Source organism: Collinsella sp. AF28-5AC, from assembly GCF_003457875.1.
Taxonomy (GTDB): Bacteria; Actinomycetota; Coriobacteriia; order Coriobacteriales; family Coriobacteriaceae; genus Collinsella.
Genome location: NZ_QRTA01000002.1, coordinates 111,207 through 226,549, shown reverse-complemented (window position 1 = coordinate 226,549; position 115,343 = coordinate 111,207). Strand labels below are relative to the sequence as shown.

Sequence of the window (115,343 nt, the reverse complement as noted above, 5' to 3'; positions counted from 1 at the left end):
TCGGGCTTCGCCATGATCTCGGCACTGCGCGCCGTGCTGTAGACCCACGCATCGCGGGCACTCGGATAAAAGTAGCCGTAGTAGTTATTGATGAGCGCCGAGATATAGCACTCGGGATCCTTTTTGAACATCTGGGCCCACACCTCAAAATAGGCCTTGATGTCCTCCTGCGAGGCGTACTCGTTAAAGCAATTTTTGACGGCGTCCGACTTATCCGGGTTGTAACGGCGGCCCAGATTCTCGTACTTGAGCACACGGTCGATCACGGCACGCTCTTCGTCGGTCACCAAGCCGTCGCAAGGAGCCTCCACGATGGTGCCGTCCTCCTTAACCGTGGGGTTGACGCCCGAGTTGAGGCCGTCGTGCTTTTGGACAAAACGAGCCGTCTGCTGGAACGGAATCGAGAGGATTTCGCGCTTGGAACCAGGCGTGATGTCATGTGCCGGCATAAAGACCTTGGTGAAGTACATATTAGAGGCAAGGCAGAGTGCAAGCACCGCAAGAACTCCCACCCAGCGGAAACGCGGGGTGGTGCCCGAAGGCGCAGCACCAGCCTGCTTGGCTGCACGACGAGCCACGTGCGCGTCCCATGCGCAAAACGCCGCCGCGATTACGCATGCCGCCAGGGGAAACACCAGGCCGCCGTTGCGCAGAAACGTGGAACCCATGGCGCCCATAGCGAGCAGCAGCCAGTCATGGCGCACAAAGAGCACGGGCCTCTGTTCGCCCGCACGCTCGGCATTGGCATCGCGACGGGGCAGGCCGCATGCCACAAGCTTCACGGTCTGCACCAACAGCACCAAAAACGCGTCGGCAAACAGCACATCTTTGGTAAGCAGGGCCGCGTAGTTGGAGAACATGGGCATAAACACAAAGAACAGCAAGATCACGCCGCGGACCGGCAGGCTCACGCCTAGCTTGCGCAGCGACGAGATGGAATAGGCCATACAGGCGGCCGTAATGACGAACTGAGCGCAGGTGTAGATGGCAAGACCTGCGTTGGCGCTGTTGAACAGTGAAAGCCCCAGCTGGACGCACGAACCGATGATAGCCGTGTGCACCACGGGGTGATGTCCGTTGAGCAACACATTGGGATTGAGCAGACGCAGGTAGTCGCTCGTGCCGTTGGGATAGTTGAACCATTGGCGGATCTGCGCGCCCGTATCTCCCATAAAGAGGCCGGGCAGCGAGGCGATAAGCGTGGGCGCCCAGGCAATCATGAGCACAAGAAACGGCCCGACAAAGGGATGGACCGAGAGCACGGCGTGGGCAACACGCCACACGCGGCCAAAGTGGGTCTCCGAAAACGGAATGCGGCGGGAGCTCAACCAATCCAAAAACTCAAAAGCCAGATAGAAGGCCACAATCGCCAGAAGCATCCAGCCCGCGCCGCCAATCCAGGCGCAGATAACGCGTGCCTTGTCGCCCAGCACAATCTCTGCCGAATCGGCAAGGTCGTAGCTACGGCCGAACACCATGCAAACGGCAAAGAACAGCGATGGCAGCACGACCGACGGGCGCCAAGCGTCACCGCGGCCAAAGAACACATAGCGAAACGGCAGCGTGAGCAAGCAGGCAAGCGCGAGCAGCATCACTGCGTCGGTATGGCCGGCAAACGAGAGAAGTACCTCGTAGCACACGTAGAGCGTGCCCGTCGCCTTGGGGTCGATCGCCAGGACCGCGTTGCTCGACACCGGGGCGGGATCGATGGAAAACGCCGTGGTCGCCAGCAGGGCGAGCAAAAATGCGATGAGCGTCTGTTTGGCGGGATAGCGCTTAAACCAAACGATGCGGGCGGCGTCGCGCGCAGCCGTTGCGGAGAGGTCGGAATCCTTCACAGTCCGAATAGCCTTTCTAGAAACCTGCCAAAAAGGGACAGGTTTATTTTGGCAGGTTTTATCTGGGGAAACGTTACGGTTCTGTCATCGTTGCCCGGCAAAACCACCACAAAGGTGCCTGTCCCCCTTGTGGTGACATGTGGTGGCTAGGCGTCGAGGTAGATGCGCTGGGGGCGATTGCGGTGTCGGGCGAAGATGATGAGCGCCAGTCCTGCGATTACGAGCGGCAGGCTCAGCAGCTGACCCATGGTGATGACGCCGCCCAGCAGATAGCCCAGCTGGGCATCGGGCACGCGCACAAACTCAATGAGGAAGCGGACGATGCCGTAACCCATCACAAACACGCCCATAAACGTGCCCTGGGGCAGCAGCGGTTTTTTGCGGCTGAGCACCTGCAAGATGCAAAAGAGCACAATGCCCTCTAGGAATGCCTCGTAGAGCTGGGAGGGATGGCGCGGCATATCGCCCGCGGCGCCGCCGAAGATCACGCCCCAGGGCAAATCGGTCGGCTTGCCCCACAGCTCGCCGTTGACAAAGTTGGCGCAGCGCCCCAGGCACAGGGCCAGCGGAGCACCGATAACGGCAAGGTCGGCGATAGTCCAGGCATCGAGCTTGTACATACGGCACACGAGCACGCCACCGATGATGCCGCCCACCAGGCCGCCGTGGAAACTCATGCCGCCTTCGTTGGTGGCGAAGATCTCGAGCGGATGCGCCCAGTAGTAGCCATCACCGTAAAAGATGACGTAGAACAGGCGGGCGCCAATGATAAGGCCAAAGACCACACCGACCACGACGCTCGTCAGGTCGTCGACCGTAATGTCGAAACCCCAGCGACGCTGCGTGCGATACATGACGACCGCCGTGAGCAGAGCGCCGACCACGTAGGCCAAGCCGTACCAGTAGATGGTGATGGGCCCCGCCGAAATCGCGACGGGATCAAGCATATGGTAGAGGTCGTTGAGCATATCGGTCCCCTTGCTCCCTACATACAAATGCGGCCGCGGGCCTTGCGCTCGCAGCCGCATATTTGGGCGTGACGTCTATGCGGAGCACATCGCCCGCAGCTTTCGCATCTTAGAACGGCGCATACTCGTCGTACAGGTCCTCGGTCTCGCCGGAGGCATTGACCTGCTCGACACGGGTAACGCCGGGTACGTGCTCCTTGAGGATACGCTCGATACCCATGGACAGGGTCAGTGCGCTCATAGGGCAGCCGGCGCAGGCACCCTGAAGCTCAAGCTGGACGACGCCCTCGTCGTCGACGCCCACATACTCCATATCGCCGCCGTCAGCCTGCAGGTTGGGGCGGATCTCCTCAAGAACCTTCTTAAGCAGCTCTTCGTTAACAGCCACAGGGGCTCCTTTCTCACAATAACGCGGGCGCGCCCGCGGACAGAGCTATGTTACTACAGCCATGTACCCGCTCACGAGCCGTCCATGCGCGCGGACACGACTTTCACGAGCAGTCAATTTGGGACGGGGCTTTTTTAGCTGCTTTTGCCGACGCCCGGCGCTAGCACACGCTGCCGCTACTGCTGAGTTTGTTCCCCGGTGCCGATGTGGACATCGACGATGACCTGGCGGTAGCTGATGCCGCAGGAGTCGAGAATGCGGCGACTGATGCGGCCGTCGTCGGTGTCGGCGTACTTATTGTCCAGGTAGACAACCTCGCCCACGCCCACCTGCGCCAGGATCTTGGCGCAGTCATGGCACGGGAACAGCGTGACGTAGACCGTGGAACCCTCAAGGTCTTTGAGCGAGCCGCGGTAGTTGAGCACGGCGTTGGCCTCGGCATGGACTACGTAGTTGTGCTTGTCCTGTAGCGGGTCATCGCTCGTGCCCCACGGGAAAAAGTCGTCGTTGAGTGCCGAGGGCGTACCGTTGTAGCCCACCGAAAGGATGCGGTGGTTGGTGCTGGCGATGCACGCGCCTACCTGCGTATTGGGATCCTTGCTGCGGCGCTGCGCGGCGATGGCTACGCTCATAAAGAACTCGTCCCAGCTAATAACGTCGCGGCGCTTGCCCGACGCGGTTTGATGAAGATCGTCCGACATGGCAGACACCTCCGAAATCGCAATAGTTTGACACATTGTAGCAGGTGAAAGGTGGAGACGTTTTTGTCCCACCGCCCCCATCGCTACGCGCGACGGGGCTTTTGATTGATGTGGTAGAGCTCGGCCAGGCCGCGAAGCGTCAACGCGTCATCGACCGTCAGGCTGTGGCCGACCAACGCCGCGAGCGCCTCGGCATCGTCGCCGGTGATGACGATGGGCACGCTGCCCTCCCCCGCCGCCTTGGTCGCGCGCATCTCGGCAAGCACCATGTCGAGCATGCCGTCGATACGGGCCACCTCGCCCAAGACCACGCCCGAGCGCATGGCCTCGCGCGTGTTGCGACCGATCACATGTGTGGGTGCCGAGGGCTCGACCTGCGGCAGGCGCGCCGCAGCGGCCGAAAGCGAGCGGGCGCCAAGTGCCAGACCCGGCGCGATGACGCCGCCGACAAAGGTTCCGCGCGCATCGATGACCTCGATATTGGTCGTAGTGCCCAGGTCGATCACGATGCACGGCGAGCCGTAGACGGCACGGGTCGCCACGGCATCGGCGATGCGGTCGGGGCCGATCTCGGCCGGATCGTCGTAGTGCACGGGCATGCCGGTCTTAAGTCCCGGCCCCACGGTGAGCACGCGCCCCGTGCAGGTGCGGGAAAGCGCCGCCTTCCACGGGCGCTCGAGCGCCGGGACCACGCAGCTCAGCACGGCCGCGGCGGGTACGAGCACACCCGGCATGCCCGCATCGGCCGCCAGTGCGGCCATGACCTGCACGAGACGCATGCGCGCCTCGTCTGCTGTGATGCTCGACGGCGTGGTGATCTCGCACGTCGCAAGCGGACATTCCTGCGCCGCGGCCGAATCCTCTGCAAACAGGCCAAAGCGAATGAACGTGTTGCCCACGTCGACCGTCAATATATATGCGCACCCATTAAGCATCGTCGGCGCTCCTTTCGTCTGCCCAGCAGTATATCCCTCCGGCAAACAGGGGTAGCTAAAATAGCCCCGTCCCAAAATGACTAGCTTGCGGCTATACTGGTGCGCGGTCGCGCGCGAGCTCACGCGGCGGCCCTTGGTAACCCGACTTCCCGCGCCGTATCCGTAGCGGCGCTCCCGGGGGAAGCGGATATACGCAAAGGAGTTCTATATGAGCAATCCCTCGAACCGTACCTCGATGCGCGGTCAACTCACGCTGCGCGGCGTCGTCATCGGCGTCCTTGGCTGCGTGATCATCACGGCAAGCTCGGCCTATACCGCCCTCAAGATGGGCGCACTCCCCTGGCCGATCATTTTCGCTGCCGTCATTTCGCTGTTCTTCCTGAAGCTCATGGGCAACGCCAGCCTCAACGAGGCCAACGTCACCCACACCATCATGTCCGCGGGCGCCATGGTCGCCGGCGGCCTGGCGTTTACCATCCCGGGCGCCTGGATGCTGGGCTATGCCGACCAGATCAGCTGGCTCGACATGTTTATCGTGGCGCTCGCCGGCACCATCTTGGGCCTTCTGGCGACAGCGCTCATCCACCGTCACTTTATCGTGGACGCCGCGCTGGAGTTCCCCACCGGCAACGCCGCAGCTCAGACCCTGCGCGCCACCGAGGCCGGCGGCAAGACCGGCAAGCAGCTCTTTGGCTCCATGGCCATCGCAGGCATCTACAGCGTGCTGCGCGACGCTCTGGGCGTGGTGCCCAGCATGCTGTGTACGCTCAATATCCCCGGCGTGACCTTTGCCATCTACAACTCGCCCATGTTGCTATCCATCGGCTTTTTGGTGGGCTTCGCCCCCGTCGCCTTCTGGTTTGCCGGCGCGCTGCTGGGCAACTTTGGCATCATCGTTGGCGGCACCGCTGCCGGCCTGTTCGATATTGTGACCGCGCAGGGTATCGTCAAGTCCCTCGGTATGGGCCTTATGATGGGCTTTGGAGTCGCCGTCGTCCTTAAGGACATCCTGCCGCAGGTCGCCGGTATCGTCCGCGGTCTTGCAGCCGACAGCTCCACCGACACCGACGAGCAGTCGCTCATCTCGGGCTCGCTTAAGCTCGACGCCGGCGTCATCGGCCTGGGCACCGCAGCCATCGCCGTGATCGTTGCCATCGCGCTCGACCTCGGCCCCGTTCCGGCCGTCATCGTCACGCTGTTCACCTTTGTCACCACCATTATGAGCGCTCAGAGCTGCGGCCAGACGGGTATCGATCCCATGGAGATCTTTGGCCTCATCGTCATGCTCATCGTGGCAGCTTTCGCGCAGCTCGCGCAGGTCAAGCTGTTCTTTATCGCCGGCATCGTGGCCGTGGCGTGCGGCCTTGCTGGCGACGTCATGAACGACTTTAAGGCCGGAGCCGTACTGGGTACCAACCCGCGCGCACAGTGGGTCGGCCAGGCCATTGGCGGCATCGTGGGCGCCCTGGTCGCTGCCGCTGTCATGGTCGCGCTCGTCACCGCCTATGGTCCGGACGCCTTCGGCCCCGACAAGAGCTTTGTGGCCGCGCAGGCAAGCGTGGTCGCCACCATGGTCTCGGGTATCCCGAGCGTGCCGTGGTTCGCAGGCGGCTTTATCGCCGGCATCGTCATGTACTGGCTCGGCATTCCGGCCATGATGATCGGCCTGGGCGTGTACCTGCCGTTCTACATGTCACTCACGGCATTCCTGGGCTCCTGCGTCAAGCTCGCCTACGACAAGTGGTCCGCCCACCGCGACGCCACCGCTGGTCTTTCTGACGAGGAGAGGGCTGCCAAGGACGCCGCCTTCCAGGAGCAGGGCCTGGTTGTCGCCAGCGGCCTGCTCGGCGGCGAGTCCATCGTCGGCGTTATCCTGGCATTTGTCTCCGTGGGCTTAAGCCTGCTGGGCTAAGTCGAGCAGCTGCTCGACAGCAACCATATTGCCTACGGCTTGCCCGGTCGGTAGCTTTTGCGGCTGCTGACCGGGCTTTTTGAAATCGAAACAAAGAAAGGCCGGCGCGCTGCGTTTAACAGCGCGCCGGCCTTATCGGTTAAGCTATCGAAGCGTTCCTGCTATGAACCGAAGTTCGTTGCAGAAACTACGCTCGAAACGCTACATCTGCTTGCGACGACGATCGCTCAGCGTCACACCAGCGGCCACGAGGGTGATACCGCCGATGACGAACACCTCGCCCGCAAGAGCGGAATTGTCGCCAGTCTGGGCGAGCGCGGCAGGCGCAGCCTGTTTCTTGGCAACGGGGGCCTTTGCGGCGGCCTGCGTAACCTGGGGCTTGGCCTGAGGCTTGCTCTGCGGCTCGGCCTTGGGATGATACTTGTCGTACTCGGCCTGCGCGGCAGCCAGGGCATCCTTGGCATCTCCGAGCTCGGCCAGTGCGGCGGCATAGGCGTCGTTGGCATCGGACAGCTTGGCATCGGCATCGCTCAGAGCAGTCTTGAGGCCAGCGGCGGCATCGACGGCGGCCTTATAGCGAGCGTAGGCAGCGTTCAGCTTGACCAGCTTCTCGTTGCCCGTCGTGCCCGCGGCAAGGGATGCCTTGTGGTCGACAGCCTCAAGATCGGCCTTGAGTGCCTCATCGTTGGCAAGCTCGGCCTTGGCCTTGAAGATATCGAGGTTCGCATCGACGACGGCTTCGTTGGCGGCCTCGAGCTGCTTCTGGGCATCGGCGACACCGGCGACGGCAGCGTCATAGGCGGCCTTGGCGTCGTCGACCGCCTTCTGGGCACCGGCGAAGCGCTCGAAGGCCTTGTTTGCGGTGGCAAGCTCGTCCTCGGCGGCCTTGGCCTTCGCCTGTGCGTCGGACAGGGTCTGCGTCTTGGCGGCAACTGCCTGCTTGGCGCCCGAAAGAGCGGTCGCGGCGTGCACATCTGCGGCCTGAGCCTTGTCAACGCCAGCCTGGGCAGTGTCGTCGGCCTTCTTGGCATCGTCAAGCGTGCCCTGCTTGTTCGCAAGATCCGTCTTGGCGGCATCGCACTTGGCGGCAAGGTCCTTGACCGAAGCGGTAGCGTTGTCATACGCCTCTTTGGCCTGATCGGACTTTACCTTGGCAGCATCGCGGGCGCTGCGAGCCTTCGCCTTTTGAGCAGCGGCATCGGTTGCCTTTGCCTTGCCGTCAGCAAGCGTGACGTTTGCCTTATCGAGAGCTGCCTGGGCAGTAGCGGCCTCGCCCTTGGCGGCGTTGAGCTTGGTCTTGGGCGTCTTGACGTCGATACCCTTGAGTTTGGCTTCGGCGGCGGTGTAGGCGGACTTGGCGGCAGCAGTAGCGGACTGAGCCTTCTCGTACTCGCCCTTGGCGGTGTTCATGTTCACATCGGCTGCGGTGAAAGCGTCCTGGGCGGCATCCTGCCCGTTTACAGCTGCGAAGTAAGCTTCCCTAGTAGTTCCAAAGTTCTTCTGCGCCTCGGCGAGCTTGCCCTGAAGCTCCTTGAGTTGCGCCTTCTGCGCCTGCGTGCCGCCAGCGTTATAGGCAGAATCGATGTAGTCGTTGACGAGCTTCTTGAACTCGGAAACAGTGAAATCAGCCTGAGTGTCATCAGCGCTGTAATCGAATATGGTTACCTCGGAATCGGTGTTCTTACCGCTACCGGTCGCGATGCCGATAGCCACCGTAGCGGAATCGATAATGTTGAGATAGTGCCCGCAGGCGTCTCCTCTTTGATTGCCATTCTTATCTTTTGTACCGTGGTACACATCGTAATAGTTTTGGTAGATATAGTACGAATCATAGCGATGAGCCATGAGATCTTTGCCGGCCTCGCTATCCACACCGTACTTTTTAATCCAATTCTCGTAATTAACCTTCTCCTGAGTGTAGAGACCGGTGTAGGGCCAGCCCAGGGTATCCTCGGTCTCACCACCGGTATATGCACCGCCACCACCTGCGAGATTCTCAGCATTATCGAAGTAACAGTTCGAGTGATCCCAAATATTCGATGAATATGAGGCGTTGAGTGCAGCTGCTGCGGTCATGCGGAGGCTGACGCTGAGCGCCGACTGACCGTTCGCCTTGCGGAGGTTGTTCTGGGTGTCGAGATATGTCAGGGCGTTGCGCAGCTGTTCCAAGGAAAGCGGATTGGTGTCGCGAGACATGTCCTGATCGACGTAATCGTCATACCACTCGGCTTTGTCGTCAGCGCCGGTGAGTGTAGCCATTGCGTCCTTGGCGTTCGATTTCTGCATAGCCGTGAAATCGCTGCTGTTGCTGATGTAGGCCATAAAGCCGAGCATGCCCTTATTGATGACTTCCTGGTCAACGGTCATGTTGGACTTGAGGTCAGCAATCTGCTGCTCAAGAGCCTCAACCTGGACATTAGCAGCGTCATAAGCCTTTTCCGCGGCGTTCGAAGCAGCGCAGGCTGCCTCCCACTCACTGCGCTTCTGCTTGCGAACTTCGACAAGCTTATCGTACGCGGTCTTCTTGTCGGCCTCGGTCTGCTGGGCCTGCTCGTATGCCGTCTTCGCGGCGTCACGCTTACTGGCCGCGTCCTTGTACTCCTTGTTTGCCGCATCGTATGCAGACTGGGCAGATGCTACAGCAGCGTTGGCGGCGTTGGCCTTCTCCTGCGCGGCAGCGACGGCAGCCTGGGCGGCCTGCAGATTTGTCTGTGCGGTGGCGTCGGCATCCGTCGCGGCATTGAGCTCCGCCTGCGCGGTCTTGAGCTCACCAGCAGCAGCTTTCTTGGCGGCCTCAAGCGCACTCAGGTCAACACCCGTACCCGAGACGGCAGCATCGAGCGCGGCCTGCGCCTGGTTGAACTTCTGCTGGGCGTTATCGCGCGCGGTGGTTGCGGCTGCGAGAGCAGCGGCAGTCTCCTGCTTCTTGGCCTGGGCAGTCGTCAAAGCTGCCTCGGTATTCTGCTTTTCCTGCTGGGCGCTGGCCTCGGCAGCCTTGGCCTGGTCCAGATTGTCCTGTGCAGTAGTAACGGCCTTATTGGCGTCATCGAGCTTTGCCCGCGCGTCCTCGACGGCCTTCTTGGCGGCCTCGTACTCGTCCATACCCATGGCCTCGAGCTTGGCCTGGGCATCATCGAGGGCCTTCTTGGCCTCATCCTGCTTTGCCTTGGCGTCCTTGAGCGCCTGGGTCTTATCCTCGACACTCTTGTTGGCCTGTTCGAGCTGATCGTTCAGGTCGCCCAGCTTCTTCTGCTGCTGCTCGGTCTTTTCGACGGCTGCCTTAAGCTCGTCGATCTTCTCCTGAAGCGCGGCTACCTCGGCCTCGTTCTGCTCGGCGGCGTTATCGGTCACGGCCTGCGAGGCCTGATTCTTTTGCTGCTGTGCCTGCTTTTGAGACTGGCCCGCCGCGTCGGCCTTCTTCTGGGCGGCATCGTAGGCGGCCTGAGCGTCCTTGAGCTGCTTTGCCGACTCCTCGGCCAGCTGGGCAGCCGTCTTTACGACCGCTTGGTTACCGGCGGCAACGGTGTTCTCTACAGAACTACCCCCCCCCCTGAACAGAATCGCCGTTATCGGTTGACGGTGCGGCGATTGCCGCCAGCGGCGACATGAGCGGCTGAGCGATGAGGCCCGCCGTCAAAACGGTTGCGACGGCGCGGTTAGCAACGCCCTTGACGTTGGCAGTCTTGGCCCGAGGCTCAAAGTGTTGTGGACTGTAGTTTGCCATGGCTTTCTCCCTTTGACACGGATGTATCCATACGTATCAAACGGTAGCTGTCGATTTTTGAATTCTGTTGCGCAACATTGACGACCAGCGTATTTTTTGAAATTCACGCTCTCGTGCTTCACAGTTTCGTCACATTTGAAGGAGCTGGTGCATCATATTCTCGCGGGATGGAATTGAGCCTGTGATTTGCATTTGCTCCCGCGTCATCCGCCCTATCGGATTCTGCATCCAACAGACACCCCGCCCGCCACGGTGTAGAGTTAGGACAACGGGCGCGTTGCGCGGACCGCGCTGGAACGAGGTGGACATGGAACTCGACAAACAACAGATCAAGCGACTACGCGAACGCCATCACCGGCGCCACGGCATCCGCCCTGCCCATAGTGAGGCTGCCGAGCAGACTGGTCGCTTTTTAAAGCGCGCGTTCAACATTCGCGAGGGACGCGCGCCCTATCACGTGATCCGCAAGCGTTTTGTAAACGGGGCGCGTCTGACTGGCTCTCACCTGTGTATCCTCATCATCGCCATGCTCATCGCAAGCATCGGCCTCGATATCGATTCGGACATCGCCATCGTGGGCGCCATGCTCATCTGCCCGCTTATGGGATCGGTCCTTGCCATGGCATACGGCATCGCCACGCTCGACCGCGAGATCACCCTTGAGGCCGTCGCGAGCTTGGCTCTACAGATGGCCTTTTGCCTGGTCACGTCCACGTTGTACTTTAAGCTCTCGCCCCTTGGCACCACCACGGCCGCCATCATCGACAATTCGACACCGACTGTTTGGGACCTTGCCGTCGCGCTCGCGGGCGGCTTTGCGGGTGGCCTGGGCAACTCGCGCGACCAGGAACCCGCCACGCTCATCGCCGGCGTAGCCGTGGCGACCGCGCTCATGCCGCCCCTGTGCGCGGCGGGCTACGGCATCGCCATCGCAAGCGGGTCGCTGTTTCTCTCGGCGCTTTACGAGTTTGGCATCAATGTAGTCTTTATCGCACTGGCTGCCGAAGCCGTGCTGCTTCTTTTGCGCGTGCCGCTCAAGCGCGACCTGAACGGCGACGGCATTGTGACCGCCAAGGAAAACGCCGAGGTCAACGAGCTGTCACGCAAAGTGCGCCGCCGCATCATCGTGGGAACGGTCATCTTTGCCATCCCCTGCATCGTTATGACCGCAGGCTCCATTGGATCGGCGCAGGCCGGCGTGCAGGACGGCTACGGCGTCACCGAGACCACGCGCGAGCTTGCCGCGGTGCTGCCGGGCTTTAAGGATTACACCGTCGCCGTCGAGACCTCGGCCACCGAAGGGGACGAAGAAGGCATCGTCGAGCGCGAAATCGTCGCCCATGTGACGACAGGCGAGGCGCTTGGGGCGCACGACCGCCGTGTCGCCCGCAAACTCATCGACCTCAATGTGCCCGAGCTCGATCGTGTGGAGTTTGACGTAAAGTGATGCGGGACGCGAGGTGGGCCCGGCACGAGAGCGCAGCCGCGGGGCGCAGGCACAGCCAAGCGCAGCGCTACAGCTCGTACTTGTACACGCGGTAGATGTACTTCTCGGCTTCCATCTCGTAGGTGGCGATGGGCAGTCCATAGCGATCGTACTCGGTAAAGGTCTTGGCCTGGCCCGATGCCACGAGCATACTATCTGAATCGCCGACGCGCTGTGCACTGCTTACGTAGCCCGAGAACGGCACTGCGACCTGGTCCTCGAGCTCGTAGGTGCGCGCGTTCTCGTCCACCGTAAAGATGCGCCCAAACGAATGCGTTCCCTTGCTGTAGTCGGTCACCACCGCGGCGCCCAGCTGGCCCCAGTCGAACTTGGGATAGCTCTCGGCCGCGCCAAAGTTGTTGTCGTACAGCAGTACCTGGTAGCGACCGGTTGTTACCGTATCGTCGTTTGGCAGATAGGTCACACTGTGCTGGCCCGCATTGAGCGAAAAATCGCCTTGGGCCTGCAGCAACTTGTCCTCAAAGCCCGAACCGGCCCAAAAATCGGACAAGCCCACGGAAGGCTGTAGCAAGGTCATTTACGCAACATATGTCCAGAAAAAGCGGGTGGTAGCCGGTACGGCTACCACCCGTTTGTCTCATATCCAGCCCATAGCAGGCCAGCTACTTCTTAATGCCGTGTCCCAGACGCTTGGCGACCGATGCAACGGCCTCCTCGCTGGCCGGTCCGCAGCTCACGCAGCCATCATGGGCACGCATCTGGCCGGTGACCTCGTCCATCGCGAGCGGCGCCACCTTCTCGAGCTTAAAGCCCTTGCCAGCGCGCATGTTCTCCTTTGCCACGCTGATCATGAGCTTAATACGGTTGAGCTGGTTGACCTCAGACGCACCGGGGTCGTAGTCCACTGCAACGATGTTGCTCTCGGGGTGCTGACGGCGCAGCTCCTTGATCACGGCCTTGCCCACCACGTGGTTGGGCAGGCACGCGAAGGGCTGCGTGCAGATGATGTTGGGCGCACCGTGGTCGATCAGGTCGAGCATCTCGGCCGTGAGCAGCCAGCCCTCGCCCATGTTGTTGCACACCGAAAGCACTGTGCGGGCCTTGTCGGCCATGGTGCCGATGCGCTCGGGAGCCTCAAAGCGGCGGGACCTTTCGAGCATCTCCTCCACCGGCGTACGCATCCAGTCCACGAGTTTGATGAGCGCCTGCATACCAGCGCGCGTAGTGGCAGAGCTTCCCAGCTCGTCCTTCTGCAGCTCCGCGTTGCTCATGGAGTACAGGAAGAAGTCGAGCAGACCCGGCACCACGGCCTCGCAGCCCTCGCGCTCGATCACGTCGACCACATGGTTGTTGGCCGTAGGGTGGAACTTGACCAGGATCTCGCCGACCACACCCACGCGCGGCTTGGTGCCCTCGCCCACGAGCGGCATGGTGTCGAACGCGCGGATGGCTTCGCGGCACAGCTTGGTGTAGTTGTGCCTGTTGAACTTAGGCGCCAGCTTGCGGGCACGCGCCATGTATTCCTCGTAGAGTGCGTTGGCAGCACCGGGCGTGGCCTCGTACGGGCGGCAACGGTAGAGCATCTGCATCATCACGTCGCCAAAGAGCACCGCGTAGACCGCCTGCTTAAGCAGCGCCGGCGTAACCTTAAAGCCGGGGTTGTCCTCGCCCAGCGCCACGGCCGAAAGCGAGATTACCGGAATCTCGGGGTGGCCGCTCTCGCGCAGCGCCTTGCGGATGAGCGCGATGTAGTTAGTGGCACGGCAGCCGCCGCCGGTCTGGCTGATGACCACAGCCGTCTTGGACAGGTCGTACCGACCGCTCTCGATGGCCTCCATGATCTGGCCCGTCACCAGGATCGACGGATAGCAGATGTCGTTGTTCACGTAGCGCAGGCCGGCCTCGACGGCATCGTGGTCAGTCGAGGGCAGCAGCTCCAGGTTGTAGCCGGCACCGCGGAATACCTCTTTGACCAGGTCAAAGTGGATCGGCGCCATCTGCGGGCACAGGATGGTATAGCCCTCCTCGCGCATCTGCTCGGTAAAGGGCACCTTGGGCCACGCGGTCGAAGCACTCTCGCGCTGCGCCTCGAACGTGTACTTGCGGCTCGCAAACGCGGGGGCATCCGTAGAGGGCGCCACCGGCGCGGCGTCGCCTTGCTCGTAAGTCTCGCCCGCGGCCGTGGCCTCGGCCAGGCGTTCGGCCTCCTGGTCCTTAAGCGCGGCCATGAGCGAGCGGATGCGAATGCGCGCGGCACCCAGGTTGGATACCTCGTCGATCTTGAGCACGGTGTAGATCTTGCCGCTGGCTTCCAGAATCTCCTGCACCTGGTCGGTGGTCAGGGCGTCCAGGCCGCAGCCGAAGGAGTTGAGCTGGATCAGGTCCAGGTCGTTGCGCATCGTCACAAAACGGGCGACGGCGTACAGGCGGCTGTGGTACATCCACTGGTCGACGACGCGAATCGGACGCTCGGGCTTCACCAGGTGCGCAAGCGAATCCTCGGTAAAGACCGCAAAGCCAAAGCTCGAGATAAGCTCGGGCAGGGCGTGATTGATCTCGGGGTCGTTATGGTAAGGACGGCCGGCGAGTACGATGCCGTGGCCGCCGTGGTCCTCGACCCACTTAAGGGCCTCCTCGCCCATGGTCTGGATATCCTCGTGGAAACGCGCGTCGGCCTCAAAGGCAGCGTTGACGGCGGCATCGACCTCGGAGCGCGTGATCTTGGGACCGCGCACGCGACCGCGACCGGCTTGCGCATCGGCCACGCGGTCGACGGCGAGCACCTGGTACAGGCGGCGCTTGAGCTCGGTCTTATCGTGATAGGGCACAAACGGGTACAGGAACTCGATGTTCTGCTCGCGAATCTCGTCAATATTGAGCGCCAGCGCCGTGGGGTAGCTCATGACGATGGGGCAGTTATAGCAGTTGCCAGCGGTCGGATCCTCCTTGCGCTCCCAGCGCACGCACGGCATCCAGATAAAGTCGACATCGCGGTCGATAAGGTTCATCACATGGCCGTGGCTCATCTTGGCCGGATAGCACACGCTCTCGGACGGCATGGACTCGATGCCCGCCTGGTAGGTCTTCTTGCTCGACTGGTCGGACAGCTGCACGCTAAAGCCCAAGCGCGTAAAGAACGCATGCCAGAAGGGGTAGTTCTCGTACATGTTGAGCGCGCGCGGGATGCCGACGGTACCACGCGGGGCCTCGTCGGGGCTCAGCACCTCGCGGTCAAAGAGCAGCTCGTTTTTCTTTTTGAAGAGGTTGGGGGCCTCGGTCTTTTGCTTTTTGTGGCCGGCGCCCTTCTCGCAGCGGTTGCCGGTAATGAAGCGCCTGCCGCCGCCAAAGTCGTTGACGGTGAGTTGGCAGTTGTTGGAGCAGCGACCGCAGCGGACATGCTTTTGCGTCACGGTAAGGTGCGCGATGTCCTCAGCCGAAAGGATGGTCGAGGTGCCATCGGCACCGGCGCGATCGCGGGCGAGCAGGGCCGCACCATAGGCGCCCATGCAGCCGGCGATGTCGGGACGCACGGCATGAACGCCGGTGAGCTGCTCAAACGCGCGCAGCGTGGCATCGGACATAAAGGTGCCGCCCTGAACGATCACCTGGCTGCCGATCTCCTTGGGGTCGCGCAGCTTAATGACCTTGAACAAGGCGTTCTTGATGACGGAATAGGACAGGCCGGCCGCAATGTCGCCCACCGTGGCGCCTTCCTTTTGCGCCTGCTTGACGCGCGAGTTCATAAAGACCGTGCAGCGACTGCCCAGGTCGACCGGGGCCTTGGCATGGATGGCGGCGTCGGCGAACGCGCGCACGTCCATGTTCATAGAGACGGCGAAGCTCTCGATAAAGCTACCGCAACCCGACGAGCAGGCCTCGTTGAGCATGATGTGCTCGATAACGCCGTCCTTGACGCGCAGGCACTTCATGTCCTGGCCGCCGATGTCCAGAATGAACTCCACGCCGGGCAGGAATGCCTTGGCGCCACGCAGGTGCGCGACGGTCTCGATCTCGCCGGAGTCGGCCTTGAGGGCCTCGATGAGCAGCGCCTCGCCGTAGCCCGTGGTGGTCACGTGGCCGATGGTGCAGCCTGCAGGGATATGGTTGTAGAAATCGGCCATGATGACCTTGGCCGTGCCCAGGATGTCGCCGTTGTTGTTGCCGTACCAGGTGTGCAACAGCTGGCCGTCCTCGCCCACGAGCGCGGCCTTCATGGTGGTGGAACCGGCGTCGATGCCAATGAACACGCGGCCGGTGTAGCCGTCGAGCTTGCCCTTGGGGACGACTTCCTGGTCGTGGCGGGTTTTGAACTCGGCGAAGTCCTCGTCGGTGGCAAAGAGCGGATCCAGGCGCTCGACCTCGGCACCCTGTGTGTCACCCAGGGCATCGATAGCCTCGATGAGCTGCGGGAACGTGCTGAGCTTGTTGGACTCATGCGCCATGGCGGCGCCGCTCGCCACAAACAGGTGAGCGTTTTGGGGCACAATGCGGTGCTCCTCGTCCAGGTTGAGCGTAAGGTAGAAGCGGTGGCGCAGCTCGGAGAGGTACTGCAGCGGGCCGCCCAGGAAGGCGACGTTGCCGCGGATGGGACGGCCGCACGCCAGGCCCGAGATAGTCTGGGTCACGACAGCCTGGAAGATGGAGGCCGCCACGTCCTCGGGGCGGGCGCCTTCGTTGAGCAGCGGCTGGACGTCGGTCTTGGCAAAGACGCCGCAGCGGCTGGCGATTGGATAGATGGTGGTGGCGTTGGCCGCGAGCTCGTTGAGGCCGCTGGCGTCGGTGTGCAGCAGAGTGGCCATCTGGTCGATGAACGCGCCAGTGCCGCCGGCGCAGGTGCCGTTCATGCGCTGCTCGATGCCGTTGTCGAAGTAGATGATCTTGGCGTCCTCGCCGCCCAGCTCGATGGCGACATCGGTGGCCGGGATAAGGGTCTCGACGGCACGCTTGCTGGCGATGACCTCCTGGACAAACTCCAGGTCGAGCCATTGGGACAGCAGCAGGCCGCCCGAGCCGGTAATGGCGCAGGTCATCTGGGCCGTCGGCAGCACGGTCGCAGCACCCTCGAACAGGTCGCGAGCGCAGGCGCGGACGTCGGTGTGGTGGCGCTGGTACTTGGCATAGACGATCTGGTTGTCGTCGTTGAGCACGGCGAGCTTAACGGTGGTGGAACCCACGTCGATGCCCAAGTGCAGGTTGCCACGAGCGTTCTCGGGGTTGAAGATCGCGCCTTCGGGGGCGTGGGCGGCGGTGACGGCTACGGGCTCAGCGGCGGTGGCGGGCTCGCTAGCGATGGACGTCTCCCCTGCCGCGTTCTTGGCCTCGGCAACCGCCTCGGCGACCTTCTCGGCAGCGGCAGTCGCGGCCTTCTGCGCGGCGTCCACCACGGCGGGCGCAGCCTCGCGTGCGGCAGCGACCACACGGTCTTTAATGCCCTCGACGAGTTTGCTCATTGTCTCTCCTCTTAGTTGTTGGACTCGACGGTTGCGGTGGTGTCGACCGCGTCCTCGAGCTGCAGGTTCAATAGCTTCATGCCGTATTCCGGCACGTTGATATCGATGGGTTGGCCATACAGATCACCAGGGCGCACAAAAGCGAGCACCGTCATAATGCGCGCCATGGCCTCGGGCGATTCGGTGAGCCCGCGCTCAAACCAGCGCTGAATCATGCCGACCTCGGCGCTCACGACGTAGGTAACGTAGTAGTCAAAGAACGTGCCCAGCGCCAGGCCCAAAATGCCCGTCTGTGCACGCGGCACCACGGCCTCGCGTGCGGTATCGATGATCTTTTTAATAAAGGCGGGGTCGCCGCCCGGGCCCAGCAGCGATCCGATTAAATCGCGGTTGGCCGCAAGGTAGCGCAGCAACTCAACCGAACCGGGTGCCGGCTCGAGCTCATCGATGTTGTGATAGAGATCGGGCAGCTGAGCTGCGGTGATGAGCTCAATGCGCTCACGGATCTCGGCCAGCAAGCCGTCCTCGATTTGATTGATAAAGTCGGGGATATCGCGGTAGTGCGAATAGAACGTGCGGCGCGTAAGGCCAGCGCGCTCGGTGAGCGACGCGACATTAATGCGCGAAAGGTCGCCGCTTTCGGCAAGCTCGCTGGCAAGTGCCTGGCGAAGGGCACGCTGCGAGCGAAGGGACCGGCGGTCGCATTTTTCGAGCTGGGACAAGCGTCCTCCTTGTTACTCAGTCTGTGCGCTATTGCACAGTGCGAGTATTATTGCACACCGTGTGTATCAACACGTAAAGGCAATATTTAGGATGTGACGAAGGGGCAGCCTCTTTGTCACATCCAGCGACCGCCTAGGTTGTGCCGGTTGTGCCAGGCTTTTAGAGCGGCATTACCGATTGTCCAAAATGTCATTCGTGGGTAGAATAGTGTCGACGGCAGCCCAAGTTCTGGAAAGCTGGGCAGCGCCGTTGCTTGGATTAAGGGGTCAACGCCTTAGCGGCGGCGACCCCTTTTACGTTGCTTCGAACGTTGCTTGAGTGCCTCGGAAAGCCCGACGAGCGCTGTGAAGAACGAGACCAAAGCGGTCAGAAGTCTCACAAAATCAATCAGATCGGTCATGGGCATCACCTCCCATCAGATGGAGGGCGTTGCCCGGCACATGGAACTGCCGTCAACAGTATCAATTCTATCAAAGCGCAGTTAGGTATGCGAATGTTTGTTCGTATTTCAAGAGACCAGCGTCACCTGTGACAAAGGGGCTATCCCTTTGTCACATTATTCGATGACGGTGCGGGAGTTTTGCTTGCGCATGGTGGCGAGCATGTGTTTGGGGACGGCATGAACCATGCAACTGCCGATAGTTGCACTCGCGGCGGCCTTGGCGGCATCGCTGCCGTTTTTGGTCGCGTAGCTGTGGCGGAAACGTTTGAGCATGGCAATGTCGTTGCCGCCGTCGCCGTAGACCGCGACCTCGTCCTCGGCAATGCCGTAGTAGCCCGCCAGCCAGGACACACTCTCGCCCTTGTTGCACGCCACGTCCGTGATCTCGAACATCACCGGATCGAACGGCGCGTTGACCACGCGGTCCGATCGCTCGGCCAAATATGCCTTAAGGTCGCGCTCCAGCTCGGGCGAGGTCACGCGGCAGTTGATCTTGCACACATCGTGGCGAAGGATGTCACCGATCGACTGGTCGAAATACTGTTCCTCGTGATAGCCGCCACGCGCGCGCATGCCGCGCATCACGATGCGCTTGATAGGGCTGTCCTTTTTAAAGCCCGCCTGATGCATCTCGAACGAACCGCTCGAGAACATGCCATCGGGTGTGGAGCAATCAAAGCAAATGTCCGGGAATGCCTTGAGCAGCTCCTCGGTAACCTGCGGATCGATGGTCCAGGTCTTGAGCACCTCGCCATGGCAGTCGCGCACGATGGACCCATTGGAGCAGCAGGCGTCAAGCGCCAGCCCCGTAAAGCCATGCTCGCCGATTGGCAACGTCGAGCGCCCGGTCGCGGGAACCACATGCAGGCCAGCCTCGGTCAGCTCGCGAATGGCGCGGCGGATGGTCCCGTCTGCCTCGTGCAGGGCGTTCAGCAGCGTTCCGTCTAAGTCACTCGCAAACATCTTGATCATGGGCACGCCTCTCCTTCGTCTGCACGATATTGTAGACGAAGGAGAGGCGTGCCCAAACAATGCCGTCCCGGCGCGGCGTACCACCGCCTCCACAAATTCACGGTGCCCCAGTGCGTTAAGACAATCGCCACAAGCGACTTTTCAGCCGATAAAACAGCACCGTCGTCAACGTCAACACCGCCAGCATGCCTGCGAATACAATCGCCGGTGTCCATCGATCATATGCAACCCCGTACGTCAATTGGCCGATAGGTGTTGCGCAGGAAAGGACCATGTAAACGACCGAAAGCACTTTTCCGCAGAGCTCAGTCGGCGCTGCCCGTTGAACAAACGCGATGATTTCAACCGACGCAATGGCTGCCCACACCATGACCCATGCCGAACCAACCGCAAACACGGTGAACACCCATACATCTGTGCCGAACAGTAGCGTGACAATAATCGGTACGACTCCTAAACAGATCATCGCAACATATTGACATATGCCCTTGAAGGAAAAACGATGCGGCCAAATACCGACCAAACCACTGCCGACAAGACCACCTAAGCCCATAGCCACCTCAATAATCCCAACAAAGGATGACTGCATTCCGAGATGCTTTGCAACAATAACGGGAGCACCAATCGTTAACCCAACTAACGCAAGGTTCAAAATAGCCGCAATCAAAAACACAACGAGCAATGATGAGTTTTGAGACAGGTACCGAATCAACTCCCGAAAATCGTTTCGGCGTGTCGTACGAGTCGCGCCGTCTCCCATCGTTTCAGATGAGGCATTTTGCTTGAGTGCGCCCCCGAACAGCAGGGCTGAAATCGTAAACGTCAACGCCGCGGTTTCGCATAGAGTATCGATACCAAAGCACCCATAGACTGCCGTCCCGACTACAGGCCCCAAGATATTGCTCATCATGATTATCTGCGAGACCAACGCAGTGGCACGCTCAACCTTTTCTTGGCCCGTCATGCACACCGCCTCAATTTGAAGCATCGGTTTCAGCAGCGATTGGATGCCATATTGGACGCAAAGCATTGCTGCCACGACAACCGCAAGAGGCAGCGAACGCTTCATGGGGATAAACAGCAGTGATGCAGCCATCAGAACAATGCCGAGTACCACAAGAACCCCGCGACGTCTTCCCCGATCCGCCAAAATCCCGCCAACCGGAGTCGCGAGCACGCCCGGTATGAACGCTATCGCCGCGACGGCGCCATATAACGTTGAGGAGCCGCTGCAATCGAACAAGTAAAGCGGGCACGCAAAGCACAGTGCCGACAGCATCGAATACGCACACAGCTGTGCAACAAGAAGACCAAATAGCCTGATAGATCGCACTGTTTTTGGCGCCAATGAAACGCTAATTCTTCGCATCCCAGCCATAAGCCTGCCCCCAAATACATACTGTTAGTATGTATTTAATGACTTGAAAAGGGCAGCCGTGGCTACCCTCACAAATCAATTACATACCGTTGGTATCTATATTACCACCCGGCACGGTTCCATACGTCCCAAATCTGGGCCGTTGTCTGGAGCACTTCATTACCCAAATCAAGCCCCACCGCGGCCGCCATCTGCGCCAAACATTGTGCGCGAGCAAGCATTCGCTCCTTGGGCTCGAGCGGACGGAACAATGGCAGCAGCCAAAGATTCGCTAACAACGATACGGCCTCCGCTGCTTCGCGCGGGCATTCGCACGCAATGGAGCCGTCGGCGATGCCCTCCTCGATTACTGGCAAGAGATTGCCATCGGCCGACTCGTCAAACGAACCTTGGTACTGCATCGCCAGCAGCCGCGAGCTTTTTACCGGATCTGCCGCAGGATGCATGCGAGTCCATAGCTCGATTTGCGGAACGACGGACTCGGGCGCATAAAGTCGTTTGAGCTTTTGAGCTCCCGTCATATTGCCAGCACCGAGTGTCGCGCGACGGTGCTCAGCAATCGGAGCCGTTGCCCGATCAAATGCGGCGTTGAAAATCTCCTCTTTGCTCTTAAAGTGATGATAGACAGCACCCTTGGTCATGCCATCGAGGCGGTCGACGATGTCTTGAATGCTCGTCCCCTCATAACCCTGTACGCAGAATAGCTCCAGCGCCGCGTCGAGAATCTTCGCGACAGTCTCCTCGGGATATTTATTACGACCCATAATCCGTCCATCCACAACGCAAGTCTTGTGCCTCATTGCAGCATTTTAACGTTGCGGATGGTAGACGGTCGATTCTACACCGCGGCGGGACCGTGTTCGCCAGTACGTATGCGAATAACTTCCTCGACCGGCTCGACCCAGATCTTGCCGTCGCCGACGGCACCGGTGCGAGCGGCGCTGCAGATAATGTCGACAATGCCGTCGACATGCTCATCGGCGCAAATGAGCGTGAACTGCACCTTAGGAATCGTGTTGACAAGCAACTCGTTGCCGCGCACGTATTCCTTCCAGCCATGCTGTGCGCCGCAGCCCTGCACCTGGTTGATAGTCATGCCACGAACATCGGCAGCAAACAGAGCGTCTTTAAGAACCTCAAGCTTCTCGGCACGAACGATCGCCGTAATCTTCTTCATAGTGAATTCCTCTCTTCAAAAAAAGAAATGAATTGTCCCTCACATGGCACGAGGTTTCCAGGTGCCACAGACCAACCTTGTAGATCAGATAAGTGCAACTAACAGGTCTTAGCAGGTTTCCCAAGTGCCGCAGATCGGCCTGAAAGAGGAGTGCCGCGTACTTAAGGTACGCAAACGACGATTGAAGGCCGAGGTGCGGTGCTTGGGGAAGCTGCTAATCGAGTCCGGAGAACGAAGGGTAGGCGCTCTCGCCGTGCTGACTCGCATCCAGGCCCAGCGCCTCATCGGCCTCGTCCACACGCAGACTGCCGTGGAACAGTGCCTTGACCACCGCGGCGATTACCAAATCGAGCACCAGCACAATAGCGACCGTCACCACAATGCCCAGAATCTGCGAAACGAGCAGCGACACGTCGCCCGTGTAGAACAGGCCGCCCTTACCGGTCCACGAGAGCTCCGGCACGCAGAACAGGCCCGTGAGCACGCCGCCCAGGATGCCGCCGATACCATGGCAACCGAACGCGTCGAGTGCGTCGTCGTAGCCAAACTTGGTCTTAAGATGGCTGATGGCCAGGTAGCAGACGGGCGATACGATCAGGCCCATAACCAGCGCTGCCCACGGCTCGACAAAGCCCGCGCCGGGCGTGACCACCACAAGTCCCGCAACCAGACCGGTGTTGGCGCCCACCAGCGTGGGGCGACCAGTGTGCACGCGCTCGACGGCAAGCCACGAGACCATGCCCGCCGCGCTGGCCGTCACGGTGTTGAGGATGGCGAGTGCCGCCACGGCGTCGGCCTTAAACTCGCTGCCGCCGTTAAAGCCAAACCAGCCAAACCAAAGCAGGCCGGCGCCCAGCGCTACAAACGGCACGTTATGCGGACGATAGCTCACCATGCCAAAACCACGACGACGGCCGAGCATTAAGCAGAGAATCAGGCCCGTAAGACCGGACGAAATGTGCACCACGTCGCCGCCGGCAAAGTCGAGTGCGCCGATAATGTCACCGATAAAGGAGCCCTCGCCGCCCCAAACCATGTGGGCAAGCGGCGCATAGACCACAAGCAGCCAAATGCCCAGGAAGGCCGTCATGGCACCAAACTTAACGCGGCCGGCCAGGCTGCCCGTGACGATAGCAGCAGTGATCATGGCAAATGCCATCTGAAAGGCGATGTTGATGATCTGAGGGTAGACGGCGCCGTCAGTGGCATTGCCCTCGGCCGCCTGCAGCACCTGGTTGAGCACCGGAAGGCACAGTAGCTGGTCAAGGCCTCCAATAAACGGGCTGGAACCGTCGCCGCCGTAGGCCAGCGACCAGCCGGCAACAATCCACAGCACGCCAACCAGGCCAATGGCGCCAAAGCACATGAGCATGGTGTTGATGACATTTTTGCGCCTAGACAGACCGCCATAGAAAAACGCCAGACCCGGTGTCATTAAAAACACGAGCATGGTGCAGATGAGCATAAACGTTGTCGATCCCGTATCGTACATTCGCTCCCCCTTGATCGCATGAACGTTGTCGGCGCCCATAATGCGGCCGAGGGGCAACTGGTGTAGACCAGATACGGCGTTGTTAAACGCTGCGTTGTCGAATGGAAACGGTGCCGCAATCTTGGAAACGGCACGGCAACGGACGCGAAACGGACGGGAAATACGCGAGCAAGGGAGCCGTGAGCACGCCCATCCCGGCTAGCGCCGAAACAGCTCGCGGGCGCGGTCGCGGAGATTAGTTGCTCGAATGACACCTTCGTAGCGATTGATGCGCAGACGCGGGAAGGCATTGAAAAAGCGCAGGTCGCGGCGGCTGAGCGACACGCTCGGCACCGGACGGCTCATGCGCTTGCCGGCAAGGCGACGACTGAACGACGGACGCGGCATGCTCGGCGCGGCATCGGCCACGCGGCGGGCAGCGAGCGCCAGGCCGCGAGCACCATCCGCGATAAACGTCGGCATCGAAGCCTTCTCGCGCAGGGCATCGAGCGTCGCATCGCCCAGCTCCGCCAGCCACGCGTTAACGGCACGGCTGCGGATGTGCGTCTGTGCCACCGAGTCAATCGTCGAATCGGGAATGCGCTCAAGCATTGAGTCCGAGGCATCGGCAAGCGACTCATTAATGCGGTCGGCAAGGTCGGCCCGGACGCGCTCCAGCTGATCAGACAGACGCCGCCAGCTCGCCAACGAGCACACCGCGTCGACCATCATCGCGACCGCGACGATAAACGCGGACAGCCGCACAATCAGCACCGGCAGATGGGCAAGCAGGCCCAACACCGCCGGCTCCACCACGCGGCAAATACACAACGCACCCAGGCCAAACGCGCATGCCCAGTACAGGCAGATGCGTCCGTGCAGGTTAAACGGCAGGTGCGAATAGTCCCAAAAGCGAGCGCCCGTTGTTTTTTCCAATAGAAGGCCCACACTGTACTCAATCACGCTGCATACGAGCGCTGCAGCGACAAACTGGCTCGAGGCATCCGGAATCCCACGCAACAGCAGCCAGCAGGCAATGCCGCCCGCGCCATAGATGGGGCAGCACGGCCCAAGCAAAAAGCCACTGTTGGCAAATCGTCCGTGATTGAGCATGGCGCATACTGTCGACTCCCATGCCCAACCGCAAAACCCGTAAAAGGCAAACGAGAGCACCAGTGCCGAGAGTGGGCAGGTGGCAAGCGTCGCGCCGTCAAATGCCATGTCGATCGCGGTCCCCACCGTCTACCCTCTCCTCTTTTCGCTCGATTCGCCACTCACGTCATCGTCCGCCTCGTCCTTGCGCCGCAGACGACCGGCGACCGTCTCGCGCAGAGCGCACCATTTATCTGCCAGGCATACAATCCAAGCCTCACGACACGTCGGCGGCACTGGCACCAGCGGAAACATATGCCGCACGATAATATTCCGTTCGCGCGGCGTCAGCTCAAAATCTTCCTCCGCACGTGCCAGGGCAAAAAACGGGTGACGAAAGCCATGCAGCCGATGGCTTGGGTCGGGATCGTGCCAGTCATAGAGAAAGTAATCGTGCAGCAGGGCCCCGCGCAGCAATGAAGCACGGTCGACCGAAATGCCAGCACGGCCCAAGCGCTCGGCAAAGGACAGGCTCGCCCGCGCTACTGAAGTCACATGTGCATAGACCGTCACGTCGCCATGCTGGATAAACTCGTGTGTCAGGTCCAAGCGGCCCGCCTGGGCCAGCTGGCGGGCGGCATAGTCGACCTCGTGCGCGATTTCTTCGGCACGAACGGCATCGGACATGCTGCCTCCTTCCAGCGACTCACGGCGACAAGCCACGGCCTGTGCACAATCGATAAAACATCATGGAACATATCAGTATGGCATCGGACAAAACGTTTTGCCCCACCAGTTGGCGAATTACCGCGCCGCCGTCACATATCAAACGCCAAAATGTGCGAGACTGTTTTGTGCAATTGTGCCGGCCGAGGGAGTGCCGGCGCACGATTCGCATGGAGTAACCCACAACGATGCTGCTTACGCAAACGACAACGCCCGAGGACGTCAAGGCTCTTAATCGCGCCGAGCTCCCGCAGCTCTGCGGCGAGATCCGCCAGGCAATCCTCGAAAGCTCCGCCGCCGTCGGCGGGCACGTTGCCCCCAACTTGGGCGTCGTTGAGCTTACGGTTGCGCTTCATCGCGTATTTGACTCCCCCATCGACAAGATTGTCTTTGACGTTTCGCACCAGACCTACGCCCACAAGGCGCTGACCGGGCGCGCGTACACTTATATCGATCCGGAGCGTTATGGTGAGGCTTCTGGCTTTGCCAATCCCGACGAGTCCGAGCACGACCTGTTCGCCATGGGTCACACCTCGACCTCGGTGAGCTTGGGCTGCGGCCTGGCGCACGCTCGTGACCTGGCGGGCGATGCATACAACGTCATTACCGTTATTGGCGACGGCTCGCTTTCGGGCGGCCTGGCGTTTGAGGGCTTTAACAATGCCGCCGAACTCGATAGCAACCTAATCATCATCGTCAATGACAACGACCAGTCCATCGCCGAGAACCACGGTGGCCTCTATCGCAATCTGGCCGAGCTGCGCGCCAGCAACGGCACCTGTGAGCGCAACGTTTTCCGCGCGATGGGGCTCGACTACCGCTACCTGGACGCCGGTAACGACGTGTTGGCCCTCGTCGACGCGTTGCAGGAACTGCGCAATATCAATCATCCCATCGTGCTGCACGTTTCCACCGCCAAGGGCAAGGGCTTTGAGCCAGCCCAGAGCGATCCCGAGCGCTGGCATCATGTGGGGCCCTTCGATATGGCAACCGGCCGCAAACTTTGCCCGGGCCATCCGAGCGAGCCTGCGCCGCGCACCTATGCCGACATTACGGGCGAGGCGCTCAGCGCCGCCATCGAGCGCGATCCGCAGGTCGTTGGCATCACGGCCGCCACGCCCTACATCATGGGCTTTACACCCGAGCTTCGCGCTGCCGCTGGCAAACAGTTCGTCGATGTGGGCATTGCCGAAGAGCATGCCGTAACCTTTGCCACCGCGCTTGCGCGCTCGGGCGCTAAGCCGGTCTTTGGCGTGTACGGTACGTTCCTGCAGCGCGCCTACGACGAACTGTGGCACGACCTGTGCCTCAACGACGCCCCCGCAACCATCCTAGTGTTTGGCGCGTCGATCTTTGGCACCACGTCCGAGACGCACCTTTCGTTCTTTGATATTTCCATGCTGGGCGGTCTTCCCAACATGCACTACTTGGCGCCGGCCTGCATGGAGGAATATCTGTCCATGCTGAACTGGTCGCTCGATCACCGCGAGCATCCCGTGGCGATCCGCGTACCGGGCATCGGCCTGGTAAGCCGTCCCGACCTTGCGCCCGCCGAAGACACCGACTACAGCGCCGTTCGCTACAACGTGGTGCGCCGGGGTCGCGACGTTGCCGTGCTCGCACTTGGCGATTTCTTTGAGCTGGGCGAGCGCGTGACAAACCGCTTGGCTGCCGAGTACGGTATCGAGGCCACGCTCGTCAACCCGCGCTATGCAACCGAGCTTGACCGCGAGTTCCTCGACAGTCTCGCCGCCGAGCATCGCGTTGTCGTCACCCTCGAGGACGGCATCTTGGACGGCGGCTGGGGCGAGCGCGTCGCGTGCTATCTGGCCTGCACGCCTGTGCGCACGCGCACCTTCGGCATCGCCAAAGGCTTCCCCGACCGCTACGACCCCAACGAGCTGCTCGCTCAGAACGGCATGACGGTCGAGAACATGGCCGCCGAAGCCGTAAGGCTACTCAACGAGTAAAAAACCTCCGCAAGGGAAGCACCCCTGCGGAGGTTTTTGTTTTCACAGCTCAATTATCTCAATCTGTAACATCTAGGGCCCGAATTCCCGTCTAACTGTTACAGATCTAGATAAGACGTCTTAGTCCCAGACCTTTGTCTCAATCTGTAACAGATAGAGACCTTTTGGCCCTCCAGATGTTACAGATTGAGACAAAACAGCGAGGCGGGCCGCCACATCTGCAAGAACCACCACAAAGGTGCCTGTCCCCTTTGTAGTGGTTTTAAGTCATGGTCGGTGCGAAAAACGAATAACCGTTCATACGCGATCTCCTTACTTATATATGCGTCGCGTTGCCGCCATTATAGCGACCGCTGTGATCGATCATGCCGTCTTCAAAACGCTATTTCAGCTGCAATATTCGACGTTTGCCCAGATAAAACCTGCCAAAATAAACCTGTCCCTTTTTAGTAGGTACAATAACCCATAAGGTAAGTATGTTTCTGAGTTATTTCGTGTTGACCCATTTGAGCGCGATAGGGTATAACTCTACTCAACCGCTAGGGATTTTATTGAGAAAGGTGTTCTACCATGAGCAAGAACCTCTCCCAGCAGGTCGTTCTCGACCGCCGCGGCTTCGTTGCCGCCACCTTCGCAACCGTCGCCGGCCTTGGTCTTGCCGGCTGCTCCGACACCAGCGCCGAGGCCGACAAGGGTTCCGCCGCCGGTTCCTCCAAGAGCTCCGAGGATACCGAGGCTTCCACCACGCTCGACGCCAAGGCATTCGACAAGCTCGTCGGCAACGGCCCCAAGGCCGATGACGATGCCGTCGCCGCCAGCACCTGGGCCACGGCCGTCAAGGACGCCGGCGTCTTTAAGATCGGTGGCGTTCAGACTTCCACGCTCTTCTCCCTCCTCAACGAGAAAGACGGTCAGACCCGTGGCTTCGATGCCGGTATCGCGCAGCTCCTGTCCAACTACATCCTGGGCGAGAACAAGGTCGAGATCACCCAGGTGACCTCGGACACGCGCGAGTCCGTCCTGCAGAACGGCCAGGTCGACGCTGTCTTCGCCACCTACACCATCACTGACGAGCGCAAGAAGCTCGTCTCCTTTGCCGGTCCCTACTACTACACCCAGCAGGCTATCCTAGTGCTCGCCGACAACGACGACATCAAGAGCGTCGACGACCTGGCCGATAAGAACGTCGCCGTCCAGTCCGGCTCCAACGGCCCCGCCATTCTGGAGGAGTTCGCCCCCAAGGCCAGCCAGCAGGAGTTCAAGACCGACGAGGAGGCCCGTCAGGCACTCCAGCAGGGTCGCGTTGACGCCTACGTCATCGATAACAACATGCAGCAAAGCGCCCTGGTCCGCGAGCCCGGTAAGTACAAGATCGCCGGCAAGCCCTTCGGCAGCAAGGAGCCCTATGGTATCGGCCTGCCGCTCGATTCCGACGGCGTCGCCTTTGTCAACGACTTCCTTAAGAGGATTGAGGACGATGGCACTTGGACCGAGCTGTGGCAGATCTGCATCGGCGACCGTACGGGCGACACCAATGTTCCCGAGCTGCCCGAGATCGGCGCCTAGGCAGCGAGCCTGGTAACGGCCGCAACGAAACCATATGGAAACGCATGATGCGCTTTATTGCGGTAAACTGTTTCCTCACTGAGTTGTCGGGGCTTCCGTACACACGGGAGCCCCTTTCCTTATCGGCAGGAGGTCCGCATGAGTCTCTCCGAGCTCTGGTCGCTCTATGGCCAGAACTATATCGACGCGCTGCTAGCAACCTGGGGCATGACGCTTGAGTCGTTTGCCATCGCCATGGTGCTGGCCGTCGCCGTCACCGTGATGCGTGTGTCGCCGCTCAAGCCGCTGCGCGTCTTTGGCGACCTGTATGTCCAGGTCTTCCGCAACATCCCCGGCATCGCGCTGCTCATCATCATCGTCTACGCGCTGCCGCCGCTCAAGGTCGTCCTGCCCTACCGCACCTGCGTTATCGTCGCCACGGTCCTTTTGGGCTCGGCCTTTGGTTCCGAAAACTTTATGAGCGGCATCAACACCGTCGGCGTCGGCCAGGTGGAAGCCGCCCGCTCGCTCGGCATGAGCTTCAGCCGTATCCTCGCTAAGATCGTGATTCCGCAGGCGCTGCGTTCGAGCGTGCTGCCCATGACCAACCTCTTTATCGCCGTCATGCTCACCACCGCGCTCGGCAGCCAGGTGCCGCTTAAGCCGCAGGAACTCACCGGCGTGGTGAGCTACATCAATACCCGCTCGCTCGGCGGCGTCGCCGCGTTCTTTATCTCGGCGCTCGGCTACCTGGGCACGGCCTTTGTGGTGAGCCACATTGGCAACTACATCGATAAGAAGGTGAGGATCCTCCGATGAGCAAGCATTCCACCTCCGCGCTCACCATGCGCGATGCGCTCTACGAGGCTCCCGGCCCCAAGATGCGCGCCAAGATTCGCATCGGCACCGCCATCTCGCTTGTTGCTGTCGCCGCGCTCGCCATCCTGGTACTGCAGCGCTTTTATGTGACCGGTCAGCTTTCGGTCCACTATTGGTATTTCTTTACGCACCTCACTACCTGGAAGTTCTTGCTTGCCGGCTTTGAGGGCACCGTTAAAGTCGCACTCACCGCTGGCGCCATCGCGCTGGTGCTGGGCTTAGCCCTTATGCTCGGCCGCACCAGCGGCATCAAGCCGCTACAGCTGGTCTGCCGCGTGCTCACCGATTTCTTCCGCGGTGTGCCGAGTCTGCTGTTCATCTACTTCTTCTTTTTGGTGCTGCCCCAGTACAAGATCGCGCTACCGTCGTTTTGGATGCTCACGCTTCCCGTCGCGCTCGCCGCAGCTGGCGTACTTGCCGAGATCTTCCGCGCCGGCGTCAATGCCGTGCCGCGCGGTCAGGTCGAGGCAGCCCAGGCGCTCGGTCTCTCCAAGGCCAAAATCACCTTTAAAATCGTGTTGCCGCAGGCTATTCGGTTTATCATTCCGTCCTTGATTTCACAGCTCGTGGTCGTAGTCAAAGACACCACCGTCGCCTATGTGGTGAGCTACCCCGACCTCATGCAAAATGCCCGCGTGCTCATTACCAACTACGATGCCCTCGTGTCGGTCTACCTGGTGATCGCAGTCATCTACATCCTCATCAACGTCGCGATCAACAAGGCCGCTGTCTATGTTTCGCACAAGACCGGCGCGACCATCATCCGCTAACGCTTTACCATTTCTAGTCATAAGGAGCCGAGCACCATGGCACAGAGCACCTCTTCCACCGGCAATCAGCCGCTGATCGAGCTCAGGCACGTCGATAAGCACTATGGCGATCTACACGTCCTCAACGACATCAATCTCTCGGTTGACCGCGGCGAGGTCGTCGTTGTGATCGGACCCTCGGGCTCAGGCAAATCGACCATGTGCCGCACCATCAACCGCTTGGAGACCATCGACTCGGGCGAGATCCTCATCGAGGGCGAGCCCCTGCCGCAGGAGGGCAAGGATCTTGCCCGCATGCGTGCCGAGCTGGGCATGGTGTTTCAGCAGTTCAACCTGTTTGCGCATATGACCGTACTGCAGAACGTCATGCTGGGGCCGGTCGATGTACTGGGCGTGTCCAAGGAGGAGGCTCGTGGGCGCGCCATGGACCTGCTGAGCCGCGTGGGCGTTGCCGAGCAGGCCGATAAGGTGCCCGCACAGCTCTCGGGCGGCCAGCAGCAGCGCGTGGCCATCGCCCGTTCACTCGCCATGCAGCCCAAGGCCATGCTCTTTGACGAGCCCACAAGCGCCCTTGATCCCGAGATGATCAACGAGGTACTCGAGGTCATGGTCCGTCTGGCCCAGCAGGGCATGACGATGATCGTCATCACGCACGAGATGAACTTTGCCCGCCGCGTGGCCGACCGCGTCGTGTTTATGGCCGACGGCCAGATTGTGGAAACCGGCACGCCCGACGAGTTCTTCGACCACCCCCAGACCAAGCGCGCCCAGGACTTCCTCAACTCCATCAAGGGTCACTAACCCAATTGCCACGCGGGCAAATTCATCAGTAACGTTTGCTCCGCGCCACCCCTGTGCCATGTCCACCCGGATTCGAAAGCTACGCCCATGATCGGAACCCGCACCTCATCGTCCTACACTCCGCACGTCGACGTCGATCCCGCCGACCGTCCGCTCATCCTGGTCGCACCACGCTGGGAAGAAGCGAAACCCTATTTGAGCGAGACGCTCTCCCCCAACGAGGAGATTGCGAGCGTCTTTGTCGATGCCATCCTTGCCGCCGGCGGCCTGCCGCTGCAGATGTCCATCACCGAGGACATTGAGGTCATCCGTCATTACGTCGATATCGCCGACGGCATCGCCATTCCCGGCGGCCCCGATGTCAATCCCAAACGTTGGGGCGATGATCGACCCTACGACCCCACCCTCTGCTGCGAGATCCGCGATAGCTTTGAGTTTAAGCTGGTCGGCGAGGTGCTCCGCGCCAAAAAGCCGCTCTTTACCACCTGCCGCGGCACGCAGTTGCTCAATGTCGCCACCGGCGGCACCCTGTGCATGGACGTGCCAAGCCTGGGCGCGCGCGAGGGCCGCACGCAGTGGCGCCATACCCACGTGCTCAACGACCCCGTGCATCCCGTCGAGGTCGTGCCGGGCTCGTTGCTGGAGCGCGCGCTTGGCGGGCACAGGCTTATCCAGACCAACTCCGCACACCACTGCTGCATCGATCGTCTGGGTAAAAGCACGCGCTTGGTCGCCAAGGCAACCGATGGCGTGCCCGAGTGCATCGAAGTCGAAGGCCAACCCTTCTGCCTGGGCGTGCAATGGCATCCCGAGTACACCTGGCAGACGCTCGAAACCGACTTTAACCTCTGGAAGTCGTTTGTCGAGGCGGCAGCCAAGGTCAAGCAGGCCCGCTAGCACGCGAACCACAAAACAGATAAGAGCGCCCCGCCGGCCACATGGTCCGGCGGGGCGCCCTTTCACCTATATGTGGCCGGCAAGCAGCCCAAGGCTCGCAAGCTCTTATTCAGCCGCCTCGCGCAGAGCCGACATCGTTGCCGCATATTGCTGCTGCAACGCATGCATTCCCTCGCGAGCGCCGTCAACGGCATCGGCGCCGCGCAGTGCTTCGGTCACCACGACCGCCGGCTCGTACAGATTATCGAATCCCAGGTTCTGGCTCACGCCCTTGAGTGTGTGCGCTGCCATAAACGCACCTTCGGCGTCTCCTGCCGCCATGGCGGCCTCCAGCTTGTCCATGCTCTCGTCATCCAAAAACTTGAGGGCAAAGCGGCTAAGCATCTCCTCGCCCATCAGCCGAGCGCACGCGTCATCATAATTAGCGCCGATCTTCTCATACGCCTCACGCATGGAAATCATGGATTAAAACTCCTTAGGTCAAACTAAATCGTGGGAAACGCGACAACGTCGGCGGGGCGTGCCAACGTCTCGGCAATACGGTCTTGCACCTCGAGCAGACAGTCGAGCAACAGCGGGTTAAAGGTGCCGCACTTACCGTCCAGGATCATCTGGATCGCCTCCTTGTGCGGAATAGCGTCCTTGTACACACGCACGCTCGTCAGAGCATCATACACGTCGGCCACCGAGACCACCTGCGCGGCAATGGGAATCTCGTCGCCCTTAAGGCCATCGGGATAGCCCTTGCCGTCCCAGCGCTCGTGATGCCAACGCGCAATCTGGTACGCATATTCCATAAGCGCATTGCCGACGTGATGGCGGCCCAGCTCAAGCAACATGTCGGCGCCCATCGTGGTATGCGTCTTCATAATCTCGAACTCCTCGGGCGTAAGGCGCCCGGGTTTGTTGAGAATTGCATCGTCAATCGACATCTTGCCGATATCGTGCAGCGCCGAAGCCAGGGCAATCGTAGAGCGTTCCTCATTGTCGAGGGAGATCGTGCCGCTACGCTGGACCAGACAGCCAAGCAGCAGCTCGGTCAGCTTCTCGATGTTCGTAACGTGCCTGCCGCTCTCGCCATTGCGAAGCTCCATAACGCCGGCCATGATGTCGATGAGCATGCGACTGTTCTTGACGCGCTCGTTGTACTGCTGGGACAGCAAACTCGTCAGGCGGCGCTGTTTGGCGTATAGGCGGATGGTGTTGCTTACACGCCGGCGCACGACACGGGAGTCAAACGGGCGGTTGATATAGTCCGAGGCGCCCAGCTCGTACGCGCGCAGAACCATATCATCGGAATCTTCGCTCGAAATCATGATGAAAGGCAGATTGTCGATACCCGATCGGCGCGACAGATCGGCCAGCACCTCAAAGCCGCTTATGCCCGGCATGACAATATCCAGCAGCACGAGCGACAACTCATCGCCATAGCGGTCGACCATGTCGAGCGCCGTACGACCGTTGTCGGCCTCGAGGATGCAATACTCGTCCTTGAGCATCTCGTTGAGAATGGCTCGGTTCATCTCGGAGTCATCGACAATAAGCACCAAAGGCTTTTCGCTTTGGAAGGCTTCGATGGAATCGGCATCGGTCACGACCGTACCGGCTTTTGCCTTAGCGCGGCTCAATAACTGGACAGCGCGGCCAACTCCTTCATCGACCGTCTCGCCATGAATGCGAACACCGCCAACACATGCCGTCAAGCTCACGTACTCATGGCCCGGAACAATCGTGGCATGAACGGCATCGGACACCTGATGCAGGCGACGGGTGAAGTCATCGGAGGGAATATTGGGCATGACGACCACAAACTTGTCGCAGCCATAGCGTACAAGCTCGTCAGTCGAACGAATTCCGCTGCGTATGGCTGTCGCCACAGCACCGAGCGCAAGGTCGCCGGCATGACGGCCACACGTATCGTTGAAGACCCTAAAATCATCAAGGTCGATCACCGCAACGCCGGCATTCATGCGGGCGCTACGGAGCTTTTCCTCGTAATATCGGCGATTGCGCACACTCGTCAGCACGTCGGTGTAGACGAGGTCCTCTTCTGCAGCCTCTTGCTCATCGATCGGACGCACCATCAGCAGGACGTGAGGCTCGCCCTCGACCTTTAGAGGGCGCAGGCGAGCGCGGTACTCGGTACCATCATTGAGCAGCTGCTCCGATACATCATCGGAACCTGCCAAGGCCTCAAGACTCGACTGACGCAGACAAGGGCAGCGATCGCCGGCGAGCAAGCAGTTAGGCTCGCTCTTAATCTGATCGGCCGACAACAAACGCACCACGGGGTAGGTCTTCGCGACGCGGGCGACCTCGGCGGCAGCCTCCTCGTCGGTTAGATTGACCTCGTGATTATTGAGCATATGGGGCCCTTCCTATCGTTACGCACGGCAACGGTGCATATCAATTGGTACAAGGGTAGCATCTAACAGCTGAAGGCAAACGCGCGATTATCGTTACATTTTTATGACCTGGCAAACGGCGGTAATGGAGCCGCGGGCGCGCGGTTATGGGCGCATTCGTTAACAATGACGAAACGCTAACAGCCCCTCTCCCCGCAGGTCATCGAGCGTGCTAACGCTCCAAGACATCGCGAACGGCGTTTGCCGCCGTAACGGGGCGATCGCGCAGACCGTTATGCGCGCCCGGGATCGTCACAAGGGGGCAATCGAGATATTCGGCAGCCGCTCGCGTGCCAGCCTCGCGGGGTGTATCGACCGAAAGCTCGCCCAAAAACACGGCCGACACCGCCTTTGACGCGCGGACGCGCTCCCAGTCGGGAGCATATGTCATATTTGTTCCGTATTCATTAGCCATAAAGCAACGACCATTGCGCAGGGCATGTTTGGCTTCCGCTTCGGTCGTCCCGGGAGCTTCGGGGTCCAAGTCGCCGAGGGCTCCCAAGAAAAGCCGGAGCGCCCTTGAAACCTTTCCAGCCGCAATCATATCGAGCAAAACCGGAGCTGCGCCCATGCCGACGCCTTCGGCCGACACAGCCGGCTCATGCAGAATCGCACGGGCGACGAGATGGGGTTCGGCGCGAAGAAGCTCCAGCGCCACCAACGTACCGGCGCTATGCGCAAGCACATTTGTCGGAGCGCCAACGTGTTCGATCACGGCTTGCAGGTCGGCGGCCTGAGCGGCAAGATCATAGCTGCCGTCTGCCGCATCGCTGCTGCCACCGCAGCCGCGGCGGTCGTAGGCAATTACGCGGTAGTTGCGGCTGAGCTCACAAGCGATACCGTCGAAAAATGTGCCGTCGACACAAGCGCCGTGCACGCACACCAAGGCAGGAGCATCAGGCGACACATCTGGGCCGGCATATTCGCGACAGGCAATCGTGGTGCCCGCATTCTCGACCGTAAAATTCATGTTGTGCCCCCATCATCAATGCTCATCCAGTTGCACGTCAGCGCGGTTGGATGGACCCACATTGCCTTACACCTTGTTAACAGATTAACTTTACCCGACCCGAGGCTTTTCATGGCGCGGCATAATGGGCGACGTGAAAAAACGAAACTTGTAAAGCAAGAGCCCGCACCTTGCTTTGGAGCCGATGCTATGCTTAGGCACAATTGTCTTGAGGAGCATATGCCTATGTCTACGTTTTTGAATGCCAGCCCCATCTTTGGGCCCGTTCGCAGCCGTCGCCTTGGTCTCTCGCTCGGCGTCAACATGATGCCGGCCAGCGGCAAAATCTGCACGTTCGACTGCATTTACTGCGAAAACGGCCTCAACGCCGAGCGCCCCTGCCATGAGCCGTACAACACAGCTGCCGTGGTACTCGACGCGCTCGAGGCAAAGCTGCGCGAGATGGCAGCCGAGGGCGAGCTCCCCGATGTGATCACCTTCGCAGGCAACGGCGAGCCCACCGCCGCACCGGAGTTTCCGCAGGCCATCGCCGGCGCCGTCGCGCTGCGCGACGAGCTTGCCCCAAACTCCAAGATCGCCGTGCTCTCCAACGGCACGCGCGCCGACCGCCCCGAGGTGCACGACGCGCTCATGATGGTCGATGACAACATTCTTAAGCTCGATACCGTCGACCCGGCATTTATCCAGCTGCTCGACCAGCCCGTTGGCCCCTACGACGTCGAGCACCAGATCGAGACGTTCGCAAGCTTTGACGGTCACGTTATTATCCAGACGATCTTTTTGACCGGTGAGTATCAGGGCAAGCCCATCGACAACACCGGCGAGGAGTACGTCGCCCCCTGGCTCGCGGTGCTCGAGCGCATTCGTCCGCAGGAGGCGACCATCTACACGGTGGCGCGCGAGACACCGGTCGCAGGCCTTGCCAAAGCAGCACCCGAGGCCCTCGACGCCATTGCCGCGCGCGTGCGCGCCCTCGGCATTCCCTGCCAGGTGAGCTACTAGCAAAACCACGCAGCAGCTAGTGCCTGCCATCCCGCTCCATCAGTTGCGGTGATATAGTTCCTATTTATGCTGTTAAACCGCTTAAATCGGAACTATATCACCGCAACTTTTATGGACGCGTGGGTGGGCTATACTAGCTGCGAATGAAAGGAAGTTAGCCATGTTTGACAATGGACCCGTGCCCGGCCGCAACGACGCCTGCTGGTGCGGCAGCGGCAAAAAATATAAGAAATGCCATAGCGCCTTTGATGAGCGCCTCGAGCGCTTGTGGGAAGAGGGCTGGGAGGTTCTGCCCCGCACGCTCTACAAGACGCCCGCCGATATCGAGGGCATCAAGCGCTCGGCCGCCATCAACGTGGGCGTGCTCGATTACGTAGGCGAACACATCGCCGCGGGCATGACCACCAACCAGATCGACCAGATGATCTACGACTACACCGTCGAGCACGGTGGCACGCCGGCCGACCTCAACTATGAGGGCTACCCCAAGAGCGTTTGCACCTCGATCAACGACGTGGTCTGTCACGGTATCCCCTGCGATACGGACGTGCTGCATGAGGGCGATATTATCAACGTGGACTGCTCCACGATCCTAGACGGCTACTTTAGTGATTCGAGCCGCATGTTCTGCATCGGCGAGGTCTCTGCCGAGCGCCAGCGCCTGGTCGACGTCACCCGCGTCAGCGTGGAGGCGGGTCTGGCTGCCGTCAAGCCGTGGCTGCCGCTCTCCGTGATGGCTGAGGCCGTGCAAAAGACGGTCGAGGACGCCGGTTTTAGCGTAGTGCGCGAGTACGGCGGACACGGCATTGGCAAAGAGTTCCACGAGGACCCGTTTGTGGGCTTTACCACCGAGGCGCCCGATGTGGACACCATCATGGCCCCGGGCATGGTCTTTACCATTGAGCCCATGGTCAACGCCGGAGCGCCCGACATCAAGATCAGCAAGGGCGACGGTTGGTGCGTGCGCACCAAGGACGGCAGCGATTCGGCCCAGTGCGAGGTACAGCTCGTGGTGACCGAGGACGGCTACGAGCTGCTGAGCTGGTAGCCGTGGATGCGCCGGGCTTCGCGATGGATATGTTAACCATCGCGAAGCCCGGCGTTTTTATAGCGTTTTGCCTGATAAAACCTGCCAAAATAAACCTGTCCCCTTTTGGCAGGTTGGGCGGAGAGGACCGTTTGTGAACATCCTGGTTTTGTTGCCCGTCAACGACCGTCATCGCGCAATTCTTGAGTCGAGCGCTCCGGGCGAGGACTTTATCTACACGAGTGCCGACGCCATCACGCGCGAGCAGGTCGCCGATGCCGACGTGATCTTGGGCAACATCGACCCTTCCCTGCTGACCGCATGCGAGCACCTCCAGCTGCTGCAACTGCAGACCGCCGGCTATGACGACTATCTCGCCGCCGGCACCGTGCCGGCTGAAGCCAAGCTGTCTTGCTCAATCGGCGCCTACGGCCAGGCCGTGAGCGAGCACATGTTTGCCATGGTCCTTTCCATGATGAAGCACCTGCCCGGCTATCACGACTTGCAGCGCGAGCATCGATGGGAGGACTTAGGCCCGGTCACCTCGCTCAAAAATGCCAATGTGCTGGTGTTGGGCGCGGGCGACATTGGCGGCCACTTTGCCACGCTCTGCCGCAGCATGGGCGCGCACGTCCGCGGCATCAAGCGCCATCCGCTCGTCTACCCCATTGTGTTTGAGGACATGGACGGCATGGATGCCCTGTCTGAGCGCCTGGCGGAGGCCGACATCGTCGCATCCTTTATGCCCAGCACACCCGAGACCCGCGGTCTGGCGAACGCCGAGTTCTTCGCCGCGATGAAACCGGGCGCCTTCTTTGCCAACGGCGGCCGCGGCGATCTTGTGGTTGCCGACGATCTGGTTGCCGCTCTTGAGTCCGGACACCTTGCCGGTGCCGCGGTCGATGTCACCGACCCTGAGCCACTGCCCGCAACAAGCCCGCTGTGGGATGCGCCCAACATGCTCATCACGCCGCACGTCTCCGGCTGGTTCCACCTGGCAGCCACGCTCAACAATGTGGTCGACATTGCCGCAGAGAATCTGCGTCACCTGCAAGCCGGCGAGACCCTGCGCTGTTGGATCGAACATTAGGGTTCCGCCGTTCTAACGAACGGCGGACCGGTCGACGCTACGCGCCGCCCAGAGCGACAATTTGTCATTCAAAAGGCAAGGCATGACCAGAAGGTCTATGCCTTGCCTTTTTCATGCCAACTTGTTCGCTCTGGACATCGCTCGCTGACGCTTGCTCAACCTGCGGTGTCATAACAATTCTGTCCAGCTGTTGGCTTTGCGGCATTTGCCCAGATAAAACCTGCCAAAATGAACCTGTCCCTTTTTGGTAGGTTTGGCGCAATGGAGTCAGGTTGGCTTGCGCCATACCGATAGTTCTGTCTGCGACACTCTCGCCAAAGTGATATCAAACATACATCTAGCGTTTTCGACACTTCGCTTATTAGAGCCAGTCCGTCTCCTCGTCATAGCGGTCCGAATAGGCGTTACGCTTGAGTTCTTCAGCACTCGTTGGTCGCGCCTTGGAAACGTCGACCCCTGACTCATGGCAAGCGGCGACGAACAGCTGTAAACCCCGATCAATAAGCTGAGCCCCACGCTCGGCCTTCATTTCTTCGGCTCGCATTTAGAGCTCAACGCTTTCGGCTCCGTTGATGGTTAGGTTTCGCTCGTAGAAGGCGGTGAGGGCGCGGATGGCGTACATCACGTCGCGCACACCGCCGGTCTCGTAGCTCGAGTGCATGGCAAGCTGCGGCAGGCCCACGTCCACAGCATGCATGCTCGCCTGCATATTGGACAGATTGCCGAGCGTGGAGCCGCCGGCCATATCGCTCTTGTTGGCGAAGGCCTGCGTGGGCACGTCGGCGTCATCGCAGATGGCCTGGAACACCGCGCGGCTAAAGGCATCGGTGCAATAGTGCTGGTTGGCTGCCTCCTTGATGACGATACCGCCGTTGAGCACCACCTGGTTGCGGGCGTCGCACTTCTCGGCGTGGTTGGGGTGCACGGCATGTGCATTGTCGCAACTTACAAGCATCGAGGCAGCAAGTGCACGATGGTACGACTCGTCGTCAAAGCCCAGCGAGCCGTTAATGCGGCGCAGTGCGTCGGCCAAGAACGTCGACATGGCGCCCTGCTTGGTCTCGGAACCAACCTCCTCGTTATCAAAGCAGCAGAAGACCGAGACGTCGCGCGCGTTCTCGGCACCCAAAAATGCCTGCAGTGAGGTGTAGGCGCAGGCCAGGTCGTCGAGCTTGGGCGTCGAGATGAACTCGTCAGCCCAGCCCCAAATGCGCGCATCCTGGCGGTTGACCAGGAACAGATCGCGGCTCAGGATCTGCTCGGGCTCAACGTCCAGTTCGTCGGCAACCAGGGCATCAAAATCGCCCTGCTTAAGCTCACCGGCGCTGATGAGCGGGCACAGGTCGACGGCGCGGTTGGGCGCAAAGCCCTCGTTAACGCCGCGGTTCATATGGATGGCAAGGCTCGGGATAATCGCGACTTCGCGCTCGGTGGCAAGCAGGCGGCTCTCAATACGGTCGCCTTCGCGTACCAACACGCGGCCCGCGAGCGCCAGCGGGCGGTCGAACCAGGTGTAGTCGATCATGCCGCCGTAGGCCTCGGTGTTCAGGCGCAGCGTCTCGCCTGCGCCGTCGAGCTCGGGCACGGCCTTGACCTTAAACGTCGGCGAATCGCTGTGCGACGCCGTGAGCTGAAAATGATAGTCACCGGCAACGCCGTCCTCGCCCCACGTCGCGGTCAGGTCCTCGCCCACCTTAAAGGCAATAACGCTCGAGGTATTGCGCTGCGTGTAATAACGCCCGCCCGGCTCGATGTCCCACGCCGCGTTCTCGGGCAGGTAGGTAAAGCCCGCCTCGTCGAGCTCGGCCATAATGGTCGCCGCCGTATGGAACATGCTGGGACATGCCTCGATAAAGTCGATGAGGTCGTTGGCGGCCTCGATATCGTCGGCCGTCACATGCGCGCGCTCGGGCGTTTCCTGATCCGTCATGCTCTCCCCTTTCGCTGGGTTGATGGTCCCCTCCAGCATACCCCGCCACGCCAGCGCCGCACTCTTCATTCCATGTTTAATCCCGCGCCGCTCACCAAGTTGAGCCATCATGCCCGCGCTCCTTTTGCGACAATTACGCTAACAGGACGAGAGGAGCCGTCATGAAGCCACGTAACATTGCCATCGCCTGCGGTGTCGCGGGAGTCGCCGTCGGCCTTGCCGCTGCCACCGGTATCGTTTACCGCAAGCAAATCAAGTCCGCCGCGTCGCTCAAACGCTTGACCGGCTACGCGGATAGCTATGACCTGTACGCAATCGACATCGCCTACGACTACGATCTTGATCGCATCATCGCCGCTGGCGTGCGCGACGACCAGGGCTACATCGATGCCGTGGTGGCGCAGGTGCTGCCCGGTGTGCCGGTACATGTCCAGGCGCCCCAGTTTGCCTGCAGCGCTTTTGTCGCCGTAGATGCCGAAGGCCGCGTGCGCACCGGTCGCAATTACGACTTTAAGGACGACACCTCGGCACTGCTGGTGCGCAATCACCCACGCGACGGCTATGCCTCCATCGGGTTTGCCGCCCTTAACAACCTGGGCGATAACACTCCGCTTGACTCCGTCGGCGGACGCGCCGCCGCACTCATGGGCCCGTTTGCCCAGCTCGACGGTGTTAACGAATGCGGCGTGTCCATTGCCGTACTCACTCTGGACTCCAAGCCCTGTGACCAGGACACGCAGCGCCCCGTCATCAATACCTCGCTCGTCATCCGCCTGGTGCTCGACCGTGCCGCCACCACGCAAGAAGCTGTCGACCTGCTTTCCGCCTACGACATGCACGCCATGGCAGGACGCGATTACCACTTCTTTATCAACGACGCCGCCGGTGACGCGCGCGTAGTAGAGTGGGATCCGCGCGATCCAGACCGCGCTTTCAAAGCGACTCCTGTACGCCAGGTTACGAACTTCTACGCCTGCTATGGCGACGAAGTGCTGCCCAACCAAAAGAATGGCGAGCTGGGCCATGGTAAAGAGCGCGCCATCGCAATCGCCGATGTCCTTGACGCCCATGTCGGTGCCCAGGACGAGGCAGTCGCTTGGAAGGCCCTACGCGCTGCAGCGCAAGAACCCAATCCGAAAGACATCACCAGCAATACGCAATGGTCGGTCGTCTTTGACAATACCGAACCCGCCGCCGCCATTACGCTGCGCCGCCACTGGGGCGACGTCGACGCCTTCGCACTGTAAGGACCCAGGCTCGTCGACCTTACGCTCGCCTGACGTTGTTTACATTTCTATACGCTTGAGCTAACACGTTTTACCCCCGTATCAACAGTGTGCGGGGGTAAACTTATGCGCATGTTATAACTTGCCCGGAAGGATTCATCATGCTTAGGATCGGTCTTCTTACCAGTGGCGGCGACTGCCAGGCGCTCAACGCCACCATGCGCGGCATTGTCAAAACGCTTATGACCAATAGCGAAGAGCCTATTGAGATCTATGGTTTTGAGGACGGCTACCAGGGCCTTATCTACAGCCGGTTCCGCGTCATGACGCCCGCCGATTTTAGCGGCATCCTTACCCGTGGCGGCACCATCCTGGGCACGAGCCGTACGCCGTTCAAGCGCCTGGATATTCCCGAGGCCGACGGCGTCGAGAAGGTGCCGGCAATGGTCCACACCTATCATAAGCTGCAGCTCGACTGCCTGTTTATGCTAGGCGGTAACGGCTCCACCAAGACCGCCAACCGCCTGCGCGAAGAGGGCCTCAACGTTATCGCCCTGCCCAAGACCATCGATAACGACACCTGGGGCACCGAGTTGACGTTTGGCTTTACGAGCGCCATCGACGTCGCCACCAAGTGCATCGACGACATCCACACCACTGCCTCGAGTCACGGCCGCGTGTTCGTTATCGAGATCATGGGCCACAAGGTCGGCTGGATTCCGCTGTACGCCGGCGTCGCGGGCGGCGCGGACGTCATCCTGATTCCCGAGATCCCCTACGACATGGACAACGTCATCAAGACCATCGAACATCGCATGGAGACCGGCAGCCGTTTTACCATCGTGGCCGTCGCCGAGGGTGCCATCTCTAAGGAGGACGCGGCGCTGTCCAAGAAGGAGTACAAGAAAAAGCTTGCCGAGCGCACGAGTCCGTCGATTGTCTACGACATCGCCAAGGAGATTGAGACCAAGACCGGTCGCGAGACCCGCGTCGCCATCCCCGGCCACACGCAGCGCGGCGGTCAGCCCGATGCCCAGGACCGCATCTTTGCGACCCAGTGCGGCGTCGAGGCGGCGCTCGGCTGCCTGCGCGGCGAGTTTGGCTACATGATTGCCCTGCGCGATGGCAAGATGTGCCACATGCCGCTCGAGGATGTCGCCGGCAAGCTCAAGTATGTCGATCCCCAGAGCGACCTGGTACGCGAGGCCAAGGCGTTGGGCATCAGCTTCGGCGACGAATAGCCTCGGCCGAAATCCATCCCATCGGGCCCTCCGACCCCGCCCGACGTATTTCGATTTGGCTCCTCCCTTGACTCCGTCAAAGGTCGCCAATCGAAATCGTCGGGCGGGGTCGGAGGGCCCTTCGTTTACACACTCGCCGAGGCTATTCGTCTTCTTGCTGCGGGTGCCTGGCCTGAAATTCAGTTGCGGTGAAATAGTTCCTGCTTAGCCCGCAAATGGCTGAATCTAGGAACTATTCCACCGCAACTTACGTATGATCGGAGCGGCTACAGCACAAGCATCGGCGTTCGTTTGATGGTCCGCCACGAAATGGGGCCATCTACTACGTTTAACTCGATGGGGCCAACCATGACCGCCTTTTCGAAAATCGACAGGCCTTCTACCTGCGGTTTTGTTTTTTGTTTTCCCGGCATGGTTGAGGGTATCCAATTAAACATAGTAGATAGGACCATTTTGTGGCATACGACCCATTCAAGCCCTATCTCGAAGGCTAAAGAGAGCCTCTCATCCACGCCTGAGAGCGAAAAGCAAATAGAATAAAAGGCAAATGAAAAGCCCGTTTGACGAGCGGAGGACATATGCGCGACGTAGCCGAAAGCGACTGGAAGCTGTTTAAGAAAACGCTTCCTCAATGGCAAGAACGTTATATGGAAAAGCTCATCGGCCAGTACGTTGAGATACTGAATGGCGACAGCGAAGCGTCCAGTAGATTTTGGGCACTAGAAGAGAGCCTCAATAGAGACAAGCTGTCCTCAGGCGTAATTGCAAACGACATTCGCCGCAGCACAATGCACCGCGAGATAGCCAATTTGCTTATCGACAGCGTGATCACCCTTGACGACCTTGACGGTTTTACCGAGGACATTAAGAGCTATGCGCAACACTGGATTGGCCAGTAAGAGCACCGAACGACAAACATCCCCAGCAAAACGGGGCAAACGCCGGGCCACCTATAGGCTGCCCGGCGTTTGCCCAGATAAAACCTGCCAAAATAAACCTGTCCCTTTTTGGCAGGCTACTCGGCGCTCTTGAGGGCGCCGACCATGTCGATCTTGTTGAGCGTTCGGTTGGTGGCGAGGTTGACGATAAACGTAAAGCCAAAGGCCAGCAGCACGGCGAGCACGTAGCTCAGTGGCTCGACCTCGACGTCAAAGTACAGCGACGGCATCTGCAAAATGTAGGTAAAGCTCTCGGCCAGCAAGCCGCCCAGCGGCACGCCCAGCGCAGCGCCGATCGCCGTGAGGATCAACGTCTCCTTGTTGACGTAGTGGTGCACCTCGCCACGGCGGAAGCCCAGCACCTTGATGGTCGCCAGCTCGCGCTCGCGCTCGGAGATATTCGTGTTGGACAGCGTAAACACCACCACAAACGATAGGCACGCCGCCATAAAGGTCACGAGCACCACGACGGAATTGATGATAGTGAAGTTCGCCTCGAAGTTCTGCCAATGTTCAGCCGTGCTCGAGATGGTGAGCCAACCGTCGCTCTTAAGCTTCTTGCTAAACGCAATCTGATCGGCCGACGAGCCCTTAAGCAGCACAAAGACGCCGTTAAGGCGCGCGCTTCGACCGAACGCGCGCTCATAGGTGCCCTGCGTCATGTAAAGCGTGTTGCCCAGATAGTTGAGCGAAATGTCACTGACTTTGACCTTGGCAACATTGAGCGACGAATCCTGGACGTGCGCCGTATCGCCCGGCTGAATCCCCAGTACCAGCTGTGAACTTTTGCTCAGATACACGTCTCCGTCACGCAAAGACAGCGGTTCTTTGGACTCATCCTCCAGGCGCACGTAATCGCCCAAGTCACCCGTGCGGTCGTCGGGAATCACGATGAGCTGCACAGTCTCGCTCTTGCCACCAAACGTAAAGGTGACGTTGTCGGTCATAATCGGCAGGGTTGAGGTCACGGTCACGTTGGAATCATTGGCCGCGCTGCGCTCATCCAATGCCGCGCACGTCTGCGAAAAATCGTCGGGATTGGCGACCGCCAGCAGGTCGTAGCGCGTGATATGCCCGTACTGTTTGGGCGAAAGCGCCACCGACGTGTCACGGATGCCCATACCGCAGATCACGAGCGCTGTGCAGCCGGCGATACCGAAGATGGTCATAAAGGCGCGCTTTTTGTAGCGGAACAGGTTACGCGCCGCCACCTTGTTTAAGAAGCCCATGCGGCGCCAGATAAATCCGATACGCTCGAGCAGAATGCGTGAGCCGGCACGCGGCGCCTTGGGACGCATGAGCGAAGCCGGCGTCTCGGCCATCTCGTGGCGGCAGGCGATAATCGTGGCGCCCACCACGCCCACGGCAAACAGCGCTACCGACACGAGCGACGACACGATATCGTACGAAAGCAGCATCTGGGGCAGCGAGTACATGTCGTCGAACACCGTAAACAGGAACAGCGGCAGGCCCACAAATCCGATGATGTTGCCAAGCACGCCGCCGATCAGACACGCCCACAGCGAGTAGTCCACGTATTTGGACAGGATACGCCCACGTGAATAGCCGAGCGCCTTGTACAGGCCAATAAGTGTACGCTCCTCCTCAACCATGCGCGTGGCGGTGGTGAGGCTGATGAGCACAGCGACGACAAAGAAGATAAATGGGAACACCGTGGCGATGGCCTCGATCGAAGAACTGTCGCTCTCGACGCTCGAGTAGCTTGCGATGTTACCGCGGTCCTGGATGTACCAGGAGCATTCGCCCAGATCGGAAAGCTCGGCGCGGGCATCGGCAAAATGCTGGTCAGCGGCGGCGCGGCGCTGGTCCAACTCGGCCTGAGCCTGGACGCGCTCCTCGCTGCCCTCGGCCATGCGATTGATGTTGCCCTGTTCAATCCCAAAGAGCATATTCGCCTCGCGCTCGGCCGTATCCAAGCTTGCCGGCGTGTCGACCATCAGCTCCTGAGCACGCGCCTTCTCACGCTCCTCACGGATTTTCTCGATATTGCCCTTGACCTCATTGATCTTTGCCGCGTAGGCATCCGAATAGGAGTTGAGACTCTTGGCTCCCTCGACGATCACGTGGACCGCGGAGTAGGAAGAAGATGTCGCGGCGTCCTCGCTCACATAGAACTTATAGTCCGCCGCCGAAGCAGCGCGAAAGGCGTTGACTGTCGAGTCGGAGCTCACATCAGTGGGATCGAGGACCTCGGCCGTAATGGTGTAATCGCCCGCGGCAAACTGATCCTTGGCGCTTTGGTTCGATGAACTTGCGTCATTGGCGGCAAAACTCACCGTATCGCCGAGCTTTTTGCCCGAAGCCTTCAGGAACTTCGAAGTCACCGCAACCTCATCGGCGCTCTCGGGCAAATCGCCGCTCACCAGCACCGGCTGATCGATGTTCTCCTTGGAGAGACTCTGCACGACCACGCGCTCGCGCGTTGTGCCCACGGCGGTGTAGGCGGTCTCGGTGTAGATACCCTCGGCCGTCTCGACGCCGTCGACCTCTTGGATGGCCGCGAGATCGTCGCGCGTAAGGCCATAGGTCGACTGCACGTTAATGTCATAGACATTCTGCTGGTCAAAATAGGCGTCGACCGAATCGCGCAGGTCCTCGCAGCCCGCCTTAAGGCCGCACATCACGCTCACGCCGAGCGCGGTGATGACCACGATGGACAAAAAGCGCTTAAGACTGCCTCGGATTGTGCGGTAGATGCCGCGGCGAAAAACCGTCGGCACCATATCGTTTGAGCTTTGAGCGGTACGGTAGGTCGTAAAATCCTGCTCGCGCTCCGTATTCTGCGCGTCGTGGCGTAGGCTGTTTTGGCGATCTTGGTCCATGGGCGCTACCACTCGATCGTCTCGATAGGCACGGGATTTTGCTGGACCGTCTCGCTCTCCACGCGGCCGCTCCTAAAGCGGATCAGACGATCGGCCATGGGCGCCAGCGCGGAGTTGTGGGTGATGATGATGACCGTAATGCCCTGCTTGCGGCAAGTGTCCTGCAGCAGCTGCAAGATCTGCTTGCCGGTTTTATAGTCAAGTGCGCCCGTGGGCTCGTCGCACAAAAGCAGCTTGGGGTTCTTTGCCAGCGCGCGGGCAATGGACACGCGCTGCTGCTCGCCGCCCGAAAGCTGCGCGGGGAAGTTGGCGAGGCGCTCACCCAAGCCAACCTGGCAAAGCGTTTGCTCGGCATCGAGCGAATCGGGGCAGATTTGCGCCGCAAGCTCAACATTTTCGAGCGCCGTCAGGTTGGGGACCAGATTGTAGAACTGGAAGACAAAGCCGACATCGGCGCGGCGGTATTCCACGAGCTGAGCCTCGTTGGCGGAGCTCACGTCGCGCCCGTCCACCGTCACGGTGCCGGAGGTCGCCGTATCCATGCCGCCCAGAATGTTGAGCGCCGTGGTCTTGCCGGCACCCGAAGCACCCAGAATGATGGCGAGCTCGCCGCGCTCGACCGTAAAGCTCGCGCCGTCGAGTGCGTGAATGCGGGCGTCGCCCTCGCCGTATGCCTTGATGACGTCTTTGAATTCGATATAAGCCATCGATCGGTTCCCATCTGGTCGGATAACTCTTTAGTATTACCCATTTCGCACCGACTAAAAAGGGACGGGTTTATTTTGGCAGGTTCTATATGGGGAAACGGCAGCTATAGATGAGGCGCCGGGGAGGCAGAGAAATCATCGATGGGGTCAGGCCGACCGCCAAACACAACGCACGCATCTCAATCTGTCAGCCAAATCATTCGAACAACTGTTCGTTTCTATGATATGATTCCGCTATCTAAGCAGGCCAATACGCAGAAAGGCGGCCAACATGGCGTTCGACTTTAAGAAGGAATGCAAGGAGCTCTACAGACCTGCAAGCAAGCCGAGTATCATAACTGTCCCGCCTATGAGCTACGTTGCCGTTCGCGGAAAGGGCGACCCAAATACCGAAGGTGGCGAGTATCAAAATGCCCTGCCGCTGCTTTACGGCATCGCCTATACCGTCAAGATGTCAAAGAAAGGCTCAAGGAGTATCGAGGGCTATTTCGACTTTGTGGTACCGCCGCTCGAGGGCTTCTGGTGGCAAGACTCCCCGAGCGGCGACATCGATTATGTACGCAAGGACGATTTCAACTTTATCTCGTGCATCCGCCTGCCCGATTTCGTCACTCAGGATGACTTTGACTGGGCGGTCGCGGAAGCCACGGCCAAAAAGAAACTGGACTTTTCTGCCGTCGAGCTGCTTAAAGTTGACGAGGGTCTCTGCGTTCAATGCATGCATACCGGACCCTACGACAGCGAGCCGGCAACCGTAGACGCCATGCATGAATATGCGACCGAGCAGGGCTATGTCCCCGACTTCTCAGATACCCGTTTACATCACGAAATCTATCTCTCCGATCCACGCAAGTGTGCGCCGGAGAAACTTAAGACCGTGGTTCGTCATCCTATCAAGCGCGCTGAATAGCGTGGAGCGTCATTTCACGCGCTAGGTTTTAAGCCAGCCAACCAGCCGCCTCCTAGGCTGTCAAGCAATTATCTTGACGCGGCCCGTCGCATCTTATAAGTTTGTTTTGCTAAAGCTGGAAAGCCTCTCAACGATGCGCAACTCCAGCTCTTTTTCTATCAAGAGAGCAAGTGTCGGAAAGCAAAATGTCGGAAAGCAACGCATCGAGCAGAATCAAACGCTTGCTCAACACCTATAGCGGCCTCGTGCTTATGGGTGCCGTCGGAATCCCTATCGGCATCATCGTTGGCGCCATCTGCGCACTCTTTGGACGCGTGCTTCTGGCAATCGGCGCCTTCCGCGACGAACACATCGCACTGCTCCTTCCCTTCCTCGCCCTCATGGGCTTGGCCATCGTATTTGCCTACCGCACCTGGGGTAAAGGCACCGATCGGGGCATGAGCCTGGTATTTGACGTAGGTCACGGACGCGAGGATGCCATCTCCCCGCGTTTGGTGCCGCTCATTATGTTGAGCACGTGGGGGACGCACCTCTTTGGCGGCAGTGCGGGGCGCGAGGGCGTGGCCGTGCAGATTGATGCAACCGTCTCGCACTGGATCGGCAGGCGTCTACCTTTCCGAAACCCCGGCAACACGTTTTTGCTCATTGGTATGGCCGCTGGCTTTGCCGGACTCTTTCGAACGCCGCTCGCTGCTACGGTCTTTGCTATCGAAGTGCTGGTCGCCGGACGCATGGAATACCGCGCGTTGCTCCCCGCGCTTACGGCTTCACTTGCCGCAAGCATGACCTCCGGCGCCCTGGGGCTCGAGAAGTTCGAGGTCGCCGTTACCGCCTCGTATGCGCTCGACCTCCCCGGTCTTGGACGGCTGGCACTGTTGGGCATCGCGTTTGGTATGGTGGGCGGCGCCTTTGCCTGGTGCCTTGCACATGCCAAAACACTTGCGGCGCGGCTGTTCCCCAACCCCTATGCACGCATCGCCGTTATGGGCATCGCGTTATCGGCGATTCTGTTCGCACTATGGCAGGGTCGATACTGCGGGCTTGGCACCAATCTGATATCCGCGGCGCTCGACGGTGACGGCAAGGTCGCCATCATACCTTGGGACTGGGCACTCAAATTCGCACTCACCATTACCACGCTTGCCGCAGGATATCAGGGTGGCGAGGTGACGCCGTTGTTCTCCATCGGAGCCAGCCTGGGTGTCGTACTCGCCGGGATTCTCGGCATGCCCGTCGAGCTCTGCGCCTCACTGGGCTACGCAGCCGTCTTTGGCAGCGCCACCAATACGCTGCTCGCACCCATCCTTATTGGCTGCGAAGTCTTCGGCTTTGGTAACTTGCCGATGTTCATTATTGTCTGCGTTGTGGCTTACCTGTTCAACATGGATAAGTCCATCTACGCCCTGCAGGAGCGGGCGTAGATCGATGTCCAGGCAGGTGGTCTCAGCCGGAAACGGCGTCCCACTCTGAGGCTGTATTCCGGGACACGGTTTCCGCTTGGAACGCCATTCGGAAAGCGCATCCCGCTTTAAAACGGAATTCCGGGACGTAGTTTCCGTCTGAGCCTCCATTCGGAAAGCATGTCCCGTTCTTTCACGGCATCTTGGCTATGCAAAGTGCTCGAACGTTAGTCCTCGTACGCGCCCTCAAGCCGAAGCAGCCACTCCTTGCGGTCAAGCCCGCCGGCATACCCGTTAAGCGAACCATCGGCGGCAACCACGCGATGGCACGGCACAATAATCGAAATGGGATTGCGCGCGACCGCGGCCCCCACGGCACGGGGAGACGCAACGGGTGCTTCGTTTCCCGGTACACGATGTCGAGCCGTAACACGCTGGGCGATCTCACCATACGTAGCGACCTCGCCACGCGGGATAGAAAGCAGCTCAAACCAAACCTCGCGCTGAAACGCCGTACCAATCATATGCAACGGCGGCGTAAACCGAGGCTCCTGCCCCGCAAAATAAGCATTCAGCCAAGCCCAAGAACGCTCAAGTACCGACGAGGCAGCACCGTTTGTCGGATTCACCGAAGACATGCCGCCAGCACCAGAAACCGCATCGGCGCCTTCAACATGTTCGGGATCTTCTTTGAGAAGCGTGGAGCCAAAGTGCTCCTGCCCCTCAAACCAAAGCCCCGTCAAACCGCGGCCATCAGCGGCAAGCAGGATTTCGCCCAAAGGCGAAGCAAACGTCGTCGTGACCACCAGCGGCTCCTTTCAAAACTCCGCAACATAATACCGCGAATTGTGCAGACAACCCCAATCGACCCCACAGTCCCCAAAGGCGGCAGGCGCAAAGCGCCGAGGCCGCCGCCGGGACCAGGGCTCGCAACAGCCACGCGCCCCCACATCAGCCCAGCGGCCTCAACCAACAACAGCCCCATCGCAGGCCGCTCGCAGCAGCGTCACCGCAGGCGGGGGCCGGGCTTAGTTTTCAGAACACTCCGCAGACCAGTGTGGCGCCTTGTCCGCGGCTCCGAAGGAGCAGGACAAGGCGCCACACATGGTCGAGGACGTTCTGAAAACTAAGCCCGGCCCCCGCCGGACAGGTCACACTACTCGCAGAGCAGCTTAGCGATCTGGACGGCGTTGGTTGCCGCGCCCTTACGGATTTGGTCGCCGCAGCACCAGAAGGTGATGCCACGCGCAGCCTCGGGGTTCGAGATGTCGCGACGCACGCGGCCGACCCAAATCAGGTCCTGGTCGGAGGTGTCCATCGGCATGGGGAAGCGATCGTGCGCATCCTCGGCAGCCATATCGTCAACCAGCTTGACGCCGGGAGCGGCAGCCAGCGCAGCACGGGCCTCCTCAACCGTTATATCGCGCTCAAACTCGAGCGTAATGCTCTCGGAGTGCGAACGCAGCACAGGAACGCGCACGCAGGTGCAGTTCACGCGCAGCTCGGGCAGGTGCATAATCTTGCGGCCCTCGTTTTGCAGCTTCATCTCCTCGGAGGTAAAGCCCTCCTCCTTGACGCCGCCAATCTGCGGAATCAGGTTGCTCGCCAGCTGGGCGGCAAAAGCGCGCGGCTCGGGAATCTCCTCGCCACGGCCCAGGGCGGCCAGCTGGGCCTCGAGCTCGGCCATACCGGGAGCGCCAGCGCCCGAAGCCGCCTGGTACGTCGAGACGATCATGCGCTTCACGCCGGCGAGCTGATGCAGCGGCCAGGTGGGAACCAGGCCGATAATGGTCGCGCAGTTGGGGTTGGCGATAAGGCCGTGATGCCACTTGATATCGTCGGCATTGATCTCGGGTACGACCAGCGGCACCTCGGGATCCATGCGGAAGGCATGGCTGTTGTCGACCACGACAGCGCCGCGCTTGACGGCCTCGGGCAGCAGCTCCTTCGCGATATCGTCGCCGGCGGCTCCGAGCACAATATCGCAGCCCTCAAAGGCCTCGGGGCAAGCCTCTTCGATCACGATTTGCTCGCCGCGGAACTCAACGGTCTTGCCCGCAGAGCGCGCGCTCGCCAGCAGCTTGAGCTTACCGACCGGAAACTCCTGCTCGTTGAGGCACTCGAGCATCTGGGTGCCTACAGCTCCCGTCGCGCCCAAAATAGCAACCGTGTACTGTTTCATGCTTCCCCCTTTAAAGGTTGTGGCTTTTGCCCGCACGCCGAGCAGGCCGATTATTGTTGCCAGTGTATACAAGAACGGGGCGGGCACGAAACCCGCCCCGTCGAAACGAAACCGAAACGAAACGCCCCGCCGTAGATTTTTGAGACATGTCCCAAAAAATCAACGGGATGGCAGCTACTTGTGGAGCGCGACCAGGGCGGGATCGACCGGCGCGGGAGCCTCCAGGTCGGAGACCTTCACAATGCCGTTTTCGTCGGAGAAGGCACGGTAAATGGTCTGAATCGCTAGGTCGAAGTCCTTCTCCTCGACACCGATAATGATGTTGATCTCGTCACAGCTCTGCGAAATCATACGCACGCTCACGCCGGCCTGGCCAAGCATGCCAAACAGGTGACCCGAAATACCTGCGCGCCCGCGCAGGTTACGGCCGACGGTCGCGATAAGCGCCAGGCCCTCGACGACCTCGATCTCGAGCGGCTCGACCTCCTGCTGAATGTCGCCCACGAGCGAGTACAGCGAGTCGTGCACATCCTGCTCCTGCACCACGGCGCCAAAGCGGTCGACACCGGTGGGCATGTGCTCGACGGAGACGTCATAGCGTTCGAACACCGAAAGCGCACGGCGCATAAAGCCAACACGGGGCTTGGTGCGGTCGCGGGCGACGTTGATGGCGACAAAGCCGCGCTTGCCGGTCACGCCGGTAATGATGGGCTCCGCCTCGCCCTCATCAGCCGTCTCGCTAATGATGGTGCCGGGGTCCTGCGGCGCATTGGTGTTCTTGATGACCAGCGGAATTCCCGCCTCACGCACAGGGAACACGGCCTCCTCGTGCAGGACGCTTGCGCCCATGTACGAAAGCTCGCGCAGCTCCTCGTAGGTAACGCGCGCAATGGGCTGAGCCTCGGGCACAATGCGAGGATCGGCAGAATAGAAGCCCGAAACGTCGGTCCAGTTCTCGTACAGGTCGGCGCCTAGGCACTTGGCCAGGATCGAGCCGGAAATGTCGCCGCCGCCACGGTCGAGCAGCTTGATCTGGCCCTCGCGCGTCGCGCCGTAGAAGCCAGGCATAACGAAGCCGCCCTGCTGACCGTACTCTTGCACCAGCTCGGAGGTGCGGTTCATGCTGAGCGTACCGTCGTGATGGAACGCCACAACCGTCGCGGCGTCCAGGAACGGTAGGCCCAGGTACTCAGCCATCAGGCGAGCGGTGAAGTACTCGCCGCGGCTCACGAGCTCCTCGGTGGAGTAACCGCCCGAGCGGGCGCGCTCGGCAAAAGCCGCGAACTCCTCACGGATGGGATAGGTGAGCTCCAGCTCGTCAGCGATATCAAAATAGCGCTGGCCGATGTCCTCGAGCAGCTCCTCGCACGACACGTGGTACTTAACGTGCGCGTTAACCAGGTAGAGCAGGTCGGTCACCTTGGTGTCGCCCTTAAAGCGGCGACCACAGGCGGAAACCACCACAAAACGGCGAGCCGGGTCGGCATCGACGATGGCCTTGATCTTCTTAAAGTGTTCGGCGTCGGCGACCGACGAGCCGCCAAACTTGGCAATCTTAATCATGGGCTGGAGGTTACCTTTCTAAAAAGCCTCTGCGAACCTATTTTGCGCGCTCTGATACCATGGTTTCACCGATTGGGACCAAGGCATCCGAGGAGCAGTGTTATATGGGAACTTATCATAGTACACGAGGACGCACTTTATCGTGCTCAAGTAAGGTGGCAATCCGCACCGGCATCGCTCCCGACGGGGGTTTGTTTGTCTCGGACGAGCTTGGCACCCAGCAGGTCGATATCAGCTCGCTTGCAGATAAATCGTACTTTGAAATCGCTCAAGATGTGTTGGGAATGTTACTGAATGATTACACGGCCGAAGAAATTTCGGCGTGTGTCGACGAGGCATACCGCGGCACGTTCGCGAGTGAAGAGGTTACGCCGCTCGTCAAACTCGACGCAGCGCCGGGTGCTGACGCCCCTCAGACCTATGTGATGGAGCTCTTTGGCGGCCCCACAAGCGCCTTCAAGGACGTCGCCCTACAGATGCTCCCCCGCCTCATGGCCCGCACTTCCGCCAAGGACGGCGGCGCTGAGCGCATCATGATCGTCACCGCCACGTCGGGCGACACGGGCAAGGCCGCACTCGCCGGTTTTGCCGACGCTCCGGGCACGGGCATCACCGTCTTTTATCCCGAGGGCAAGGTCAGCCACGTCCAGAACCTGCAGATGTCCACGCAGGAGGGCGACAACGTCGCCGTCTGCGGCATCCGCGGCAACTTTGACGACGCCCAGAGCGCCGTCAAGCGCATCTTTGCCGATAAGGAGCTTGCCGAGCGTCTGGAAGCCGCCGGCACGGTGCTTTCGAGCGCCAACTCTATCAATGTCGGCCGTCTGGTACCGCAGGTTGTCTACTACTTTGCCGCCTATGCGCAGCTGCTGCGCGCCGGCGCTATCGAGGCTGGCGACGCCGTAGAGTTCTGTGTGCCCACCGGCAACTTTGGCGATATCTTGGCCGGCTACTACGCCAAGCGCATGGGCCTGCCCGTCGCCAAGCTCATCGTCGCGAGCGACAAGAACAACGTGCTTGCCGACTTCCTGACCACCGGCGTCTACGACCGCAACCGCCCGTTCTTCACGACCATTTCGCCGTCGATGGACATCCTCATCAGCTCCAACCTCGAGCGCATGCTCTACTTCCTGTCCGACGGCGACTGCGAGCTCGTTGCCGGCCTTATGGAGCAGCTGGCACAGACTGGTCGCTACGAGGTGCCCGCCGAGCTGCTGGCCAAGATTCAGAGCGTCTTTGGCTGCGGCTGGGCCAGCGAGGACGAGGTCCGCGCTGCCATCAAGAGTTGCTGGGACGCCAACGGCTACGTGATCGACCCGCACACCGCTTGCGGCTATCACGTCTTTGAAAAGGTCGCTCCCGCCGAGGGCGCCAAGGCCCGCGTGCTGCTTTCGACCGCCAGCCCCTACAAGTTCCCGCGCGCCTGCTGCGATGCCCTGGGCCTCAACGTTCCCGAGGACGATTTTGAGGCTATGCGCGTGCTCGAGCAGGCCACCAACACGGTCGCCCCGACCCAGCTCGCCGAGCTCGAGTCCAAACCTGTCCGCTTCGAAGACGTCTGTGACGTCGACGAAATGGCCAGCTACGTCGAGTCCGCAGCAAAACGAATGAGCACCAACTAGATCCCTTATTAAGCGCCGGCGAAAGCCGGCGCACCTTCTTTCATCAGATAACCCTCGGGATGATGACGAACGCGCGCAGCGTGCCTGGCTGTTTAGTTCGTCGTGAGTTCCGCACGCAAAGGAAAGCACTTAATGTGCTTTCCGTCTTGCGCAGGACTGTCCGAGCAGCGAACTAAACAGCCAGGCACGCCAGGAGGACCCACATGATCAAAATCACCGTCCCAGCAACAAGCGCCAACCTAGGCATCGGCTACGACACCCTCGGCATGGCCGTCGGCCTCTACTCGCACTTCACCTTCGAGCGCGCCGACAAGCTCACCATCACGGGCTGCCCCAAGGAGTTCCAAAACGAGAATAACCTGGTCTATGTGAGCTTTGTCGATGCGCTGGCCGCATGGGGCGAGCCGGCCTTCCCCGTCGCTATCGACATTCAGACCGACGTCCCCGTCGCCCGCGGCCTGGGTTCCAGCTCCACCTGCGTCGTCGCCGGCATCATGGCTGCCGCCGCGCTGACAGGCCACACCGTCGACCGCGCCGAACTCGTCCGCATCGCCACCGAGGTCGAGGGCCATCCCGATAACGTCGCCCCCGCCATCCTTGGCGGCGCCGTCTGCTCCTTTACGCCGACCGATTCGCTCCCCCAATGTCTGCGCTACGAGGTGAGCGATCGCTTGCGTTTTATTACCGTGATTCCGCCCTACGAGGTACATACGAGCGAGGCGCGCAAGGTCGTGCCGCAGGAGATTCCACTCTCCACCGCCGTATGGCAAATGGGCCGCATCGCCGGCATGACGCGCGGCCTGGAGACTGGTGACCTGGACCTGATTGCCGCTGCCAATGACGACCGCATTCAGGAGCCTTATCGTCGCCGCCTGATTCCCGACTACAACGCCGTGCGCGACACCTGCCTTAACGGCGGCGCTAAGACCATCTGGATTAGCGGCTCAGGCTCGACCCTCATGGCTGTGACCGACGACACCATCGTGGCAAAGTTTCTGCAGGTCAAGCTGCGTGAGCAGTTCCCCAAGTGTGATACGCATATTCTCACGTGCGACACGGAAGGCGCTCAAATCGAGTACCTGTAGACATCCTCCTCATATACCTGTCCGGGACGGTCGGGATATTCCCTCAAAATCGTCCTCGCGCATGAAGGCCCCTTGTCCTGCTCCTACGGAGCGACGGACAAGGGGCCTTCGCGCTGCGGAATGATTTTGAGGGAATATCCCGACCGTCCCTGCGCCTACCTTGCTGAGGATGTCTACAGGGACCCACGCTTTGAAGGGGCGCCAGGCTGATAGTTGATTTTTATTGGCAGGGGCTCTTGCTGGTAAGGGGCACTCACTAGAGGCAGGCCTCGGCGATGCGGCGCTTGAGTTCGTCGATGCCGGTACCGGTTTGGGAGCTTGTGATGATCACGTTCTCGGCAGGGACGTTGAGCTGCTTTTTGATGGCTGCTGCTTGGCGGGCCTGCTGGGTACGGCTGAGTTTGTCGGCCTTGGTGAGGCAGACGATAAAGTTGAACTCGTTGCCCTGCAGGTAATCGATCATGTCATGGTCGAGCTTACTGGGGTCGTGACGAATATCCACCAGCGATACGACCAGGTTAAAGCTGCGCTCGGAGTCGAAGAAGTCGCCGATAAGCTCAGCCCAGCGGTCGCGCTCGGCCTTGGAACGACGGGCGAAACCGTAGCCCGGCAGGTCCACAAAGTGCACGTCGTCGGCCTCGAAGAAATTGATGTTGCTCGTCTTGCCCGGCGTACTCGAAACCTTGACCAGGTTCTTGCGGCCAAAGAGTTTGTTCATGATAGACGACTTGCCCACATTGGAGCGGCCCACAAAGCTCACCTCGGGACAGGTGGACTCGGGGATCTGCGAAACCTTGCCGTAGCTGGCAACAAACTTGGCAAGCTGATAGTTAATGGAATCGGCCATGGACACTCCTTGGTCGTAGGTTCTTACAAAACGGGCGTGCTATTGCGCGGCGGCGATACGACGAACGATGTCAAGCGTGATGCCGCTCGCGGTGCGAGCGTACTCGTCCAGATCGAACTCGCGCTCGCAAAACGCGTCATATGCCTCGTCACAATTATCGCTGATAGCGCGCAGTACCAGGCAATCGACACCATTCTTGGCCGCGATGTGCGCAATTGCCGCGCCCTCCATCTCGACGCAATCGGCATGCGTGGCCTCAATCGCAGCGTTACGCATGGCGTCACCCGTAACAAAGCGATCACCCGTGGCGATAGTGCCACACAGGAACTGCTTGGGGTCCTTCTCCGCAGAAGTCTCATCCGCCGAGGCATCCACAAATCCATGCTCGGCAAGCACGGCGGCGGCAACATCAGCCAACGCCGGTGTCGAGACAAACTCCTCGAGCCCCGGCGCCGACTCGGCGATGAGTGCCGTATCGGTATCCAGATAGCGCAGGCACTTGCCTATAACCACGTCGTTAATATGGAGTTTAGGGTTTAGGCCGCCCGCAATGCCCGAAAACACAACGGCCTGCGGGGCGTATTTGCTGATGAGATGCTGCGTTGCGGCAGCGGCGTTCACGGTCCCCATGCCTGCCGTCGTGGCGACTACTGTCAGACCCGAAAGCCCACCGTTCACAACGGTCAAGCCCGCCTCCTGCGACTCATGCGTGCCACTCAGCTCTTCCTTAATCTGCGCAACCTCTTTTTCGAGTGCGCCTATGATCGCGATGGTTGCCATGCCATCCCCCAAATCCGTGCAAATTGCTTATCCACGGTATGGTACCAGCATTTTGGCTCAACCGTGTCAGCACCAAGCCGTTAGGCCAGTACAGCTCGGGTATCATAAAGGGGCAAAAATGGCTTGTTAGCCGATGGCCGACCTGAGCTCCGCACGGCGCTTTTTCATACCGGCCATAACGGCATTGCGCAGCTCGGGCATGCGCGCGGTATCCATCTGAGGTACGCCCTCAAGCTTATAGGGAATGCCCAGTTGCTCGTACTTGACGACACCCATCGTGTGATACGGCAGCATTTCCAGGCCCACCACGTTGTGCCATGGAGCGATGAGGCGACCGAGCTTCTCGCACTCCTCCACCGTGTCGGTAATGCCCGGCACCACCACGTGGCGGATAACGACCTTGATCTTGCGACGTGCAAGTTCATCGCCGAACGCCAAGATGCGTGCGGGATCGCAACCGGTCAGCTTTTTATGCTCGACCGGGTCGGCATGCTTAATATCGAGCAGTACCATGTCGGTCTCGTTGAGCACGGCATCGAACTTCTCGGGGTGGTTGGGGTCAAATGCATAGCCACAGCTATCTAGGCAGGTATGTACACGGCCATCGGGGTTGTTATGCATAGCACGAAACAGATCGGCCAAAAACTCGGGCTGCAGGAGCGGCTCGCCGCCGGACACCGTAATGCCACCGCTGCGATAGAACTCGTGGTTACTCTGGAACTCATCCATCAGGTGTTCGACGGTCACCATGGTGCCGCCGTTGACCGACCAGGTATCGGGATTGTGGCAATACGCGCAGCGCATGGGACAGCCCTGAACAAACACCACAAAGCGGATGCCGGGTCCGTCGACCGTTCCCATCGTCTCGATCGAATGCACGCGGCCAAGGGCAAACGCAGAGTCCTCGGGACGAGCGTCCACACCCTCAAGCGTCATTTCTGCCATTCGCGCTACCTTGCCTCTCCTTGGATGCAACCAATTAAAATGCCAGAGTCATTCTAGCCCATGCGTTTGCGTTTAAACGTCTCGGACTAGAACGGCACGTTTTAATCTATCCCCCATCACCATGGCTGGGGGCTACGTCGAGATGTCAGGCTGAAGAACGCTCGCCTGCGGCCTTTACGCCTTAAGCGTGAGCACCGCACCGAAGGCGGTCGGGCCGCAATGGCTCGAGATGACGCCGCCGACCTGAGTCCAGGTAACGTCCTTAAAGCCCAGATCATGCGCATAGACCTCCATGTCATCGCGCAGCTCCTGGGAAAGGCCCACCGAATACGCCAGGCCAATGTGCGAGTAGTCAATCTCGCCCTTCGCAACCATGTGGTCAATAAAGGCGCGGGCGCACTTGAGCATAGAGCCGCGGAACTTCTTGGTCGCCACGAACTTGCCGCCCGTCACCTCAATGCAGGGCTTAATCTTGAGCAGATGGGCGCCAAGGAATGCGACGTTGGACAAGCGACCGCCCGCCTTAAGAAAGGCAAGATCGGTAGGAACAAAGCCCAGCAGCACGCGGTCCATGACGGAATTCGTAAATGCAAAGATCTCGTCGACGGTGGCATCGGGGTGAGCCTCGATGTATTTGGCGGTCTCGACGACAACGAGCGACTGGCCTACCGAGACAAAGCGCGTGTCCATAGAGAACACGTAGTCGCGACCCTTGGCGGCGATCTTCGATGATTGATGCGAGCAGGTCGTGGCCTCGGAATACGCGAGATGCAGAATAGTCGCATCGGGCTGCTCAGCGTGAATGCGGTCGTACACGTGAGCAAAATCCGCAGGCGCGCAGCCGCTGGTCTTGGGCATCACGCCAAACTCGTTGCAGCGCGAATAAATCTCGAGCGGATCGATCGAGCCGTCCTCGACGGTCTCGTCACCAATCGTGACATGCATGGGCACGCGCACGATGCCGTAGCGCTCGCAGAGCTCCGGCGTCACATCCGACCCAGACTCAACCACGATTACGTACTTGCCCATTATTATCACGACCCATCTCGACATTGGCTTTTCAATACATGGCACGCGCCGCCGCACTGTTGCACAACGGCGTCCAAGCGCCAAAGAGACGCCGCCCCTTGCACACAACAAAGGACAGCGTCTCCCTGGAAAACTCCGTGCTTATCTAGGATTCCACACGGTTTATTAAGGAGGGTTACTTATTCCACAAACGGTCGCTATATGCGGTAAGCGGTAGTTGGCCGCGACAACTGCGACACATTCCGTCCAGCAAATCCAATCGTGCTCCACGCACGGTTAATGCACGAGGCGGTAGAAATTCATCGATGCCGCACCCTCGGCGTGCAGCTCCATCGCCGGAACCGCCGGCGAATAGGTACGGCTCGTAAGTGCCGCCTCGCCGCCATTTGCAAAAATCTCGACCATCGTAGTGTCCGAAAGCACGCGCAGGTCGCGAAGCTCGCTGAGCTCGATCAACCTCTGGTCGCGCCCATAGCCTTCGTCACCCATGTCGAGGGTAAGCATCCCGTCTGCATAGCGCACAAAGACACCCTTGCGGATTTCGAGCTCGATCACCTGGGCGCCCTCACAGGAAACCACAAGATCAAACAGGCGGCCCGGCTCCTCAACGGTTTCACCGCCTGTCGCGCAAACGCAGTCGCCGCGCATCCTCTCAATCTCGTGCACCGGCTGCTGACAGAGCTTACCATCGCGCATGCTCAGTTTTCTCGGCACCGTCAACGCGCACTGCCACCCGCGTGCCACCGTCGGGCTTTTTGCCGTCGCATCGGGGCAACCCGACCACCCGATCATCAAACGCCGACCCGCAGCATCCTCAAAAGACTGCGGTGCGTAGAAATCAAAGCCGGCATCGACCATCGGGGGCATGCCCTGCCCGGCGATCTTAAAACTCGGCGCCTCCCAATCGGCCTCGATGGGAAACCACACGCACTGGTGCGGATTGCGGTAACGCCATCCATCGGCGGACACACCCTGCGGACAGCAAACGAGAATAAGCTCACCATCGAGCTCAAACAGATCGGGGCACTCCCACATAAAGCCAAACTTCTCGCCCAACTCAATGCGCGTCGCATAGCTCCAGTCCTCTAGATTGCTCGAGGTATAGACAAGCACGCAGCCGCGGTCGTCTTTCGTACGAGCGCCCAGAACCATGTAGTAGATACCATCGTGTTCAAGGATTTTGGGATCACGCACGTGCGTACCGATATCGTCGGGGTAATCGACCGGCCCAACAGCTATGCGCTTCTCGCCCAATTCGTCGGGGTTCTCGGCAACCACATGAATCTGGTTTTGCTCACGGCCCGTCAACACGTAGTCGTAATCATCGCGGTCAAAATGCTTGACGTTGCCGGTATAGAAGTAGTGAATCTTGCCGTCGTGTACAAAGGCAGAACCAGAATACGCTCCGCTCGAATCCAAATCGGAATCGGGGAACAGCACAGGGCCGCGATTCTCGTACGTCACAAAATCCTTTGTTGTCAGATGATTCCAAAGCACTGGACCGCCATGCGCAGCATCGAATGGATCGTATTGGTGATAGATGTGATACGTATCACCGATCTGCACCAAACCGTTGGGGTCGTTGAGCCAGCCAAGCTCAGGCTCCACATGGAACAGGAGCCTATCGGGGTCGGACGCGATGCGACCCGCCGTCTCATCCTGTCCGGCACGCCACTGCTCATAGTCCGCGCGTGTCACCTTATTTTTTTGATTAAACATCGCCGTTGACTTTCTCGTCTATGGGGAAGGACGCTCGACTCACACGAGTCGAACGCCCTTCCCCAAATGGACTTATCCTCAGATTACGCTGAACGGCTCAACTAGAAGCTGACATCAAAGCCAGCACCAGCGCCCTCTTCATCAGTGGTCGGCACGCCCTTTGCCTTGTTGTAGGCAAAGATCAAGACGATCGGCACGATAAAGGCGATGAGATTGCCAGCCACATACCACACGAGCGTCTCGGGCGTGACGATGAGCAGGCCAAGCACGCCGGTCAGACCCTGACCGATGGCGCGCACCTCAAAGAGCTTCACGAAGGCACCGCCGCAGCCTGCACCGATGCAAGCGCAGATGAACGGGATGATCGAGTAGCGCATGTTTGCAGCAAAGATTGCGGGCTCGGAGATACCGACCAGCGTCGGGATAAAGGACGACATGCAGATGTTGCGCTCTTTGGAATGCTTCTTGTGAATGAGGTACATGCCGATGGCGCCGCCGCCCTGGGCGATGATGGAAACCGACCAGATGGCCTGGATGTAGTTGAAGCCAGTCGTGGCAACGAGGTTTGCCTCGATACCCTGGATGAACTGATGCGTACCGGTAACGACGAGCGGCTGCAGGAATGCGGCAAAGACAAAGGCACCGAAGACGCCCATCCTGTTGTACAGGATATCGATTACGCCGGCGAGGACGTCGCCGATCAGGTTGCCGAGCGGGCCGAACACGGTGAACAGGGCGACGTTAGCAAGAATCAGGGTAACGGTCGGGACAAAGACGAACGAAACGACCTCGGGGATGTACTTCTGGGCAATCTTCTCGACCTTGGCCATAAACCAGGCAGTCAGGATTGCAGGGAACACGCCGCCCTGGAAAGCAACCATGGGAATGGAGAGCGGACCGAAGTTCCAGTACTCAGCACCCGTCGGGTCCATAACGAACGTGTTACGGTTCATAAGGCTCGGGTGAACCATGACGATACCGACGAGGATGCCCAGGATCGGGTTACCGCCAAAACGCTTGACCGCGCTGTACATAACCAGGACAGGTAGGTAGTCGAAGGTGGTGGCGATAATGGCAAAGAAGCTTGCGAGGTTCTTGAGGAACTCGCTGTGATCGGCGAGGCTGCCCTCCATGCCAAAGAGGCCGTTGGCAACGATCAGCGACTTAAGGCCGATGATGATAGCAGCGCCGACGAAAGCGGGAATGATGGGGATAAAGATGTCCGAGAATACCTTGAGGACCGAGAAGAACTTGCCCTTCTTGTCCGCCTCGGCGCCCTTGACCTCGGAAGCGCTGATCTCCTTAACGCCCGTCAGAGCCATAAACTCATCGTAAACCTTGTTGACGGTACCGGTACCGAAGATGATCATGAGCTGGCCGCTGTTGTACAGCACGCCCTTGACGCCATCGATGTTCTCGAGCTCGGCCTTGTTGTACTTGCTCGTATCCTTGAGCACCAGACGCAGACGCGTAACGCAATGCGTGGCGCCCTCGATGTTCTCCAGACCGCCGACGTTATCGACGACTTGCTGAGACACTACTTTGTAGTCCATGTTCCTCTCCATTCCTTTACGAAAGCATAAGACGTTTTGATGCCATTACAGAGACGCGATCGTTGCATTTGCGCACTTAAGCGTACCGTCGGTGACCGTCAGCGCCACACCCTGGCCCTGCTTATTGCAGAATCGAGCGTTAAGCGCAACATCATCGACAAAGATGGTCGCGATGTCGTCGTCGACGACCAGGCGCACATGATGAGTGCCCTCGCCCTTAAAGAACAACGGACGCTCGAGGCCCATGTTGTTGACCTGGAACCACGGATACTGGGGGGCCGCCGTAAACTCGAGCTTGCCCTCACGCAGGTTGGCGCGGAACTCATAGGCAAGACCGGACTCGGCGTCCTCGGCAAGCTTCACCGAGAAGCCGGCAGCGTCACCGGCGAGCTCGATGTCGGCATCGAGCATATAGGTGGAACCGGCATCCGCGGCGAGCACCTGCTCGACCTTGCCCGACTCGCAGGAGAGCTCAAAGGCCTCGACTGCCTTAGCCTCGCCAAAGGCGCCAAGCATGCTATCAGGAAGCTTGGTGCCGAGCGTTCCGTCGGCACGCTGAACGATCTCGAGGGGCATAAAGGTGCCACCCCACAGGTAAGAGCTGGGGTCGCCGCCCTCGTCACGCGTAGGAACCCAACCAAAGAGAACGCGGCGCTCGCCGTCAAATGCGGTACGCGCGGCATAGTACGCGCGGCCATCGAAGGAATCGTCCGCAGGAGTGATCCAAGGACCGTTGATAGAGCGAGACATGCGGTAACGGGTCTTGTTGCCATCACTGTACTCGGAGAACACCAGATACCACCAGTCGCCCATCTTAAAGAGATCAGGCATCTCGAACATGGTGTACAGGCCCGGATTCCACCAGTCGCCCTGGAACTCCCAGGTATCCAGGTCCTTGGAGGTGAACTTGACCAGACGACCGGTCATCAGACGCTTGTCCTCGCCCACACGCGTGCCGAGGATGAGCATGTACTCTTCGTTCTCCTCATCCCAAAGCACAAAGGGATCGCGCCAGTTGCGGTCATCGTAACCCTCCTGGGGCGGAAGCAGCGTCTCGGCGATGTTCTTCTCCCACTTGACGGCGTCGTCACTCGTTGCGTGAAGAAGAACCTGCTTCATCAAGCGTGCCTTGACCTTATCGCGATTGCAACCAGTGTAGAGCGCATGGTACTTGTCGCCCACCTTAAACACCGTGCCGGCATAAACATACTGGTCGACTTCCTCGTCGCCGCCACGCTCAAGGCTCTCGCCAAAGTCTTTGTAATTGACGAAGTCCTTGGTTGTCGCGAGTGCCCAGCCAAACGGCTCTCCGAAAGGTCCGGGGTTTCGCGTGTCACGCTGATGATAGAGATAGAACGTGCCGTCCTCGCCGTACGGCATGATGTCGCCTACCCAAATTCCCTCAGGCTGGTAATACACCTTGTGCATCCGAGACTTCCTTTCTCACGAGATACTAACTCGGTACAACTGCAAGATATGTCAATCGTTTTCATATGTCAAACGTTTTCACACCAATACGTCTTTTCGCAGTTCCAGTCGTCGGCAAACGGTTGACATATGCCGGCGAACGGTCATCAGAGGTGTTTGAGGAATTCTTTTGGCACGGGATGAACTACGCGGTTTTACCCTCAATGAGTTCAACGGGGAGCTTGATATTCGATTCGGGCTTTTCGCCGTTAATAAGAGCAATGATGGATTGCGCCGCGAGCTCTCCGATGCGATCGATATCTTGGCGTACGGTTGTTAAGTCAGGCATAAACGTCATAGTGCGGCGGGCACCATCCGCGCCCACGACCTTAATATCGCCCGGAGCGCTCAAGCCGAGCTGCTTCATCACGTTAAGACAGATAGCCGCCATCGTGTCGTCTCCCGCAAAGATGCCGTCAATATCGGGGTTCTCATCGAGGATCTTCGCAACGACCGCGCTCTTTTCGTCGTCGGGCTTAACGAACTCGACCTCACGGACAAGCGCGGGCAAACCGGCCTGCTCAACAACATCGAGGTAGGCATCGGTACGCTTATTGGCAGGCATGCGCATGCGGCTATTGCTGCGCAGGCACAGGATGCGCGAACACCCGTCATCGATCAGGCGACGCGTGGCAAGTTCGCCGATACTATAGCTGTCGCTCGCAATCTGAACAGAGGCCTCGCCAAGGTCGCAGTCGATACCAACCAGACTCAAACCCATCTCGGCATACGCCTCGGCACCGATATTAAGCGAGTTGACAATGACGCCATCAACCATATTGCGCCGAAGCATATCGATATAAGAACGCTCAAGATCAGGTCGATTGGCACTATTGCACAGCAGCATCTTAAAACCGTTTTCGGCCAGGGTACGCTCAACGGCTTGAACCGCTTGTGCATGAAACGGGCTGCTGACATAGGGGACGATCATACCTATTAGATTCAGGCGACCGTTGAGCATGGCACGGGCGATATCGTTGGGCGTATAGTTGATGCGCTTCATCGCGGCATGGACCTTATCGCGGGTCTCTTGGCTAATATAGCCGCGATTATTAAGCACGCGAGATACCGTAGTAGGCGAAACCCCCGCCACCGCTGCAACTTCCTTGATGCCAGGCTTAGCTGAATCCTTAGAACGAGCGCCCTCGCGAGCCATAGCAACCTCCCCCATCAACATGTCATACGTTTACATACGAACAAAGCATACCCCAACAACAGCGGGAAGACGGTAACAGCACAAGTAAGTAAACGACTCATCCAAATAATTAGGAGAGTTCCGCCTAAAGGGTGACTCCAAAGGACCCCACATGGCCGGTTTTGGGTTATTTTCCAAAACATCCCGCAGGACGCAAAGAGGCTCCGCCGCGCAACGCGCGCAGCGGAGCCTCTTTGCATGTCCGAGGACGTTTTGGGAAATAACCCAAAACCGGCCCCAGTAATCCTACAGGAGTTGAACCCTTTAGAACTTGTCGTGGAAGGTACGCGCAATGACCTCGTCCTGCTGCTCCTTGGTGAGCGTGTGGAAGTTCACGGCATAGCCGGAAACGCGGATGGTCAGCTGCGGGTACTTCTCGGGGTGAGCCTGAGCGTCGAGCAGCGTCTCACGGTTGAAGACGTTGATGTTCAGGTGGTGGCCACCCTTCTCAGCGTAAGCGTCGAGCATGTGGACCAGGTTATCGGCCTGAGTCTCGGAAACTTCAGAAACCTTCATAATGTGTCTCCTTCGATTAATAGGCGCCGGCCGAAACCGGCGCGCTAATCAGTAATCGTTATTGTTAGTATAGCACTAACAATAGTTACTCGCCCAGCTGATCAAGGTCGATATCGCCAAAGAACACCTGGTCCTCCTTGCCGAGCGCACTCGGGATGATGGAGAAGGTGTTGGAGATGCCGTCCTGAGCATCGCGGAACGGGAGCTTGGAAACCGAAGACAGCGAAGCGATGGCGCCGTGGCTATCGCGCTTGTGCATGGGGTTAGCACCCGGGGCGAACGGCTGGCCAGCCTTGCGGCCGTCGGGCGTGGAGCCGGTCTTCTTACCGTACACGACGTTGGAGGTAATGGTCAGAACCGAGGTCGTGGGCACGGAGTTGCGATAGGTGTCGTTCATGCGGATGTACTCCATGAACTGGTGCACAACGTCGTGAGCGATCTGGTCGACGCGGTCGTCGTCGTTACCGTACTTGGGGAAATCGCCCTCGGTCTCGAAGTCGACGATGATGCCGTTCTCGTCACGGACGGGGTGGACCTTGGCGTACTTGATGGCGGACAGGGAGTCAGCCACGACGGAAAGGCCAGCGATGCCCGTAGCGAACCAGCGGTGCACGTGCTTGTCGTGCAGAGCCATCTGGATGCGCTCGTAGCAATACTTGTCGTGCATGTAGTGAATGATGTTCAGCGAGTTGACGTACACGCCAGCGAGCCACTTCATCATGTCGTTGTACTTGGCCACAACGTCGTCGTAATCGAGCGTATCGCCCTCGACGGCGCGGTACTTGGGGCCGACCTGCTTCTTGGAGACCTCGTCAACACCGCCGTTGAGTGCATACAGCAGGCACTTAGCCAGGTTGGCGCGAGCGCCGAAGAACTGCATCTCCTTGCCAATGCGCATGGAGGACACGCAGCAGGCGATACCGTAGTCGTCGCCGTGATAGACGCGCATGAGGTCGTCGTTCTCGTACTGGATCGAGGAGCTGGCGACAGAAGTCTTGGCGCAGAACTTCTTGAAGTTCTCGGGCAGACGGGTCGACCACAGAACGGTCATGTTGGGCTCGGGGCTGGTGCCCATGTTCTCGAGCGTGTGCAGGTAGCGGTAGCTCATCTTGGTAACGAGCGTACGGCCGTCAACACCCATGCCGCCGATGGACTCGGTGACCCACTGCGGATCGCCGGTAAACAGGGCCTGGTACTCGGGGGTACGGGCAAACTTGACCATGCGGAGCTTCATGATGAAGTGATCCACGAACTCCTGGATCTGCTCCTCGGTGAAGGTACCGTTGGCAAGGTCGCGCTCAGCGTAGATGTCGATGAACGTAGAGGTACGGCCGATGGACATAGCGGCGCCGTTCTGCTCCTTGACGGCAGCGAGGTAGGCGAAGTACATCCACTGGATGGCCTCCTGCGTGTTGGTAGCAGGGTTGGAAATGTCGAAACCATAGGTCTCGGCCATCATCTTGAGCTCGCCGAGGGCGCGGATCTGCTCCTGCAGCTCCTCGCGATCGCGGATGTTGTCGGCGGTCATGACCGTCGGGGTGGAAGCCTTCTGGGCCTCCTTGTCCTTAATCAGGTAGTCGACGCCGTACAGGGCAACACGACGGTAGTCGCCGATGATGCGGCCGCGGCCATAGCCATCGGGCAGACCGGTGATGATGTGAGCCGAGCGGCAAGCACGCATCTCGGGGGTGTAGACATCGAAGACGCCGGCGTTGTGGGTCTTGCGCTCGAAGGTGTAGCGCTCGACAACGTTCTCGTCGACCTTATAGCCGTGCTGGCTGGCAGCCTGGCAAGCGATGCGGATACCGCCGTTGACGTGCAGCGCGCGCTTGAGCGGCTTGTCGGTCTGGAGGCCGACGATGGTCTCCTTCTCGCGGTGGGCGTTATCGATGTAGCCAGCGGGGTGGCTCACGATACCCGTGACGGTCTTGGTGTCCATATCGAGGACACCGCCCTGCTCGCGCTCCTTAAGCAGCAGGTCGAGAACCTCGCCCCACAGCTCCTTGGTACGCTCGGTCGGGCCGGCGAGGAACGACTCGTCGCCCTCGTAGGGGGTGTAGTTCTTCTGGATGAAGTCTCGGACGTCAACCTCTCCCGTCCAGATGCCTTCCTTGAAGCCTTCCCATGCCTCCTGCATTGTGTAACCACGCTCCTAGTTACGTGTAATGCGGCGCTCTCTCACACCGCTGCTTATTGAATTCTTGAATGTTCGGCTTGCACTACCGGCTTCTTCCGTTCTTCACCACACGTTGGTGTAGGGAAAACGTTTATCCACCTTGGAACTACAACCCAAAACCCAAGATTTCACCCGTTTGAGAAGGATAACATAGCGACCCTCTCCATCTGGGCTGTTATATGTTTCTTTTTTTATATCATAATGGCGTTTTTTACAAACCCGCAGGAAATGCGAGCGCGAACAACTACCGTTCACCGATTTCTTTGGTATTTTTCCTTGCCTTTGTACGACGTTCACTCTAGCTGTTATGTCAGCTTTATCAGGGTAAAGTACCCCAGAGACCCTTCAGAAACTGAAGGGCGGCCACGGGATTTCCCCCAGGGCCGCCCTATGGCGTGGCTAGTTATTTAGCTTTGATTGCCGTTTGGCATTAGGCGGCTGCGGAAGCCTTGTCGGTCGTTGCCTTGCTGTTGCTCTGCTGGCCCTCAAAATGCTTGTAGCACCAGCTGGTGACCAGCGGGGTCAATATAGCCGTCACGATTGCGCAGGCAGCAACCTGTGCCGTAGCCGTCGCGAGCACGGCGCCACCGTACGTGGCCCCGTTGACGCTTGCCATGGCAGCAGGCGTAGCCACATTGGCTCCGGCGCAGCTCGAAATGGCCGCACCTGCGACACCCGTGCCGCCCGTGAGCTTGTCGACCGCGATGACGGGAATTGCAAAGATCACCGAGCAGATCACGCCGAGCAGAATACCGGGAAGACCGCCATTAATGAGCTGGCCAAAGGTCATGGTCGAGCCCATGGCAAAGAAGACGAGCACGATGACGGCGGAAAGTGCCGGTGCCATCATCTTCTTAAAGCTGGGGAAGACGTTGCCCAGAATAATGCCGACGACGATCGGCAGGATGGCACCCACGAGCGACCAGCCGATCGGAGCCTGGCCGGCAGCGCCGAGCACGATCATCGTGACCGGAGGGCCGACAACGAGCGTGGTGATTGCGACAGCGCCACGCTCGGCCTCATTGCCCATGGTGCCCATCAGACCAGCGTACATAGCGTTGTTGGCGCCGGTGCAAGCCGCCAGCATCACCATGGCAGAGATGCCAAACAGGTTGTCGTTGAACACATAAAGGATGAGCAGCGACACGGCAACGACCACGATTTGCTTGACGGCGATGATGATGGCACCGCGGGCAGCGGCGGCAGGAGCACTCTTAAACGAAATCGTCGTACCGACGATAAGCAAAAAAGCGCCCACGAGCGGGCCTGCACCCTGCTGGGTCATGCCAAGCGTAAAGCTGCCGAGCGTTTTGAACAGATCGGGGAATAGCGTGTTGAGCAGGCAGCCCAGCAGAAGCGGCACCAAAATATTGGCACCCGGGATGGAGGACATCTTAAAGAACGGCTCCTTTGCCGCCGGCGCCTCCACCACAGTCGATTCACTCATTTATATCTCCTTTTGATGCGTGTGGCACGCGGTCGCACGCTCCTGTGCCAGAAAGAAGGCGACGGTCCCGAGTCGCAGGAGCCGTCGCCGAATTAACGTCGCGGGGTATTACCCGTCCAGAACGATGCCACCGTCGCAGTCACCGATCTCGCCGTTCACGAAGCTGGCGAGGTCGGAGGCAAAGAAGAGCACCATCTGCGCAGGCTCGCTGGCCTGGGCGGCACGGCCCAGAGGAATACCGTTGATGATGCGCTGAGAGTTCTCGTCAGAGAGAATCGAGGTCATATCGGTCAACGTGAGCGACGGGCACACAGCGTTGCAGCGAACGCCGAACCTACCGCCCTCCTTGGCGACTGCCTTGGTTAGACCGTTAACACCGGCCTTGGAGCTCGCGTAAGCCGCGGTGCCGAGCAGGCCGCCGCCGATCTTGCCAGCAACAGAGCTCACGTTGACGATAGTGCCGGCATGGGCAGCCTTAAAGTGCGGGTACACGGCGTTCATCATGGTAAAGGTGCCGTTGAGGTTGATGTCGATGGTACGGCGCCACTCGGTGTCGTCGATCTCGTCGAACTTCTTGGTGCTGATGACGCCAGCGCAGTTGATCAGGATATTGGTTTGCGGCAGGTCTGCGAAAATCTGTTCGACGGTCTCGCGCGCCTTGGGCGCATCAGCGACATCGAGCTGATAAAACTTGTTGCCCTCGCCAAGCTCGGCCACAGCGGCCTCGCCCTTAGCAGCGTTCCTTGCGATGAGCGCGACATGTCCGCCGCCCGCGACGATGCCCTTGGCGATCTCGAGGCCAATGCCCTGAGTGCCGCCCGTGACAATCGCGGTCTTGCCCGTGAAGTCAAATGCCATGACTCCATCCCCCTTTATATAAGGTGTCTCCTCGCGGGAAGTTGGAGCATCGCACGTGGCGATTATATGAGTCCCAGTCGTCATGGTGGTGACAACCCCTCGCCTAACCGCGTGCATGATAGTTCTTTGAAACGCTGCAATTCTTGAATGATTTTAATTCTTTATGCGTTCTTTATATTGCCTAGCAACCAGGTAGTTTTTGGGACATGCCTAGAGATCTGCCCTTAACTTTGCTGGCACCGACGGTGTACGGAGATCGCCTAAAGGCAGTTTTCTAGGCATGTCCCAAAAATCTTCCGTATAGGGCGCGCGTGCAGGGGTATCATCTTTCACCGAAAATAGTTTCTAGTGTTAGGGGTTTTCGGTGGAAGATACCGATTTCCATGAGCTTGGGAGTCAGCTCCTTACCGAGTTTGGCGGCATTCACCAGCGCGTTTCGCGCTTTGTGGACAAAGCTCTCAGCGGCGAGATGGCTGTCATGCGCGCCCTTATGCTCGCTGGCGGTTCGCTCACGCCGAGCGAACTCGCTGATCGCGCCTGGGTCTCGAACGCCCGCATTGCCAATATCCTACGCGCTCTCGAAGCCAAGGGCTGGGTTGAGCGTGAGCACTCAAAGACCGACCGTCGTCGCGTACACGTCATAGTGACCGACAAGGGATTCCAGGATCTCGAAATCAAACGCCGGGAATTCGAGGACCGCACCGCGGCTTTCCTCGAACAGCTCGGCGAAACAGATACCCAAGAGATGGTGCGTCTTCTAAGGCGTGCCAACGAAATTATCGACCACAATCAAGAAAGGAGAGATGCCGAGTGAGGATTCTCAAGCTCTTTAAAAAGCATGTCCTGGCACTGCTCGCAGCTATCGTACTTATCGTAATCAGCTGCAACGCCGATCTGGCGCTGCCTACCTATATGAGCGACATCGTCGACGTGGGCGTGCAGCAAGGCGGCATCGCCTCGCCCGTGCCCGACACCATTCGCGCCGAATCGCTCGACGACCTCGAACTCTTTATGAGCGCCAAGGACGCCAAAGCTGTGGAGGCCGTGTTTAGTAAGGCGGACAATAACGGCATTCGAACGTACAAGGGCACCGAGGAGGAGCGCGGCGACGGCGACAAGATTGCCGACATCATGAGCCTGCCTGAGACCGTCGTGCTCGCCTTCAACCAGGGCATTGACGCCGACTCCATGGGCGACATGACCGGCGCATCCACCGAGGCAAGCGATGGCGGCGCCGCTCAGGCCATGCCCACCCCCGAGCAGATGGCAGCGATGACGCCCGAGCAGCTCGCCGAGATGCAGCAGAAGGCCGCAGCCGCGCAGAGCATGCAAAAGCAGATCGACGCCGACGGCGGTAAGATCACCATGAAGAGCCTGCGCCTAGGCGTTGAAGGCGGTCTTATCGATCAGGGCAAGCTCGTCGAGGGCGCCAACCAAATGGCAGACAAAATGGGCTCCATGTCGGGCTCCATCGTCACCCAGCGCGCCGTGAGCTATGTGCAGGACGAGTACAAGGCACAGGGCATCGACCCCGCCGACGTGCAGAACGCCTACCTGGGCCGCATGGCGACCACGATGTTTGGTCTGTGTCTGGTGTCGCTCGTCGCCACCATCCTGACCGGCGCCGTGGCGTCGCGCACCGCCTGCTCCATCGCCCGCGACCTGCGCCGCGAGACCTTCAACAAGGTTATGCACTTCTCGCCGGCCGAGGTGGGCAAGTTTAGCCAGGCCTCGCTCATCACCCGCTGCACCAACGACATTCAGCAGATCCAGATGGCCGCAACCCTGTTTATCCGCATGTGCCTGATGGCTCCCGTCATGGGCATCGTCGCTGTCATGCGTGTCCTGGCCAACCACACCGGCCTGGAGTGGACCATCGCCGTGGCCATCATCGCGGTCTCGGCCGTCGTCGGCGTGCTCATGGGCCTCACCATGCCCAAGTTCAAAAAGATGCAAAGTTACGTGGACCGTGTGAACCTTACCGCCCGCGAGCTGCTCGACGGTCTTATGCCCATCCGCTCGTTCAACCGCGAGGAGCATGAGCTCGAGCGTTTTGACAAGGCGTCGCTCGACCTGATGACCACGCAGCTCTACACCAACCGAGCCATGAGCTTTATGATGCCGCTCATGATGCTCGTCATGAACTGCATCACCGTGCTCATCGTCTGGTTTGGCGCCCAAGGCGTGTCCGACGGCGTGATGCAGGTCGGCAACATGATGGCGTTTATCTCCTACACCATGCAGATCGTTATGGCGTTTATGATCCTCACCATGGTTTCGGTCATTCTGCCCCGTGCCGAGGTCGCAGCCGAGCGCGTGGAAGAGGTCATCACCTGCCCCACGAGCATCAACGACCCCGCCTCGCCCAAACTGCCCACGGCCAGCGCGCCGCGCGGTGAGCTCACCTTCCGCGACGTGAGCTTCCAGTATCCCGATGCCCGCGCCGACGTCATCAGCGGCGTGAACTTCACCACGCATGCCGGTCAGATGCTCGGCATCATTGGCTCCACGGGCTCGGGCAAGTCCACGCTCGTACAGCTGATTCCGCGCTTATACGACGTCACGGGCGGCAGCATTTCGCTCGACGGCATCGACGTGCGCGACATGACCCTTTCCGAGCTTCGCCGCCGCATTGGTTACATCCCGCAGCAGGGTCGCCTGTTCTCGGGCACCGTCGAGAGCAACCTCAAGTTTGCCGGCGACATGGTGAGCGATGATGACATGCACCGGGCGGCACGCATCGCCCAAGCCGAGGACTTTATCGCCGAGCGCGAGGGCGGCTACGACTCCCCCATCAGCCAGGGAGGCTCCAATGTCTCGGGTGGTCAGCGCCAGCGCTTGGCCATCGCCCGCGCATTGGCCAAAAAGCCCGAGGTTGTGGTGTTCGATGACTCGTTTAGTGCCCTCGACTACAAGACCGACGCGCGCCTGCGCGAGGAGCTGGCCAAAAACGTTACCGACGCCGCGCTCGTGGTCGTGGCCCAGCGCATCGCGACTATCATGCACGCCGACCAGATTATCGTGCTCGACGACGGTCACGTGGTGGGCACCGGTACGCACGAGGAGCTGCTGCACAGCTGCCCGGCGTACCTGGAGATCGCACAGTCACAGCTTTCCGCCGAAGAGCTGGGGCTTACCCAAGAAGAAATTGCAGCCGTCACGGAAGGAGGCGAGCGCTAATGGCAGACGAGACCAAGACTCAGATTCCCAAGCCCACCCGCCAGCGTGGTCCCATGGGCCGCATGGGCGGCATGCGTCGCGGCGAAAAGGCCAAGGACTTTAAGGGCACCATGAGGCAGCTGCTCGGCTATATCGGCCAGCACAAGATTGCCGTGCTTGCCGCCGTCGCCTTTGCCGTGTGCTCGGTCATCTTTAACATTGTGGGACCCAAGGTGCTCGGCCAGGTTACCACCAAACTGTTCGAAGGCCTGGTTGCCAAGGTCAACGGCACCGGCGACGTCGACTTTGCCTGGATCGCCAAGACGCTCGGCTTTTTGCTCTGCCTGTATCTGGCAAGCTCTGTTTGCAGCCTCATCCAGGGCTGGCTCATGACCGGCGTCACGCAAAAGATCTGCTATCGCATGCGCAAGGAGATTGCCGCCAAAATCGCCGTCGTGCCGATGAGTTACTTTAACGGCCACAGCAAGGGCGACGTACTCAGCCGCATCACCAACGACGTCGACACGCTGGGTCAGTCGCTCAACCAGAGCGTGACGCAGCTCATCACGTCGATAACGCAGATTATCGGCGTGCTCGTCATGATGCTGTCGATCAGCCTGCCGCTCACCGGCGTCACCGTGCTCACGCTGCCGGCAGCCGCGATTATCCTGGCCGTGATGATTCACTTCTCGCAGCCGTACTTCCGCGAGCAACAGCAGGTTCTGGGCGCGGTCAACGGCATTATCGAGGAGGACTTTGCCGGCCAGAACGTCATTCAGGTGTTCGACCGCGCCGAGGCCTCGATCGAGGAGTTCGACCGTCAAAACGACCGGCTCTTTATTAGTGGCTGGCGCTCGCAGTTCCTATCGGGCCTGATGATGCCGCTTATGAGCCTGGTGGGTAACATGGGCTACGTGGGCGTCGTCGTGGTGGGCGCGCAACTTGCGCTGACCGGCAATGCCACGCCCGGCGACATCCAGAGCTTTATCCAGTACGTGCGCAACTTTACGCAGCCGGTGCAGCAGCTGGGCAACGTGAGCAACACGATGCAGTCGATGGCCGCTGCCACCGAGCGCGTCTTTGAGTTCCTAGCCGCGCCCGAGGAGGAGCAGAAAGCCGACGCGCAGATTCCCGAGAAGCGCCCCGGCCACGTGGAGTTTGACCATGTCAAGTTTGGCTACACGCCCGACAAGACCATCATCCACGACTTTAGCTGCGAGGCGCAGCCCGGCCAGACCATCGCCATCGTCGGCCCCACCGGCGCCGGCAAGACCACGCTCATCAAGCTGCTGCAGCGCTTCTACGATGTGGACGGCGGTTCGCTGCGCGTCGAGGGCATCGACGTGCGCGATTGGGATCGCGCGGCGCTGCGCGGCGAGTTTGCTATGGTACTGCAGGATACCTGGCTGTTTAACGGCACGATCCGCGAGAACATCCGCTACGGACGCCCCGACGCGAGCGATGCCGAGGTCGAAGCCGCTGCACGCGCCGCACGCTGCGACCACTTTATCCATACGCTCGCCGGCGGTTACGACTTTATGATCAACGAAGAGGGCACCAACCTCTCGCAGGGTCAGCGCCAGCTCGTGACCATCGCCCGCGCCATTCTGGCCGACCGTCCGGCGCTGATTTTGGACGAGGCGACCTCCAACGTTGACACTCGCACCGAGGAGCTTATTCAGCGTGCCATGGATGCGCTGATGCAGGGCCGTACCAGCTTTGTCATCGCGCACCGCCTGTCCACGATCCGCAACGCCGACGTGATCTTGGTAATTCGTGACGGCGACATCGTCGAGAAGGGCACGCACGACGAGCTGCTCGCCCAGGGCGGCTTCTACGCCGACCTGTACAACTCGCAGTTCGACGAGGCGGCGTAGATACGGCCGCAGAGAAATGATGACGCCCGAGAACGGGGGCGCAGGACAACCTGCGCCCCCGTTTTGTGTCCTTCGAGCCTCGAAACGCCTTCCCCGAGACCTCATTGACGGCGCTTTCCAGACCCCGTGGGCAAAAAAGGGCAAATATGAGTACTGTCACCTTTTTAGTAACAGCCAAAACCACCTCAAACGACCTCTTTGCGGCCCCTATACGCCTTTGAATTAATCAAAACGCCCGTTAGCAGGCTTCTGTCTGCCAACGTTAATGAACATATTTATCACTTTGTCTATTATCTCGCTAGACGGATATGTTACTAGGTGAGCAACAGTACTCATATTTGGCATTTTTTGCCCACGGAGTGTTTCCTGGGGAACCGGCAACAGCCTTAGGGTTCCGCGTGGCGCAGCTCCCTCCCGGCATCCGCCGACGTTTGCCCAGATAAAACCTGCCAAAATAAACCTGTCCCTTTTTGGCAGGTTTCGGGGTGACAAGGACTTGCACTTTAGCGTGCGACAGCGGATAATGCCGAGCATTCGACAATGTTCTCATTGCCATCAATTGATTGAGGAGGCCCCTATGGCCATGGAATTCAAACGCAGGCTGCCGATCCCCATGGAGATCCGCGAGGAGATGCCGCTTTCCGCCGAGCTTACTGCCAAAAAGCAGGCATTTGACGCCGAGGTCGCCAAAGTCTTTACCGGCGAGGACGCGCGCAAGGTACTCATCATCGGCCCGTGCTCTGCCGACCGCGAGGATTCGGTGCTTGAGTACATGAACCGACTGGCCAAGGTCGCCGAAGAGGTCAAGGACAAGCTCATCATCATTCCGCGCGTCTACACCAATAAGCCGCGCACCAAGGGCACCGGCTACAAGGGTCTTCTGCACAACCCCAACCCCGAGGCTCCCGACGACCTGCTCGAGGGCGTCAAGGCCATCCGCCACATGCACCTGCGCGTCATCGAGGAGACCGGCTTCTTTACCGCCGATGAGATGCTCTACCCGTCCAACTACCAATACCTCGTCGACCTGCTGAGCTATGTTGCCGTGGGCGCACGCTCGGTCGAGAACCAGGAGCATCGCCTGGTGTCGAGCGGCATTTCGGTACCCGTCGGCATGAAGAATCCCACTGCCGGCTCTACCACCGTTATGCTCAACTCCATTTACGCCGCGCAGGCGCACCAGAGCTTCATCTTCCGCAACTGGGAGGTCGAGTGCGACGGCAATCCGCTCGCGCACGCCGTTATGCGTGGCTACATCGGTCTCGACGGTCGCACCTACCCCAACTACCACTACGAGCACCTGGAGCGCCTGGCCGAACGCTATACCGAGCATGCCGGCTATGCCAATCCGGCAGCGGTCATCGACTGCAACCACGACAACTCGGGCAAGCGTCCGCTGGAGCAGTATCGCATTTGCAAGGAGGTGCTCGACAGCTGCCGCCGCAACGAGTCCATCTCCAAGCTGGTCAAGGGCTTTATGATCGAGTCCTACCTGGAGGATGGCAACCAGCCGGTCGACGGCGGTGTCTTTGGCAAGTCGATCACCGACCCGTGCCTGGGCTGGGAAAAGACCGACTACCTCATCCACGAGATCGCAGAGCGTATTTAGTTACGCGGTTTGCCAAACCGCGTAACGGCTCGACGCTGCAAACGCCCCTAAGCGGCAACCTGACGTTCAATCGTCGGTCGCGTACCGAAGTACGCTTCCCTCCTCTTTCACGTCACCTTGCTCGCCTAGGGGCGTTTTCGCTGACTTATGCTCAACCTACGATAAATCCGAGCTGAACGAGCTACTCGCTGTAGCGGGTGGCTATGGCAGCTTGCACCATTCCGGCGCTCATGAGGTAGGTCACCAGGAAGTATCCGCCATAGGCTGCCAGGAAGATTGCACAGGTGAGGCCCACGGTGCCGCCGATGCTCATATTTCCGAATATGCTCACCAGCTCGATGATCACCTTAAGTGCCACAAAGGAGTGCGCCAGGCCCACTGCCAGAGGGAACAGGAAGAACACTGCTTGCTGCGCCATCACCGAATGGCGAATCTGGCGGTCCTCACAGCCGATCTGTGCCAGCACACGATAGCTGCGGCTGCCGTCGGCCACGTTGGAGAGTTGCTGGATCGACAGAATCGCCGCGCATGCAACGACCAATACAAAGCCGATGTAGATGGCTAGGTAGCTAATAAGACCGTTCATTTGCGCTGCTTGCGCGTACATCTCGGAGCGTGTGATGAAGGTTCCCCACGACCCCGGCTCCTTGCCGTCAACGAGCAGATTGTCGAGCACAGTGTATTTAATACTCTCGTCTGCCTCGGTCGTATCCATCCCCTGTTTGTAGTTAACGAGCAGGCTACTGGAATACGGCTGCAGATTAAGTTGGGACAACAGCTCGTCGGCAACGACGACGGTACCCGGATTACTGCCCATCGCCGAGTTGGCGATGGCCGCCGCATCTTCGTCCGACTTATCGGTTGCGGGCTTGAGCGTATGCCCGCCCAAGGTAAGGGCATGGCCGCCAGCCATATACTTGGTGTACAGGTCGACCAGCTCGCCGCCCATATCACACGTGAGCAGATACTGGTCGTGACCGATGTGCACCGGCTCCTCGCCCATCATCTGACGCAGTTTGTTGTACTGGCTCGCCGGCGTCACAAACAGACCCATCGTATCGGCATTGCTACCCCCGAACGCCTTGGGAAGCTTTTCGCCCATGGCCTTGCACATTTCACTTGGAGTCACCGAAGGATCCGAACCGCCAAGCGGGTAACTCAGATACGAATCGATCTGCACATGCTCACCGGCAACATCGGCAATATTGACCTTCTTGCCGGTCTCGTCGTTGTTGTCCGCCGACTTGCCCTTACGATCGCCGTGCCATGGATCGCCGTGCCATGCGGAGTACAAATCGACCGTACTATCGGCCAGCACCATGCGATCGGCTTCAGACGGATTGATGTACTCTTTGTAGTAGTCGAGCGTATCGGGCGTGTAATAGACATACGTCTGTGACACGTCAACAGGGTTATAGCGCTCCAGGTTTTCGTTCATCACATTGGCAATCGACATACCGCACGTCACCGAGGTGATGGCCAAAAACAGGAGCATCGCGATGACGCCCATCGAAAAGCACACCGTGTTGACCTTGGCCGCAAGCTGGCGCACGGTAAACATGTTGAGGCCGCGCCAATACACGCCGCGCAGGCTCTGCAGCAGCTTGATGAGCATGCCCGAGAGTCCCCAGAACAGGGCAAAGGTGCCCACTGTAACCATAGCGGTCGTAATGCCAAACTGGTTCATGGCCTCTTGCAGCTTGCTGTCCGTCGCGGTTAGCGGGAACCCATCACGTAGCAGACGGTAATAGGCCACGCCCACAAGCACCACGCCCACGGCAAAGATGGCAATCGCAATCCAGGGGTTGCGCGTCTTGATGCTCTCGTTGCGACGCTCGGCACCCATAAGCTCGATGAGTTTGGTGCGACGCACGGCGCGAAGGTTCAGCAGTAGCGTGAGCACAAACATTACGAGCATGCAGGCAAGGGTCAGATTGAACGCATGCATCGAGAAAAAGAAGTGGAAATTGGCGATCTGTGTCTTAAAGAGCGAGGCCGTAAAGAACGTCATGAGCTGGGAGAGTCCCACACCCAGCACAATGCCGGCGACAAAGGCCACGACCGATACTATCACGGTCTCGAGCGCCATGATCGTGGCGACGCGCCCGCGCCCCATGCCGAGCACCTGGTACAGGCCAAACTCCTTCTTGCGGCGTTTCATGATGAAGTTATTGGCATACACCATCAAAAAGGCCATGACACCGGCCAAAAAGTACGTTAGGTCGCCGAGTATGCTGCCCATAACCTGCGCCAAGCCCTCTTCATCGATGCCGGCGATGTCGACCTGCATCGAGATGGTGTTAAAGGCATAGAAGACCGTGACGCCCAGGGTGAGCGTCAGCAAGTAGACGAGGTAGTCGCGGCCGGCGCGGCGGACGTTGCCCCAAGCGAGTTTACAGAGCATCGGAGCCCTCACCGCCCATCATGGCAACGACCTCCATAATGCGGTCGAAGAACTCTCGGCGGTCGATGTCGCCGCGGCGCAGCTCGGTGAAGATCTTGCCGTCGCGAATAAACAGCACACGGCTCGTGTAGCTGGCGGCAAAGCTGTCGTGCGTGACCATGAGCACGGTGGCGCGTAGGCGGCGGTTAAGGGCCTCTAGGCTCTCGAGCAACAGGCGGGCGCTTTTGGAGTCGAGGGCGCCGGTAGGCTCGTCGGCCATGATCATGGTGGGGTCGGTGACGAGCGCGCGAGCCGCGGCAACGCGCTGCTGCTGACCGCCGGACATCTGGTAGGGATACTTGTCGAGCACCTGGCTGATGGACAGGCGCGCTGCCACATCCTGCACGCGAGTCGAGATCTCTGCCGAGTTTGTGCGGGCGATGGTGAGCGGCAGAGCGATGTTCTCGCGTGCCGTGAGCGTATCGAGCAGGTTGGAGTCCTGGAAGATAAAGCCGAGCTCCTCGCGGCGGAACTGCGAGAGTTTGGCCTGCTTCATGCGCGTCACGTCCTGGCCGTTAATGCGGATCGTGCCGCTCGTGGCGCTATCGATGGTCGACACGCAGTTGAGCAACGTCGACTTGCCCGAGCCCGAAGCGCCCATGATGCCAACAAATTCACCGCGGTTGACGGTAAAGCTGACGTCGTTGAGCGCGCGGGTCACGTTGCCCAGCGCTCCGTATACCTTTTCGAGATGCGCGACCTCCAGTACCGGGGTCGCCATGTGCGTGGTTTGCATACCGAGTCCTTTCTTGCAATTAGTCTACGGCATCTATAGTCGCAAGAAGACGAGTCGGCTACCATCGATATGGCTTACGCTTGCCTTACCGTTGTGTAAGGTACGCGTAGCTACCCTGCCACGCGTTGATGTTGAGAGAGGACTCCTGTTGAAGACTGTTCATGTTGCCGCTGGGATCATTCGCAAGGATGGATCTGATGAGCTGCTTGCCGTGCAGCGCGGCTATGGCGACATGCAGGGACTTTGGGAGTTCCCCGGTGGCAAGCTCATGCGCGGCGAGACGCCCGAGGACGCCGTACGCCGCGAGCTTATGGAAGAGCTGCAGGTAAAAGTCACCAACCTGCGCGATTTCTACACCGTTGAGTATGACTACCCCGATTTCCATCTCTCCATGGAGTGCTACTACTGCTCGCTCGCCGATGAATCCGATGAGCCTCAGAAGCACGACCGCCAGCTCGATATCCGCTGGATTCCGCGCACCTCGCTTGCCACGGTGGAATGGATGCCCGCCGACAAGGGGCTTATTAATGCCCTGATTGAGCTGAAGGAAGACCGGCTTGAGGCAAGCGCCGCCGATGACGCCGAGGCCGCCATGGCCGACGAGTCTGCCGCCAAACCCAAGCGCGCACCTAAGCACCGTAGCAAAAAGCGCCCCAAGCCCGGCCTGCTGGACGGCATCGATACCTCGGACCTTTCTGCCGACGAGCGTGAGCTCGTGCGCCGTCGCGCCGCTATAAAAAAGTCCATGAAGGGCAACAAGCGTGCGAACACCAAACCTGAGCTGCTCGTTCGCCAGCGCCTGCGCGCCGCAGGCCTTACGGGATACCGTCTGGAATGGAAGGTGCCCGGAAAACCCGACATCGCCTTTCCCGGGCGCAAGATCGCCATCTTCGTCAACGGCTGCTTTTGGCATCGCTGCCCCAAATGCAACCCAAGTCAGCCCAAGCGCAATGTTGAGTTTTGGGAGGCAAAGTTCCGCCGCAACGTCGAGCGCGACCGAGCCGCCGTGGCAGCACTCACTCAAATGGGCTGGACACCCATAACCATCTGGGAATGTGAGCTCAAAAAGGACCGCATCGACGCCACGATGGAAAAGGTCATCGAGCAGGTGCGCACCGCAGAGCTGCAGCGCTAGGAACGAGCCGTCCACACGCCCCGCACGTCCGCGCCACATCCACGTCACAAACCTTAGAAAGCTCTTAAGCCCAAAACCTTTCAAGAGTGTTACTCGATAGCTTTTACCTGCGGTTTCATCGTAACACCAAACCAGGTTAAGCCTTTCTTTAGCGCTTCTTTGCGACGTCCGCGGCATAATACTGCCAACGCACGGGATCTAGCAGCACACCCCGTGCGCAAACTTTTGGTGGACATCGAGGAGGCCGCATAAGCATGCATTCTTCCAATGACGCAGCACAGCAGCCATCCCTAAATCATGCGAACCTTTTCTCCTTCCCCCCGACACAGAGAAACGGCTTCCTCGACTCCCCCACCACAAAAGCCAAACGCTCAACCGACCAGAGCCACAACTTGCGAGCATCGTTCGAAAAGCTCCAAGCATCCCTAGACAAGGCGTTCCCCGAACAGGCAAGAGCAATCTAAGCCCATCGCGCTTTATACTGATGCCATGCGAAACATGGATCACATAGAATTGCACCGCGGAGGACGCGAGGAAGCGTTTCCCGAGACCGGCGAAGACTGGCCCTATATTGCCGAACGCGCAGAATTCGCTCGCTATCCGGGCAATTCCGTCCCCTGGCACTGGCATTCCGAAGTTGAGCTTTTCTACATGGAGCAGGGAGCGATTGACTATCGAACGCGCGCGGCTCATGAGCACGTACGCTTTGAGGAAGGGTCCGCCGGCTTTATCAACGGCGGCGTTTTGCACAGCACGCTGCAATCACCCAATTCGGCACCAGCCATTCAAATGTTGCATATCTTTCAGCCGTCGATGCTCGGCGATCCCGCGGGACGCCTTCAAAAGCGCTATATCAATCCTTTGCTGCAATGTCGAGGCGTCGATGTGCTCAAATGGTCGCCCACCAACCCCGACGATATGCCCTTTATCGATTTGCTAAAGAGTTCCTTTAACCACGACCTTCAACGGCCGCAGAACGAGATGGCGCTTCGAAATAGTTTGTCAGAGCTCTGGATTCAGATTTACGCCAAGGCCGAACCGCTCTTTTCCTCCGACAACACCTCTTGGATGACCAACCGCGACGTACAGTTCAAGGCAATCCTGGACTATATCCGCGCAAACTATGCAGCCGCTATAGATGTGCCCCAGATGGCATCTGCATCCGGCGTAAGCGAAAGAGAGTGTTACCGCATTATCGAAGCTTGCGCAGGAACGACCCCGGCGGCATATCTGCGCGCATACCGCGTAAACCGTGCTTGCGAACTTTTGGCACACACCACGCGAACGGTCCAGACAGTCGCGCGCCAATGCGGCTTTGCGACAGCAAGCCATCTTGGCCAGGTATTTAAAGAACAAATGGGATGCACTCCTTCGAGCTATCGAGCAGCGAGGCAGAATCTCGATAGTACCAGGCAGAAATCCCGCTAGCCCTTTTTCTGTCACTGCATCAAACTTGCAGGCAAACAACAGAGAGGAGCAATCATATGAAGCACTTTGACCATATCGTGTTTGACGTTGATGGGACATTGGCAGATACAGAAGAAAGCGTGCTGTCATCGCTTGGCCAGATTGTCCAAGAAGAAACCGGCAAAACGCTCCCCCGACACGAGCTTGAATTTGCCCTCGGCATACCCGGCAAGAACGCCCTTGAGAAACTTGGGATCTACTCACAGGCAACGCTGGATCGCTGGTGCCAAGTTGCCGCCAGCTTTAAAAGCACCATCAGCGTGTTTCCCGGCTTGCACCAAGTTATCGCAACACTCTCCGACAATGGCTGCAAACTTGGCATCGTCTCCTCACGTGCGCGCGACGAATACGCAGAAGAAATTGCACCCCTTGGCTTCGATAAGTATTTTGAGCACATCATCCTTGTCGAAGACACAACCGAACATAAACCCGCACCCGCTCCCATGCTCGAATATCTCCGGCGTACGGGCGCGAATCCTGGCAACGTCGTCTACGTTGGCGACACCGTCTACGACGAACAATGCGCAACTTCGGCAGGGGTCAGTTTTGCCCGAGCAGCATGGGGATCACACCAAGATATCCCAAACGCCACCTACAACCTCAAAACCCCCAACGACCTACTAACCCTAACAACCAAATAACCCACGCGTCCCACCCTTTCAGCCCCAACGCCACAAGGGCGATTGAGCAGGACGGTTTGGGCGGGTCCCGTACTTAGTTTCCAAAATCATTCCGCAGCGCGAAGGCCCCCGTTGTCAACGCTTCGAAGAAGCGAGACAACGGGGGCCTTCATGCGCGAGGACGTTTTGGAAACTAAGTACGGGACCCGCCCAAACCGTCCGGTGGGATCAGAGTACCCTTGCTGTTACTCTGCTTTGCCCACAGAGTTGAGGTTAGTCATGCGGATCTTAACCAGCTCGGTGATCTCGCGCATGCCCTCCTTGGCCGGCTTCTTGGGATCGAAGCAGGCGGGGTTCTCGGCCATGTAGGCCATGAAGCCCTTGGTGTAGGCCTGACGCAGCTCGGTGGCGTAGTTGACCTTGCAGATGCCGTTCTTCACGGCCTCGGCGACCTGCTCATCGGGCACACCGGAGGTGCCGTGCAGAACCAGCGGCACGTCGACGGCGTCGCGGATGGCCTTGACCACAGACTGCTCGATGTGCGGATCGCTCGTATACACGCCGTGGCTGGTGCCAACGCCAATGGCCAGCGAGGTGCAGCCAGTGCGCTCGACGAACTCCTTGGCCTCGGCCGGATCGGTGTAGGGGCTCTCGCCCTCAACCGCGGGACCGTCGTCCTCCTTGCCGCCAACCTTGCCAAGCTCGGCCTCGACGGGCACACCCATGGCGCGGCCAGCGTCGGCGACGGACTTGGTCAGGGCGATGTTGTCCTCGAAGGACTCGTGCGAACCGTCGATCATGACAGAGGTGTAGCCAGTGCGGAAAGCCTGCATGCAGCGGTCATAGCCATCGCCGTGATCGAGGTGCAGAGCGACGGGCACGGAAGCGCGCTCGGCGGCAGCCTTGACCATGCCGTAGAAGTAGTCCAGACCAGCGGTCTTGATGGTGCCCGGGGTGGTCTGCATGATGACGGGGGACTTGGTCTCCTCGGCAGCGGCCAGAACGGCCATAACAAACTCGAGGTTCTCGACGTTGAACGCGCCGACGGCGTAGTGGCCGGCCTGAGCGTCCTTGAGCATCTTTTCGGTGGTAACAAGTGCCATGAGCGTTTGCTCCTCTCCCTCGCCCGCATCTGGACATCGGGCGTACGTGTCCGCAAGGCGTTTTACCTTGCGTTTTGCTGCTTCCATTGTATGAAATTCAGCGGCTTTGCATGTGCGAGATATTGAGCCCATGCAGGTCAATACAGTCGTTTTTGAAAAGTAAACGGAAGGAATTGGAGCCGAGTGGGCGTATTCGATATTGAATTTTGGGCGTTCAGCGTCTTTCTTTTATAGAAAAGATAAGTAATCGAAAGGCGTTTTCTTACTCAAAAAGAAAATGAACGAAAATAGACTCAACACAATTCCTACAAATTTAGCCGAGAATGGAGCAAACATGGCCCACGCAACAACCCGAGCTTTCGCCGATGAGCGTCGTTCCGCCATCATGGAGATGCTCGAGCATAATGCCTCGGTGCAGGTAGCGGAAATCGCCCAGACCTTTGGCGTGTCCTCCGTCACCGCCCGCGCCGACCTGGACGCGCTCGCCGAAGCAGGCAAGCTGCGCCGCACGCACGGCGGTGCCGTCTCGCTCCACAAACGCCTGACCGTCTCCACGCAGGATCGCCGCATCAATGTCAACGTCGCTGCCAAGCAGGCCATCGCGCAAAGCGCCATCGAGCTCGTCAATGACGGCGACACGCTGCTCGTCGACTCGGGCACCACGGCGCTCGAGTTTGTCCGGCTCCTCGACCAGCGCAACGGCATCACCGTTATCACGGCCGACATTACCATTGCCGATTACATCGACGAGAGCATGCCCTCGGTCGATGTCGTCATGCTGGGCGGGGCACTGCGCAAAGGCCATCGTTATTTGTACGGACCGCTCACTATGCAGGCGCTCCAAATGGTCCATGCCGATCTGGCCGTCATGTGCCCCGGCGCCTTTGTCCCCAGCTGCGGCTTTACGACCGACTTTCCCCAGATGGCCGAGACCAAAACGGCTATGATCGCCGCGGCCCATCAAAGCGTCGCCCTCATGGACGCCAGCAAGGTTAACGGACGCGGCATGTACCGCTTTGCCGAGCTTGCCGATGTCGACTCCATCGTGATGGACCGTGACCCCGACCATGCCGTCGCCACCTCGATCGCCGTGGCCACTGACAGCTCACGTCCAGCCCTCGTCATCGCCGGCGCTTAAACAAAAACCACCACAAAGGTCTCCTTTGTGGTGGTTGAGCATCAGAAGTGAATGTGTCGCTACTTGGACAGCTCGTCGGCGAGAACCTCGATCTGAGCGCGCGAGGCGTCGTTGAGCGAGCCCAGCACGGTCACCTTGTTCTGCGCCAGGGTGATGTCCTTCATGCCCTCGAGCTCCTTGGTCATAACCTTGGCAGCGGTGGGCGCCCAGGAGCCGGCCTCAACGAGCGCCACCGTACGGTTCTGATAGGCGTGCTCGGCAAGCGTGTGGATAAAGGTGCTCATGAACGGGAAGATCTCGCCCTGATAGGTGATGGAGGCGAGCACCAGACGGTCATAGCGGAACGCATCCTCAACGGCCTCGGCCATGTCGTCGCGAGCCAGGTCAAAGACGGAGACCTTCTGACCGCGAGCCTCAAGCGCTGCGGCGAGCTCCTCGACGGCAGCTTTCAGATGCCCATACACACTCGCATAGGCGATCGTGATGCCCTCGTCCTCGGGCTGGTAGCTCGACCAGGTGTTATAGGTGTCGAGGTAATAGCCCAGGTTCTCGGTCAGTACGGGGCCGTGGAGCGGACAGATAATCTGGATATCCAGGTCGGCGGCCTTCTTGAGCACGGTCTGCACAAACTTGCCGAACTTACCGACGATGCCAAAGTAGTAGCGGCGCGCTTCGCAAGCCCAGCCTTCCGGGTCCTCGATGTCGTTGGCGCCGAACTTGCCAAAGCCGTCGGCACTAAAGAGCACCTTGTCGGTGGACTCGTAGGAGAAGATCACCTCGGGCCAGTGCACGTTGGGGGCGCCGACAAACGTTAGGCTGTGGCCACCCAGGTCGAGCACGTCGCCCTCTTTGACGACCATCTTGCGCTCGGGGAAGTCGGTGCCAAAGTAGTTGACCATCATGCGGAAAGCGCCCATGCTTGCCACGATCTGGGCCTGGGGGTAGCGCTCCATAAAAGCGGCGATACCGGCGGAGTGATCGGGCTCCATGTGATGGACGACCAGGTAGTCGGGCGTACGGCCATCGAGCACGGCTTCGATGTTACCGAGCCACTCATCAACAAAGCCGCCGTCGACTGAATCGGCGACAGCGATCTTTTCGCCCAAGATAACGTAGCTGTTGTATGCCATACCGTTCTCGGACACATCGTACTGGCCCTCGAACAGGTCAATGTCGTGATCGTCGACGCCAACGTAGCGGATATCCTTGGTGATCTCCATCAGGCAAAGCCTCCTAGATAGACAAAAGAGCCCGTCTATCATAGCACTCGGCTACATCCCAACAGCTATCTACCGACATCCTTACCGATTGTTATTGAAATGCGATAAATCGCCGTTTACCTGCACAAACTATGCATGCGGTATCGCCGTACTATGTCGAATGATGAGTTGGCCGGGAATACGAATGGCAACGGTTTTGCCCGCCGTACCCGCCTCGGGAACCGCATGCTCAAACACCTCGCGTCCGCGCTGATGCAGATCGAATCGCACGGTCGTGAGCTCGTTGTGTGCCACAAAATCATCGAGCGAATCGTCGACGCCCACCACGCTCACGTCCTCGGGCACACGCAGGCCGCTATCGCGCAGCGCCGCAATTGCGCCGTTTGCCATCTGGTCGTTTGCCGCGTAAATCGCCGTCATGGTGTGATCGTGCTCGGCCAGGTGCCTGCCGGCCTCGTAGCCGCTGTTGGCAGACCAGTCGCCCTCGAGCGGCTCTGCCGGCTCGATGTGTTTACGCTCGAGTACATCCTGCCAACCGGCGCGACGAAATTGTTCGTCGACTGAGAACGACGGGCCGCCAATATAGCGAATCTGCTCGTGCCCTAGCTCAAACAGGTGATCCATAAGCAAGAGCGAGCAGCCGTAATGATCGGAGTCGACCGTGGTCACCCGCGGGTGCGCGTACATGGTGACGATAACCGTGCCAATGCCCGGCAGTGGATCAAACGTCTCAAAATCGGGCGCCATGCGGCTCATGCCGATGATGATGCCGTCCACCGGCAATGCGGCCATACGACGCGTGGCCTCGGCAAGCGAAAACTCCTCGGTCTTGGACATCTCGACCAGCGTGATGGCACAATTATGCTCGCGAGCAGCGCTGGCGATGCCGTCGATCATTGAGAGGTTGCCAAACTTGGTGACATCGTTGACGCATAGGCCAACCGAATGGTATCGACCGTCGCGCAGCGAGCGACCGGCATAACTCGGACGAAAGCCGAGCTCTCGCATAGCGGACTGCACGCGCTGGCGCGTCTGCTCGTTAACGTTGGGCAAGCCGTTGGCGACGCGCGAAACCGTCTGCTGCGAAACGCCAGCAGCGCGAGCGACGTCGGCCATGGAGACCGGACGCGTACCTGTATCGTTGGACGGGCGCCTTGCCACAGGATCACCTTCACCCTTGCGAGATCTGAATAGCGTGAATGCCGGCCCGGGCAGGAGTTTAGCCCGCGCCGAGGCCCGCTATCGTCGGACGCATGTTAACGTACTCTACTTTTTCAATCCGCATCTCTTCTGCTTTATAAGTCCATACGACAATACCGTTCACGGCTGAATTTCTACCGATTACCAGATTCTCAAAAAGTGACAAGAGTTGTGTTATGAGTACGTTAACATAGCCCGTAACGTGCGGTATCGTGAACACTTGGTTCACGCCGCTTCAAGTTGTTAACGTACTCATAACGACGCAAAACTCGCCCGTGCGCACCAAGGAAAGGACTCCTATGACCACCCCCGACGAAAAGACATTCGCCACGCTCACCAAACTGTTTGAGGAGGAGTTTGGCCCCATCGGCGACCGCCAGGTGCTCTATGTGCACGCGCCCGGCCGTTCCGAGATCAGTGGCAACCACACCGACCACGAGGGCGGCCACGTCATCGCCGGCTCGCTCGATGTCGCCGTTGACGGCATTGCCGTAGCGACCGACACCAACAAGATTCGCGTCGCCGACGAGGGCTATCCCACGTTTGAGATCACGCTCGACACGCTGGGTATTCAAGAGTCCGAGAAGGGCACGTCCGCGAGCCTCGTCCGCGGCATGGCCCACGAAATCGCTGCTCTGGGCGTTGAGCCCCAGGGCTTCGACTTCGCCTTCACCTGCTCTGTCCCCTCGGGCGGCGGCCTTTCGAGCTCTGCTGCTGTCGAGGCGGCATACGGTCGCGCCATGGAGACGCTCTGGGGCGCACCCGCCATCGAGCCCGTCGCGCTCGCCCAGATGAGCCAGCGCACCGAGAACAACTACTATGGCAAGCCCTGCGGTCTGATGGACCAGGCCGCTGTGTGCCTGGGCGGCCTTGCCTACATGGACTTTGAGGACCAGGCTCAGCCTAAAACCCAGAAGCTCGAACTCAACTTTGAGGATCACGGCTATGCGCTCGTGCTCGTTAAGGTTGGTGCCGACCACGTGGCCGCCACCGACGATTACGCTGCCGTTCCGCGCGAGATGCAAGACGTCGCCGCCGAGTTTGGCAAGGCACGCCTGTGCGAGGTCGATGTTGCCGACTTTGACGCCAAGCTCCCCGAGCTGCGCGCCAAGCTGGGCGACCGCGCCTGCCTGCGCGCCGTTCACTACTGGTACGAGAACGGCCTGGTCGATAAGCGCTGGGCAGCCCTGAACGCCGGCGACATCGATCAGTTCCTGGTCCTGACGCGCGAGTCCGGCGCCAGCTCTGCCATGTACCTGCAGAATGTCGTTGCCAAGCTGGGCTCCGAGCAGCCTTCGATGTATGCCCTGGCGCTGGCCGAGCACGTGCTCGACGGCCGCGGCGCCGTTCGTATCCACGGTGGCGGCTTTGGTGGCACCATCCAGGCCTTCGTGCCGCTCGACCTGGTCGACACCTTCATCGCCAAGATGAACGGCTGGCTGGGCGAGGGCTCTGCCCGCCACTACGCAATTTCTGACAAGGGGGCTTACGCGGCATGGCTGTAATGACTGACGTGCGCGAAGCCGCGCAGAACCTGATCGAGTACGCCATCCACCGATCGATGATCGGCCAGGACGATCGCATCTGGGCGTATAACACCATTCTCGAGTGCATCGGTGCTACGGGCCCGGCGCTCGACATGGCCTGGGCGCTCCAGGTCGAGAAACTCTCGCTCTTGCACCCCGATACCCTGCCCAACTTTGACCTGGAGGGCACGCTCGCCGCGCTTGCCGAGGCCGCCATTGCCAACGGCGCCGCCGAGGACACGGCATCGGGCCGCGACCGCATCGCCATGCGCATCATGGGCGCGCTCATGCCGAGGCCTTCGGTTGTAAACGAGGAATTCAACGGCCGCATGGGCGTCAACGAGCCCCGCGCCGCGACCGACTGGTTCTACGGCCTGTGCTGTGACGCCGGTTACGTGCGCCGCGCCGCCATCGCGCGCAACATCAAATGGAGCACTTCCACCAACTGGGGTGACCTGGAGATCACCATCAACCTGTCAAAGCCCGAAAAGGACCCGCGCGATATTGCCGCGGCCGGTGCCACCAAAAACACGGGCGAGAAGTATCCCGCCTGCCAGCTCTGCATCGAAAACGAGGGCTACCCTGGACGCTCCGCTGCAGCCGACGGCGGCGCCCATCCCGCCCGCCAGAATCTGCGCGTTATCCCCATTAAGCTCGACGGCGAGCGCTGGGGCTTCCAATACAGCCCGTACGCGTACTTTAACGAGCACTGCATTGCCATGAGCTCCGAGCATCGTCCGATGCACGTCGACCGCAAGGGGCTGACCTGCCTGCTCGACTTTGTCGACCTGTTCCCGCACTACTTTATTGGCTCCAACGCCGACCTGCCCATCGTGGGCGGCTCGATTCTGTCGCACGACCACTTCCAGGGCGGCGCGCACGAGTTCCCCATGATGCACGCCGCCGAGGTCACGCAGTTTAGCGTGCCCGGCTTTGACCAGGTCAGCGGTACCGTGTTGCAGTGGCCGCTTTCGGTGCTGCGGCTGCGCTCGCACGACCGCGCCCAGCTGCTCGACGCCGCCGAGAAGATTATCCTCGCCTGGCGCGAGTGGACCGATGAGTCGGTGGGCGTCATCGCGCACACAGCCGACGGCGTGGCGCACAACACCGTGACGCCCGTCATCCGCCGCGTCGACTCCCGCGGCAATGCCGGCGGCGAAATCTACGAGGCCTACCTGGCGCTTCGCTGCAACATCACGACCGACGAGCATCCGCTGGGCGTATTCCACCCGCATGCTGAGTACCACCACATCAAGAAGGAGAACATCGGCCTGATCGAGGTCATGGGCCTGGCCATTCTTCCGCCGCGCCTGGTTCCCGAGCTCGGCGCTGTCCGCGAGCACCTGCTGGCGGCCAAGGTCGATGCCAGCTACGACCTTGCTAGCGCGCTCGAGGGCGATGATCTATGCCGCAGCCACGCCGCATGGGCCGAAGACGTTTTTGCCCGCCGCGCCGACGAGCTTACGGCAGACAACGCCATCGATATCCTGCACGAGGAGGTCGGCGTGGTGTTTGGCCACGTGCTCGACAACGCCGGCGTCTTTAAGTGGGACGAAGCCGGCCGCGCCGCCCAGCAGCGCTTTATCGACTCGCTGTAGAGCACAGACCCGGACGCTCAACGGCAGCCCCCACGACATAGCCACCTACACGACAACGGCGCCCGCCGGCAACATCGCCGGCGGGCGCCGTTTTCTCTGATGCAAGGGTAGCTAATTTGCACCAAAACAAGGAGTGTCCCAAACTGCCGGCAGAAAAAGAACGTCCCCAGGTGCCGACCTAAACCCCCACATTATTCGATGGAAAAACGTGGTTCATTCCCACATTTTTCGATGGAAAGACCAACACGGTCTTATACTAACCATGATCGTTAGGAGGCAGTATGCAGCGACAGCTAATGGACGAACTCATCGCTTGGAAATCTAGGGCAAACCGCAAGCCCCTCCTGCTTAAGGGGGCCCGCCAGACAGGAAAAACCTGGCTTCTCAACGAATTCGCAGGCCAGCAGTATCAAAACGTCATCCGTTTTGACTTTATGCTCGAACCGGGCGCACGCTCGCTGTTCGACGGAAGCCTTGACCCCAAACGCATCATCTCCCAGATAGAGCTCCTGCGCGGCCAGACCATAACGCCGACAGACACACTCATCATCTTCGACGAAATCCAAGAGGCACCGCGTGGCATCACCTCGCTCAAATACTTCAACGAGCTGGCGCCGGAATACCATATCGTGGCAGCCGGCTCCTATATGGGGCTCGCGCTCCGACGCGAAAACGAGTCGTTCCCCGTCGGCAAGATTGACCAGCTTACCATGCGCCCCATGGGGTTTGTCGAGTTCGTTCGCGCCGTCGATGGCGATCCGCTCGCAGATGCCATCCTTGCCGCAGACATGGACCTGCTGGCAAACGTTTCCGAAAAGCTCGAGCGCCTGCTCAAGGAATACCTCGTTGTCGGTGGCATGCCAGAAGTTGTCTCCGCTTTCGCCGCCTCCCACGATTTCATCGAGGCCCGCAGGCTTCAGCAGCAAATCATCGAAGCCTACGAATCCGATTTTGGCAAGCATGCGCCAGCCCGCATCGTCGAGCGCATGAGGCTGGTTTGGAAATCCCTTCCCGGCCAGCTCGCAAAGGAAAACAAGAAGTTCGTCTACGGTGCGCTCCGTCCCGGGGCGCGCGCACGCGATTTTGAGGAAAGCCTCCAGTGGCTCATGGACTATGGAATCGTTCATAAGGTACCACGTGTTTCCGCCCTAAGAGCACCGCTCACAAGCTACGAGGATCTCTCGGGCTTCAAGCTGTTCTGCATCGACACCGGCATCCTCGGAGCACTCTCCGGCCTCTCGCCAGCCATTGTTCTGAACGGGCCCGCTGTTTTTACGGAGTTCAAAGGCTCGCTGACCGAGCAATACGTCGCACAGGAGCTTTTGCTCCAAGGCAAAACTCCCGCGTATTGGTCATCCTCCTCCGGCAATGCAGAGACTGACTTTGCCATCGACCATGCGGGGACCGTGCTTCCGCTCGAGGTCAAGGCGGCAGAGAACCTCAAAGCAAAGAGCCTGAGGATTGCCTGCGAGAAGTTCAAGCTCGAGCGCTGCGTGAGAACATCGTTAGCGGCATATAGAGACGAGGGCACGCTCGTCAACATTCCGCTCTGGGAGATTGGGCAAATCGACAAGCTGGCATAGGCGCTGTGGAGGGGGTGTCCCGTAAGGAGTGTCCCAAACTGCCAGCAGAAAAGGAACGTCCCTATCTGCCGCAGTCATTTAAGAACGTCCCCAATGACCACGCCGATGTTTTGGCAACGACAGCGAAAACCCGCCAGAGCGAGCAAGGTGCCTTGAAACAAGGCGGCATTGACCTTCTGGTCATGCCGCCGCAGTTGAAAGGCAGATTGCCGCTCTGGCGGGTTTGCAGCGTCGGCCGGTTACGCGGTTTGGTAAAACCGCGTAACTCTACAGCTCCGTTACTTCAACGTTGTTGAAGATCTCATCCCAGCGGTCCATGACCAGGTGACCGGTCTTGGGATCCATGGCGTTGAGCTTGCCGCAGGTATTGGCGGTCTTGAGCACCGTGACGTCGTCGGCGCCGGCAGCAATGGCATGCGCAAAGCCGGCGATGGTCGAGTCGCCGGAACCCGTCGCGTTCACAGCCGCAATCGCGGGCGTCTTGGCGCGGAACGCGCGGCCCTCATGGAAGCCCACCGAACCGGCAGCGCCCATCGAAACGACGACCCAGGGGATACCGGCAAAGCGGTCATCGGCGGCAAGCGCCTCGCGCAGGGCATCGACATCATCGGTCGTAAAGGACGTACCCAGCAGACCGTTAATCTCGGTCAGGTTGGGCTTTACGAGCTCAGGCTTAGCGTCGGACTCCAGCGCGGCCTCCAGCGATGCACCCGAAGTGTCGAGCAGCACCTTGGCGCCCGCCTCTTCGGCGATCTTAACGAGCTCGGCATAATAGCCGGCATCGACGCCGCGCGGCAGCGAGCCCGAAAGCGTCACAACGTCCGCCTTCGCTGCAAGCTCGGCGAACTTGGCCGTAAAGGCCTCGAGCTCGGCCGGGGCGATCTGCGGGCCGCTCTCCAGCAGCTCGGTCTGATTACCCTCGTGCAGAATATTCAGGCAAATGCGCGTCTCACCGGCGATGGGCACAAAGTCGTTCTTGACGCCGTCGGCATCCATAAGCTCGGCCATATAGGCACCCATGTGGCCGCCGAGCAGACCGGTCGCGAGCACGTCGTCGCCCAACTGCAGCAGCACGCGGCTCACGTTGAGGCCCTTGCCGCCAGCGGTCTTTTCGGGCGTAACACGGTTAACATCGTCGATGATCAGCTTGTCGAGCTGATAGCGCGTATCAATCGACGGGTTCATGGTAACGGTCAGAATCATGTTGAACTCCTGTTCCGGGGCGGCATAACCCGCCCCAAACATACGATAACTCGTTAAAGGATCTCAATCTCAAAGCCGCGAGTGACGGTCTCTCCCGGCTTGGCCACCAGGCAGCCACGCTTGTGCTCCAGAATATCGTCCTCGTCGGAGCAGGTGGACAGGCCGCCCCACGGTTCAACAGCCACAAAGTCGCCCTCGGGCTTGCTCCACACAATCAGGTATGGCATATCGGGGAACGTCAGGCGCACGCCCTTGTCCTCAGTTTTCTTGGTCAGCGTAACCACGCGGCTCTCAAGCACGTCAAAGATGGTCTCCGCGAAGTCGAAGAGTTCGTGGGTAAGCGGCAAGTCGTGGCCGACCATCGGGTTCTTGCTGCGATGCTCAACATCAATCAGGCCCGTCGAGGGAACGGCAGTACACAGCTCGTCGGCCTCGCGCTGCTCAAAACGGAGCTCATAGTCGTCATAGGACTCACCCTCGTCGAGCGGGCACTTAAAGCCGGGGTGACCGCCCACAAAGAATGGCATGTCCTCGGTGCCCCCATTGGTCACCTCGTAGGACACGTTCACCTTTTCCGAATCGATCGTGTAACGAGCAACGATCTTAAACGGATACGGGTACTGCTCGAGCAACTCGGCATGGTCGGCAGAGCTTAGGCTCAGCGCAACCATGTTGTCGCTCTGTTCCTCGAGCTTCCACTCCTGCTTGCGCGCAAAACCGTGGCGGGCGAGCTTTACCTCGCGGCCGCCCATGGTCATTGCGTGACCGTCACGAAGGCCGCCGCAGATCGGGAAGCAAATGGGTGCCTGGCCCGACCAGACCGCCGGGTCGCCCTGCCACAGGTACTCGCGACCGTTGGCTTTAATCGAAGTGAACGATCCGCCAGCCGTGCTCAGTGCCACACGAATAGAACCGTTATCAAGAACAAACTCCATAGGAGCCTTCCCTTTCTTACGACAGCCCGCCAAGTCAATAGGGCTGATAGAAAACCGGCCCTCGCCCCCTCACAGAAACGCGAGCCGTCAATTGAAAAGCTGCAAATCGCCAAGTACAGCCAAGAGCGAAGCACTCAAGCCAAGCAAGCAAACGTGTTATCGGAGCAGCTCGCCGTACCAGAACACTTCGCAACAACAGGGGCGATCTCGCAGGTCACTCAAACGTCAGCGAGCGGCGCTCAGGTGCCCCAGGTCGCCGCGAAAGAGGAGCGACGCGTACTTCATGTACGCGAGCGCCGGTTTGAGCGGCGAGATGGGGTGCCTGAGCGCCGCGCAGCGTCGACCGGTCCGGCGTTCGGCAGAACGCCGGAACCTAATTAGTCGTGATATTCGCCGCGGTCCCACTTCTCGAGGAACTCGTCAAAGAAGTGCGGGTCGGCCTGAGCCTCGGCGTCGGCCTTGTTGCAGGCATCGATCTTGGCGATCAGGGCATCGTGCTCGGGAGTCTTCTCGTAGGGCTCCTCCAGGAAGGCAAGCATGATATCGGCCATCAGGAACTCGCCGGTGATCTTGCCGCCAAAGCCCACGATGTTGGCGTTGAGCTCGCGACGGGCATACAGGGCAGAGGTCATGTCGCGGACCAGGGCGCAGCGGGCGCCGGGAACCTTGTTGACGGCGTTGGTGATGCCGATGCCGGTGCCGCACAGGGCCACGCCAAAGTCGGCCTTGCCGCTGGCAACAGCCTCGCCCACAGCCTTACCGTAGATGGGATAGTGCGTACGGGTGTGGCTGTAGGTGCCGCAGTCGAGCACCTTGTAGCCAGCCTGCTCCAGGCGGTCGGCCAGATAGATCTTCTCGTCCGTAACGATATGGTCGCAACCGATTGCGATGGTCTTCTTCATCAGAACGTCCTTTCGTCTGAATTCACAAGTTGAGGTAGAAGTTCGAGTTCTCGGTGGCTCTCGTTAGGCCATCTTGTTGAGCATGTCGACACGGATCTGGTGACGGCCGCCGGCGTACTGCGCGCGCAGGAACTCGCGGGCGATCTTCTTGGCGACCTCGGTGCCCACAACGCCCGGGCCCATGGTGACCATGCGCGAGCCGTTGTGCTCGCGGGTCATGTAGGCGGAACGCTCGTCGGAAATGTTGGCGACGACCATGCCCTTAATCTTGACGGCGGCCATATAGGAGCCGACGCCGTACTTATCGAATGCGAAGCCCTGGGAATCCTTGTGCTCCAGCAGGTCCTTGGCAACGGCGGTCGCGGAATCGACAAAGTCCGCGGCAGGGGTCTCGGAATAGTCGACGACCTCGTGACCGTCGGCGATGAGCATCTCCTTGATGGACTCCTTCATCGACATACCGTCGGCATCGGAAGCGATTACAACCCTCATGACATCCTCCTTGAGAGATACGCAGGTGCGTAGTTTCTGTTTGGAAGTGTTGAATCGCGTTCAGGTCCGGGCATCTGAATGTGCGGTTCTTCACTGTTCATGTTTATTTGAACACATTCGAACAGTAACTGCAACAACTATTTGTTTATCTTTGTTCTTTTTTGAACAAATACCGTTCACGGATGATTGCTGACCGTTTGAGCCGGGCGCGGACGCAGCGACCATGTGTTCAACAAACAAAAGGGCGACCGAGAACGCGTCTCGGCCGCCCTTCGGCGGTATTCCCCGGTATATACAGCTGTTTTAGCTACTCGGACTGCCCGCCCTTTTTGGCGTGCTTGGAAGGAGCACTCAAGAAACGGCCCGTCAAATAGTTCGCCGGGCCGGAAATATCGATCCCCAGCAGCACGTGTCCTAGCCATAGGAACGCCACGAGCACCAGCAGCGGGATAACGCACGAGGTCACGATCATCACGATGACGCCTTCAATCAGATCGGTCACCTGCCGCACGATCTCATCGGTCATCTGCTTGGCGCCGCTGGTCACCGACGTAACAAGGCTCGATGCCCCATCAGTCAACTGCTCGAACACGTTTTTGGACTCCGTGGCCTCGGATTTTTTCTTGTTCGATTTTGAGCTGGTCTCGGCTGACTTGTCCGTGGTGTCGGCCGCGTCCGCAGCCTTTTGCTCAGCTTGCTCAATACTTACGCGATACGTTTCATCGACCTTTTGCGACACCCATACGCTCGCGGGCACGAGCGCCATGCCGATCACGGCAACCACCAGCACGCGTGTCGCCACACGGCGCAGGACAGTGCTCGTGCTCCAGCGCCCGTGAATGCCGAGCGACACCGCAAAGAGCACCAACGCAAACGGGATTAAGATGCCCAGGCCGACCGACCACAAAATGGTTAGCAGGTATTTCTCTAGGTAGAGCACGGCAAGCACGATACCAAGGTTGCCTGAAAGCTGCGCGAGCTGCTCGGCAACCGGCGTTCCCGTATCGCCCGGCAGCGCGGTAATGCCCGCAGACAGCGCCACGCACGAGGTCGTGAGCGCCAGTACGTTACCCTTCTTTTGGTCGATGACCTCGATGGTGGAGTCCCAAGTTTTGGTATCGGCGAAATGCGGACGAGCCACAAAGCCCGACAGCAGCGCCAGGACCACAAGCGCAACGATAAAGCCAATCTGCAGCTTTTTGTTTGCGCACACGACATCGGACAGGCTGGGCTGCAGCTCGGTTACCGTCGTGTGCTCGGTTATCTGGACAGGACGCCCATGAGCCATCTCGTGCGCGTCTCTTTTTTGTATTGACCCGTTATCCGGCATTTGGATACCTCCTCAGTCCGGCGTTTAATGCGAAAGGAAGTATACCCACCGAGCAAAAATCGAACGGGAGGACGAACGGAGCGCACCAAGACTGTCCCCAATGACCAGTCGTTTAAGAACGTCCCCAATGACTATCTCGGGATGAGTTGCGGTGGAATAGGGATTGTTTTGCGCCCGCCGGCCCCTATTCAGTCCCTATTTCACCGCAACTTGGAGGAGGACAGAAAAAGCCCTGCCGCGGGTAGCGGCAGAGCTTTTGGAAGGGGACTTGGTTGTGAGGGCTCGTTAGGCGAGCTTGGCCTCGAGCTCGGCAATGCGCTTGTAGGCATCGATGGTAAAGCGGGCCTGCTTCTCCAGGATCATAGTGGTCATGAGAGTGTCCTGAGCGTGAGCCATGATGAAGGTCATCTCCATCTCGCCACCGCCGGCCTCCTGCGAAAGCAGCTTGGTCTGCGTGTCGTGGGCACCGATGAGCGCATCGCTGGCATCCTTGTGCAGCTGCTCGGCCTTCTCAAAGTCACCCTCGCGAGCAGCATCGAGCGCTGCAAGCAGATCGGTCTGGGCGTCACCTGCGTATGCGACGATCTCGAATCCAACCATCGAGATTTCTTCTTTGGTTGCCATGTTGCGTTCCTTTCACATATGAACCAATGGAGAGCATCGCGTCCGGGCATACGCGCTGCGTTGTGTATGACAGAAACAATAACATTCAAACAAAAAAGAACAGCGCAAAACGTAATTTCGAGCTATGAACGGTCACTTTTCGACCCTGAACGGTTTTTAAACCAATTTAAACAATATCGAACACAATTAGCGGAAACCCAAACAGACCCGCGCCCTAGCGTACATCGCGCACCGTATCGCCCTCGACGAGCACGCCCGGAAACAGCATGTGCTCCACACCGGGTTCAACGCCCTCGGCGCCGGCAATCTTGTCAACCGCCCACATGCCGACGCGCTTGTTGTCAAAGCGCACCGTGGTCAAGCGACAATCGGGCACGATATCGCCCAGGCTGTCATCAACACCCACCACGCTCACGTCCTGGGGCACGCACTTCCCGCGCGACTCGAGCCCACGGATGCAGCCATATGCCATGGCATCGTTGGAGGCATAAATGGCCGTGCAGGTCGGATCATCCGCAAGCGCCTGGCCGGCAGCATATCCACTCTGCGCCGTCCAGTCGCCACGCACGAGCTGCGGGGGCTCAATGCCATGCGCACGCAATGTCTCACGCCAGCCTTCCTCGCGCCGCATGCCCGAAAGCGAGCGCTCGGGACACGAGATAAAGTGCACAGTCTTGTGTCCCTGCCCCAGCAAATACTCGACCACCTGGCGCGAACAATCGAACTGGTCGTTATCGACCGTTGAACAGAGCGGGTGCTCCAACATCGTAACGAGCACCGTCTGCATGCCGGGCAGCGGCTCGAAGGTTCCAAAGTCCGCCGGCATGCGGTTCATAATCACAACCATGCCATCCACCGGCAGTGCGCTCATGCGCGACGATGCGCTCTCGAGGGTATACGGATGCCCGTCTACTTTAGTGAGGGTGATGGCATAGCCATGTTTGTCGGCCGCTGCGGCAAAGCCCTCCATACGGTCGAGATTGCCGGTGCCGGTAATGTTGAACATGGCGACGCCGACGGTCTTAAACTTGCCACGGCGCAACGATCGACCGGCAAAATTGGGGCGATACCCCAGCTCGCGCATGGCGGCACGCACGCGTTCCTTGGTCTCGGGGCGCACGCTGGGCGAATCGTGCACCGTACGCGAGACTGTCTGCTCCGAGACGCCCGCGAGGCGCGCTACGTCTTTGACGGATACCGATTTTTTAACAGCGGCCATAGGTCGATCTTTCTATGTCAACGATGCCATTGGTGGCACCTTGCGCAGTCAAATGAAACGTCTTCAAGTATATCCAACGCCTCCCCCACCATACGCTCACCACCCAAAACCTACCGTTCACCGACATTTTTGCTTCCCCGAACGGCTTTTGTCTACCAAATGTTAACGTTGCCATTGTGCAAACACAGAGCCACCGGGCGGCTCAAACGTTTACGCGTAAGGAATCGACGGTTCGCAGGCACAGGAATCACCGGTTCGCGTCTTTTTTTTGTGTCGCAAAATGGCAACGTCAACATTTTGGCAACCGGACGCCAAAAGCTACCATCGTTGCTAACCCACCGACTCTTAGGAGCATTGCATGGAGCAACTCATCGCCATCATCGAAAAGGGCCAGCCCTTTTTCAACGCGATCGCCCGCAACAAGTACCTCAAGGCGATCCGCGACGGTTTTATCTCCGTCATCCCCATCATCATCTTCTCGTCCATCTTCTGCCTGGTAGCCTCGGTTCCCAATATCTGGGGTTTCTACTGGCCCGATGACATCAACAACGCCCTATGGAAGTGCTACAACTACTCCATGGGCATCCTGGCCATCGCCTGTGCCGCCACCACGGCCAAGCACTTCGCCGACGCTCAGAACCGCGATCTGCCCAAGAACAACCAGATCAACTTCATCTCGTGCATGTGCGCGGCCATCATCGGCTTCTTGCTCCTTTCGAGCGACACGATCGCCACGGACGCTGCCAGCGGCTTCAACACCACCTACCTTGGTTCCAAAGGCCTGCTGACCGCCTTTATCGCTGCGTTTGTGACCGGCATCATCTACAAGTTCTTCATTAAGCGCAACATCACCGTCAAGATGCCCGAGCAGGTTCCGCCCAACATCTCGCAGACCTTTAAGGACATCATCCCCTTCTCCGTCTGCATCACCGTCTTTTGGGTCTTTGACATCGCCTTCCGCGCTGCTTTTGGCTTCTGCTTTGCCCAGGGCGTCATCCAGGTGTTCCAGCCCCTGTTCACCGCTGCCGACGGCTACATCGGCCTCGCTGTGATCTACGGCGCTATGAGCCTCTTCTGGTTCGTGGGCGTCCACGGCCCCTCGATCGTCGAGCCCGCCATCGCCGCCGCCCTCGTTGCCAACATGACCGACAACCTGGCTGCGTTCCAGGCCGGCCAGCACGCTTCCGCTGTCCTGACCCAGGGTGCCCAGTACTTCGTCGTCTGCATGGGCGGCACCGGCGCCACGCTCGTCCTGGTCTTTATGTTCTGCTTCCTGGCCAAGTCTCAGGAGATGCGCGCCGTCGGTAAGGCCGCCATCGTCCCCGTCTGCTTTGCCGTCAACGAGCCGCTGCTGTTCGCCGCGCCCATCGTGCTCAACCCCGTCTTCTTTGTCCCGTTTGTCTTTGCCCCGATCGCCAACATCTGGATCCTCAAGATCTTTATCGACTTCTTGGGCATGAACGGCTTTATGTACACCCTGCCTTGGACCGTCCCCGGCCCCATCGGCACCATCATGGGCCTGGGCTTCCAGCCGCTCGCTTTTGTGATGCTCGCCCTTATCCTGGTCGTCGACTTCGTTCTGTACTACCCGTTCTTCCGTGCCTATGACGCCCAGAAGTGCGCCGAGGAGGCCGAGATCTCCCAGGAGGAGCTCGCCGCCAAGAACGCCGAGAAGGCCGCCAAGCTCAACGATGCCTTCCAGGGCAAGGCTGACGCCAAGAGCGTTGCCGCCGGCGCTGCTGCCGAGGCCGTGAAGGCCGACTCCCCCGCCGCTTCCGCAGCACCCGCTGCCGAGACAACGACCGCCAGCGACCTCAACGGCAAGCGCGTGCTCGTGCTCTGCCAGGGCGGCGGAACCTCGGGCCTGCTCGCCAACGCGCTGGCCAAGGCCGCCAAGGAGCGCGGCATTAACCTCGAGACCGCTGCCGAGGCCTATGGCAACCACGTGGACATGCTCCCCGACTTTGACCTGGTCGTCCTGGCCCCGCAGGCCGCAAGCTACCTGGCCGACCTGCAGAAGGACTGTGAGCGCGTGGGCAACAAGTGCGTCGCCTGCCGTGGCAAGCAGTACATCGAGCTCTCCCAGAACGGCGACAAGTCTCTCGCCTTCGTGAGTGAGCAACTTTCGAAGTAAGTAACGCCCAGGGCCAGCCGACCATCCAAGACCGGCTGGCCCTTCGATTTAGACGATTGGATCATCATGTCCGTTAATCCTGCTAGCGTCACCAACCCGCCCGCGCAGTTTCCCGAGGACTTTGTCTTTGGCGGCGCCACCGCTGCCTACCAGGTAGAGGGCGAGACCCGCACTCACGGTAAGGGCAAGGTTGCCTGGGACGACTTTCTGGAGGCCCAGGGGCGCTTCTCCCCCGATCCCGCTTCGGACTTCTACAACCAGTACCCTGTCGACCTGGAGCTGTGCGAGGAGTTCGGCATCAACGGCATTCGCCTCTCCATCGCCTGGAGCCGCATCTTCCCCAACGGCACCGGCGAAATCAACCCCGAGGGCGTCCAGTTCTACCACGATCTCTTCGCCGAGTGCCACAAGCACCACGTTGAGCCGTTCGTCACGCTGCATCACTTTGACACGCCGCTTCCCCTCTTTGAGAAGGGCGACTTCCTCAACCGCGAGACCATCGACGCCTTTGTGGACTTTGCCACCTTCTGCTTTAAGGAGTACGCCGACCAGGTGACCTACTGGTTCACCTTTAACGAGATCTGGGCCGACGCCTCCAACACCTACATCGAGGGCACCTTCCCCGGTGGCGTCAAAGCTCATCTGGCCGAGGCCTTCCAGTGCGAGCACAACATGATGCTCGCCCACGCCAAGGCTGTGCTGGCCTTCCACAACGGCGGCTTTAAGGGCAAGATCGGCGTCATTCAGTCGCTGGAGTTTAAGTACCCGCTCAACGAGAACGACCCCGCCGACATCAAGGCCGCCAACAACGAGCACGTGCTGCAGAACCAGTTTTTGCTCGACGCCACCTTCCGCGGCGACTATGCCCCCGACACCCTCGAGTGCGCCAACCGCCTGGCTGCAGTCTCCGGCGGCACCATCGAGATCTTGGACGAGGACCTCGAGATTATGCGCGAGGCAGCGCTCCACAACGACTACCTGGGCGTTAACAACTATCAGTGCCGTTTTTTGAAGGCTTACGATGGCGAGAACGACCTGCACCACAACGGTACGGGCGAGAAGGGCACCGGTCGCTGGCGCGTCAAGGGCATTGGCGAGCATGTGAACAAGCCCGGCATCCCCACCACCGACTGGGACTGGATCATCTATCCCGAGGGTCTGTTCGATCTGCTCGTCTACATTAAGCAGCGCTACCCCAACTACAAGCAGATCTTCATCACCGAGAACGGCATGGGCTACAAGGACCCCTACAAGAACGGTTTTGTGGACGACCAGCCGCGCATCGACTACATCGAGCAGCACCTGCGTTGGCTGCTCAAGGCCATGGAGGTGGGCGTCAACGTGGGCGGCTACTTCCTGTGGAGCCTGCAGGATCAATTCTCCTGGACCAATGGCTACAACAAGCGTTACGGCTTCTTTTACGTTGACTTTGAAACCCAGAAGCGCACGCCCAAGGCAAGCGCCTACTGGTACAAGCACGTGGCGCAGACCCGTCGTCTGGACTAGTGGCTGGCGGGGTTGCCCGCTCACACAACCTGTCCCCATTTCTCAGCCGGGGGCGGCACGTCACACGGCGCGCCGCCCCCGGTCTTTTTGTTTTTTGGCTGGTCGGGAGCCGTTTGTCTCGATCTGTAACATCTAGCCGAGTTTTTTGGTCCTAGCTGTTACAGATTGAGACGAACAGGATTGCTCTTTCCGAAGAATCTAAATCTGTAACACGTAGCCCGCTTTTGACCGTCTACCTGTTACAAATCGAGACAAACGGAGTAGGACCTAACCCCGTATGTCCCTAACAGTCGAGCGTTCGACCAGCGTACTCGGCACATGAATCGCCTCGATAGACGAGCTCTCTCCAATCGCCGCCTCAAACGCAAGCTTACCGACACCGCGCAAATCAAATCGCAGCGTCGTCAGCCGATTGTGAGGAACAAGTCCCTCGAGTGCGTCGTCGATACCAACCACGCTCACGTCGTCGGGCACGGACAGGCCCGCGTTCTCGAGCGCGGCGATAACGCCCAGCGCCATCTGGTCATTTGCCGCAAGCACGGCAGTCGGCGCCTGCGACCCGCCGGCAAGCACCTCGGCCGCAATCCGCTCGCCCATGGCGTACCCACTGTCCGCACTCCAATCGCCACGCAGCATCGGAGCGGCATCGACATGAGCACGACCCAGCGTATCGCGCCAACCGGCCTCACGAAAACGCGAGGAAATCGAGTTTTCCGGACCCGCCACAAACCGCATATTCGAGTGACCATGTTCCAGCAGATAATTGGTCAACAGCTCGCACGAACCATACTGGTCGGAGTCGATCGTCGTGCAGCGCGGATGCGCATACATGGACAGGATGACCGTTCGCACTCCCGGCTGGGGAACAAACTCCTCAAAATCGGGAGCCATGCGGTTCATGTTGAGAATCATGCCGTCGACGGGTCGCTCGACCATGCGGCGCGAGGCATCGGCAAGTGTATAGGGCTTGTCGCCGCCCATCTCGATCATAGTGACGGCAAAATCGTGCTCGCGCGCCGCTTGCATGATACCCTCGAGCGTCGCCAGGTTACCGACACGTGTGATGTTGTACATGCACAGGCCAATAGAACGATACGACCCGCCGCGCAACGCCGCTCCAGCAAAATTGGGACGAAAGCCCAGCTCTTCCATGGCGGCCAGCACACGCTTGCGCGTCTTTTCCGTCACGTTGGGCATACCGTTGACCACGCGAGACACAGTCTGGCGGCTCACGCCAGCGAGCGCCGCAACCTCTGCCGCGCTCGCCGAATGACCATTCCTTGTCTGCTGAGCCATGCCTTCCACGCTAACCTGCTTCCCAACTATTCCCCGCGCCCATGGCGCATCGTACATACATTGATAACGTGCTCATGATACCCGAGCCATATACCACAACATGAAAACTTCTGTCAATCAAAACCGCTTACCGAACAAATACAACCGTTCGCGGCTGTTTGAAGTTGTTTTGTTTCTATACATCCCAGCCGGATGTTAACGTGCTCATTGTCAAATATTCACGTGCTCATTTTGGTTCTAATCATTTTAAGATAGTGTTTATCGGGCTTTTTCACCGCTGAACGCTAACCAGGGAGCCTCCTGAGCGCAAACGCACAATATCGAACAGCGAGACGAGAGGGTGTATGCATATGTCTTTGCTAAACCGCGTACAGCAGCTGCCGAAGGGCTTTGTTTGGGGCGCCGCAACCGCCGCGTACCAAACGGAAGGTTCCACGAAGGTGGCAGGCAAGGGTAAGACCATGTGGGACGATTACCTTGTCGCCCAGGGTCGCTTTTTGCCCGACCCGGCCAGTGATTTCTACAACCGCTACGAGGAGGATATCCGCCTTTCTGCCGAGCATGGACTCAACGCCATTCGTGTGTCCATCGCCTGGACCCGCATCTTCCCCAACGGCGACGATGCCGAACCCCTCGCCGAGGGCGTTAAGCACTACCACGAGCTGTTCGCCTGCTGCAAAAAGCATGGCGTCGAGCCCTATGTGTCCCTGCATCACTTTGACTCCCCCGCCGCCCTGTTCAACCAGGGCGACTGGCTCAACCGCAAGACCGTCGACGCCTATGTGCGCTATGCCGAGTTCTGCTTCCGCGAGTTCCGCGAGGTCAAGAATTGGTTCACCATCAACGAGCTCATCAGCCTCTCGCACTCCCAATACATCCAAGGCAACTTCCCGCCCAACCATCACTTTGATGTGACGAGCGGCATCCAGAGCCAGCACAACGAGCTCGTTGCCCACGCCCGCGCCGTCAACCTGTATAAGGATCTTGACGAGACCGAGCACCTGGGCGGCCGCATTGGCATGGTCAACGTCCTGACGCCGGCATATCCTGCCACCGACTCGCCCGCCGACCAGCACGCCGCCGACCTGTACAACGCCTTCTACACCGACTTCATCATGGACGGCGCCTTCCTGGGCCACTACTCCGCGCGCACCCTCTCACTCATCAACGAGATTCTGCGTGCCAACAACGCCACGCTTACGGTTGAGGACAGCGACATGGAGGAGCTCGCCAAGGCGGCGCCCCGCAACGATATGTTCGGCCTCAACTACTATCAGTCGGCGTTTATCGCCGCCTACGATGGCGAGTCCACCAACAGCTTTAACGGCACCGGAGACAAGGGCACCTCGTGCTTTAAGTTTAAGGGCGTCGGGCAGCAGGTCGATATGCCGGGTATCCCCACCACCGACTGGGATTGGCTCATCTACCCGCAAGGCCTCTACGACACGCTCAAGCACATCAGCGCCACCTATCCCAACCTCCCCGTCATCTATATCACCGAAAACGGCCTGGGCCACAAGGACCCCGAGCCCGACGCAAACGGCATCGTCGCCGATCCCGAGCGCATCGACTTTGTCGACCAGCACATGGAGAAGGTGCTCCAGGCGCGCGCCGAGGGCGTCGACGTCCAGGGCTACTTTATCTGGAGCCTGCAGGACCAGTTCTCGTGGGCCAATGGCTATAACAAGCGCTACGGCCTGTTCTACATCGACTTCGACACGCAAAAACGCTACATCAAGCAGTCGGCACTCTGGTACAAGGAGCTCGCCGACACTATGGCGGACGCGCAGTAGCGCATCGCCTCGCTTTCCCCCGAGAAGGGAGCGGCCCTATGCGATACAAACCCAGCCGCTCCCCTCTCTCCCCCTGGGACCGACCCCGCCTGCACCCGGGCTTTTAGCAAGCGGGAGACCATATAGGTTTTCAACGTCCATGCCATTAAGATTTCATGCAAAGAGGAGCGTGAACTATGGAATCGATCGTTAAGTTCTTGGAGAAAGGTCAGCCGTACTTCGACAAGGTCTCTAAGAACATCTACCTTCAGGCCATTAAAGACGGCTTTTTGGCAGCAATGCCCATCATCCTGTCTTCTTCTGTCTTCCTGCTTATTTCGACCCTGCCGGGCGTTGTCGCCACGGTCGGCGGCTTTACGCTGCCCGACTGGTGGAACGTCGACGTCGTGAACTTCTGCAACAAGGTTTACAACTTCACGATGGGCGTCGTGGGCATCATGGTCGCCGGCACCACCGCAAGCGCGCTGACCGGCTCCAAGAACCGCCGCATGCCTGCCGGCAAGGCCATCAACGCCACGAGCACCATGGTCGCCGCCATGTGCGCTATGCTCATCTTGGCCGTTACCCAGACGAGTGCCAAGATCGACGGTGCCGATGTCTCGGTGTTCTTTACCGACAACATGGGCACCAAGGGCCTACTGAGCTCCTTTGTCGCCGCATTTGCCACGGTCAACATCTATGCCTTCTGCATTAAGCGAGACATCACCATCAAGCTGCCCAAAGAAGTCCCCGGCGCCATCGCCCAGAACTTCCGCGACATCTTCGCCTTCAGCTTCTCCATCCTGTTTGTCGCCGTCATCGACGTTATCTGCCGCACCTGCTTGGCCGTCCCGTTTGCCAACGTCATCTCCACGCTGGTGAGCCCGCTGTTCGCCGCTGCCGATTCCTACGCCGGCCTCGCCCTCATCTGGTTCATGATCCCGCTGTTCTGGTTCATGGGCATCCACGGCCCCTCGGTCGTTAAGCCTGCCCTCAACGCCGCGCTGTTTGGCAACATCACCACCAACCTCGCCACGCTGCAGGCCGGCGGTCACCCCGCCCTCGCCCTGACCGAGAACTTCGGTAACTACATCGGCGAACTCGGCGGCACCGGCGCCACGTTCATTGTCCCGATCATCTTCCTGCTCTTTATGCGCTCCAAGCAGCTCAAGGCCGTCGGCAAAGCCTCTGTCGTACCCGTGATGTTCGCCGTCAACGAACCGCTGCTGTTCGCCGCGCCCATCATCCTCAACCCGTACTTCCTGATCCCGTTCCTGTTTGCCCCCGTGGCCAACGTCCTCATTGGTAAGTTCTTCATCGACTTTTTGGGCATGAACGGCTTTATCTATGCCATGCCGTGGGCACTCCCCGGACCGATCGGCACCTTCATCGACACCAACTTCCAGCCGATCTCTCTGGTCCTGGTTGTCGTCCTGCTGGTCGTTGACTTCTTAATCTACTACCCGTTCTGCAAGGCCTACGACAACGTCCTGTGCAAGCAGGAGGCCGAGACCCTGGCCGAAGAAGAGGCCGAGGAGACCAAGGCCGTCAAGACCGCTGCCGCCCCCGCCGTTGAGGCTCCTGTTGTCGAGACCGCTTCTGCCACTGAGGCCTCCGCAGCTCCGTCCGCCCTTAAGGGCAAGGATCTGAGGGTTCTGGTTCTGTGCGCTGGCGCCGGCACCTCTGCACTGCTCGCCAACGCGCTTAAGGAAGGCGCCGACGAGCTGGGCATCGACATTACCGCCAACGCCGGTGCCTACGGCAGCCACTACGCCATCATGGACCAGTACAACGTCATCGTCCTGGCTCCGCAGGTTCGCACCTATTACAACGAGATGAAGGCCGACACCGACCGCCTGGGCATCACGCTGCTGTCGCCCAAGGGCAAACAGTACATCGACCTCACTAAGGACCCCAAGGGTGCCGTCGCCTGGATCGAGGAAAACCTCGAGGCATAAGACGCTGACGCCACCTGCCGCTCGCAGAAAAAAAATGGCCCGTGCATCGATGCGTGATGCGCGGGCCATTTTGTTTAGACCGCACCCGTCCTCCTGTTCATCTCAATCTGTAACATCTAGCCGAGTTTTTCGGTCCTAGCTGTTACAGATCGAAATGAACGCACAGGCCAAGCCGAAAATCTCAATCTGTAACATGTAGACCACTTTTGACCGTCTAGTTGTTACAGATCGAGACAAACGGAATAGGCCGAGCACGTCTACGCCCGCAAGTCCTTTACGCTGGAACGCTCGACCAACACGCCCGAGACGAGCGTACGGCTTCTGGAGCTCGGAGCTTCCAGACCCGCGACGACCTCGTTGAGCGCACGGACGCCCAGCTCGCGGTGGCGAAACTTCACCGACGTCAGAATCGAGTTGGGAATCGTCTTATAGAGCTCATCGTCGAAGCCGATCACGGACACATCATTGGGCACACTGAGCCCTTTGTCACGTAGAGCCATCATCACGCCGTTTGCCATGCAGTCGTTAGCAGCGAGGACCGCCGTGCAATCGGGCTTATCGGCAAGCACAAGGCCCGCGGCATAGCCACTATCCGCATTCCAATCGCCTTGCAGAGGCTCGGGCGGCTCAATGCCACGCGCCTCGAGTGCCGCACGCCAACCTTTCATACGGCACTGGCTCGACAACGACTCTTTCTTACCAGAGACGAAGTACACGTTTTTATGCCCGTGGTTCAAGAAGTACTCGCACGCCATGCGCGCGCCGCCCTCTTGGTCGTCACTGACGGTGGAGCAGGTAGGATGTTCCATCGGTGTGATAATCACCGTCTTGAGGTCTTTCGGTGCCTCAAAAGTATCAAAGTCATCGACCATCTGACGCAGGTTGAAGATCATGCCATCAACAGGCAGCTGCGACATCCTACGCGCCGCTTCGGCAAGGGTCATCTTCTCCCCCGCCCGCTTTTTGATCATCGTGAGCGCAAAGCCGCGTTCTTCGGCGGCATCTGCGATACCGTCAATCATGTCCACGGCACCGCCCGACAAGTGGAACAGCACCACGCCAATGCACCCGTAACGGCCCAACTTGAGCGAACGCGCGGCAAAGTTGGTTCGAAACCCGAGCGCCTCCATTGCGGAATGAACCTTATCGCGTGTCGACTCTCGCACGCTATCGGGCTCGTTGATCACACGCGAAACCGTCTTGAGAGAAACACCCGCAGCAATCGCCACATCGTTCATTGAGACATTTTTCTTGTCCATCGTTGCCACTACTTCTCCAGTCGGTTTTGCATCGCTTGCTTTTTGCGTTCTAGCATACACTACCTGCCCGACTGACAAATCAACCGTTTACCGGACAATATCGACCGCTCACCCGTATATCCTTGTTGCTCTTCCAAAAATGTCTTACGTTGTCATTAACGAAATGACAACGTTGTCATTTCGCAATGCCTTCCTTAAGCAGGAAGGTTTCCGGGCAGTCCTGACCATCCATCGACGACCAGTTCCATCCACATGCATCGCGCATCAAGTAGCAAAGGAGCTCTATGGACGCCATCGTAAAGATGCTCGAAAAGCATCAACCGTTCTTCGAGAAGATCTCGAGAAACATCTACCTCCAGGCCATCAAAGACGGATTCCTTGGGTGCATGCCCATCGTCCTTACCTCTTCGATCTTTCTGCTAATCGCCACCCTTCCCGGCGTAGTTGGAATCACGTTGCCCCAGCCGCTCATCGACTGGTGCAACAAGCTGTACAACTTCACCATGGGCGTCATGGGCATCATGGTTGCCGGCACCACCGCCAAGAACTTTACGGCTTCCATGAACCGTCGCATGCCCGCCGGCAAGGTGCTCAACGACGGCTCCACCATGGTTGCCGCCCAGTGCAGCATGCTGCTGCTCGCTGTTACGCAGTTCACCACCAAGTTCAACGGCTCCGAGCTTTCGGTCTTCGATTGCACCAGCATGGGTACGCGCGGTCTGTTCTCGGCCTATATCGCCGCGTTCATTACCGTGTGGGTCTATAAGTTCTGCGTCTCGCGCGATCTGACCATTAAGCTGCCCAAGGAGGTTCCGGGCGCCATCGCACAGAACTTCCGCGACATCATCCCCTTCGGTGGCGCTGTCATCATTTGCGGCATCATCGATGTGGTTGTGCGCAACCTCATGGGCGTTCCGTTCTCCGAGCTGCTTATCAAACTGCTCTCCCCGCTCTTCACTGCGGCAGAGACCTACCCCGGACTCATCCTTATTCAGGCAGCCACCGCGTTCTTCTGGTTCATCGGTGTCCACGGCCCTTCGATTGTCCAGCCGGGCATCGACCCCATCCGTCTTGCCAACCAGGCCGAGAACCTGCAGGTTCTGCTGGCCGGTGGCCACCCCGCCCACTCCCTCACCTTTAACATGTCGCTCGTGGGTGAGTTCGGCGGCACCGGCGCCACGTTCATCGTTCCGCTTCTGCTGATTCTCTTTATGAAGTCCAAGCAGCTCAAAGCCGTCGGTAAGGCCTCGATTGTTCCTGTTGCCTTCGCCGTCAACGAACCGCTGCTCTTTGGCGCGCCCATGATCCTCAACCCCTACATGCTCATCCCCTTTGTTGCCGCCGGCTGCGTCAACGTAAGTGTTGCCAAGTTCTTTATCGACAACGTGGGCATGAACGGCTTCTCCTTCGTGGTGCCTTGGGCTACCCCTGCCCCCATCGGCATCTTCATCACCACGAACTTCCAGCTTATCGCCCTGGTATTTGTCGCGATCATCATCTTGCTGGACGCCATCATCTACCTGCCGTTCTTGAAGGCATACGATAAGCTGCTCTGCGACCAGGAAGCCGAGCGCGCCGCCGAGCTGGGTCTCGAGTCCGATGGTGCTGCCACCATCGCCGCCAGCACCTCTGCGCCCGCTGTCGAGCAGGCCACCGCTGCCGTCGAGCCGACCGCCGCTGCCGCTGACAGCAAGCCTGTCGCCGATCAGCCCGAGCCCGCTGCCGATGCATCCGCTAAGAAGGATGTCGACGGTCTGAAGGTCCTCGTCCTGTGCGCCGGCGCCGGCACCTCTGCCATGCTTGCCAACGCCATCAAGGAAGGTGCCGCGCAGACCGGAGAGAACATCGCTTCCTCCGCAGGCGCCTATGGCCAGCACACTGCCATCATGGATCAGTACGACGTTATCGTGCTTGCCCCGCAGGTCCGTAGCTACTACAACGACATGAAGGCCGACACCGATCGTCTGGGCATTAAGCTGCTCGCCCCGCGCGGTAAGGAATATATCGACCTTACTCGCGACCCCGCTGGCGCCATCAAGTGGCTCCGCGAGAACCTCGACTAGTTCCTCCCTCTGTTGGTGCCCGGATCCCCAGTTCGGGCACCTCTCCCTATTCGTATCCCACAGAAAGGATGACTCATGACCAACCCCATGCAGTTCCCCGACGGCTTTGTGTTTGGCGGCGCCACCGCCGCTTACCAGGTTGAGGGTGAGACCCGCACGCACGGCAAGGGCAAAGTGCCCTGGGACGATTTCCTGGCTGCTCAGGGTCGCTTCTCCCCCGACCCCGCAAGCGACTTCTACAACAAATATCCGGTCGATATCGACTTGTGCCAGCGCTTCGGCATTAACGGCATTCGCGTCTCCATCGCTTGGAGCCGCATCTTCCCCAGTGGCACCGGCGAGATTAACCCCGAGGGTGTCGCTTTCTATCACGAGCTTTTCGCCACCTGCAACAAAGCTGGCGTTATCCCCTATGTCACGCTCGATCACTTCGATACGCCCGAGGCCTTTTACCAGAACGGCGGCGAGGGTTTCCTGACGCGCACGACCATCGACGCCTTCGTCGAGTACGCCAAGTTCTGCTTTGCCGAGTTCACCGAGGTCAAGCACTGGTTTACCTTTAACGAGATTCCCGCAACCGCCGAGGGCAGCTTTATCGTCGGCAACTGGCCGCACGGCGAGAAGTACCGCCTGGACAAGGCCTTCCAGCTCATGCACAACATGATGGTGGCCCACGCCAAGGCTGTCGTCGCCTTCCATGAGGGCGGCTTTGAGGGCGAGATCGGCATTGTCCAGAACCTGGAGCCCAAGTATCCCCTCGATCCCAACAGCGCTGCCGACTGCGAGGCGGCTCGTATGGCCGACGTCATCAACAACCGCTGGGTACTCGACGCCACCTTCCGCGGCCACTATGCAGCCGACACCATGGAGGCCGCGACCAAGCTGGCCCATATCGCCGGCGGCGAGCTCGACGTCCGCGACGAGGACATCGCCGCGCTGACCGCCGCGCTCCCCTACAACGATTGCCTGGGCGTCAACACCTACAAGTGCCAGTTCCTGCGTGCCGCCGAGGGCGAAAACGACATCAACCACAATGGCACTGGCGACAAGGGCTCCTCGCGCTGGTTCCTCAAGGGCGTGGGCGAGTCATGCGTGCGCGAAGGCGTACCCACCACCGATTGGGACTGGATCATCTATCCCGAGGGCCTCTACGACCTGCTGCTCCGCATTAAGAACGATTACCCCAACTACAAGAAGATCTACATCACCGAGAACGGCATGGGCTATAAGGACGACTTCGAGGACGGCTTTATCGACGACGCCCCTCGCATCGACTACATGCGCCAGCATCTCGCATGGATCCTCAAGGCAATCGACGGCGGCGTAAACGTCGACGGTTACTTTGTGTGGTCGCTGCAGGACCAGTTCTCCTGGACCAACGGCTACAACAAGCGCTACGGCCTGTTCTACATCGACTTCGAGACCCAGAAGCGCTATCCCAAGGCGAGCGCGTACTGGTACAAGAACGTCGCGGAGACCGGCCTGCTCATGGCCTAATTCAAGCCGCATACCCCCTGTCGGCCGCATGCGAATCCCTCCACGGGTTCGCATGCGGCTTTTTTGTTTTGGCTCGACCCGAGCAGGCCGTTTGTCTCGATTTGTAACATCTAGCAGGGATTTTCGGCCCCAATTGTTACAGATTGAGATGAACGGGGGCACCCGGTTCGAAATATCTAGATCTGTAATACCTAAGCTAGCAGATGACCTGCGTGTGTTCCTCGATGGCGGCGCGATCCTCGGCGGCGATACTCGGCTCGCACACCACGGCGTCCAAATTATCCAGACGACAGAAGGTGTAGAAGTCGCGCTTGCCGATCTTGCTGGAGTCGGCGATCAGATAGCGCGAGTCGGCCTTGCTAAAGGCGAGCTGCTGGATACGGCCCTCGTCCATGTTGGACGTAGACACGTCGCCATCCAGAATGCCGTTGGCGCCGATAAACGCCGCATCGATGCCCAGCGCACGCAGGGTATCCTCGGCCGTTGGTCCCACAAAAGCGGCGGTGCGGCGACGGTACATACCGCCCACGAGACACAGGTCGCAGTCTTCGCGCGCCTCGAGCAGGTTAAACACCGAAAGCGAATTGGTCACAATGCGCAGGCGGCACGCCGGCAGCATCGAGGCCATCTGCTCAACCGTAGTGCCCGTACCCAAAAAGATGGTCGAGCCCTCCTCGATAAGCTCCACGGCGCGGCGCGCGATCTGCAGCTTTTCCTCGGCATGCTTGGTGCGCTTTTCGCTGTGCGAATACTCATGGCGTAGCATAGCGTGGGGACGGCCCTGTGCACTGCGGGCTCCGCCGTGCACGCGCTCAATCTCGCCCAGGCTCGCAAGTTCCTCAAGGTCGCGGCGGATCGTCATGTCCGAGACGCCTAACGCATCTGAGATCTCCTTAACCGAGACCGTGCCCTGCTCTTCGAGCAGCTGACGAACCCTATCCTGTCGCTCTGCCTTAATCACGATGAATCCTCGCCGTTCTTTGCGCACATATCATTCAAACAGTAACGAACAAATTGTATCAGACTCGTGCGCGTCAAAAATGAACGCCCGCACAGCTCCAATCATCACTTTTTTGAGAAAAATACCCCCTACTTTAGTGGGGTGTAGTGATAATCTCGCCTGTTCGCGCTACAGTTTGTCGGAAATACCTCGATGTTAGGAACCAAATGATCACTTCCGAGCTTTTCGGCACCGCGCCGTGCGGTACCCCCGTTCATCGTTACACCCTCAACGGGCCCGAGATCTGCGTTCGCATTATGGACTATGGCGCCACCGTGCTGGGTATCGATGTGCCCGACATTCCCGGCAACGTGCGCGATGTGGTGCTGGGCTTCGATAAGCTCGAGGATTACTTTGACAACCCCGCCTGCTTTGGCGCGACCATCGGCCCCGTGGCAAACCGCACCGCGGGCGCCACAATCACCATCGACGGCACGGACTGGCATTTGCCGGCCAACGAAGGCGTCAACAACCTGCACAGCGATCTTGAGCACGGCCTGCACAAGCGCGTATGGGATGTTGAGCTCGACGAGGTCCACAATGCCGTGCGCATGACCACCTCGCTTGAGGATGGCGAGCTGGGCCTACCCGGCAACCGCACCTTTACGGCCGTGTTTACCGTGACGCGCACCGGCGTCTTTCGTGTCGAGTATGGCTGCGAGAGCGACCGCGCCACCTACGTGTCCATGACCAACCACACGTACTTTAACCTTGCCGGCCATAACGCCGGCATGGACTGCGAGCACTTCTTTGTCGCCAACGCTACCCATTACCTGCCCATTAACGAGCAGAACATCCCCACCGGCGAGATCGCTCCGGTCGAGGGCACGCCGTTTGACTTCCGCGAGCTGCGTCCCGTC

Annotated in this window: 92 protein-coding genes (2 of these 92 cut by a window edge); 36 read left to right on the top strand and 56 right to left on the bottom strand. The window is 59.5% G+C overall.

Translation table 11 applies throughout. The features are described from left to right. From DWZ01_RS02920 to DWZ01_RS02900, 5 genes are all read right to left on the bottom strand, one after another. Positions 1–1,838, bottom strand: the 5' portion of a protein-coding gene (locus DWZ01_RS02920; protein WP_233504630.1) for a DUF6020 family protein. It extends 346 nt beyond the left edge of the window; 1,838 of the gene's 2,184 nt are visible here — the first part of the coding sequence; it begins with the start codon at positions 1,836–1,838; its stop codon lies off the left edge, out of view. Positions 1,839–1,984: 146 nt separating this feature from the next. Then, entirely contained in the window at positions 1,985–2,806 is an 822-nt protein-coding gene (gene lgt, locus DWZ01_RS02915) for a prolipoprotein diacylglyceryl transferase (protein ID WP_117847997.1), read from the bottom strand. A gap of 109 nt (positions 2,807–2,915) precedes the next feature. Continuing rightward, entirely contained in the window at positions 2,916–3,194 is a 279-nt protein-coding gene (locus tag DWZ01_RS02910) for a NifU family protein (protein ID WP_117847995.1), read from the bottom strand. Between the two features lie 176 nt (positions 3,195–3,370). Next, positions 3,371–3,895, bottom strand: coding sequence for a dCMP deaminase family protein (locus DWZ01_RS02905; RefSeq protein WP_117847994.1), 525 nt, complete (start codon positions 3,893–3,895; stop codon positions 3,371–3,373). A gap of 83 nt (positions 3,896–3,978) precedes the next feature. Next, positions 3,979–4,830 (bottom strand): type III pantothenate kinase, encoded by an 852-nt coding sequence (locus tag DWZ01_RS02900; protein ID WP_117847992.1) that lies wholly within the window; start codon positions 4,828–4,830, stop codon positions 3,979–3,981. Between the two features lie 208 nt (positions 4,831–5,038). Between DWZ01_RS02900 and DWZ01_RS02895 the strand changes: the two genes are divergently transcribed. Then, the gene (locus DWZ01_RS02895; RefSeq protein ID WP_117847991.1) at positions 5,039–6,742 is read left to right on the top strand and encodes an OPT/YSL family transporter; all 1,704 of its coding nucleotides are present in this window, start codon (positions 5,039–5,041) and stop codon (positions 6,740–6,742) included. 201 nt (positions 6,743–6,943) lie between these two features. Here the strand turns inward: DWZ01_RS02895 and DWZ01_RS02890 are convergent, their stop codons facing one another. After that, on the bottom strand, positions 6,944–10,093 hold the full coding sequence (locus tag DWZ01_RS02890; protein ID WP_117847989.1) for a CAP domain-containing protein: 3,150 nt from the start codon (positions 10,091–10,093) through the stop codon (positions 6,944–6,946). A gap of 187 nt (positions 10,094–10,280) precedes the next feature. Then, a complete protein-coding gene (locus DWZ01_RS02885) occupies positions 10,281–10,466 on the bottom strand; it encodes a hypothetical protein (protein WP_117847987.1) in 186 nt (61 codons plus the stop codon). Positions 10,467–10,773: 307 nt separating this feature from the next. Between DWZ01_RS02885 and DWZ01_RS02880 the strand changes: the two genes are divergently transcribed. Then, positions 10,774–11,913: a DUF389 domain-containing protein gene (locus DWZ01_RS02880; protein ID WP_117770094.1), complete on the top strand. Its 1,140-nt coding sequence runs from the start codon at positions 10,774–10,776 to the stop codon at positions 11,911–11,913. A 67-nt stretch (positions 11,914–11,980) separates the two neighbouring features. On the opposite strand, the gene DWZ01_RS02875 is transcribed toward DWZ01_RS02880, so the two are convergent. From DWZ01_RS02875 to DWZ01_RS02830, 11 genes are all read right to left on the bottom strand, one after another. Next, positions 11,981–12,490, bottom strand: coding sequence for an aryl-sulfate sulfotransferase (locus tag DWZ01_RS02875; RefSeq protein WP_117770093.1), 510 nt, complete (start codon positions 12,488–12,490; stop codon positions 11,981–11,983). 85 nt (positions 12,491–12,575) lie between these two features. Further along, positions 12,576–17,363 (bottom strand): 2-hydroxyacyl-CoA dehydratase, encoded by a 4,788-nt coding sequence (locus DWZ01_RS02870; RefSeq protein ID WP_117847985.1) that lies wholly within the window; start codon positions 17,361–17,363, stop codon positions 12,576–12,578. 11 nt (positions 17,364–17,374) lie between these two features. Then, positions 17,375–18,085 (bottom strand): TetR/AcrR family transcriptional regulator, encoded by a 711-nt coding sequence (locus tag DWZ01_RS02865; RefSeq protein WP_117770091.1) that lies wholly within the window; start codon positions 18,083–18,085, stop codon positions 17,375–17,377. Positions 18,086–18,360: 275 nt separating this feature from the next. Next, on the bottom strand, positions 18,361–18,486 hold the full coding sequence (locus tag DWZ01_RS10980) for a hypothetical protein (RefSeq protein WP_255413493.1): 126 nt from the start codon (positions 18,484–18,486) through the stop codon (positions 18,361–18,363). A gap of 156 nt (positions 18,487–18,642) precedes the next feature. Then, the gene (locus DWZ01_RS02860; RefSeq protein WP_117770090.1) at positions 18,643–19,500 is read right to left on the bottom strand and encodes an HAD-IIB family hydrolase; all 858 of its coding nucleotides are present in this window, start codon (positions 19,498–19,500) and stop codon (positions 18,643–18,645) included. Positions 19,501–19,615: 115 nt separating this feature from the next. Next, entirely contained in the window at positions 19,616–20,878 is a 1,263-nt protein-coding gene (locus DWZ01_RS02855; RefSeq protein WP_117770089.1) for an MFS transporter, read from the bottom strand. Between the two features lie 101 nt (positions 20,879–20,979). Continuing rightward, positions 20,980–21,642 carry a TetR/AcrR family transcriptional regulator gene (locus DWZ01_RS02850; protein WP_158556913.1) on the bottom strand — a complete coding sequence of 221 codons (663 nt, stop codon included), beginning with the start codon at positions 21,640–21,642 and terminating at the stop codon, positions 20,980–20,982. 74 nt (positions 21,643–21,716) lie between these two features. After that, entirely contained in the window at positions 21,717–22,055 is a 339-nt protein-coding gene (locus DWZ01_RS02845; RefSeq protein ID WP_055286814.1) for a P-II family nitrogen regulator, read from the bottom strand. A 214-nt stretch (positions 22,056–22,269) separates the two neighbouring features. After that, positions 22,270–23,547 carry an ammonium transporter gene (locus DWZ01_RS02840; RefSeq protein WP_117770087.1) on the bottom strand — a complete coding sequence of 426 codons (1,278 nt, stop codon included), beginning with the start codon at positions 23,545–23,547 and terminating at the stop codon, positions 22,270–22,272. 198 nt (positions 23,548–23,745) lie between these two features. Then, positions 23,746–24,765, bottom strand: coding sequence for a putative ABC transporter permease (locus DWZ01_RS02835; protein ID WP_233504629.1), 1,020 nt, complete (start codon positions 24,763–24,765; stop codon positions 23,746–23,748). A gap of 3 nt (positions 24,766–24,768) precedes the next feature. After that, a complete protein-coding gene (locus DWZ01_RS02830; RefSeq protein WP_117770086.1) occupies positions 24,769–25,305 on the bottom strand; it encodes an HD domain-containing protein in 537 nt (178 codons plus the stop codon). Between the two features lie 227 nt (positions 25,306–25,532). On the opposite strand from DWZ01_RS02830, the gene DWZ01_RS02825 reads away from it, so the two are divergent. The 6 genes from DWZ01_RS02825 (at position 25,533) to DWZ01_RS02800 (ending at position 32,206) form a co-directional block, all read left to right on the top strand. Next, on the top strand, positions 25,533–27,314 hold the full coding sequence (locus tag DWZ01_RS02825) for a 1-deoxy-D-xylulose-5-phosphate synthase (protein ID WP_117770085.1): 1,782 nt from the start codon (positions 25,533–25,535) through the stop codon (positions 27,312–27,314). 570 nt (positions 27,315–27,884) lie between these two features. After that, positions 27,885–28,880 carry a glutamate ABC transporter substrate-binding protein gene (locus DWZ01_RS02820; protein WP_117770084.1) on the top strand — a complete coding sequence of 332 codons (996 nt, stop codon included), beginning with the start codon at positions 27,885–27,887 and terminating at the stop codon, positions 28,878–28,880. A 138-nt stretch (positions 28,881–29,018) separates the two neighbouring features. Further along, positions 29,019–29,678 carry an amino acid ABC transporter permease gene (locus tag DWZ01_RS02815; RefSeq protein WP_117847984.1) on the top strand — a complete coding sequence of 220 codons (660 nt, stop codon included), beginning with the start codon at positions 29,019–29,021 and terminating at the stop codon, positions 29,676–29,678. Continuing rightward, a complete protein-coding gene (locus DWZ01_RS02810; protein ID WP_117770082.1) occupies positions 29,675–30,508 on the top strand; it encodes an amino acid ABC transporter permease in 834 nt (277 codons plus the stop codon). The genes DWZ01_RS02815 and DWZ01_RS02810 overlap by 4 nt, the downstream gene beginning before the upstream one ends. A gap of 36 nt (positions 30,509–30,544) precedes the next feature. Then, entirely contained in the window at positions 30,545–31,309 is a 765-nt protein-coding gene (locus tag DWZ01_RS02805; protein WP_117770081.1) for an amino acid ABC transporter ATP-binding protein, read from the top strand. An 87-nt stretch (positions 31,310–31,396) separates the two neighbouring features. Continuing rightward, positions 31,397–32,206 carry a gamma-glutamyl-gamma-aminobutyrate hydrolase family protein gene (locus DWZ01_RS02800; protein WP_055286831.1) on the top strand — a complete coding sequence of 270 codons (810 nt, stop codon included), beginning with the start codon at positions 31,397–31,399 and terminating at the stop codon, positions 32,204–32,206. A gap of 105 nt (positions 32,207–32,311) precedes the next feature. Here the strand turns inward: DWZ01_RS02800 and DWZ01_RS02795 are convergent, their stop codons facing one another. The 3 genes from DWZ01_RS02795 to DWZ01_RS02785 all read right to left on the bottom strand — a co-directional run bounded on the left by DWZ01_RS02795 (position 32,312) and on the right by DWZ01_RS02785 (position 35,581). Further along, positions 32,312–32,668 (bottom strand): Hpt domain-containing protein, encoded by a 357-nt coding sequence (locus tag DWZ01_RS02795; protein ID WP_199412370.1) that lies wholly within the window; start codon positions 32,666–32,668, stop codon positions 32,312–32,314. 23 nt (positions 32,669–32,691) lie between these two features. Beyond that, positions 32,692–34,572, bottom strand: coding sequence for a diguanylate cyclase (locus DWZ01_RS02790; protein WP_117847982.1), 1,881 nt, complete (start codon positions 34,570–34,572; stop codon positions 32,692–32,694). Between the two features lie 211 nt (positions 34,573–34,783). Beyond that, on the bottom strand, positions 34,784–35,581 hold the full coding sequence (locus DWZ01_RS02785) for an alpha/beta fold hydrolase (protein ID WP_117847980.1): 798 nt from the start codon (positions 35,579–35,581) through the stop codon (positions 34,784–34,786). Between the two features lie 225 nt (positions 35,582–35,806). Here DWZ01_RS02785 and DWZ01_RS02780 point away from each other — a divergent pair, with 225 nt between their 5' ends. The 3 genes from DWZ01_RS02780 to DWZ01_RS02770 all read left to right on the top strand — a co-directional run bounded on the left by DWZ01_RS02780 (position 35,807) and on the right by DWZ01_RS02770 (position 38,700). Next, positions 35,807–36,583: a radical SAM protein gene (locus tag DWZ01_RS02780; RefSeq protein WP_117847979.1), complete on the top strand. Its 777-nt coding sequence runs from the start codon at positions 35,807–35,809 to the stop codon at positions 36,581–36,583. A gap of 160 nt (positions 36,584–36,743) precedes the next feature. Further along, on the top strand, positions 36,744–37,631 hold the full coding sequence (gene map, locus DWZ01_RS02775) for a type I methionyl aminopeptidase (RefSeq protein ID WP_117847977.1): 888 nt from the start codon (positions 36,744–36,746) through the stop codon (positions 37,629–37,631). 133 nt (positions 37,632–37,764) lie between these two features. Next, positions 37,765–38,700, top strand: a complete 936-nt coding sequence (locus tag DWZ01_RS02770; RefSeq protein WP_117847975.1) for a D-2-hydroxyacid dehydrogenase — start codon at positions 37,765–37,767, stop codon at positions 38,698–38,700. A 64-nt stretch (positions 38,701–38,764) separates the two neighbouring features. On the opposite strand, the gene DWZ01_RS10615 is transcribed toward DWZ01_RS02770, so the two are convergent. The 3 genes from DWZ01_RS10615 to DWZ01_RS02760 form a co-directional block, all read right to left on the bottom strand. Then, positions 38,765–38,986, bottom strand: coding sequence for a hypothetical protein (locus DWZ01_RS10615; protein WP_147332614.1), 222 nt, complete (start codon positions 38,984–38,986; stop codon positions 38,765–38,767). A gap of 75 nt (positions 38,987–39,061) precedes the next feature. Then, a complete protein-coding gene (locus DWZ01_RS10690; protein ID WP_158556983.1) occupies positions 39,062–39,229 on the bottom strand; it encodes a hypothetical protein in 168 nt (55 codons plus the stop codon). A 15-nt stretch (positions 39,230–39,244) separates the two neighbouring features. Further along, positions 39,245–40,630 carry a M18 family aminopeptidase gene (locus DWZ01_RS02760; protein WP_172674636.1) on the bottom strand — a complete coding sequence of 462 codons (1,386 nt, stop codon included), beginning with the start codon at positions 40,628–40,630 and terminating at the stop codon, positions 39,245–39,247. A 161-nt stretch (positions 40,631–40,791) separates the two neighbouring features. Between DWZ01_RS02760 and DWZ01_RS02755 the strand changes: the two genes are divergently transcribed. The 3 genes from DWZ01_RS02755 (at position 40,792) to DWZ01_RS02745 (ending at position 43,996) form a co-directional block, all read left to right on the top strand. Then, positions 40,792–41,877 carry a carcinine hydrolase/isopenicillin-N N-acyltransferase family protein gene (locus tag DWZ01_RS02755; protein WP_117847973.1) on the top strand — a complete coding sequence of 362 codons (1,086 nt, stop codon included), beginning with the start codon at positions 40,792–40,794 and terminating at the stop codon, positions 41,875–41,877. 140 nt (positions 41,878–42,017) lie between these two features. Next, on the top strand, positions 42,018–43,097 hold the full coding sequence (locus DWZ01_RS02750) for a 6-phosphofructokinase (RefSeq protein ID WP_117847972.1): 1,080 nt from the start codon (positions 42,018–42,020) through the stop codon (positions 43,095–43,097). Between the two features lie 578 nt (positions 43,098–43,675). Then, positions 43,676–43,996, top strand: coding sequence for a multidrug transporter (locus tag DWZ01_RS02745; RefSeq protein WP_117847970.1), 321 nt, complete (start codon positions 43,676–43,678; stop codon positions 43,994–43,996). Between the two features lie 116 nt (positions 43,997–44,112). Here the strand turns inward: DWZ01_RS02745 and DWZ01_RS02740 are convergent, their stop codons facing one another. Together DWZ01_RS02740 and DWZ01_RS02735 are read right to left on the bottom strand one after the other, a co-directional pair. Continuing rightward, positions 44,113–46,878, bottom strand: coding sequence for an FtsX-like permease family protein (locus DWZ01_RS02740; RefSeq protein WP_233506161.1), 2,766 nt, complete (start codon positions 46,876–46,878; stop codon positions 44,113–44,115). 5 nt (positions 46,879–46,883) lie between these two features. Beyond that, on the bottom strand, positions 46,884–47,585 hold the full coding sequence (locus DWZ01_RS02735; RefSeq protein WP_117766550.1) for an ABC transporter ATP-binding protein: 702 nt from the start codon (positions 47,583–47,585) through the stop codon (positions 46,884–46,886). A 271-nt stretch (positions 47,586–47,856) separates the two neighbouring features. On the opposite strand from DWZ01_RS02735, the gene DWZ01_RS02730 reads away from it, so the two are divergent. Beyond that, positions 47,857–48,495 carry a GyrI-like domain-containing protein gene (locus DWZ01_RS02730; protein WP_117766548.1) on the top strand — a complete coding sequence of 213 codons (639 nt, stop codon included), beginning with the start codon at positions 47,857–47,859 and terminating at the stop codon, positions 48,493–48,495. 185 nt (positions 48,496–48,680) lie between these two features. Then, the gene (locus DWZ01_RS02725) at positions 48,681–49,916 is read left to right on the top strand and encodes a chloride channel protein (RefSeq protein WP_117847968.1); all 1,236 of its coding nucleotides are present in this window, start codon (positions 48,681–48,683) and stop codon (positions 49,914–49,916) included. Positions 49,917–50,122: 206 nt separating this feature from the next. On the opposite strand, the gene DWZ01_RS02720 is transcribed toward DWZ01_RS02725, so the two are convergent. The 3 genes from DWZ01_RS02720 to DWZ01_RS02710 form a co-directional block, all read right to left on the bottom strand. Next, positions 50,123–50,701, bottom strand: a complete 579-nt coding sequence (locus DWZ01_RS02720; RefSeq protein ID WP_226790740.1) for a methylated-DNA--[protein]-cysteine S-methyltransferase — start codon at positions 50,699–50,701, stop codon at positions 50,123–50,125. Between the two features lie 350 nt (positions 50,702–51,051). After that, a complete protein-coding gene (locus tag DWZ01_RS02715; RefSeq protein ID WP_117766544.1) occupies positions 51,052–52,077 on the bottom strand; it encodes an aspartate-semialdehyde dehydrogenase in 1,026 nt (341 codons plus the stop codon). A gap of 174 nt (positions 52,078–52,251) precedes the next feature. After that, positions 52,252–53,640: an aspartate kinase gene (locus tag DWZ01_RS02710; protein ID WP_117766542.1), complete on the bottom strand. Its 1,389-nt coding sequence runs from the start codon at positions 53,638–53,640 to the stop codon at positions 52,252–52,254. Between the two features lie 104 nt (positions 53,641–53,744). On the opposite strand from DWZ01_RS02710, the gene thrC reads away from it, so the two are divergent. Together thrC and thrB are read left to right on the top strand one after the other, a co-directional pair. Continuing rightward, positions 53,745–55,262: a threonine synthase gene (gene thrC / locus DWZ01_RS02705; protein ID WP_117766540.1), complete on the top strand. Its 1,518-nt coding sequence runs from the start codon at positions 53,745–53,747 to the stop codon at positions 55,260–55,262. Positions 55,263–55,465: 203 nt separating this feature from the next. Then, positions 55,466–56,347 (top strand): homoserine kinase, encoded by an 882-nt coding sequence (gene thrB, locus DWZ01_RS02700; protein WP_055285404.1) that lies wholly within the window; start codon positions 55,466–55,468, stop codon positions 56,345–56,347. A gap of 256 nt (positions 56,348–56,603) precedes the next feature. Here thrB and yihA read toward each other — a convergent pair whose 3' ends face one another. From yihA to DWZ01_RS02640, 12 genes are all read right to left on the bottom strand, one after another. Beyond that, positions 56,604–57,194, bottom strand: coding sequence for a ribosome biogenesis GTP-binding protein YihA/YsxC (yihA, locus tag DWZ01_RS02695; RefSeq protein WP_055252447.1), 591 nt, complete (start codon positions 57,192–57,194; stop codon positions 56,604–56,606). A 39-nt stretch (positions 57,195–57,233) separates the two neighbouring features. Then, on the bottom strand, positions 57,234–57,974 hold the full coding sequence (gene mtnN / locus DWZ01_RS02690; protein WP_117766538.1) for a 5'-methylthioadenosine/S-adenosylhomocysteine nucleosidase: 741 nt from the start codon (positions 57,972–57,974) through the stop codon (positions 57,234–57,236). A gap of 126 nt (positions 57,975–58,100) precedes the next feature. Next, complete coding sequence (gene pflA, locus DWZ01_RS02685) at positions 58,101–58,919, bottom strand: pyruvate formate-lyase-activating protein (RefSeq protein WP_117766536.1); 819 nt, start codon at positions 58,917–58,919, stop codon at positions 58,101–58,103. A gap of 174 nt (positions 58,920–59,093) precedes the next feature. Continuing rightward, entirely contained in the window at positions 59,094–59,948 is an 855-nt protein-coding gene (locus DWZ01_RS02680) for a DegV family protein (RefSeq protein ID WP_233504627.1), read from the bottom strand. 276 nt (positions 59,949–60,224) lie between these two features. Then, positions 60,225–61,667, bottom strand: a complete 1,443-nt coding sequence (locus tag DWZ01_RS02675; RefSeq protein WP_117766532.1) for a glycoside hydrolase family 32 protein — start codon at positions 61,665–61,667, stop codon at positions 60,225–60,227. A gap of 101 nt (positions 61,668–61,768) precedes the next feature. After that, a complete protein-coding gene (locus DWZ01_RS02670) occupies positions 61,769–63,220 on the bottom strand; it encodes a PTS transporter subunit EIIC (RefSeq protein WP_040358954.1) in 1,452 nt (483 codons plus the stop codon). Positions 63,221–63,265: 45 nt separating this feature from the next. Then, complete coding sequence (locus DWZ01_RS02665) at positions 63,266–64,648, bottom strand: family 43 glycosylhydrolase (RefSeq protein ID WP_117743236.1); 1,383 nt, start codon at positions 64,646–64,648, stop codon at positions 63,266–63,268. A 184-nt stretch (positions 64,649–64,832) separates the two neighbouring features. Then, a complete protein-coding gene (locus DWZ01_RS02660; protein ID WP_233506160.1) occupies positions 64,833–65,843 on the bottom strand; it encodes a LacI family DNA-binding transcriptional regulator in 1,011 nt (336 codons plus the stop codon). 303 nt (positions 65,844–66,146) lie between these two features. Then, positions 66,147–66,398, bottom strand: a complete 252-nt coding sequence (gene grcA3 / locus DWZ01_RS02655) for an autonomous glycyl radical cofactor GrcA3 (RefSeq protein WP_006234861.1) — start codon at positions 66,396–66,398, stop codon at positions 66,147–66,149. Positions 66,399–66,483: 85 nt separating this feature from the next. Further along, complete coding sequence (gene pflB / locus DWZ01_RS02650; protein ID WP_022093918.1) at positions 66,484–68,535, bottom strand: formate C-acetyltransferase; 2,052 nt, start codon at positions 68,533–68,535, stop codon at positions 66,484–66,486. Between the two features lie 469 nt (positions 68,536–69,004). Then, positions 69,005–70,021 (bottom strand): 2-keto-3-deoxygluconate permease, encoded by a 1,017-nt coding sequence (locus DWZ01_RS02645; RefSeq protein ID WP_117770077.1) that lies wholly within the window; start codon positions 70,019–70,021, stop codon positions 69,005–69,007. 108 nt (positions 70,022–70,129) lie between these two features. Next, entirely contained in the window at positions 70,130–70,879 is a 750-nt protein-coding gene (locus tag DWZ01_RS02640; protein WP_117770076.1) for an SDR family NAD(P)-dependent oxidoreductase, read from the bottom strand. Between the two features lie 364 nt (positions 70,880–71,243). On the opposite strand from DWZ01_RS02640, the gene DWZ01_RS02635 reads away from it, so the two are divergent. The 4 genes from DWZ01_RS02635 (at position 71,244) to DWZ01_RS02615 (ending at position 77,524) form a co-directional block, all read left to right on the top strand. Continuing rightward, positions 71,244–71,693 carry a MarR family winged helix-turn-helix transcriptional regulator gene (locus DWZ01_RS02635; RefSeq protein ID WP_117840216.1) on the top strand — a complete coding sequence of 150 codons (450 nt, stop codon included), beginning with the start codon at positions 71,244–71,246 and terminating at the stop codon, positions 71,691–71,693. After that, positions 71,690–74,059 (top strand): ABC transporter ATP-binding protein, encoded by a 2,370-nt coding sequence (locus DWZ01_RS02630; RefSeq protein ID WP_117847965.1) that lies wholly within the window; start codon positions 71,690–71,692, stop codon positions 74,057–74,059. The genes DWZ01_RS02635 and DWZ01_RS02630 overlap by 4 nt, the downstream gene beginning before the upstream one ends. Continuing rightward, on the top strand, positions 74,059–75,915 hold the full coding sequence (locus DWZ01_RS02625) for an ABC transporter ATP-binding protein (protein WP_117770074.1): 1,857 nt from the start codon (positions 74,059–74,061) through the stop codon (positions 75,913–75,915). The genes DWZ01_RS02630 and DWZ01_RS02625 overlap by 1 nt, the downstream gene beginning before the upstream one ends. A 577-nt stretch (positions 75,916–76,492) precedes the next feature. Further along, positions 76,493–77,524 (top strand): 3-deoxy-7-phosphoheptulonate synthase, encoded by a 1,032-nt coding sequence (locus DWZ01_RS02615; protein WP_117769878.1) that lies wholly within the window; start codon positions 76,493–76,495, stop codon positions 77,522–77,524. 181 nt (positions 77,525–77,705) lie between these two features. Here the strand turns inward: DWZ01_RS02615 and DWZ01_RS02610 are convergent, their stop codons facing one another. Further along, positions 77,706–79,928 carry an ABC transporter permease gene (locus tag DWZ01_RS02610; protein ID WP_117769879.1) on the bottom strand — a complete coding sequence of 741 codons (2,223 nt, stop codon included), beginning with the start codon at positions 79,926–79,928 and terminating at the stop codon, positions 77,706–77,708. Further along, positions 79,918–80,703, bottom strand: coding sequence for an ABC transporter ATP-binding protein (locus tag DWZ01_RS02605; protein WP_117769880.1), 786 nt, complete (start codon positions 80,701–80,703; stop codon positions 79,918–79,920). Before DWZ01_RS02605 ends, DWZ01_RS02610 begins: the two co-directional genes overlap by 11 nt. A 148-nt stretch (positions 80,704–80,851) precedes the next feature. Here DWZ01_RS02605 and vsr point away from each other — a divergent pair, with 148 nt between their 5' ends. The 3 genes from vsr to DWZ01_RS02580 all read left to right on the top strand — a co-directional run bounded on the left by vsr (position 80,852) and on the right by DWZ01_RS02580 (position 83,946). Then, positions 80,852–81,838: a DNA mismatch endonuclease Vsr gene (gene vsr, locus DWZ01_RS10890; RefSeq protein WP_233504612.1), complete on the top strand. Its 987-nt coding sequence runs from the start codon at positions 80,852–80,854 to the stop codon at positions 81,836–81,838. A gap of 498 nt (positions 81,839–82,336) precedes the next feature. Then, positions 82,337–83,266: an AraC family transcriptional regulator gene (locus DWZ01_RS02585; RefSeq protein WP_158556899.1), complete on the top strand. Its 930-nt coding sequence runs from the start codon at positions 82,337–82,339 to the stop codon at positions 83,264–83,266. A 56-nt stretch (positions 83,267–83,322) separates the two neighbouring features. Next, on the top strand, positions 83,323–83,946 hold the full coding sequence (locus DWZ01_RS02580) for an HAD family hydrolase (protein ID WP_117769883.1): 624 nt from the start codon (positions 83,323–83,325) through the stop codon (positions 83,944–83,946). Between the two features lie 224 nt (positions 83,947–84,170). Here DWZ01_RS02580 and DWZ01_RS02575 read toward each other — a convergent pair whose 3' ends face one another. Next, positions 84,171–85,028 carry a class II fructose-bisphosphate aldolase gene (locus DWZ01_RS02575; protein ID WP_022095149.1) on the bottom strand — a complete coding sequence of 286 codons (858 nt, stop codon included), beginning with the start codon at positions 85,026–85,028 and terminating at the stop codon, positions 84,171–84,173. 334 nt (positions 85,029–85,362) lie between these two features. Here DWZ01_RS02575 and DWZ01_RS02570 point away from each other — a divergent pair, with 334 nt between their 5' ends. Next, positions 85,363–86,166 (top strand): DeoR/GlpR family DNA-binding transcription regulator, encoded by an 804-nt coding sequence (locus tag DWZ01_RS02570; RefSeq protein WP_117847962.1) that lies wholly within the window; start codon positions 85,363–85,365, stop codon positions 86,164–86,166. 59 nt (positions 86,167–86,225) lie between these two features. Here DWZ01_RS02570 and DWZ01_RS02565 read toward each other — a convergent pair whose 3' ends face one another. Continuing rightward, positions 86,226–87,386: an FprA family A-type flavoprotein gene (locus tag DWZ01_RS02565; protein WP_233506159.1), complete on the bottom strand. Its 1,161-nt coding sequence runs from the start codon at positions 87,384–87,386 to the stop codon at positions 86,226–86,228. A 129-nt stretch (positions 87,387–87,515) separates the two neighbouring features. Continuing rightward, positions 87,516–88,502: a LacI family DNA-binding transcriptional regulator gene (locus DWZ01_RS02560; RefSeq protein ID WP_117847958.1), complete on the bottom strand. Its 987-nt coding sequence runs from the start codon at positions 88,500–88,502 to the stop codon at positions 87,516–87,518. Between the two features lie 383 nt (positions 88,503–88,885). Between DWZ01_RS02560 and DWZ01_RS02555 the strand changes: the two genes are divergently transcribed. The 3 genes from DWZ01_RS02555 to DWZ01_RS02545 all read left to right on the top strand — a co-directional run bounded on the left by DWZ01_RS02555 (position 88,886) and on the right by DWZ01_RS02545 (position 93,293). Then, positions 88,886–90,091, top strand: coding sequence for a galactokinase family protein (locus DWZ01_RS02555; protein WP_117847957.1), 1,206 nt, complete (start codon positions 88,886–88,888; stop codon positions 90,089–90,091). Continuing rightward, positions 90,082–91,710 (top strand): UDP-glucose--hexose-1-phosphate uridylyltransferase, encoded by a 1,629-nt coding sequence (locus tag DWZ01_RS02550; RefSeq protein WP_199412368.1) that lies wholly within the window; start codon positions 90,082–90,084, stop codon positions 91,708–91,710. Before DWZ01_RS02555 ends, DWZ01_RS02550 begins: the two co-directional genes overlap by 10 nt. A 281-nt stretch (positions 91,711–91,991) precedes the next feature. Continuing rightward, entirely contained in the window at positions 91,992–93,293 is a 1,302-nt protein-coding gene (locus DWZ01_RS02545; protein ID WP_117847955.1) for an ATP-binding protein, read from the top strand. Positions 93,294–93,560: 267 nt separating this feature from the next. On the opposite strand, the gene DWZ01_RS02540 is transcribed toward DWZ01_RS02545, so the two are convergent. From DWZ01_RS02540 to DWZ01_RS02510, 7 genes are all read right to left on the bottom strand, one after another. Continuing rightward, on the bottom strand, positions 93,561–94,496 hold the full coding sequence (locus DWZ01_RS02540; RefSeq protein ID WP_055252629.1) for a hexose kinase: 936 nt from the start codon (positions 94,494–94,496) through the stop codon (positions 93,561–93,563). A 53-nt stretch (positions 94,497–94,549) separates the two neighbouring features. Next, positions 94,550–95,431 carry an aldose 1-epimerase family protein gene (locus DWZ01_RS02535; RefSeq protein ID WP_117847954.1) on the bottom strand — a complete coding sequence of 294 codons (882 nt, stop codon included), beginning with the start codon at positions 95,429–95,431 and terminating at the stop codon, positions 94,550–94,552. A gap of 377 nt (positions 95,432–95,808) precedes the next feature. Next, a complete protein-coding gene (gene lacB / locus DWZ01_RS02530) occupies positions 95,809–96,333 on the bottom strand; it encodes a galactose-6-phosphate isomerase subunit LacB (protein ID WP_006234831.1) in 525 nt (174 codons plus the stop codon). Positions 96,334–96,396: 63 nt separating this feature from the next. Next, positions 96,397–96,825 carry a galactose-6-phosphate isomerase subunit LacA gene (gene lacA, locus DWZ01_RS02525; protein ID WP_006234830.1) on the bottom strand — a complete coding sequence of 143 codons (429 nt, stop codon included), beginning with the start codon at positions 96,823–96,825 and terminating at the stop codon, positions 96,397–96,399. A 307-nt stretch (positions 96,826–97,132) separates the two neighbouring features. Then, positions 97,133–98,113: a hypothetical protein gene (locus DWZ01_RS02520; protein WP_117847952.1), complete on the bottom strand. Its 981-nt coding sequence runs from the start codon at positions 98,111–98,113 to the stop codon at positions 97,133–97,135. A gap of 327 nt (positions 98,114–98,440) precedes the next feature. Further along, positions 98,441–98,779, bottom strand: a complete 339-nt coding sequence (locus tag DWZ01_RS02515; protein WP_055252615.1) for a PTS lactose/cellobiose transporter subunit IIA — start codon at positions 98,777–98,779, stop codon at positions 98,441–98,443. A 214-nt stretch (positions 98,780–98,993) separates the two neighbouring features. Beyond that, positions 98,994–99,998, bottom strand: a complete 1,005-nt coding sequence (locus DWZ01_RS02510) for a LacI family DNA-binding transcriptional regulator (protein ID WP_117847950.1) — start codon at positions 99,996–99,998, stop codon at positions 98,994–98,996. Positions 99,999–100,356: 358 nt separating this feature from the next. On the opposite strand from DWZ01_RS02510, the gene DWZ01_RS02505 reads away from it, so the two are divergent. Both DWZ01_RS02505 and lacG (DWZ01_RS02500) read left to right on the top strand, forming a co-directional pair. Further along, complete coding sequence (locus tag DWZ01_RS02505; protein WP_022094686.1) at positions 100,357–102,132, top strand: lactose/cellobiose PTS transporter subunit IIB; 1,776 nt, start codon at positions 100,357–100,359, stop codon at positions 102,130–102,132. A gap of 66 nt (positions 102,133–102,198) precedes the next feature. Then, positions 102,199–103,638 (top strand): 6-phospho-beta-galactosidase, encoded by a 1,440-nt coding sequence (gene lacG, locus DWZ01_RS02500; protein ID WP_117847948.1) that lies wholly within the window; start codon positions 102,199–102,201, stop codon positions 103,636–103,638. Between the two features lie 267 nt (positions 103,639–103,905). Here the strand turns inward: lacG (DWZ01_RS02500) and DWZ01_RS02495 are convergent, their stop codons facing one another. Continuing rightward, positions 103,906–104,934 carry a LacI family DNA-binding transcriptional regulator gene (locus DWZ01_RS02495; RefSeq protein WP_055310566.1) on the bottom strand — a complete coding sequence of 343 codons (1,029 nt, stop codon included), beginning with the start codon at positions 104,932–104,934 and terminating at the stop codon, positions 103,906–103,908. Between the two features lie 344 nt (positions 104,935–105,278). On the opposite strand from DWZ01_RS02495, the gene lacG (DWZ01_RS02490) reads away from it, so the two are divergent. Both lacG (DWZ01_RS02490) and DWZ01_RS02485 read left to right on the top strand, forming a co-directional pair. Continuing rightward, positions 105,279–106,727: a 6-phospho-beta-galactosidase gene (gene lacG, locus DWZ01_RS02490; protein ID WP_117847947.1), complete on the top strand. Its 1,449-nt coding sequence runs from the start codon at positions 105,279–105,281 to the stop codon at positions 106,725–106,727. A gap of 176 nt (positions 106,728–106,903) precedes the next feature. Further along, the gene (locus DWZ01_RS02485; protein WP_022094682.1) at positions 106,904–108,664 is read left to right on the top strand and encodes a PTS lactose transporter subunit IIBC; all 1,761 of its coding nucleotides are present in this window, start codon (positions 106,904–106,906) and stop codon (positions 108,662–108,664) included. 257 nt (positions 108,665–108,921) lie between these two features. Here the strand turns inward: DWZ01_RS02485 and DWZ01_RS02480 are convergent, their stop codons facing one another. Further along, on the bottom strand, positions 108,922–109,923 hold the full coding sequence (locus tag DWZ01_RS02480; RefSeq protein WP_117583550.1) for a LacI family DNA-binding transcriptional regulator: 1,002 nt from the start codon (positions 109,921–109,923) through the stop codon (positions 108,922–108,924). 284 nt (positions 109,924–110,207) lie between these two features. Here DWZ01_RS02480 and DWZ01_RS02475 point away from each other — a divergent pair, with 284 nt between their 5' ends. Continuing rightward, a complete protein-coding gene (locus tag DWZ01_RS02475; RefSeq protein ID WP_117583551.1) occupies positions 110,208–111,986 on the top strand; it encodes a PTS lactose transporter subunit IIBC in 1,779 nt (592 codons plus the stop codon). 75 nt (positions 111,987–112,061) lie between these two features. Next, positions 112,062–113,483 carry a 6-phospho-beta-galactosidase gene (gene lacG, locus DWZ01_RS02470; RefSeq protein WP_197032106.1) on the top strand — a complete coding sequence of 474 codons (1,422 nt, stop codon included), beginning with the start codon at positions 112,062–112,064 and terminating at the stop codon, positions 113,481–113,483. A gap of 196 nt (positions 113,484–113,679) precedes the next feature. Here the strand turns inward: lacG (DWZ01_RS02470) and DWZ01_RS02465 are convergent, their stop codons facing one another. Continuing rightward, complete coding sequence (locus tag DWZ01_RS02465; RefSeq protein ID WP_233506158.1) at positions 113,680–114,444, bottom strand: DeoR/GlpR family DNA-binding transcription regulator; 765 nt, start codon at positions 114,442–114,444, stop codon at positions 113,680–113,682. A gap of 206 nt (positions 114,445–114,650) precedes the next feature. On the opposite strand from DWZ01_RS02465, the gene DWZ01_RS02460 reads away from it, so the two are divergent. Then, positions 114,651–115,343: the 5' portion of an aldose epimerase family protein gene (locus DWZ01_RS02460; RefSeq protein WP_117847943.1), read on the top strand. It continues 360 nt past the right edge of the window; 693 of the gene's 1,053 nt are visible here — the first part of the coding sequence; it begins with the start codon at positions 114,651–114,653; the stop codon falls past the right edge of the window.

Bases quoted from the DNA above. Each gene is read 5' to 3' on its own strand.
- lgt (WP_117847997.1), bottom strand. From the start codon at position 2,806: ATGCTCAACGACCTCTACCATATGCTTGATCCCGTCGCGATTTCGGCG.
- DWZ01_RS02905 (WP_117847994.1), bottom strand. From the start codon at position 3,895: ATGTCGGACGATCTTCATCAAACCGCGTCGGGCAAGCGCCGCGACGTT.
- DWZ01_RS02900 (WP_117847992.1), bottom strand. From the start codon at position 4,830: ATGCTTAATGGGTGCGCATATATATTGACGGTCGACGTGGGCAACACG.
- DWZ01_RS02895 (WP_117847991.1), top strand. From the start codon at position 5,039: ATGAGCAATCCCTCGAACCGTACCTCGATGCGCGGTCAACTCACGCTG.
- DWZ01_RS02885 (WP_117847987.1), bottom strand. From the start codon at position 10,466: ATGGCAAACTACAGTCCACAACACTTTGAGCCTCGGGCCAAGACTGCC.
- DWZ01_RS02880 (WP_117770094.1), top strand. From the start codon at position 10,774: ATGGAACTCGACAAACAACAGATCAAGCGACTACGCGAACGCCATCAC.
- DWZ01_RS02875 (WP_117770093.1), bottom strand. From the start codon at position 12,490: ATGACCTTGCTACAGCCTTCCGTGGGCTTGTCCGATTTTTGGGCCGGT.
- DWZ01_RS02870 (WP_117847985.1), bottom strand. From the start codon at position 17,363: ATGAGCAAACTCGTCGAGGGCATTAAAGACCGTGTGGTCGCTGCCGCA.
- DWZ01_RS10980 (WP_255413493.1), bottom strand. From the start codon at position 18,486: ATGACCGATCTGATTGATTTTGTGAGACTTCTGACCGCTTTGGTCTCG.
- DWZ01_RS02860 (WP_117770090.1), bottom strand. From the start codon at position 19,500: ATGATCAAGATGTTTGCGAGTGACTTAGACGGAACGCTGCTGAACGCC.
- DWZ01_RS02855 (WP_117770089.1), bottom strand. From the start codon at position 20,878: ATGGCTGGGATGCGAAGAATTAGCGTTTCATTGGCGCCAAAAACAGTG.
- DWZ01_RS02850 (WP_158556913.1), bottom strand. From the start codon at position 21,642: ATGGGTCGTAATAAATATCCCGAGGAGACTGTCGCGAAGATTCTCGAC.
- DWZ01_RS02845 (WP_055286814.1), bottom strand. From the start codon at position 22,055: ATGAAGAAGATTACGGCGATCGTTCGTGCCGAGAAGCTTGAGGTTCTT.
- DWZ01_RS02840 (WP_117770087.1), bottom strand. From the start codon at position 23,547: ATGTACGATACGGGATCGACAACGTTTATGCTCATCTGCACCATGCTC.
- DWZ01_RS02830 (WP_117770086.1), bottom strand. From the start codon at position 25,305: ATGTCCGATGCCGTTCGTGCCGAAGAAATCGCGCACGAGGTCGACTAT.
- DWZ01_RS02825 (WP_117770085.1), top strand. From the start codon at position 25,533: ATGCTGCTTACGCAAACGACAACGCCCGAGGACGTCAAGGCTCTTAAT.
- DWZ01_RS02820 (WP_117770084.1), top strand. From the start codon at position 27,885: ATGAGCAAGAACCTCTCCCAGCAGGTCGTTCTCGACCGCCGCGGCTTC.
- DWZ01_RS02815 (WP_117847984.1), top strand. From the start codon at position 29,019: ATGAGTCTCTCCGAGCTCTGGTCGCTCTATGGCCAGAACTATATCGAC.
- DWZ01_RS02810 (WP_117770082.1), top strand. From the start codon at position 29,675: ATGAGCAAGCATTCCACCTCCGCGCTCACCATGCGCGATGCGCTCTAC.
- DWZ01_RS02805 (WP_117770081.1), top strand. From the start codon at position 30,545: ATGGCACAGAGCACCTCTTCCACCGGCAATCAGCCGCTGATCGAGCTC.
- DWZ01_RS02800 (WP_055286831.1), top strand. From the start codon at position 31,397: ATGATCGGAACCCGCACCTCATCGTCCTACACTCCGCACGTCGACGTC.
- DWZ01_RS02795 (WP_199412370.1), bottom strand. From the start codon at position 32,668: ATGATTTCCATGCGTGAGGCGTATGAGAAGATCGGCGCTAATTATGAT.
- DWZ01_RS02790 (WP_117847982.1), bottom strand. From the start codon at position 34,572: ATGCTCAATAATCACGAGGTCAATCTAACCGACGAGGAGGCTGCCGCC.
- DWZ01_RS02785 (WP_117847980.1), bottom strand. From the start codon at position 35,581: ATGAATTTTACGGTCGAGAATGCGGGCACCACGATTGCCTGTCGCGAA.
- DWZ01_RS02780 (WP_117847979.1), top strand. From the start codon at position 35,807: ATGTCTACGTTTTTGAATGCCAGCCCCATCTTTGGGCCCGTTCGCAGC.
- map (WP_117847977.1), top strand. From the start codon at position 36,744: ATGTTTGACAATGGACCCGTGCCCGGCCGCAACGACGCCTGCTGGTGC.
- DWZ01_RS10615 (WP_147332614.1), bottom strand. From the start codon at position 38,986: ATGGCGCAAGCCAACCTGACTCCATTGCGCCAAACCTACCAAAAAGGG.
- DWZ01_RS10690 (WP_158556983.1), bottom strand. From the start codon at position 39,229: ATGAAGGCCGAGCGTGGGGCTCAGCTTATTGATCGGGGTTTACAGCTG.
- DWZ01_RS02760 (WP_172674636.1), bottom strand. From the start codon at position 40,630: ATGACGGATCAGGAAACGCCCGAGCGCGCGCATGTGACGGCCGACGAT.
- DWZ01_RS02755 (WP_117847973.1), top strand. From the start codon at position 40,792: ATGAAGCCACGTAACATTGCCATCGCCTGCGGTGTCGCGGGAGTCGCC.
- DWZ01_RS02750 (WP_117847972.1), top strand. From the start codon at position 42,018: ATGCTTAGGATCGGTCTTCTTACCAGTGGCGGCGACTGCCAGGCGCTC.
- DWZ01_RS02745 (WP_117847970.1), top strand. From the start codon at position 43,676: ATGCGCGACGTAGCCGAAAGCGACTGGAAGCTGTTTAAGAAAACGCTT.
- DWZ01_RS02740 (WP_233506161.1), bottom strand. From the start codon at position 46,878: ATGGACCAAGATCGCCAAAACAGCCTACGCCACGACGCGCAGAATACG.
- DWZ01_RS02735 (WP_117766550.1), bottom strand. From the start codon at position 47,585: ATGGCTTATATCGAATTCAAAGACGTCATCAAGGCATACGGCGAGGGC.
- DWZ01_RS02730 (WP_117766548.1), top strand. From the start codon at position 47,857: ATGGCGTTCGACTTTAAGAAGGAATGCAAGGAGCTCTACAGACCTGCA.
- DWZ01_RS02725 (WP_117847968.1), top strand. From the start codon at position 48,681: ATGTCGGAAAGCAACGCATCGAGCAGAATCAAACGCTTGCTCAACACC.
- DWZ01_RS02715 (WP_117766544.1), bottom strand. From the start codon at position 52,077: ATGAAACAGTACACGGTTGCTATTTTGGGCGCGACGGGAGCTGTAGGC.
- DWZ01_RS02710 (WP_117766542.1), bottom strand. From the start codon at position 53,640: ATGATTAAGATTGCCAAGTTTGGCGGCTCGTCGGTCGCCGACGCCGAA.
- thrC (WP_117766540.1), top strand. From the start codon at position 53,745: ATGGGAACTTATCATAGTACACGAGGACGCACTTTATCGTGCTCAAGT.
- thrB (WP_055285404.1), top strand. From the start codon at position 55,466: ATGATCAAAATCACCGTCCCAGCAACAAGCGCCAACCTAGGCATCGGC.
- yihA (WP_055252447.1), bottom strand. From the start codon at position 57,194: ATGGCCGATTCCATTAACTATCAGCTTGCCAAGTTTGTTGCCAGCTAC.
- mtnN (WP_117766538.1), bottom strand. From the start codon at position 57,974: ATGGCAACCATCGCGATCATAGGCGCACTCGAAAAAGAGGTTGCGCAG.
- pflA (WP_117766536.1), bottom strand. From the start codon at position 58,919: ATGGCAGAAATGACGCTTGAGGGTGTGGACGCTCGTCCCGAGGACTCT.
- DWZ01_RS02680 (WP_233504627.1), bottom strand. From the start codon at position 59,948: ATGGGCAAGTACGTAATCGTGGTTGAGTCTGGGTCGGATGTGACGCCG.
- DWZ01_RS02675 (WP_117766532.1), bottom strand. From the start codon at position 61,667: ATGTTTAATCAAAAAAATAAGGTGACACGCGCGGACTATGAGCAGTGG.
- DWZ01_RS02670 (WP_040358954.1), bottom strand. From the start codon at position 63,220: ATGGACTACAAAGTAGTGTCTCAGCAAGTCGTCGATAACGTCGGCGGT.
- DWZ01_RS02665 (WP_117743236.1), bottom strand. From the start codon at position 64,648: ATGCACAAGGTGTATTACCAGCCTGAGGGAATTTGGGTAGGCGACATC.
- DWZ01_RS02660 (WP_233506160.1), bottom strand. From the start codon at position 65,843: ATGGCTCGCGAGGGCGCTCGTTCTAAGGATTCAGCTAAGCCTGGCATC.
- grcA3 (WP_006234861.1), bottom strand. From the start codon at position 66,398: ATGAAGGTTTCTGAAGTTTCCGAGACTCAGGCCGATAACCTGGTCCAC.
- pflB (WP_022093918.1), bottom strand. From the start codon at position 68,535: ATGCAGGAGGCATGGGAAGGCTTCAAGGAAGGCATCTGGACGGGAGAG.
- DWZ01_RS02645 (WP_117770077.1), bottom strand. From the start codon at position 70,021: ATGAGTGAATCGACTGTGGTGGAGGCGCCGGCGGCAAAGGAGCCGTTC.
- DWZ01_RS02640 (WP_117770076.1), bottom strand. From the start codon at position 70,879: ATGGCATTTGACTTCACGGGCAAGACCGCGATTGTCACGGGCGGCACT.
- DWZ01_RS02625 (WP_117770074.1), top strand. From the start codon at position 74,059: ATGGCAGACGAGACCAAGACTCAGATTCCCAAGCCCACCCGCCAGCGT.
- DWZ01_RS02615 (WP_117769878.1), top strand. From the start codon at position 76,493: ATGGCCATGGAATTCAAACGCAGGCTGCCGATCCCCATGGAGATCCGC.
- DWZ01_RS02610 (WP_117769879.1), bottom strand. From the start codon at position 79,928: ATGCTCTGTAAACTCGCTTGGGGCAACGTCCGCCGCGCCGGCCGCGAC.
- DWZ01_RS02605 (WP_117769880.1), bottom strand. From the start codon at position 80,703: ATGCAAACCACGCACATGGCGACCCCGGTACTGGAGGTCGCGCATCTC.
- DWZ01_RS02585 (WP_158556899.1), top strand. From the start codon at position 82,337: ATGGATCACATAGAATTGCACCGCGGAGGACGCGAGGAAGCGTTTCCC.
- DWZ01_RS02580 (WP_117769883.1), top strand. From the start codon at position 83,323: ATGAAGCACTTTGACCATATCGTGTTTGACGTTGATGGGACATTGGCA.
- DWZ01_RS02575 (WP_022095149.1), bottom strand. From the start codon at position 85,028: ATGGCACTTGTTACCACCGAAAAGATGCTCAAGGACGCTCAGGCCGGC.
- DWZ01_RS02570 (WP_117847962.1), top strand. From the start codon at position 85,363: ATGGCCCACGCAACAACCCGAGCTTTCGCCGATGAGCGTCGTTCCGCC.
- DWZ01_RS02565 (WP_233506159.1), bottom strand. From the start codon at position 87,386: ATGGAGATCACCAAGGATATCCGCTACGTTGGCGTCGACGATCACGAC.
- DWZ01_RS02560 (WP_117847958.1), bottom strand. From the start codon at position 88,502: ATGGCCGACGTCGCTCGCGCTGCTGGCGTTTCGCAGCAGACGGTTTCG.
- DWZ01_RS02555 (WP_117847957.1), top strand. From the start codon at position 88,886: ATGACCACCCCCGACGAAAAGACATTCGCCACGCTCACCAAACTGTTT.
- DWZ01_RS02550 (WP_199412368.1), top strand. From the start codon at position 90,082: ATGGCTGTAATGACTGACGTGCGCGAAGCCGCGCAGAACCTGATCGAG.
- DWZ01_RS02545 (WP_117847955.1), top strand. From the start codon at position 91,992: ATGCAGCGACAGCTAATGGACGAACTCATCGCTTGGAAATCTAGGGCA.
- DWZ01_RS02540 (WP_055252629.1), bottom strand. From the start codon at position 94,496: ATGATTCTGACCGTTACCATGAACCCGTCGATTGATACGCGCTATCAG.
- DWZ01_RS02535 (WP_117847954.1), bottom strand. From the start codon at position 95,431: ATGGAGTTTGTTCTTGATAACGGTTCTATTCGTGTGGCACTGAGCACG.
- lacB (WP_006234831.1), bottom strand. From the start codon at position 96,333: ATGAAGAAGACCATCGCAATCGGTTGCGACCATATCGTTACGGACGAG.
- lacA (WP_006234830.1), bottom strand. From the start codon at position 96,825: ATGAGGGTTGTAATCGCTTCCGATGCCGACGGTATGTCGATGAAGGAG.
- DWZ01_RS02520 (WP_117847952.1), bottom strand. From the start codon at position 98,113: ATGGCTCATGGGCGTCCTGTCCAGATAACCGAGCACACGACGGTAACC.
- DWZ01_RS02515 (WP_055252615.1), bottom strand. From the start codon at position 98,779: ATGGCAACCAAAGAAGAAATCTCGATGGTTGGATTCGAGATCGTCGCA.
- DWZ01_RS02510 (WP_117847950.1), bottom strand. From the start codon at position 99,998: ATGGCCGCTGTTAAAAAATCGGTATCCGTCAAAGACGTAGCGCGCCTC.
- DWZ01_RS02505 (WP_022094686.1), top strand. From the start codon at position 100,357: ATGGAGCAACTCATCGCCATCATCGAAAAGGGCCAGCCCTTTTTCAAC.
- lacG (WP_117847948.1), top strand. From the start codon at position 102,199: ATGTCCGTTAATCCTGCTAGCGTCACCAACCCGCCCGCGCAGTTTCCC.
- DWZ01_RS02495 (WP_055310566.1), bottom strand. From the start codon at position 104,934: ATGGCTCAGCAGACAAGGAATGGTCATTCGGCGAGCGCGGCAGAGGTT.
- lacG (WP_117847947.1), top strand. From the start codon at position 105,279: ATGCATATGTCTTTGCTAAACCGCGTACAGCAGCTGCCGAAGGGCTTT.
- DWZ01_RS02485 (WP_022094682.1), top strand. From the start codon at position 106,904: ATGGAATCGATCGTTAAGTTCTTGGAGAAAGGTCAGCCGTACTTCGAC.
- DWZ01_RS02480 (WP_117583550.1), bottom strand. From the start codon at position 109,923: ATGGACAAGAAAAATGTCTCAATGAACGATGTGGCGATTGCTGCGGGT.
- DWZ01_RS02475 (WP_117583551.1), top strand. From the start codon at position 110,208: ATGGACGCCATCGTAAAGATGCTCGAAAAGCATCAACCGTTCTTCGAG.
- lacG (WP_197032106.1), top strand. From the start codon at position 112,062: ATGACCAACCCCATGCAGTTCCCCGACGGCTTTGTGTTTGGCGGCGCC.